Below are 113,837 nucleotides of genomic sequence, written 5' to 3'. Positions count from 1 at the left end.
ATGTGTCACGCGAGCCACAAAACCCGCGCGATCGGATAACCGGGCATCAGATCACGCAGCGATATTTTGCCACGCAGATTCCGGCCTTTAGATCAGTTGCTTGCCTTGATATTCCGTCGGCCGACGAGCGCGGAGCCGTGATTCTCCAGGCATTGCGCCGGGTGGGAATTGCAGGCAGAACATTCATCGATATGAGTTGCTACGCGATCCAGACGGGCCAGTTCGAGGTCGGACATTTTGCATCCGGTGCACATGCATACCTGGCGATCGACGGCTTTCTCAAATCGCCGGACGAGGTGATTGACGATGCAACTTTGCAAAATTTTGCAAAGATTACTCCGCAATATCCAGGGCTCCGCGCGGCGCTCGATCCTGAAGTTCTCGAAGCATGGTCGGCGGCACTGTCGCCCGTGCTCTCGCAAACCTTCGGTTACCCCCAAGGCGCATGGTCGATGATCGCATGGCATTCGATCGTTTCGACCCCGCCGGGTGACTTGCAGCCAATCCAGTGTTTCCCGCATGTCGACGGCACCGACCCCGATCAGTTCGCGATGATGCTCTATCTCGATCACACCCCTCATGGCGGGACGGCTTTCTTCCAGCACAATTCCACCGGACTCGATGCGCTGACCGCAAAAACCTTCCCGCGATACAAGGCTGCACTCGAAGCGGACGTTGCGCGGACTGGCCTGCCGCCCCGTCGCTACATCACCGATGGCGCGCCGCATTTCACCCGCACGTACCAGACGCCGGGCACCTTCAACCAGGCGGTCTTCTATCGCGGCAATCTGCTGCACAGCGGCGTGATCGACAATGACGCGTCGCTCTCCCCCGACCCGCGCAAGGGCCGTTACACGATCAACGCATTCTTGCGTCCGCCACCGCAATCCTGAAGAAAGACGCGCATGGGAGAGCAAGGCATACGGAAACTGGTCATCGTCGGCGGGGGAACCGCCGGATGGATTGCGGCTGCCGCATTCTCCCGCCTCATCGGGCCGAGGCTGTCGATCGAACTGGTCGAGTCCGAGACGATCGGCACAGTCGGCGTGGGCGAGGCGACCATTCCGCAGATCATCCGCCTCAACACGATCCTCGGCTTCGACGAGGCGGATTTCGTCAGGCAGACCAACGGCACGTTCAAGCTGGGAATCGAGTTCGTCGACTGGTCGCAGATCGGTTCACGCTACCTCCACACATTCGGCGATGCCGGGATTAACCTCGGCAATGTGCACTTCCACCATTACTGGCGGCGGCAGGCGATGCAGGGCGGCGACAAGTCGCTGTGGCACTACTCGCTGCACCAGCTAGCCGCTCAGCAAGGCAAGTTTGCGCATCTCGATCGGGTCGGAAAGACATCGATGACCGGGCTTGCCTACGCATATCACTTCGATGCCGGGCTTTATGCGCGTTATCTGCGGCATTTTTCCGAGACCAACGGCGTCACGCGTACGGAAGGCATCGTCCAGTCGGTAGAACGCGACGGCGAGAGCGGGGATATCGCGGCGATCACGCTGGATAGGGGCGCCAAGATCGAAGGCGATTTCTTTATCGATTGCACCGGTTTTCGCTCGTTGCTGCTTGGGTCGGAACTGGGCGTCGAATATCGGGACTGGTCCAAATGGCTTCCGTGCAACCGCGCACAAGCGGTGCCGAGCGAGCGCCTGCCCGACCTGCCGCCCTTTACCCGCGCGACCGCGCGAACCGCTGGATGGCAGTGGCGCATTCCGCTCCAGCATCGCACCGGAAACGGCCATGTCTATTGCAGCGAGTTCCTGTCGGATGACGAAGCGGCGACGATCCTGCTCGACAATCTCGACACGCCGGCAACAGGCGATCCGCGCCCGATCCGCTTCACCACCGGACGGCGCGAGGCCTTCTGGTCGCACAATTGCGTCGCGATCGGGCTATCCAGCGGGTTCCTCGAACCACTCGAGTCCACCAGCATCCACTTAATCCAGTCGAACGTCGGGCGCCTGATAGAGCTGTTCCCGCGCGAGCGCATTCGCGATGCCGACCGCGATGAATACAACCGCCGCACCGTGGCCGAATTCGAGCAGATCCGCGACTTCCTCATCCTGCACTACCACCAGACCGACCGCGAGGATTCCGAGTTCTGGCGCTATTGCAAGCACATGGACGTGCCCGAGCCGCTGCGTCACAAGATGGAACTGTTCGCCGCATCCGGACGGATCGGGCGCGACGCGGACGACCTGTTCCGCGATGCGAGCTGGGCGCAGGTGATGCTGGGACAAGGCATCATGCCGCAGGATTACAATCCGATGGCGGATAAGCTTTCGGATGAGCAGCTTGGCAGTTTCCTTGGGGACGTCCGCCAGATCATCGAGCGTGCCGTCGCCGGACTGCCAAGCCATGCCGACTATATCGAGAAGCACTGCCGGGCCAGTTGAAATGAATGCGTGTGAGGCGCCCCAAGGCTGCGACTTCTCGGCAGGAATTAGCTCCGCGAACTGTGGAGTACTTTACCATCAAGCTAAGGAAATACGTGAGTTTAGTGTTGGGCGAAGAGGAAATGACGCGAAGGAATATACCGGACAACGATAACCGCTCGCTCAGTTCTCACCGAGATCTCTCAGGTGCTTGAGGTGAGCGTCCCGCGCATCCATCAGTTGCGCGGACAGGCTCTGACGAAACTCAAGGATGCGATGGCGGAGGCTTAGCCTATGCCCGATGATCCGGTCTCTGGGCCGGCAAAGCCCTTGCCTCCGGCGGTCGCATCGATCTGGGGGTTGGGATTGTCGTTCCACCAGGGGACGTCATTATGCGGGCGCAGGTCGATCTCATGCGTCCAGCAATTGCGCGGCTGTTGAGCGAGGTGCCAGTAAGTCTCGGCGAGTGCGGCGGGTTCGATCATCCCATGCTCGCCCTTCATCGACTTGAACGTCTCCCACTTGTCGCCCAGCAGCTTGCCTAGCGTGTCGGGTGAGTTCACCGCCCCATCGACAACAATGTGCGCGACATGGATACCCTTGGGCGCGAACTCCGCATTGAGCGTCTGGCACAGCATGCGCCGTCCGGCCATGGCCGCCGCATGGCTATGCTGGCCGGCGTTCCCCCGCACCGCCGCGGTAGCCGAGGTCACAAGCAGCGTGCCATGAGGTCCGTCCTTTGCGCGTTCGACCATCGAAGGGAAGATGGCGTGGGCGAGGCGATAGAGTCCGAAACAGCCGAGCCTCCAGCCAAGCTCGAAGGTGCGGTGCGGTGTATCCTCCAGCGCACGGTTCCCGATCTGCGCCCCGAGATTGTAGAGCGCGCCCTCGATCGGTCCGATGTCGCGCTCGATGCGCTCGACCAATTCTTCGATTGCGCCGTCCTCGGCGGCGTTGAGCAACGTGCCGCTGGCCGAGCCACCAGCATCCTCGATCTGTCCCACGAGGCGCGCAAGCCCGGCCTCATCGCTGCGCCGCGCCAGAACGGCGTGATAGCCGCCTGCCGCAAAGCGCGCGGCAACGTGGCCACCGATGCCGGCGCCCGCGCCGATGACGAGAAAAACCGGTTTGCTGCTCATCCTGCGCTGCTCCCTTGCGGCCAGGAACTAAGGTTAAGCGCGGGAATGCGGCATGACCAGAAAATCCGGTGAATACCCGGGCAGAATGGACATGGCAGCATGGTTAACCCCGGCCATCGGGAGTTCCATAAAGTGCGGTTAACGCTCTTTTTACAAGTTTTGAACGCGCGCTCCTTAAAAAAGCACGCATGAGTTTTGGTCAGCAGAAATAAGAGATGCAACCGGGCACCTGGCCGGTCGTGGCCGCGCTCGCCTATTTCATTGCTGGCGTGACCATCTATCGCTGGGCCGTCAATATGGAAGGGTTGGCCATGGTCTGGCCGACGGCGGGAATATTCGTCGCCACCTTCCTGCTGACGCGGCAGAACCAATGGCCTGTCGTTGCGATCCTCTTCTGCCTGGTCAGCGTCGTGGGCGGCTGGGTGGTCGGCATGGGTCCAGGCAGTGTCGCGATCCACATAGCTGCAAATCTCGTCCACGCATTGGTCTGCGCCCTGATCTTCGGCAGGTTTGCCACGCAGCGCGCTTTTTCGACGACGGCTGATCTGGGGCGCTTCTGCCTCGCCACGGTAGCCGGCGTTGCGGCCAACTGCGCGATCATTTTTCTCGCCGGGATGGGTTGGACCTTGACCGAGTTTCTCAACTGGAGCGCGACCCTGGGGCTTGGGACGCTGACTGTAGCGCCCATGATTGTTACCGTTGCGCGCGAAATCCAGGAGAACCGGGCCCGCTGGACAACAGCCTACGGCGCCGAGGCCTTCGGACTGCTCGCCCTGGTCATGGCGGTAACCTGGTTCGTAGCGACACAGGCTTCCTATCCGCTGCTTTTCGTACCGTTTGCAGGTGCCGTTCTGGTGACGCACCGGCTGGGTCCTATCGGCGCTGCGGCCTGTATTGCGAGTATTGCCACCGTAGGCAGCTATACTCTTGCCTTCGATACCTACGCCCTCAATCCAATCGGCAAGTCACAAGCGGAACTGGTCAATTTCTTCCAGTTCTATCTCCTCGTCATCATCTCGGTCTGCCTGCCTCTGGCTGCGCTCCGGAACGAGGGACGTGACCTGATGCGCCGCCTCAAGACCAATCGCGACCTGCTGGCGACGGCGGAAGAGCTCGCCAATTTCGGGCGCTGGCGCATGGACATGCGAACGAAGATCATCGTCTGGTCGGAAGGGATTTACCGCATCTACGGCTTGCCCAGCAGTCAGAAACCGACGGTCAAGCTAACTCGCGAATTCTTCCATCCCGAAGACCGCGACCAGGCCTTCAGAAAGCTCGAGCACTGTATCGAACATGGCGGAACCATCTACGGCACGCCCAGGATCGTGCGCAGAGACGGAACGATCCGCCATGTCGAATCCATACTCATGCGTGAGGTCGACGAGCACGGCCGCACGACGGCTCTGTTCGGTACTTTCCAGGACGTCACCGAGCGGGTCATGGCGCTCGAAGATCTGCAGGCGGCAAAGAAGGTCGCGGAAGCGGAAGCCTTTGCCGCGCGACTGCTGGCAGAAACCGACCAGCTGACGGGCCTGAACAATCGCCGCAAGATCCTCGATCTTCTATCCGCGAATCTGGCCGATTGCGCGGAGACGGGCCGGATCATGCCGATCGCCATTCTCGATATCGATCACTTCAAATCGATCAACGATCAACACGGGCACGCCATGGGCGACCAGGTCTTGCGCAAGGTCGCCACCATCTGCCGCGAAACCATACGAGAGAATGGCTTTGTCGGCCGATTGGGCGGTGAGGAATTTCTCTTCCTCTTCCCGGGATTATCCGAAGTCAGGGCGCACGAACTGGTGGAACTCGTGCGGCTCCGATTGCAGGAAAAGGTCTGGGAAGAAATGGATGGCCTTCCTGTCACCGGAAGTTTCGGAATGGCTACCACTGTCGAAGGGGCAGACGAAACCTGGTTGCTGCAGGCAGCCGACAACGCGCTGTACGAAGCGAAACGTTCCGGCCGCAACTGCTTGAAGGTCGCCGCCTGACGAAGGCGACGACCGCACGCCAAATCCTCTAGACTTTCGCCAGTGCCTGCTCGAAATCGGCGATCAGATCGTCCGGATCCTCGATACCGATACTGATGCGCACCAGATTGTCGGTGATGCCGAGCGCGGCCTTGCGTTCGTCGGGCACGGACAGGTGCGTCATGCTGGCGGGATGGCTGGCAAGCGTTTCGGTGCCGCCGAGGCTCACCGCGAGCTTGGCGATTGTGAGCGCATCGAGGAATTTGAAACACTCCGCCTCTCCGCCCTTGATGAAGACCGAGAACGTGCTGCCCGCACCGGTGCAATGGCGGTTGTAGATGTCCTGCTGACGCTCGTCTTCGATGAATCCGAGATAGCCGAGCCCTTCGACCTTAGGGTGGCCGCGCAGGAACTCGCACACTTTCTCGGCATTCTTGCCAGCCCGCTCCATCCGCAGCTCTACCGTTTCGAGCGACCGCAAGAGCATCCATGCGGTATTCGGGTCGGCGATACCGCCCATCGTGTTGCGCAGCGCACGGATCGCATCGATCCAGCGCTTGGCTCCGCAAACGCTGCCCGCGACAAGGTCGGAATGGCCGCCGACATACTTCGTAAGGGAGTACACCACGAGGTCCGCGCCGTGATCGAGCGGACGCTGCCACAGCGGGCCGAGGAAGGTGTTGTCGATCGCGATCGGCGTGAGGTCGGGATCGAAAGCCGCGTCACGCGCATCGCGCACCGCCTCGATATCGACCAGTGCATTGGTCGGGTTTGCCGGGCTTTCGAGATAGATCAGCTGAACCTGACCACCTTGCTTCTCGGCGAGTGCCTTGGCCTTGGCCATGACTTCGTCGAGCTCTTCGCGGGTCGCGCCAGCCGGAAAATCGACATAGCTTACGCCGAACTTCGCCATGACCTTCGAAACGAAGCCTTCGCTCGCAGCGTATAGTGGGCCGGAGTGCACGATGACGTCGCCGGTGTTGCAGGCCGCCAGCATCAACGTGGCGATGGCCGACATGCCGGAGGAAAAGCACAGCGCGTCTTCGGCGCCGTCCCAGATGGCAAGGCGATCTTCGAGGATTTCCTGATTGGGTCCATTGAAGCGCGAATAGACGAGGCCCTCGGCCCCGCCCGGACGCTTGCCGGTGATACCTTCGAAGTGGCGCTTGCCCGCCGCAGCATTCTCGAACGCGAAGGTCGAGGTGAGGAAGATCGGGGCCTTGAGCGAGCCTTCGGACAGCGCCGGGTCGAAACCGTGCCCCATCATGAGGGTCGAGGGCTTCAGTTCGCGCCCGCCGATGGTGGTCACTTCGGGCTTGGGCTTGCGGCGCGGCGTAGGGGTGTCGACGGCACCAAGCGGGTCGTCGGTCGGATTGCTGGAGTTGTCGGCCATGGTTGGCGTCCTTCCTTGTGATCTCGCTCCCAGGAAGGCAGGAGCTAAAGAGGCCGCAAGCGGCGCCCGTTCCTAACCTCCGCAGGAACGCTTCTCCGCTAACAGCCCGATTTCGTGGCTGCAGTTATCGTTCTTGTCCGCGCAATTCAATATCGCGTGTCAGGCAACCGCAGCGATTACCCAGACCATCCCCACGATCAGGAAAATGCCGACAAGATCGAGCAGAAAGCCGGCCTTGACGAGGCGTCCGATCCTCAGCCTGCCGGTCGACCAGGCGATGGCGTTCGGCCCGGTACCGGCGGGCAGAATGAAGCCCCAGCTCGCAGCGAGCGCGGCCGGCATCGCGAGGAGAATGGCCTGCTCGCCGAGACCAAGCGCCGCGGCGAGACTTGCGACGACCGGGATGATTGCGCTGGCTGTGGCGACGTTGCTGGCGAACTCGGTGACCAGCACGACCATCGCAACGATAGCGAGTGCGATCACGATGAGGGGCACGACCTCGAGCGGGAGCAACGCGTTACCCAGCCAGTCAGCGAGACCTGAAGCCTGCATCCCCGCCGCGAGCGCCAGGCCGCCGCCGAACATCATGATGACGCCCCAGGGTGCGCGGTCGGCTTCCTCCCACTTGAGCAAGGGTCTGCCGGAACCATCGGGCAACAGGAACAGCGCAAGACTTGCGATGATGGCGATGGTGCCGTCCGTCCAGCTGTTCTCGGGAAGATAGGGTTCGATCCAGCGCCGCGACATCCACAGCAGGAAGGTGATGGCGATGATCGGGACGAGCCGTTTCTCGGCGCTCGACCACGGCTTATGGTCGTCGATCGACTGTCGCGCAGCCGCCATGTCGAAAGGATGGGTGGCGAGGTTTTGAACCTTCGAGATCAGGAAGGCCGCCAGCGGCACACCAAGGATCACGATCGGAATGCCGAAAAACATCCAGTCGGCGAAGCTGATCTTCAGCCCGATCATGTCGTCGAGCAGCGCCACCGCGATGCCGTTGGTCGGCGATCCGACGATGGTGCCGAGCCCGCCAATGCTCGCGGCAAAGGCGATCCCCATTGGCAAGGCGCCGCTCATGCCCTCGTGATCTTCGGCGACGAGGCCTCCTCCGGAAAGGACAGCCAGCGCCATCGGCATCATAATGAGAGTGGTGGAAGTGTTGGAGATCAGCATCGACAGGATTGCGGCGCTGATCATGAAGGCGAGCAGCAACCGGCTTTGTCCGCCGCTCGTCCCGATAGTCTTGAGAATGGCCAGCGAAAGGCGCCGGTGCAGACCGGTGCGCTCGATTGCAAGAGCGATGAAAGCGCCGCCCAGCAGCAGGAAGAGGATCGGCGCGTAGTATGCGCTCGCCGTGTCGCGCGCGTTCATCACGCCGCCGAGCGGCAAGACGACGAACGGCAGGAGGGCGGTGGCGGTCAGCGGAATCGCTTCCGTCATCCACCAGGCCGCCATCCACATGACAAGACCTGCGACCAGCCACGCCCCCTCGGACATGCCGGCCGGCGGTGCGGTGAATACGGTCAAGGCAAAGGCAAAGGGACCGAGGACAAGGCCGATCTTGCGTGCGGTCATGTCCTGTCGGTCCCCTCAGCCCGATAGTCTGGATTTACTTGGGTGCGAGCACCATCAGCATCTGGCGCCCTTCGAGGCGCGGAAAAGCTTCGACCTTGGCGATTTCCTCGACGTCTTCCTGAACGCGCTTGAGGAGGTCCATGCCGAGGTTCTGGTGAGCCATTTCACGTCCGCGAAAACGCAGCGTGACTTTCACCTTGTCACCGTGTTCGATGAACTTGTTCACGTTCCGCATCTTCACGTCATAATCATGCGTGTCGATGTTCGGACGCATCTTCACTTCCTTGATGTCCTGCGTCTTCTGCGTCTTGCGCGCAGCATTGGCCTTCTTCTGGGCCTCGTAACGATATTTGCCGACATCGAGGAACTTGGCCACCGGCGGGTCCGCATTGGGAGACACTTCGACTAGGTTGAGGCCCAGGTCGTTGGCCTGCTCCATCGCTTCGCGGGTATACATGACGCCGAGGTTTTCCCCCTCGTGGTCGATCACGCGAACTTTGTCGGACTGGATGAAATTATCGTAGCGCGGGCCGCTTTTTACGGGCGGGGCCAGCGAACGCCGGGGTGGACGGGCTATGTGTATTCTCCTGTTACAGCCGTGATTCTATACGTCCGCGCTATGTAGGGGTTCTTGCGGTGAAACGCTAGGGGGAAGCGCCGAGAGGTTCGGCCCGCTAGGCGGCGTCCCGGAACAGCGGAAAGCTTACCAGCTTGCCCTTGGCAGGGAGCACCGCGTCGATCCGGCTTGCCGGTTGCAGAGCCTTGAGGATTTCAGGCGCGCCTGCATCCATTCCGCCAGTGAGTGCACCGAATGCGGGCAGGATCATCCGGTCGCCGCCATTGGCGCTGCGGCTGACGACGCCGCAGGGGCGGGAGATATGGCGTTCGCGGATTCTGACCCGCATCTTCGGGTGGAAGTGACCGGACAACTCGGGCCGCGTCTCGCCAGCCCGCGCGATATGTCGCAAAACAACTCCGCCGATCTCCAGCTCTTCGACCAGAGTGCCGCCGAACGCGCGGTGCATTTCCTCATCGTGATTGCCGGTGATCCACACCCAGTCGAGCGCGCGGGTCAACCCCTCCAGCATTCCCGCAGCATAGGGATCGAGCCGCGATGTCCCTTCGCTGTCATGAAAGTTGTCGCCTAGCGTGACGACGCGCCGCGCCCCGGTCTGCCTGACCGCATCGGCCAGCCTTTCGAGCGTTTCGCGGCTGTCATAAGGTGGCAGCATCTGTCCGCCGCGCGCATACCAGCTCGCTTTCTCCAGATGCAGATCGGCAACGAGCAGCGTCCGCTCGCGCGGCCAGTAAAGCGCGCGACCGCCTGCAATCAGCAATTCTTCATTTGCGAACGAAAGGGGAACCATTGGCGTCACTTGCCCCGCATTGCAGGCTTTGGCAAGACTGGCGTAAGATTGATCTGTATCAAGGCACCATGGCACGCGTTGGTCCTAGTGGCGCGCATGCTTAAAACGAAAGACCCCATGACCGACTGGACCCCCGAAACCGCCCGAGCGAAGGAATGGTTCGAAAGCCTGCGCAACCGCATTTGCGCCGAGTTCGAAGCGATCGAGCGAGAAGCAGGCTCAGACGCCGCATTCGAGTACACCCCCTGGCAGCGCGAAGAGGAAGGCAATTCCGATCCCGGTGGCGGGACCCAAGGCCTCATGAAGGGCAAGGTGTTCGAGAAGGTTGGCGTCAATGTCTCGACCGTGAAAGGCAATTTCGCGCCCGAGTTCGCGGCGACGATCAATGGCGCTTCCGCCGACAACCCGGGTTTCACTGCGACCGGCATCAGCCTCGTCGCGCATATGGCGAATCCGCACGTTCCCGCCGTCCACATGAACACGCGCTTCCTCACCACGCAGGCCGCATGGTTCGGGGGCGGCGCCGATCTCAATCCGCCGATCCCCTACGAAGAAGACACAGCCGATTTCCATGCCGCTTTCCGCGGTGCCTGCTCGGCGCACAACCCGACCTATTACGACCGATTCAAGAAATGGGCGGATGATTATTTCTACATCCCTCACCGCGGGGTACATCGCGGCGTCGGCGGGATCTTTTACGACCATATGGAATGCGAAGACGGACAGGCGTTCGAGCGCAATTTCCAGTTCACCCGCGACGTCGGCGAAACCTTCCTCGGCATTTTTCCCAAACTCGTCCGTCGCCGGATGGAGACCGATTGGAACGAAGCCGACAAGCAGCGCCAGCTCGACTGGCGCGGGCGCTATGCCGAGTTCAACCTGGTCTATGACCGCGGGACGCTGTTCGGCCTCAAGACAGGCGGAAACGTCGATGCGATCCTGATGAGCTTGCCTCCGGAGGCGACCTGGAGCTAAGCGCTCCGTTCAGCTTTGATGAAGGGCCTGCCGGTTAGGCGGGCCCTCGATCTATTCCCCGGAGTCTCCGAATGCGCCTTTTCGCCTTGTCGTCTGTCATATTGCTCGCCGCCTGCAATGCCCCGGAAATTGGCGAGACAAGCGCCACCACGGTCGCCCCTATTCTGACCAGCGAACAGGCCTTCGACGAGTTCACATTTGCGCGCCCGCAAGAAGCGCGCGTTACCCACGTGGCGCTCGATCTCGATCTCGATTTCGAAGAAAAGCAGGTCGAAGGGACCGCCACGCTCGATCTTCAGGCGACCCCGGAAGCGACCGAGATCGTGCTCGACACCGACGGCCTGCAGATTTCCGACATCGTCAATGCGGATGGCGAGGCACTGGCCTGGGAAATGGGCGAGGAAGTCGATGGAAAAGGCGCCCCGCTGACCGTCCAGCTCAACGCCGATGAGGATTCCGGGAAGGCAGAGAGGATCGTCGTATCCTATGCCAGCGCGCCCGATGCCGAGGCTTTGCAATGGCTCGATCCGGAACAGACAGCAGGCGGCGAATATCCCTTCCTCTTCAGCCAGGGACAGGCGATCCTCAATCGCACCTGGATTCCGACGCAGGACAGCCCCGGCATTCGCCAGACATGGGAAGCGCGCATAACAGCGCCCGAACCGCTGACGGTCGTCATGTCGGGCATCAGCCAGGGCGAGCCGGAGGAACTGGGCGCAGAGCCGGGTGAATCGAGCCGCCGCGCGTTCACCTTCACCATGGACAAGTCCGTCCCGCCCTATCTGATCGCAATCGCTGCGGGGAATATCGAGTTCGCCGAGATCGGCCCGCGTTCGGGCGTCTGGGCGGAACCGGAAATGCTCGAAGCTGCCGCCGAAGAAGTCGGCGATACCGAAGAATTGATCGATGCAGGCATAAAGCTGTTCGGCGAATATCGCTGGGGCCGTTACGACATGATCGTCCTGCCGCCAGCTTTCCCCTATGGCGGAATGGAAAACCCGGTGATGACCTTCCTCACGCCGACTTTCATCGCGGGAGACCGATCGAACAACGGGCTGATCGCGCATGAGCTGGCGCACAGCTGGTCGGGCAACCTCACCACTTACGCCAGCTGGCGCGACGGCTGGCTCAACGAAGGCGTCACCAGCTACATCGAAAGCCGCATCACCGAAGAGGTCTACGGCAAGGCGCGCGCAGAGCAGGAATACGCCTTGAGCTATGCCAGCCTGGCCGAAGCAGTAGAGGAAAATGGCGCCGACAATCCGAACACGGCGATGCGGACGCCTGCGGAAATCAGCCCGTTCGACACCTCCGGCGAGGCGATCTATGACAAGGGAACGGTATTCCTCCGCACGGTCGAGCAGATAGTCGGCCGCGAGGAATTCGACGCGTGGCTGACGGCATGGTTCGACAACCACGCCTTCCAGCCGGTGACCTCCGAAATGTTCCTGGCAGACATGCGCGAAAACCTCCTCGCGAATAATATCAAGCTGGAAGAATCGCTTCTGCTGGACGAGTGGGTATACGGCACCGGTATTCCAGAAAACGCCGCCCAGCCCGATCCGGCCGCCTTCGCAGCGGTCGATGCGGCTGCCAAGGCCTATGCCGCAGACGGCACCCTGCCCTCATCACAGACGTGGTCCGGCTGGACGGCGGCAGAGCAGCGCCGTTTCCTAGAAACGCTGCCCGAAGAGATGACCGATGCCGATCTGGCGGCGCTCAACGAGCGGCTGGGCCTTTCCTCAACGGGCAATAACGAAGTGCTATTCCTCTGGCTCGAGGCTGCGCTGCGCAACGAATATGATCCGGCAGTGCCGCAAGCGAAGGAATTCCTTGCGAGGGTCGGCCGCAACAAGTTCGTCTCGCCACTGTTCGAGGCGCTTTGGGAAACCGGCAGCTGGGGTCGCCCGATCGCGACCGGACTCTACGAGGAAACGCGCGCCGGCTATCACAGCTACACGCGGAGCAAGGTTGACGAGATCGTAGGCTACAGCGGCGACGCCTAGCCCGGCAGATCGTCCCAATGCCGTTCGATTGCGCCGCCCCGGCGTTGTTTCTGCTTGCCCAAAGCATTGTCGCACCGCACATTAACACGTGATGCTGCGCCAGTACGAACTTGTCGAAAGGGTCCTCGGATACGACCCCGACGCCGATGAGGCGGCGCTCAACCGCGCCTACGTCTATACGGTGCAAAAGCACGGGTCGCAAAAGCGCGCCTCGGGCGATCCCTATTTCTCCCATCCGGTCGAAGTTGCTGGTCTGATGACCGACCTGCAGCTCGACCAGGAAACGATCATGACCGCCCTGCTCCACGACACTGTCGAGGACACGCTGGCGACGATCGAGGATATCGAAGCCAACTTCGGACCGGACGTTGCACGGCTGGTCGACGGTGTGACCAAGCTCTCCAAGATCGAGACCATGCCGGAAAACGAGCGCGCAGCCGAAAACCTGCGCAAGTTCCTGCTCGCCATGAGCGAGGACATCCGGGTCCTGATGGTCAAGCTCGCGGACCGCCTGCACAACATGCGGACGCTGCATTTTATCAAGAATCCTGAAAAACGCCGTCGGATTGCGCGCGAAACTATGGATATCTATGCCCCGCTGGCCGAGCGCGTGGGCATGTACGAATACATGCGCGAGATGCAGTTGCTCGCCTTCGAGCAGCTCGAGCCCGAAGCCTACCGCACGATCACCAAGCGGCTGGAGGAATTGCGCAATCAGGATGGCGGTCAGGTCGACGCGATCGCGCTCAAGATCAAGCAGGTGCTTGCCGAAGCCGGGCTTCAGGTGGAGGTGTCAGGGCGAGAGAAGCACCCCTATTCGATCTGGAAGAAGATGGCAGAGCGCCATGTCAGCTTCGAACAGGTCACCGACATCATGGCTTTCCGCGTGATCTGCGAAAGCGAGGCCGACTGTTATGCCGCGATGGGCGTGCTCCACACCACCTGGCAATTCCTGCCCGGGCGTTTCAAGGATTACATTTCGACGCCCAAGAACAACGGCTATCGCAGCCTGCACACCTCGTTGATGTACGAAAACTCGATGCGTGTCGAAGTGCAGATCCGCACCCGCGAGATGCATCAGCGCAACGAATTCGGGCTCGCCGCCCACTGGGCCTATAAGCAGGGCGACCGGCCAGATGGCGCCGTCGGCTGGCTCCGCGACCTGATCGAGATCGTCGATGCAAGCCACGATGCCGAGGAACTGCTCGAGCACACGCGGCTCGCGATCTATCAGGATCGCATCTTCGCCTTCACCCCGAAAGGCGGGCTATTCCAGCTTCCCAAGGGGGCCACTCCGGTCGACTTCGCCTTTGCAGTGCACACCGACCTCGGCGCGCAGGCGGTGGGCGCAAAGATCAACGGGCGCCACATGCCGCTGCGCACGCCGCTCAACAACGGCGACGTTGTCGAGATAATCAAGGGCAAGAATGCCGAACCGCAGCTCGCCTGGCTGGGCTTTGTCGTGACGGGCAAGGCGCGCGCCGCCATCCGCCGCGCAGTGCGGTTGAAGGAGCGCGCCGAAGTCGCGGAGATCGGGCGCAAGCTGTTCGACGAGATCGCCGATCGCGTCCCCGCTCGGATCGGCAAAAAAGCCACGCGTGAAGCGGTCAAGCGGCTCGAGATGGAGGACGAAGAAGACCTGATGTTCGCCATCGGCTCGGCCAAGATCACCGATCGCGAAGTCATGGAGGCCCTGGTACCGGGCTGTACGGCAGAAATCGCAGAAGATTCGGACTGGTCGCGGCGTGACCGCGCCATCTCGATCCGCGGGCTGACGCCGGGGGTGGGGTTCAAGCTTGCCGAATGCTGCCACCCGGTCCCGGGCGACCGGATCGTGGGCCTGCGCAAGCCGGGCGAAGTGGTGGAGGTCCACGCGATCGACTGCCTTGAACTCGCCAGCGGGATCGATGCCGACTGGCTCGACCTTTCGTGGGGCAAGCGTTCGCAAGGTGCGGTCGGGCGGATGCGGCTGACGCTCTACGATCGGCCGGGCACGCTGGCCGAGATGGCCGGCATCTTCGCGCAGAACCTCGCCAATGTGAAAAGCCTCGAACAGGTCGAGCTCGATCATCCGTTTACCACATACGAAATCGACACCGAGGTGCAGGATCTGGCGCACCTCACCCGCATTCTCAGCGCCCTGCGTGCGAGCGATGCAGTGGCGCAAGCCGAACGGATATGAACGAGTGCGCAGGGGGCAGGTTTGGCGCAGGTAACCGGAATTGATCATGTACAGCTCGCCATGCCGCATGGCGGGGAGGACGAGGCGCGGCGGTTCTTCGTCGAAGTGCTGGGCATGACCGAGATGCCCAAGCCGGCCCATCTCGCGATCAACGGCGGCTGCTGGTTCTCCGCCGGAACGGCGCATATCCATTGCGGTGTCGAGCGCGATTTCACCCCGGCGCAGCGCGCCCATCCGGCGCTGCTGGTCGATGATCTGCCGACGCTGGTTCAGCGGCTCGAGATGGCAGGTGTGCCTTTCGCGCCGGGCAAACCGCTCGATGGTTACAAGCGCGGCGACGTGCTCGATCCATTCGGCAACCGGATCGAACTGATGCAACGCACCCCCGCCTGAGGGCACGGTTTACCAGCATTTAAACTATAATCCTTAGGTCTACCTCCGATCAGCAAGCCTGCCCGGCGGCTCGAACACGTGCCGTCGGCCACTTCGCAGAGGGTAGAGTACCTTGAACGCGCAAAGTTTCGATTTCGATCTCTCTGGCGCGCGCGCTGGGAATGAAACCACCGCGCAACCGGTGTCCACCGGTGATGCGCCGAATTGGCTCGACCGCTTTTCCCTCGCAACGAAACTCAATGCCGCCAGCATAGCTTCCGCACTGATCCTGTTGATCATTGCTGCCACCGTGATTGCAACGGTTTCCTATTATTCGGGTGCAGGCCGTCATGTCGCCGATGTGGCAGGCCTGGAGGTGCGCACCACCCACGCTGTCATGGACATCGACGACGCGGCCACCGCGCTGCGAGACTATCGCGAAGAAGGCGAGCGAGACGCGCTGACCGAGGTCGCCCCTGCCCTCGCCCTGGCGCAGGAGAACATCGCCTACACCCGCGACTGGATCAGCGATGCCATGCCGCCCGAGACCCATGAAATGGTCGGGCGATTCGACGAGGAGCTCATCGATCTGAACTCGCGCTGGGCGCAAATTGCGCGTGATCCAAACCCTGTCGCGACGCAAGCCTTCGAAGAAGACCTGCTCGTGTTGCGAGAGGAAATCGCAGACTACGCACGCACGCTTCGTGGAACGCTTGCACCGGCCGCGCGCGAGCTGTTCAACGGCATCGACCGTGTATTGATAATCGACATCATATTCGTTCTTGTCGCCGTCACGGCAGCGTTGCTCGGCGCCCGGATGATCAACCGCAATGTCGTTGGCATGATTTCGGGCATCACACACGCGGCAGAGGAGATTGCCGACGGGAAGATGGAAACGGCCATTCCCGGGCGGGAGCGCCAGGACGAGATCGGTGCGATGGCCCGGGCCCTTGCCGTTTTCCGGTCGAGCTCGCTCGAACTGCGTGACCTCAATGACGCACGCGCGACAGACGCCGAAGCCAAACTCGAACAGCAGAGAGCGCTGAGCGATCAGATGCGGCATTTGCGCCAGGAAAAGGGGCAGTTGCTCGAAGACCTCGCCAAGGGGTTCGAGATATCGGTGGGCGAATTGATCACGGCGGTCTCGGCCGCATCGGACCAGCTGAAGGCTACCTCGCGCCAGATGGTGGGCCTGGCCGACAATTCGCATGATCAGGCACAGGACGCCAGCGATGCCATGCGCGAGGCGACCGAGAACATCACCGCTGCTGCGGCCGCGACCGACGAGTTCGCGCTCTCCATCAGCGAGATCAACCGCCAGGCTTCCGCGTCAGCCGAGCTGGCCCGCGAGGCAAGCGGACTGGTTGGCACCGCCAATACGAAAATGGCAGGCCTGTCGCAGGCGGCGCTCGAAGTCGGCGAGATCATCGAGGTAATCCAGACGATCGCACAGCGCACCAATCTGCTCGCGCTCAATGCTTCGATCGAGGCGGCGCGCGGGGGCGAGGCAGGCCGCGGCTTCGCGGTAGTGGCGAGCGAGGTGAAGGAACTGGCGATGCAGACCAGCCGCGCAACCAGCGACGTGACCGACAAGATCACGGCCATGCAGAACTCGACCCAGTCGAGCGTGGATGATCTCACCAATATCGTGAAGAGTATCGGCGAGCTTGAACAGGCCGCAGTGACCATAGCAAGTGCGGTGGACCAGCAATCGGCCTCTGGCGAAGCTCTGGCGCGCAATATCGACACGGTTGCCGCTGGCTCCGTGAAAGTCGAAACGCAGCTCGAAAGCCTGCGCAACGCGAGCCATGAAACGGGCTCTGCCGCCGACGACGTGGTCGAGAGCGCCAATTCGCTCGACAGCCACGCCAAGGATCTGCGCGAAAAGGCCGACCGCTTCATCGCGGATGTTCGCCGGTCCGCGCAAGATCTCGAAAAGGGCAACGACGCCGTCGAGCGGGTTGCCGGCTAGAGCAGGGTCAATTCGGCGGTAATCTCATCGCCGGGCGCGATATCCTCGGCGCGCATCACTTTCTTGCTGACGAGCAGGATCCATTCGCGCTCTCGTCGCCCTACCGTTTCGCTACTTGAGGGCGAAGGCTTCTTCTGCGGGAAGACCGAGGTTTTCCATTGCGTTTCACCGATGAGCGCCATGACCTTGATCGATCCGAAGCCGCGCTGACGCCCGAATTCGAGCCGCTGCATCAAGGCATGAGCCGCGAGTGCCTCTGCCGCTTCGCCGGTGATCCTGAGGAGGTGATAGACGGCCTTTTCACCCTGCCACCGGGCAAGCGGAGCGCGGTGAACGAGTGTTTCAGTCACTCGCCACGCGCCGCACCGGCACCGGGATGTTGCAGATGTCCGCGCCGCCTGCGGGGTGAATGAAAAAAGGGTCGCGGCGGTTGGCGCGCGCCTCGGCATATTTTGCGAATGTCTCGCTCTCGGTGCTCAGATATTCGAAGGCGTATTTTCGGCCTGCCGCTTCGCTACTTGAGGCCTGAAGGTCACTTACAACCCTGACACTCAGGATCGGCGTGCGCTTGTCGAGTTCGTCCTCGCCATAAAAGCCGAGCTCGCCTTTGCCGCGCGGCAGCGAGGAGAGATGCTCCATCCCCTCGATGATGCGCCCGACCAGCGCGATATTGCGGTCGAGATGCCGCGGCGCATGGCCGATGACGGTGTAAAGCTCCGCGCCCGAGCCGGTGTCCGGCGAGTAGTTCCTTCCGACGCCAACCATGCCGTAGCAATGGACTGGCCAGAAAACCGCCGAGTCCCCAGCAGTATTCGATGCGATAGGCCATCCGTTGTAGAACTCTACAAAATAGCCATAAGAATCACGTTGATGCCAACCTTGTGGCGCTGATGATGTTCTTGTGGACGCAATCGAAATCATCGCTCGCCGCTCTCTTTCTTCATAAAGAGGAAGATACCGGCCAAATTCGTCTCGTTTCAAATTCACTTTATTTGCCTGCACGGCAGAGGACATGGATTCCATGGATTGGGAGTACTCATCCTCGCCCATCACCCGCAGGCCCTCGGGCAGAGTCTTGGTCTCGCCCTCGGCTTCGGGATTGTCGTAATTAGGATCGCCCCATTGCACGACGTAATTGTCCTGCACGCGGTTGACGCTGATATCGTCGTACCATTTCGCGCGGGCGAGCTTGCGGATGTTCTCCACCCACCCCTGGCTGAAGGGCGCGGGCATGAGCTGGATCACGACCTGGCGCGGATTACCTTGCGGGTCGGGAGCGAGCGTCATCACCAGCAGGTCTTCCGGTGAAATGCTCACCCACTCTTCGGCATCCGCCGCCTCGACGATCTGGTTGGGCGATGGGGCACCCTCGGGCTCATCCTGAGCATGTGCGGGAAGGGCGAGGGCGAGAGCCGCAGCGGTGAGGAGTGTCTTCTTCATGGCACTGTCATGCCACGCGCTCTTCCTAACAAAAACCCCTTTCCACGCGTTTTTGAGGGCGGAAAGGGGCCTTGTCAGCGACGTTCGCAAGGGAATGCCCAACCGCGCAGCGTCGCCAATAAGTGCTCTCTTATCACGGCATTACGAGTCGCTCGAAATCAAATGCTGCAACTCGTCTTGCGGTATGAAGCGTTCGCCGCTAGATGCGCGCGCTCTTGTCCCGATGTAGCAAGGCGACCAGAAGGACAGGCTTGTCCTCTTCTGGCGACGCGACAGGGCGGACAGGACTTGTCCTCGTGCGGCGAAGCGGTAGGGGGAACATAGTGCGGAGCAGTGGCCGAGTGGTCGAAGGCGCACGCCTGGAAAGTGTGTATACGGCAACCCCGTATCGAGGGTTCGAATCCCTCCTGCTCCGCCACCCCTTCGGGACAAACTTCTCTCCGCTGCCGTGGGGTACCGTCGCAAATCCTTGAACTAGCGTCGTTTGGATTTTCAGAGCGGTACCATCAAACCGAACCGAGAGAGAAAAGGCTCTACTTGTGACCGGTGATCATGAGCGGAGAACGGAACTTTGGTACGCCCCTGCCGATTCATCACTTTCTGATAGCATTTCGAACATTACGATGGGAAAACTATCGTTCTATAAAAAAGGGAATTTGGAGGCAGGGTTCGACGAGCGAAAAACAGGCCGTAGCCACTGGGAGCAACCATGATCGAGGATAAGCAGGAGACGCTTGCTCGCCATATCGAGGCCTACATCCGGCTCGAGGCGGCCACTTGTGAGAAGATGTTCCGCCAAGGCCTTGGTACTGCGATCTGGCATGACCAGCATGGCGAATATTGCGGCACTGTCTGGGTCAGAAATATCTCATCTTCCCAGATAGTTATCGCCTACTCCAGTCTTTCGCCTCAGTCAAGCGGCTCTGGCGAAGGCCAGGTGCTCCTGCCGCTGGAGCGCGCCGCCACCAATCCCAATTATCACAAGCCCTATTTCCTCTGCCGAGACTGCGCCAGGCGGAGCGGCCAGCTGGTCCTCGCAAAAGAAAAATGGGCCTGTCGGAAGTGCCATGGGTTTACCTACCGCAGCCAGCGACTTGGCCCGGCCTATCGCAAAGAGCAGCGCAGCGAGGAGCTATTCGAGCTGCTGCGCCCGGTCGGGGGCCAACCCTCCCGGCCTCGCTACATGCGTGCCGAGCGTTTCGCTGCACTTGTAACGGAGTATGAGACCTTGCGCGCCGAACTGCGCGAGAAGCCGCGGATGTTGCCTGAACACTCGCTTAGGCTAGCGCTCAAGCCGAGCTGGAGGAGCTCGTCCGAGCCATGGGTCATTTAAATGCATTTGACATATATCTATATTACACTTAACTAGCATGCATGAACCGACCCCCTGTCGCCAGCGATCTTGGCGCCTACCCCTCACCACACCTTGCGGTCGATATCGTCCTCTTCACCATCGAGGACCGCGACCTCAAAGTCCTGACCATCGAGCGCAGCTCTGAGCCCTTTGCGGGTTGCCAAGTCCTGCCGGGCGACTTTGTCCATCCGGGCGAAGACCTCGATGCCACGGCCCGTCGGGTCCTCGCCGAAAAGGCAGGCCTTGCCGATCTGACAGTCGAGCAGCTTTATACATTCAGCGCGCCGGACCGTGATCCACGCGGCTGGGTTGTCAGCACCGCCTATCTGGCTCTGGTTGCCTACGAACGGCTATATGCTGCCGCTGGCGAGATTGATGGACTGCGGCTGCCACAAATCACGGCTGACGCGGATGGAGATGCGGTCCAGCTCGAGGACGTAGGCGAGCCTGTCAGGACCGGCTTTGATCACGGGGCAATCATTCACACTGCTCTGGTGCGGCTGCGCGGCAAGCTTGAATGGTCGAGTCTGCCCTTTGATCTTTTGCCCGAGCGGTTCACCCTGCTTGAGCTTCAGAACGTCCACGAGACAATTCTGGGACGCGCACTCAATAAGCCGCACTTTCGCAAGAAGTGGCATGGCAAGATGCTGCCCGATGGCAGTCACCTCGAAGCCACTGGCGAGTTCACCAGCGGACGCCCTCATCGTCCAGCCGAGTTCTACCAGCTCAAGGCGGTACAATGATGCGCGGTCGGACCAGCCTGAGCCACCCGTTGCAGATTGCCGAGCTACGTCCTGTCCTTGGTGGGACAGCAAGCGGGAAGATCGGGCTGACGCTCTGCCCTGGGAAGAAGCAGGCATACGCAGTCTCGGGAGCGTGGGACCGCGATCTGGCTATCGATCTCGATGCAATCATGGCCTGGGGCGCTGCGGCCGTGGTCACCCTGGTTGAAAGCCAAGAACTAGAGAGCCTGCAGGTTACGCGGCTCGGGGAAGAGGTCTTGGCCCGGCACATGACCTGGTATCACCTGCCGATCCGAGATGTGGACGTGCCCGATGCGGCATTTGAAGAGGCCTGGATCAACATCGGCGCGCACCTGCGCGGCCTCGTGCGCCAAGGCTTTGGTGTATTGGTTCACTGCAAGGGCGGACTTGGCCGTGCCGGGACAATTGCCGCACGGCTGCTGGTCGAGCTGGGTATGGATCCTGACGACGCCATCAAGCAGATCAGAAGCGTCCGACCAGGTGCCATCGAGACCGCCGCACAGCTTGAGTATGTCAAAAGCTGTGCTCCGGTCGAAGAGCCCTTGCCTGACGCCAGCCATGAAGCGGTACGCGATCGCGCTATCGGTGCTTTGCTCGGACTGGCCGTGGGTGATGCCATGGGCACGACCGGAGAGTTCCAGGCTCGCGACAGTTATCCGCAGATCATCGATCTTGTGGGAGGAGGTGCCTTCAACCTGCCGGTCGGTGCCTGGACGGACGACACTGCCATGGCGCTTGCGCTCGCAACCAGCTTGCACGAACAAGGCGGGCTTGATGAAGAAGATCTCATGTGCCGCTTTCTCGCTTGACGTGAGCGGGGCGAGTACTCTTGCACGGGAACCTGCTTCGACGTCGGTACCACGGTTAATCAGTCGCTGAACCGCTTCAAGCGCACCGGTGATCCTGTCGCCGGGGCCAGCGATCCGATGTCAGCCGGCAACGGCAGTCTTATGCGTCTCAGTCCTGTCGCGGTCCGTTACTGGCAGGATGACAGCTCGCGCCGGGACATCGCGGCCCGGCAGAGCAGAACAACCCATGCCGCACCAGAGGCGGTTGATGCCTGCGTGGTCTTTGCAGACATGCTGGCCGAAGCGATTGCCGGGAGGTCTCGTCATGAAGTCCTGCGACTAAGGCAAGAGCCATTCGCAGGCCGCCTCTCAGAAGTCCTGGCCGGATCCTGGCGCGGGCGAACCCGCGAGACGATCCGAAGCTCTGGCTATGTGATCGACAGCCTTGAGGCCGCGCTCTGGTGCGTCGCGCGGACTAACAGCTTTGCCAAAGCCGTGTTGCTCGCTGCCAACCTAGGCGACGATGCCGACACGGTCGCCGCCATCACGGGACAGCTTGCTGGAGCACTTTATGGCAAGGAAGGCATCCCGGCGTACTGGCTCGAGCGGCTCGCCTGGAACAGTCGAATTGAAAACATGGCGCTGGAGCTGACGATGCAGGCGGGGTGGTTCCCAACTGAAACTTCAAGTGCACAAGATTGCTGAGCGAGTGGCGGAGCCGAAACGGCAGGAATTGGCAATGGTATCTGGCTAAGCAGACATTTCGGCGTACCGGTCGCAAGGTGAGCTTTGCGCCCCAAACTCGGACATTCGATCTCTATTTAGCTATGCCTGAAAACAGTCATTTCTTCAAAGATCTCGAATTCCACAGACCTGTGGGCAGCCCTGGATCTCTCAGTTCAACCAAGGGCCGGTGATAGCGAGCGTTGTTGTGGGGCTGTAGGCATTCACAAAAAGGGTGGTTCCGTCAGGTGACCAGCATGCACCCGCCAATTCGGTTTCGGCTTTCAGCCAGCCGAGCGGGTATGCGTCGCCAGCAGGCGTGATCCCGCGCAAATGATTGGTCGACACATCGCCGCTCTGATCTTCGCAGACAATGAGATGGCCGTTGGGCGCGACCGTAAGGTTGTCACCATAATGGAACTGGGTCGGGTCGCTGCTTTCGAAGAAAAGTTGAAGTTGCTCCCCCTTTTCATCCAGCGACAAACGGAAAATCTGGCCTAGCTTCCTCACGCCGCCCGATGTGCAGCAGAAGTAGAGTTCGCCATCGCCCATGTGGATGCCCTCGCCGCGTGCAAAGAGCGTTGCGCCCATTGCAGCGCCGCGCGATCGCAAGTCGTCCTGCGGACTTTCGACATTATCGATATCGACCCAGCTGACTGCCGCCCACGAACCCGGAGCCATGCTCGGCCGAAACCAGTTGCGGCTGTCAGCGATACTCGTGGCGATGAGAGCCTGCAGTTTTCCACCCCGCCTCAGCTCCCCAGGAACCTCGGGAATGAACCGGTAGAGCAAGCTGTCATCGCGATCTTCGGTCATGTAAACCACGCCGGTCGCCGGATCGACACATGCGGCCTCGTGATTGAAGCGGCCCATCGCTTTAAGCGGGACCGGATCGACCAGACCATTGGCGTCGGCAGGCACTTCGAAAACCCAGCCGTGATCGCGCTCCACACCGTCGCCCGCACGGGTCACGTCTTCCTCGCAGGTCAACCAGGTGCCCCATGGGGTCACCCCGCCTGCACAATTGCGGATCGTCCCGGCTAGGGTGCGGAACTCGCCCTTCACTTTCAGCGTCTTTGCATCGAGGATCAGGTTGGTCGTTCCGCCGGGAAGGATTTCGCCGCTGTCGTTTCTGTCGAACCCTTCGGAAAGCTTTCCGCTAGCCGCGTGATCGACCTTCAGCTCGTGATTTCTCACCAGAGCGATCGATCCGTCACCAAGGTCGAAACACCCCATGCCGTCCGCGCGATCGGGGACGGTGCCACCATCGGACATCGAACTTCCCAGCTGGGAAATGACCCGATAGGAAAACCCTTCGGGCAGATCGAGCAGGCCTGCGGGATCAGGCACGAGAGGACCATAAGGACTTGCTAAGAGCGAGCCTGACGGATTGCCGACGAATCGGGCACAACCACTCGACAGCAGCGCGGCAAAAGCGGTCCCGGTTGCCCCCACGAACATGCGGCGATCACATTGCATCGCTACCTCGCTTCCAAAGCGCTCAATATAGCTTCCCAGGAAGCTAGCTTGAAGTTCTGCGCAGCGGGAGGATTGATGCCATCCTGCGCAACGAACAATCCGCCCGGGTAGGATGCCCCGAAAGAGCCGAGGTGTAGAGCAATGCCATCCGTTTCCTCGGTCGCGCCGATAGCATTTCCGCCAATCCGGAACCGGCCCACTGCGCGCATGTCTGGGAGAGAGAAGACAGCGTAGGCGTTGTCGCCCTGGCTCGAGGCCACAAGATAGCCGCCATCCTCTCCATCAGGTGCGAGAGCAAGACCTTCGACGTCTGCGACGATCATGCGATTGTCGACCGCCGCGACCAGGTCACCAACGCCGCTTGCCACATCGAAGCGCCAGATGCCGGCCATCTCCTCGCCGACATAAAGCCGGTTGGTCCGCGAATCGTAGACGCACCCCTCGGGCTGGCTCGGCACGCTTGAGAAAGTCTCTGTCGCGTTGCTCCAGCCATCCCCATCACGCCGAACGGTATTGCGCGCGATCCTGCCATCCTTGATCGGACTGAAGAGTGTGACCGAACCATCATTGGCTTGCTCACCGATGCAGAAACCATAGGCTTCGCCCGGACCGGCATCAACGCGGGCCAGCTCGCTCAGCGTGCCGCTGCGCGTATCGAGCGAAGCAAGCAGGATTTTCGCATTGGCCGGATCGCCGCGATCGCTCGCGCCGACCAATATCGTGCCATCGGCCAGCTCGATGAGGTCGACGTTATTCAGCAAGCCGCCGCCCAGGAAGCTTCGGACACTGCCGTCGAGGCCATAGACATACAGCCCGGCTTTTTTGTCCGTTGCGACGATCAGGCTGGCTGAGGGATCGGCCGCGTTGCGCCAGATGGCGGGGTCGTCTGCCGCATCCTCGTCAGCGGTTCCCACCGGTTCAGTCTGCGCGACCGCGCCGACTTCGACCGCAGGGTCGCCCTCGATCTGGATAGTGGCACACGCCGCCACCAGACCAAGCGCGACAAGCGAAAAGCGATGGAAGTTTCTCATGGTCAGAACGTGTACCGAGCACCGAACTTCATAGTCCAGCTGTACTCTTCATACTGCAGCAGGTTTTCGCGCCCGCCCAGGCGGTTGAAAGCGAAATACTCCGCATCGTTGATGTTGACCCATTCATAATAGAACTGGAGATTGTCGGTGGCTCGGAACTTGGCGCTGAGATCGAGCTGGAAGTGATCATCGACATACCGGTCGAGATCGGCTTCGTCGGATAGCTCGTCGAGATAACCGTCGCGATAGGTTCCCGAGAGCCGGATATCGAACGGCCCCTTGTCGAAACCGACTGAGAAGTTCGCGGTATGCTTCGAGGTGGTCGGCAGCGGTATGTTGCGCGGCCCTTCGCTTTCGACTGTGGTGATCGTGCCGTCGGCATCGGTGAAGGTGTAGTTCGCCTGAACCACAAAGCCATCCAGCGGCCCGCCGAACGCCTGCGCAAAGCCGAGTTCGAAACCGAATATGTCTCTCTCGTCCCCATTGGTGAAGATCGTCGCTTCATCGAAGGTGACGCCATTGAACACACCGCCATTGTCGAAGTTCTGTTCGACGATGAAATCCTCGACGCTCTTGTAGAACACCGAAGCGAAGATCGCGCCGTTGTTGCTCATGTAGTATTCGGCTGCAGCGTCGATGTTCCAGGCCTCGGTCGGGCGCAGCGAGGGGTTGCCGAACTCACCCTCACGCTCGCCATCATCAGCCTCTTCCACCGTTATGCGCGGCGCCTGCTGGAACGGACCAGGCCTCACGATGCTGCGGTATCCGGCAAGGCGCAGAATGAGGTCGTCTTGCGCTTCGTAACGGATATTGATGCTCGGCAGCCAGTGATCGTAATTGCGGGTCGTTGTGGTCGGCGTGACAAGTACCGTATCGTCAGTAGCGACCGCCCCGCCGGGCAGAATGCCATCTTCTTCGACAAGCAAAACATCGTTGCCCGAAAGGGTATTCGACGTGTCCTCATAGCGCACGCCGGCGATGACCGTGAAGTCGCTGCTGTCCCAGCGTCCGAGGAGATAGCCGGCAAGGATGTCCTCTTCGACCACGAAATCCTCGACATTGGAATCGAACTGGCTGTCGATCTCCTGCAACTCGAAATCACCGAAATTGGCGAAGAAGAAATCGGTCGATTCCGTCAGCCCCGGCAGCGGGTCCAGATCCGCAATGCGATATGTCTGGCCGATACCCAGAGCATCCGACATGAAGAAATTGTCGTTCTCGTAGAACTGTATTTCTCCGTTGAAGCTCTTCTCGCGCCAGCGGCCCTTGAAACCGGCCTGCACGGTGAAAGTGCCGGTATCGCCGATGAAACGTCGGCCAACGTCGAACTTCGCCGCGTACTCCTCGTCTTCGCTGTCCGACAATGCGGTAAGCTCGATATCGTTGAGCTCGTATGCGGCCGGATCGAAGAAATCCCCGGTCGGGTCAGCTGCTACCGAGTAGATCGGCAGGCGCGGGGCGGAGAAGTCGAACCCGACCTGCAAACCTTCGGCTTCGAACTCCCGTTCGAACTGGGTCGGATCGAGACTTCCGTTCTCGAACTCGCTCGATTTGGCGTAGCTGACCGAGTATTCGGCGAACCAGGCGTCCCAGTCGCTCTCACCTCCGAAGGCAATGGAACGGATGCGCTGGCGTTCAAAGCGATCCTTTACGTCGCGCTCGACGGTGATGGCTTCGTCATCGTCATAGAGCGGCGCGTCGCTCGAGCCGCTGACGCCCGCATCGCCCAGATCGAAGATCAGGCGACGGCGGAACTCCTGATCGTCGAATTGGCTCCAGATGCCTTTTACGTAGAGCTCGGTGCTATCGCCGACACGGAAATCGAGACCCAGTGTTGCGCTGATCCGCTCACGCTCGACATCATAGTCGCGGTACTGGATTTCCTCGGCGTAGATCAAGCCGTCCTCTTCCCAGTCATCGGCCTCGATGTTGTCCGTCTCGAACTCTCGATTGTAGAACGAAACGCCGCCGGAGATACCAACGTTCTCGCCAAGCTTGACCGAAAAATCAGCGCTGAGGTCGGGCGTCAGTTGTTCGGACAGGTCGTTATAGCTGCCGCCGATCGACGCGACAAAGAGGTCCTGCTGCCGGTCGAAGGCACTGGTGGTCTCGATTTCGATCGAGGCACCGATCGTGTCGGCGTCCATGTCGGGGGTCAGCGACTTTTTCACTTCGACCGATTCGATGATGTCCGATGAAATGACGTCTAGCGCGACCGCACGCACATCATTCTCGGGCGAAGGGAGGCGCACCCCGTTGATCGAGGTTGCGTTGAGCGTCGGGTCGAGACCGCGGACCGAAACGAAGCGGCCTTCGCCCTGGTCGTTGAGGACGTTGACGCCCGGCAGGCGGCGGAGGCTTTCTGCCACGTTCTGGTCGGGAAATTGACCGATCGCATCTCGGGTCAGGCCGTCGCTCACTAAGTCGGACGCGCGTTTGCGCGAGAGGGCGGACGCCTGGTTGGCAATCTGGCCGATCACGAGAATATTGCCGTCGCCAGCAGAGCTCAGCGCGAAATCCACGCGCTCGACCCCTGTGTCGCTGACCGTGACGCTTCGCGTCTGCGTTGCGGCCCCGATATAGCTGACCTCGATCTTGTATGTGCCAGCCGGCACATCGTAGAAACTGAAGGTGCCATCCCGCTCGGTCGTGGTTTGACGATCGAGCTCGACGATACGCACTTCGGCAGCGCGAACCGAGACGGTGTCTTCGGCGTCGGTAACCTGCCCTCGAATGTCACCAGCAAAAGCGGTTGCCGGAGCGAGAATTGCAGCAGCAGCTGCACCAGCAGAAAGTACGGATTTCAGTTTCATCGATATTGCCCTCCAGATGTTGAAGGCGCGCTACGATGCTCTCTTGACGGCTTCGCGTCAGATCGGTGACGGAGACATTTCAAAAGTCGACGCGCGGTAACAAAAGAGTCGCGATCGCGCTTCAGCCTCGTGCTCGCGCCTCTTCCCTAGAGACGAGCAACTGGGTTGCGGAAGTTCCTATCAGCCGGGAAAACTGCTTCGCGTGCGATTGGCGATGGCCACCAACGACAGCATGACCGGGACTTCGACAAGCACCCCTACAACGGTAGCGAGCGCCGCACCGCTTCCCAATCCGAACAAACCTATGGCTACGGCAACGGCGAGCTCGAAAAAATTTGAGGTCCCGATCAAGGCGCAGGGCGCGGCGACCGCATGCGGCACCTTCCATGCCTTGGCTGCGGCATAGGCGACGAAGAATATCCCGTAGCTCTGGATGATGATCGGTGCGGCGATAAGCGCGATCAGCAGCGGGCGGGCGACAATGGTTTCCGCCTGAAAGCCGAATAGCAGCAGCACCGTCAGCAGAAGGCCAATAATCGAGAGCGGCTTCATGCGACCAGTGAAGTCGGAAACCGCCGCTTCATCGCTGTGATGCGTCGCTAGCAACCGATGGCGTAGGTATGCTCCTGCTGCGAGCGGCACTACGACGTAGAGCGCGACCGAAAGCAGCAACGTTTCCCATGGAACCGGTATGTCGGTCACGCCCAGCAGCAGTGCGACGATAGGCGCGAAGGCGACGATCATGATGAGATCGTTCGCCGCGACCTGCACCAGCGTATAGGCCGGATCGCCCTTGGTAAGCTGGGACCAGACGAAGACCATCGCGGTGCACGGAGCGGCGCCGAGCAGGATCAGCCCGGCGATATATTGCTGGGCGTCGGCAGGATCGATCAAGTCGGCAAAGACGACCTCGAAGAACAGCACGCCCAGTGCCGCCATGGTGAAGGGCTTGATGAGCCAGTTCACGATCAGCGTAATGATCAGGCCCTTGGGTTTGTCGCCGACCCGTCGCACCGCGCCAAAGTCGACCGCGACCATCATCGGGAAGATCATCGCCCAGATCAGCACGGCGACCACGAGATTGACCGAGGCGTACTCGATGGCTGCAAACGAGGCGAAGATATCTGGTGCGAAATTGCCAAGCGCAATCCCTGAAAGGATCGCTCCGCCGACCCAGACAGAGAGCCATTTTTCGAACAGGCCGAGGCCCGCCGCGCGGGCATCGACGTCAGCTGTAGCAGCAGTCATTGATTGTCTGCCTCGTGGCCAATGGCTTGCAGCTTTTCGCGCAAGGCGATCTGTTCCAGGCTGGGGATCGGCAAGGCCAGCATCAGGTCGATACGCCGCTTGAGCATGCGGAAGGCATCAAGAAAGGCTGCCGCCTTCTCGGTATCGCTGCCGTCGACCGCCGGGTCGGGAATGCCCCAATGTGCAGAGGTAGGGCGACCGGGCCAGACCGGGCAGGTCTCTGCCGCCGCACTGTCGCAGACCGTGAAGATCAGGTCGAACTCCGGGCCATTGGCAAACTCGCTCCAGCTTTTCGAGCGATAGCCTTCTGCCGGATAGCCCAAGGTCTTGAGCGTATGGATTGCCCAAGGGTTGACGGTACCGGTTGGATTGCTCCCAGCACTGTAGGCTTTGAAGCGGTCTTCGCCGTCATGGTTGAGGATAGCTTCGCCCAAGATCGAGCGAGCGGAATTGCCCGTGCACAGGAACAGCACGTTCAGCGGTTGTTCGGACATTCGGTAGCCTCAGCAGCAGGAGGTCTTGGCGGGAGTCAGCTGCGGTGCACAGCAGGCGCTTGACGCAGCATTGGCGGAAGCGAGCTGATTGAGATCAGGACTGCCGCCATAGGTTGTGCTCTCGCCTTCGGTCAGGAAGGCTTCCCACACCACGCCATCAGGATCGGCGATCCAACTCTTCTCGGACTGCGCATAGCAACAGGTGGTCGCGCCTTCGTCGAGCACGGGACGATCCGCAGCCTTGAGGCGGCCAAAGACCTCTTCGAGTTCGGCCTTGTACTCGACCTGCAAGCCGACATGTTCGATACCCTTGGTGGCATCATCGCGCATCGAGATCGCGAAATTGATGCGGGGGTCATCCAGCAACCATTTGGCATAGTCGGCCTTCACCACGGAAGGCTCGGCACCGAACAGGCTCGAGTAAAAGGCTATGGACTTGTCGAGGTCGGTCACGCCGACATGCATATGGAAGCGTTTCATCAGGCGCTCTTTCGTTGAGAGGAGGGCAGGCAGGCGGTGTCCTCGGAACAGGCCATGCCGCCGCAGCAGTTTTCCGTGAGGTAGCTCATCAGGCCATTCATCGCGGCGTAGTCCGCCGAATAGATGATCGAGCGGCTTTCCCGCCGCTGGGTAGCCAGTCCCGCATTGGCGAGCTGAGCCAAGTGGAAGCTCATCGACGATGGGGGAACATTTAGCTTCTCAGCCAACACCCCAGCGGCGACGCCTTCCTCTCCGGCCTGAACTAGAAGACGGAACGCGGCGAGGCGATGCTCCTGCGCCAAGGCGGATAGTGCGCGGATCACGCGGTCTGCATTCATCGCCTACTCCAATGATTCGATAATTATCGAAATATGGAAATATGCGATCTGCGTCAAGCAGGTTTCCAGAGACTTGCAGCCCCGACATTCTGCCAAGTTGATTCCGTTATGAGCCGAGCCATGACCAACACCGTACAGTCCGCAACCGGCCCAGCTTTGGCCATTATCCGCAGCAAAAGAGCGAGCCCGCTCTTGGCGGATAATGTTGAGGCCGATAGCGACTTTCTCGCCAGTTGAAGCCGTCACTTGCGCAGCATGCACCTGCGCTCCTGGGTTTCCCACGAAGGATCAATGGCACGGATATTGAGGAGAGCAGAGCTGTCGATACCGGCACGTAGCCTTCCATCCAGCACTGCCTCGACCACTGCCGGTGACAAGAACGCGAGCCGCAGCACCCTGACTATATAGGATCGGCTGACGCTCTCGAGGGCTGCGAGATTTGAGGGATCGATTCCAGTTTCCACAATGCGCTGCCACCATGTCCTCGCCTTCACTATCAGGCGCAGAAGGGTAAGATCTACTCCTTCCTCCGTGGCAGCGGCCCCATTGTCATCGATCAAGCGAAGCGCCCGGCCCGTGCGGGCAAGGCGGACAGCGCAGTCGCGCTCGATCAGTGGCTGGCTTACATCGCTTGCGGTCAGCCCGACTGCCGCGGCGAGGCTTGGGACCAAGATCTCGATTCTGAGACCGGTTGCTTCCACCCGGACCTCGTGGATGATCGAAGTGAGCAGCCTATGTTGGCCCTCGACGAGTTCTTTCGCCAGAGTCTTGCTCCGCTCCATTAGACCTTCGAGCTCTTGCGGCTCCGAGGATAAGTTGGCGCGTTCGACCAACTGCAAGGGGTCGTTGAGGAGCCTCGCGCATTCCTGCGCTACGACCTGTTCGATCTCTCCCGCCGGGATCCGCATCGGGTTTTTCGTTGCACTTTGCCCGTCGTGATGGAGAGCCTTGCTGACATAGTAGCGGTAGCGGCGCTTACCCTTACGGGTATGGACGGCGATAAGAGGCGCTCCTGACGCATCGACAATGCGGCCCGCAAGGGTACTCACTGTCCGAGATCGGCCGCCCCGCGTTCCCTTGACATTGCCGGTGAGCCGGCCCTGCACTGCCTTCCACAGAGCTAGGTTGATGATAGCCGAGTGTTGGCCTTGGTGCTGCTCGCCGCGATGGAGGATACGGCCGATGTAGATTGGATTGCGCAGAATGGCGTAGAGCTGTCCGCGGCGGAAAGGGCCTCCCCCGTAAGCCTTACCGCTTGAAGTCTTCCGCCTGGGGCAATGCCGACCCTCGCTCTTCAGGCTTTCAGCGACCAGGCGGACATTGCCGAGCTCGCGGTATCGCTCGAAAATGCCGCGCACGAGCGCTGCATGCTCCTCGACCACCACCAGCGTGCGTCCATGGGGCTTGTAGCCAAGTGGCGGGATCCCGCCCATCCACATGCCCTTGGCCTTGGAGGCCGCGATCTTGTCGCGGATCCGCTCGGCGGTGACCTCGCGCTCAAACTGCGCAAAGGAAAGCAGCATGTTGAGGGTCAGGCGCCCCATGCTGGTAGTGGTGTTGAAGGACTGGGTAACCGAGACAAAGCTGGTCCCGGCCTGGTCGAGAGCTTCGACCAACTTGGCAAAGTCGAGCAGCGAGCGGGTCAGGCGGTCGAGCTTGTAGATCACGATGATATCGACCTTGCCCGCCGCGACATTGGCGAGCAGGCGCTGAAGCGCCGGTCGCTCAAGCGTCCCACCGGAGAGCCCGCCATCGTCGTATTTGTCAGGGAGCAAGGTCCAGCCCTCGCTGGCCTGGCTCAACACATAGGCACCGCAGGCCTCGCGCTGGGCGTCGAGCGAATTGAAATCCTGTTCGAGGCCGTCCTCGCTCGATTTCCTAGTGTAGATCGCGCAGCGCACACTCTTCATGTCGCCTTGCGCTGCCTGAGCCCGAAGAACGCTGGGCCTGACCAGCGTGTGCCGGTGATCGCGCGGGCCACTTCGCTGAGCGAGCGCCAGGTCTTCTCCTGCCAGTGGATCAGGCCGTCCTCGTCTATGTGCACGGTATGGAGTGTCCCATTCCACTCGCGAACCAGGCGCATTCCGGGGCGTAGGGTATCGGGCGCGGAGTTCTTGCCCGCCAAATAGGCCAAGCGCTGCTCGGTCCGGCGCGACAGGCCGCCGTGGAGCGCAGCTTGCAGTTCGTAGGCCAGCGCCAGGCGCAGCAGCGTTTGACGCACTCGCGGGACTGGCTGGTCGCAGACCTCCAGCCAGCGGGAACGCAACTGGGCGAGAGTCATGTCGGCCAGTGCGGTCAGATCGGCGTCGAGGTCTGTGAGCTTTGTGATCTGGCTCCCTGGATGGCTATTCGATTGGTAGTTGTCCGGCTCGCTTGCGGGCGCTCCCGCATCGCTATGGGCTCTTTTCGAATTGTTGTTTGCCATGGGTGCTCCTTTTTGGGAGCATGGCTTCATCGCTGCTCCCACCACCCACAGTCCGGCACGCCATGCGCTCCGGACCTTGGCCTAACGCCCAGAATCAGCGCTGCCGCCGGCACCATACATCGCGCAACGAATACACTAGTCTAGTAGATTCAGCAAGTTGAAATAAAAATCCAAAGGGCTGAGTATGGAAACGGCACCACGGGATTGATCTCGTGTCTACCCTGGTTTTGAAGCCTGGGAGGTCTGATCCGGATTGATAATACAAACTATGTCAAATCCGTCACCAAAGCCAATAGGTGCCGGTCTGCCAGCATCTATTGGCTCATACGCGAGGGAGTCTTGGAAGCATTCTTCGTTCGGCAATAAGATACTCAAAGCAGTGACATGCGAAATACCGCTGTTCCAATGGCCATCATCTGCGAGACACACATCGAGTGCGTTTTCGAGAGATGACCGGTTCGCCTCTCACTTCACCCGAGAGCAGACTGTCCGCTATCGGCCCCGTTTCAGACATTCGCGTGGGTTGTGGCGGAAACCCCGTCTGATCAGTTCAGCGATTGCGCCAACGTGCTGTAGTCATGATGGCCCGTGACGGGCGCAATCCGCTCAGCCCAGAGCGCGTCGATTTTCTCTGCGACCGAAGCTGGCAAGATTTTTGACGCGCTTCCGCTGGCTTGTACCTTGGTCGAATCTGAGTCAGCCGAGATGCCGCACCGTTTTTCGAGGACGGCGCACATCATCGCATCGTCAAAGCGATCCTGGTGCTCGACCATGAACTCGCGACTGGCCCGCTCAACTACCAACGCTTCGCTTTCCGGGGAAAGATCTACTCCCATGAAAGCGGCGAGACGGCGAACCGTCTCCTCCTTGTTCTTCACCACCCAAGTGTAATCCAGCAAGAGCGTATCCGGCTCCCTGCGCCGTGCATACCAGCTGGTGATATGGGTTGCGTAATCGCAGCCTCCCGGTCCCCCGCCCAACCATAGCGGCCAGAAATCTTCCATTGAAACCGCATCACGCTCAAGCTGCCAGCCGTTGAAGAAACGGTACATCGAGACATAGGTCTCTTTCGGCTCTCGCAGTGTGATTACGTAACGCTGGCCCTCTGGCAGGCGTTCATACTCCCGGTGAGACTTGAACCCGCGCGGTTGAGCGCGTTGGGGAACCGTCATGTCGAAATCGAGCATGTAGGCGGTGTCATCCCAAGGCACGACCCTACTGATGTCATCAAAATCCATATCGCCGCCGCGGTGTGCTGTGCGGATCTGGTGGAACATCTGTTGCATCATCGTGGTGCCGCTCTTGGCCCAACTGGTGATGAAAACATCTGCCGGCGATCCTTCCGGCGGGCATTCGTAAGGCTTGTGGTGGGGCCGTTCGCCGGCCATCGCCTTGCCCATCACTGCGCCAAAGTCTTCAACGCTTCTCGCTTGCCCGATCAAATCCGTCATTCGCCAATCCTTCCAAAGTGCCCGGCAGGATCTGTCGGACTTACTGTTCGGTCAATATCTGCGGGGCGGCTGCGAAAGGCTTGATACCGAAGTTCGGGTAAACTTCGCTGGGGAAGTAAACAGTTCCATTCGATACGACCATCTGGATGCTCTTGATCTGCTTGAGATCGGCGGTCGGATCACCGGCGACCAGAAAGAAATCGGCATACTTTCCTTTCTCGATCGAGCCAAGGTCCTCATCCTGGCCCAAGTATTCGGCCATGTCATACGTGGCGCGCTTCAACACTTGCGCGGGTGTCATGCCGATTTGCTCGAAAAGTTCGAGTTCACGATGATACGCAAAACTGCCGCCGAGGTCGGTGCCGGGCACCAGCAGAATGCCTTTCTCGTGCATCAAGCTCAGTGTTTCGATGATCGTGCCATAGGCGGCGACGTAGGCGTCCCTTTCTTCCTGGTTCTCTGTTCCGAACAGAGCCTGCTTCATGGACCTTTGTGTGTTGACCGGCATATTATCGTACACGTCTACGGAGCCTGCAGGGACTTCCCCGTCGACGGCGGTCAATCCCAGTTCATGGATGGCGATGGTGGGATCGTGTGCGACGCCCTCTTCAGCCATCTTGTTCAGCGTCGACTGAACCTTGTCCCCATCAAGGTCGAGCGAGGGGAAACGCTGCATCGCGGTGAAACGGAACAGGGTTCTCGTATCTTCACCCTCGTTCAGTACCCAGCCGAGCATCAGCTGATTGACATGGGTGATCTCGTCGAAACCGGCATTGATCATAGCATCGGCGGTCGAGAAGGCAGGCACATGGCCGGCGACCCGCATACCGAGTTCATGTGCTTCGCTCACAACAGCGCTCGCCCACTCGGGGTTCATTGAATTGTAGAGCTTCACCTGCGGATAGCCTCGAGCGGCGTACCATCGCACCAGATCGATCGCTTCTTCCTGATTGGCGGCGATCTCTCCGGTCGCGGCGGAAAACTCCGATTTGCCTTCGATGAAACCGGACCGGGTGATGCGCGGTCCTGCGATTACACCGTTGTCGATCCGCTCGATCAGACCGTCCAGGACATTATTTTCATTCCCCATGTCGCGTACGGACGTCACGCCAGCAACAAGGTTCATCAAGGCGTTGTCCTGTCCGATATGGCCATGCATTTCGTACATGCCCGGGACAAGCGTGCCTCCAGCTCCGTCGATAACGGTTTCTCCCTCGGTAACCGGACTGCCGACGCTCTGAATACTGGCAATGCGCTCGCCGCTTACGACGACATCTTTCGCCTCAGTGAGAGCAAGCCCCTTCGGGTCGAAAATGCGAACATTCCGGATGCGCACGGGCCCGTCGAAATTACGTGCAGCCTGTGCCTGGATTTCAACGAAGCGCTGCGTCGAGTAGCGCTCGGCCTCGGCCCGCAGAGCTTCGTCGGCGGCCTCGTAACCTTTGCGGATGATCGCGAAACGGGGCGAGGCGACCGCGAACAGTCTCAGGTCTTGATCAAGGGTGACGTGCACAGGATTGGTCGAAAGGCCGGTGATTTCGTAGGTGGTAACGGTCACCTCACCCGCTTCACCATCGTAGCTCGCGGTATTGCGCGCCCTGATGCGTGCGGTGCCGCCAGGAAGTACCGCCATTTCGCCGTCCGGATCTTCAAGCAGAGCCTTCGCAAGCAGAGAGACGCCCCAAGGGCTGCCGTTCTGGTCGATGTAGAACGAGCACGCATCCGCCGAACCCGGCCCGGTCGAGTCCCGCCATTCTGCTTTCCCGTCATTGCAGGCATAGCTCTCGTTCACCGGGTTTCCGAAGGTGGTCCGGCCGGTAATGGTCCAGTTTATCGGGTTGCCTTCGGGGCCGGTAAGCACGGTTTCCGCGATCGTCGGGCCCCTGCCGTTCTGCTTGTAGTCGAATACGATAGCCGACGTGTCGCCTTCGGTTTCGACCTCGAGTCCGCCGACATCATCACCCCCGAACAGCACGCGATATTCGTGGGTCTGGGCTAGCGCCGAAGTGGAACAAAGCGCAGCAACGGAAACGACGAAAAACTTCATGAAAGGCCCCTCCTTGATTTGGCCCGACCTTAGATCGAGTGTCCGATTTTACAATGAGGTTCCCCGCCAAGCCGCACCTTTGTCATTCACGTGAGCATGGGTCTGATCTGAATCTTCAGGGGGCATAAAGGCCATGGGTTCCGAGCGCGGAATTCCCATTCTCGACGTTCAATCCAGCTTATATGCAGCGCCAGATACGGGGCGGTCAGCGGTCAGTCCGCTTCTGGCCGAGCAACGTCGCAAAGCCGCCATTCCGCTAACGACCCGATTGCTGCCATTTCTTTTGGACCGGAATCTGCACTGCGGAATCCCGTGATCGCTGTCGCTTAGATTAAATCATGCCAAGCTTGTGAGCGAGAAGGATGGTCGCGGCCAGCGAAGCGCCTAGACAACCCGCCCAGGCGATCCAGAGCTGGCCGATCGCACGACGAATAACGATTGCATTGACCAAGGCGAAAACGACCAGGAAAACAACGCTGGCGCTTTTCACGAGTTCACCAATACCGCCTATGACTGCCAAGAAAATTGCTACGCCGGAGATGAGTAGGACGCCGACGTAGGGGACGCCCGCCTTATCGGTCTTGGCGAAGATCGCGGGCATCTCTCCTTCGCTAGCGACTGACCGGGCCAAACGCGCAGTTGCAAACAGTGTCGCGTTTATCGCTGACGCCGTCGAAAAAGCTGCCGCAATGGTGACTAGAATAAAACCGGTCATGCCGAGTGCAGCGCGACCCGCAGACGCCAAGGCGACCTCTCGTTCTTCAACTATCGCCTCTGCACCAACAAGCATGGGAGCGCCGAGCGAAACTGCAATATAGATGACTATCGCTGTAAGAATGGATGCAGGCATAACCTTCGGTAAGAGTTTCTCGGCATCAGCCATCTCGTCATAGTCATAAGCCAGAAGCTGAAACCCCTCGTAGGCCATGAACACAGTGCCTGCACCGATGACCATTCCGATCCACCCGGGCTGCTCGGGAATAGCGAGATCGCCGGCATCCCATTGAGACAATCCAAATATAGCCAAGCCCGCAAGAATGGCGATCTTGCCCCATACGGCGATAATCTCGAGGGTCGAAGCTTCACCAACCCCAAGCAGATTTACGCCCGCGAGCACTATGATCGAGGCTACGGCCAACCCTTGCGGCATCCATGCTGGCCCTCCCAGAGCATTGGCTGCATAAGCTCCAAATGTGAATGCATAGACTGCCACTGTAAGAGTGTAACCGAGGATCAATATCCACGCTGTCCAGCGCGCAATGCGCTCATGTTGCTGCTCGCGCAGAAAGCGATAAACCCCTCCTGGTTTTCCGCTTTCAACAGTGAGCGCAGCGTAGCTGTGTCCGGTGGCCAATGCGATTAGGCCACCTATTAAAAAGCTGCCCCACGCCCATGCGCCCGCCACTTCAATCACAACACCAAGCGTGGCGAATATCCCCCCGCCGATCATGCCGCCGACGGCCATTGACCAGGATGCATTGAAGCCGAGTTGTGCTTTGCTACTCACGCCAATTGGCTAGGACTCTTTGATTTTTCGGGCAAGGCTGCAAGCCTCCAAGCCGTCGGGAAATGCTTTCTGGGCTGGACCCGTCTCGGAAACATCGCAGGGAAGTTGCGTTTCTTGCATGAGGAGGAGACAATGAATTGGAAGCCTAGCCGGATAAAAATAGTCGCGGCGGTCGTTATCACGAGCTTGTCGATGATCTCGTGCGATATGCCGCGCGATCCCCAGTTGACCACGGACCTTGTCAAAGAGACCGGGACAATACGCCTTGGCTGGGTAGAGGGCGCCAAGGCCGACGAGCATGTGTCCGACGCGCTCGCCAACCTTCAGAAAAAAACCGGCGCCGATTTAGAGATAACTCGCGGCGATAGCGAACAAGTCTTTGCCGACCTCGCTGGAGGAAAGATCGACCTGGTTTACGGTAAATTCCCGATCGACAGCCCTTGGAGCAAGGAGGTTTATTTTGGGCGCGCTCTCGGCTGGAGAGCGCGCGCGCCAAAACAAGAGTCGGTTAGCCGCTTTGCCATGCGCAACGGGGAGAATGGTTGGATCATGCTTGTCGAGGAGGCCGCGCGACCATGAGTAAGCTCCCTGAAGAAATCCGTGGCGATATGCGAAAGGCTAAAAAGCTCGAGTGGTGGACACTCGTAGGCATGGCAAGCGTCGTCGTCGTGATGTATTTTGCGATGGGCGGCAGCCAGGCAATGAAAACCGCGTTTCTCGAGGATCTGCTCGGCCTCGTGCCTGCTGCAACATTCCTCCTCGCCGCTCGCCTCGAACCAAAGGAACCTACTGAGAGACACCCCTTCGGATTCGTGCGTGTAAACAGTCTCGCGTTTCTTGCTTCCGCCGTAGTGTTGGCCGCGATGGGGTTCTGGCTACTTTATGACGGCGTGACCGCCTTGATGAAGGGGGAGCACCCCTCAATCGGGCCGGTTACCATGTTCGGCTATACCTTTTGGATGGGTTGGCTGATGATCGCGGCGCTCGCCTACTCGATAATCATTCCAACAATTCTAGGCAGACTGAAAAAACCAGTCGCGGACAATCTGCGAGACAAGGTTCTGCACACCGATGCACAAATGCAGAAGGCTGACTGGCAGACCGGGCTTGCCGGCATCTTAGGCATTTTGGGCATCGGGCTGGGCTTCTGGTGGGCGGACTCCGCCGCCGCTGCCCTAATCTCCTTTTCGATTATCGCCGATGGACTGAAGAACGCGCATACCGCCTCTGCAGAGCTTCTTGATGGCGCTCCGCGAAAGCTGAAAGGATCGGATATATCCCCAGAAGCTCTTCGCTTGCAGAAGCGCCTGAGAAACCAATGGCCTGAGAGCACAGTAAGGGTGAGAGAGTCTGGTCGCTACATGATAGCAAACGTTCACGGAATCGGAGTGCCTGGAGAAATTCCATCTCTGAAGGATTTGATGGGCGAAGACCCAACATGGCGCTTGGCGGAGATTAATTTTACCCCGCCCAATTGCACGCAGGAAGAGCTGCGCGACTAAGGTCAAGGCGTTCTACCCAGTTCCGCTATCCACCCAATTTTGGTCGTTGGCCGAGGTCAGTAAGTGGGCCGAATCCGGACAGTCTGCTTTTGGATCCCAAGCTCGAAGACATTGCTTCGTGCATATTTAGAACGGCGATTAAAGACACCGGCGAAGGCGAACGTATTTGGCGGACAAGCCCGCCGCCGGAGCTTCCAAAACGAGTGTTATCGAATTGTAAATCGCAGCTGCGACGTTGCTAGTGCGGGTGGATGAAGAACGCCGGTGGCGCCTCGAATTCCTCCCGCATCGCAGATTCACGCAGATGTAGCGGGGAGTATTATGAGAAAAACGAAACACATTGCAGGTGTGGCCGCAGGACTGGTCTTGGCAGGGGGAGCCGCCGCTTTCCTTCCCGGTATCGGCCTTATTGCGGCAGATCACCTCGATCCGCCGGAACGCACCGATCCGAGCCAGGATGATACGCCCGATCGTGCGGCCGACATAGCGGACCTTTACGCTTGGCACACAGGCGACAGGGTTAACATGATCCTGACCTTCGCAGGACCTCAGGCCACCAGCGAACCGGCCACCTACGACCGCGATGTCCTCTATACCATCAACGTATCGAATGCGGGCAGCCGCACCGACGCCGAAATTCCAATTCGCATCCGTTTCGGCAGCGGAATGGGCAGCAACGACTACGGCGTACAGGTTTCCGGTGTTCCGGGCACCGCTGGTCCCATCCAGGGATCGGTCGAGACCACGCTGATGAGCGACGGAGTCATGGCCCGCGCGGGCCTGTTCGACGATCCGTTCTTCTTCGACCTGCAGGGTTTCAAGGACACGGCGTCCTCTGGAACTCTGATGTTCGATGCGGACCGGGATTTCTTCGCCGGACAGAACCTCACCGCGGTGGTGCTGAGCATACCTCGCGACCGCATCGAGAACGGCGAAAACCCGATCGATGTCTGGGCAACAACCGCACGTTTCGGAGGACAGCTGTAATGAAAACTCCCACCTTCAAGCGCCGAGTGCTTCATTCGGCACCGTTGCTGTTCATCGCCTTCGGCGTAACAGCGTGCTTCGATGACGACGACGATGACGATATTATGATGCCGGCCCCGACGCCGACACCCACTCCGCCCGCAACGGGGACCTACGACGTCACGGCCTGCCTTGAGCAGGAGGTTGCGCCCGGGGTTGCCGTGGCCGACCTGATCGTGCCCGACACGCTGACGCTTAACCTGGCGGGGGCATCGGGATTCCCGAATGGCCGTCAACTTGCTGACCCGGTCATCGACGTCACATTGGCCGTTATCTTCCTCGACCTGAGCGTCCACTCGCCGACTACGCTGGCTGGGCTTCCGTTAAACCCGCCGGCGAATGATGTGGCCTTCCGCAGCGACTTCCCGTTTCTGGCGCCGCCGCAGGGCTCGCCGCCGGTTACCACTTCGACCAGCACCAGCTTCGATTTCCGCACAGCAGCGGTTTCGGAATATGTGCGGGTAGACCGGATGGGCATGCCGGCCGTGGCCACGGCGTTGATCGGCTCGGACTCCAAAATCGCTTATAACGATGCGGATCCGGCCGACGATGTCGCAGGAACCTTCGTGCCTGAACTGGCCGAGCAGCTGACCGGGCTGACCAACGCCCTTGCCGACGATCTCGTCGGGGCAGGCCTTACGCCCTGCGCGACGGAAGAGACCTAAGCACAAGCGGGACCGGATCTTCCTGTCCGGTCCCACACCCTTTCTTCCGGAGAACATGACCGTGGCACAACCGAAGCGCTGGACATTGTCGCTCGGGATTCCGCTGCTCGTCGTCGGCGCCGTTGCCGGAATCGAATTCGTCCAGCAGCAACAAAGCGAGATGGCACCCGTTCGCCTCCATCTTGCCTTTCCCGAAGCCGGTTTCGGAGCGACCGATCAGGAAGAGGCCCGGGGTGCTACCGAACGGCGGCTGTCACTGGCACGTGAACGCGTCGCAAGGGACAAGGGTTCGTGGTTGGCCAGACAGATGCTGTCGCGCAGTCTGTCGCGGGCCTATGCCACGAATGGGGACTTCGCCGCACTGGCAAAGGCCGGACGCGAACTGGGCGAAGGGCGGCGGCTGGCCGTTGCCGGTACTGGCCCGAACCTCGTCAGTGCGGAATGGGCGATGTCGGTCCACGATCTAGAATTGGCGGAGCGCAGTCTCGACGCCTTCGACGCGCAGGTCGCCAAGCTCTCCCGCAGCGAGGAAATGGCTGCGCTCGCCCTGCGAGGCGACCTTGCCTTCTATCGCGGCAACATGCCTCTGGCGCGAGACATCTACCGACAGTCGGAGACGGTCGAGCGCGGCCCGGGCATTCTGGTTCGCCAGGCGACCGTGGCAAAGGCCGAGGGAAAGTTCGACGACGCCATCGATCTTCTGCGCGAGGCAGCCAGGGCCGACACGCTGCGTACGCCACAAGGCCTAGCCAATCTTTCTATCCAGATCGGAGCCATCGAATTTGCCCGCGGGCGCTACGCCGCCGCGAGCGCGTGGTACGCCAGAGCTGCTGATCTGTTTCCGGGCTACTGGAAAACCCGTCTCTACCAGAGCGAAGCTACACTGCTGTCGGGCCGGATAGACGAAGCGATCGCGCTTCTCGAAAGCGTGGTCGAATACAATCGCGCGCCGGAGGCCATGGATGCTTTGGCAATGATCCATCGCCATCGGGGTGACCGAAAGAACAGCCTGCGCTGGTCGCAGCAGGCTAGCACCGAATGGTCGCGGCGCATCGACGCCCTGCCGTCCGCCGCGATCGCCCATGCGACCGAGCATGAGCTCGCTTTCGGCGATGCCCGCAAGGCACTCGGCATGGCTAGGCGCAATGTCGATGCCCGCCCGTACGGCGAGGCGCGCATACTCCTTGCCAAGGCGCTCAATGCAAATGGCCGCTATTCCGATGCCCGCAGGGAATTGATGGCGGCAAAAGAAAGTGGGTGGAGAAGCGCGATGCTTTTCTTGGAACTGGCACGCAGCGAAGAGGCGTCCGGCAATATGGGGGCCGCGGCAAAGGCGCGGGAGGAGGCGATCGAACTCAACCCCGAAATCATGTCGCCGAAAGCGGCGCTCGTATGGTTCGCTCACGGATGAGAAATTGGATCTTCATCGCTTCTGTTCTGCTCGCGGCGTGCCTGGCTCTCTTGCCGGCATCCGGCGTAAAAGGACACACCACGCCCGACAGCCAGGTGACGCTCCACATTCACGATCGGCGGATCGTCGCCGACGTCATCATACCGGCCAGCGAATACGGCTATGCGACGGGCAATTTGGACGCGAACGATGAAGGTTCCCTCAAATCCGCACGTGCCTATATTGCAGCACATGCATCCATCGCCGATCGCTCCGGAGAGGAATGGGACGAACGTATCGACAATCTTCGCTTCGCGACCGTCTCGGGACCGAAGGATTTGCTGGCGACTATCACCTTTACCGCGCCCGGCGACGCGGTGGATGAAGCCATCACTCTGAGCTGGTCTCCGGTGCTGGAGCAGACCCCCGACCACTTCGCCACCGTGCTGGTGCAGCGCGAAGGCTCCGGCGAGGCCCCCGAACTCGCGGGGCTCCTGCGCCAGGGCGATACGCAGATCGAAATTCCGCGCGGCCGTTCCGGTTTCAGCATCCGGTTTGGCTCCGCCATGCGTCTGGGCATCGAACACATAATGGGCGGGCTGGACCATTTGGCTTTCCTACTCGTCCTGCTGCTGGCGGCTCCACTGGTCGCCAAGAATGGGCGCTGGCAAGGACTGCGAAACCATCGCGGCTCCATTCGCGCATTGGTGATTCTGGCGACCGGTTTCACGATCGGCCATTCCCTGACGCTGGTCGGCGTGGTCTTGAGCGGTGCGACCTTGCCAGGGTCTGTCGTGGAGCCGGCGATCGCAGCCACCGTCCTCATCACCGCCGTTCACGCGGTCCGCCCGATCTTCGCGCGCAGGGAGCTTGTCGTCGCCATCGTGTTCGGCCTAATCCACGGCCTCGGTTTCGCAGGCTTCGTGCAGCAGACCGAAGCTCAAGTCGGGCGGAGCATGGCAACGCTGGCCGGTTTCAATATTGGCATCGAAGTAATCCAGGTGGCGCTGATCGTGCTGTTCGTCCCTGTCCTGTTATGGCTGGAAAGGAAAGCACTCTATCGGCCGGTACGTCTCGCACTGGCTTCCTTGGTCGGCGCGATGTCCGTCTACTGGATCGTTTCGCGCATCGGATTGATACCGGGATGAGCGCTCCTGTCTCCAGTTCTGCAAGTGGTCGAAGGGGCCTCTGGCGATTTCCAAATCCACTTGTAGGAGCTGAATCCGCGGACGCAGTCGATCTGGTCGAAGTCAGGATCGACACTACGCAGCGTGGACCGCGCCCGTCCGACATAGACGGCGATGGACTGGTCGTAGATCTCTCCGCCCAGGCAGCCAGCAAGGTGCGCCGTCGTCAGGGCGCGTCCCTCCGCTCTCACCAGGGCTTCGATGATCTCGTGCTGGCAACGTGGCAAGGCCAGTCTCTCGCGATTGAACAGCAGCACTCCCCGGTCCAGCAAAACGATATTGCCAAAGACCAAAGGCTGGAATGCCTCCAGCCGCTCTCCGCAATTCGGACATTTGTGCATCCATCACTCTCCGTACGCTCCCGTCCCGGTGCGATCGGACGGGTTCCGGTGAGCAGCTACACCGAGGATGCCTGATCGGATGCAGCAAGGGCGAAAACTCAGTTCGCAGTCTTACTTCCGGCGGGTCGGGAGAACGAACGGAAGAAATATAACGCAAGGAATGTCAGCTTCGGTTGCTCAGTGTGTGTATTACCTATGACCGGAATTGGGGCGCAAAGCGGATAAAGAATGGAGACGAGTTAGCGTTAGACTGACAGCACCGCCACTTCGTTTGCATAAACTTCTGGAACCCAGTCGCTACTGCGTGACCGTTTCCAATTCCGGCGATGGGATTGCGACCCAATTGGTCGCCGACAGCGACCTGCCTGCAAACCTCACCTATGTGAGCAGTTCGATACTTTCGGGTTCCACTTGCGGGACTGCAACCGTCGCCGAAGATGACGATGCCAGCGGAACCGATGAAAACGATCCAAGGGGCGCTTCATTCAGCGGCTCGACTTTTACGTTGCAGTCTGCCTTGCTTGGTCCGGGCGAAGCTTTCGCCATGGTGTTTCAGGCCCTGATCGACTGAGCCTTTGGGCCGGCAGGATCCGTGATCCGTTCGTTTTGCATGCTGGTTTGCGCTCGCAGCCAGAAGCGGTGGCGCGGCCTGACAGCAATCGGCTCTTAGACTATCGATCGCTTACGAGCGCTTCAGCCCTTCCATTCGCGGCGTACTTCGGCAATCTTGAGCACTTCGTAGGCGACCTGCAGTTTCTGGAACTCGGCCGCGGCTTCCTTATCGCCGGGCTTTACGTCGGGATGCACCAGCTTGGCTTTCTCGCGGTAAGCTTTCTTTACCGCAGCGTGATCAGCATCCGCCTCCAATTCGAGCAAGTCGAGCGCGCGCATTTCATCGGCGCTGCGTGACCCGTCGCCAGAGCCGGTCCAGCCGTAATGGGATGCCTCGGCATATCCTGCGCTTTCCTGCCGCTCCGACTTGGCACGCGCTTCTTTCTCGGCCTTGTCTAGTCCCTCGAAATAATCCCACTTCGAATTGTATTCGGCGGCGTGCTTCTGGCAGAAATACCAGCGATCGGGGCTGTTGGGCGCTTTCGGTGCAGGGCAATCGCCCTTCTCTTCGCAGCCATGGCGGTCGCAAAGCCGGACGTTCGTCGCCTCGCGCGAGGAGCCGTAGCCACGCCAGCGCGGGAAACCCCAGTCGTTGGAACGACGCGCCTTAGCCACGCGTCATGCTCACTCGATCTGGAAGAAATGTCGTTTGTCCGACTGTCATGGCATTCAGTCTAGGTGGCCTTGCTTATGATTGAAAGGGATGGGAACCAGTTGCGATTAAAAATGTTGCAATGCAACAGTCCGTTCATAATTTAAGGCTACTGGCCCAATCGCAATGCAGAAAATGAGCAAGCAACTCGCCGTCTCCAGCGCCTTTGCCACCTTCGCGATGGCTGCGATGGCGCTCATCCATACGCCGGACCGGTCGGGTCACGGCACAGAGAGCGGCGTGTTTGCAGTGGAGGCCGAGCTGCCACAGATCGAGCTGCCCGGCCCCTCAATTCTTCCTGGCTAATCGCAGCCAGCGAACCGAAAATCAGTTCACGACGACGCTGACCGCGCGGCGGTTCTGCGCCCAGGCCTCTTCGTTCGAACCCAAGGCGACCGGACGCTCCTTGCCATAGCTGACAGTCCGGATGCGGTTCGCCGCGATCCCAAGGCTGACGAGATAGTTCTTCGCGGAGTTCGCGCGCCGCTCACCCAGGGCGAGGTTGTATTCGCGGGTGCCGCGTTCGTCGGCATGGCCTTCGACGGTGATGTTCACCTGCGGATACTGGCCGAGGTACTGGGCCTGCGTTTGCAGGGCAGCGGCATCGGCACTGTCGATATTGTAGCGATCGGTGTCAAAGTAGATCACGTTCTGACCGTTCACAGCATTTTCGAAATGCATCTGGCTGCCGACTTGCGGGCCAGTGGTGGTCGGCGTCGTATCCGTCACCGGCGCCGTCGTTTCGGCAGGCGGCGGGGGTAGCTCTTCCGGAGCCTTCTTCGCGCAAGCGGCGAGTCCGATCGATCCGGCGAGCAACATGGCAGTGGCAAAACGCGTATTCATACGGGCTTTCCTTTCCCAATAGGGGCCGAGACTAGAAGTGATTTGGCCCCGTGTTCAAAAATTCAACGCGCTTAAGGCAAAATCGGTCCCCACGCGGGGTCCGAAGCATCAACCGGGGTGCGCAGGCGTCGCTCGTTCCGCCCGGTCACGTCGACCTGATAGAGCGAGGATTGGCCCGAATTGCGCGCCGTACGGAAGAACTGGATGATCCGGCCATTCGGTGCCCATGTCGGCGCTTCGTCCTGCCAGCCATTGGTCAGCACGCGGACATTGCGGCCAGCGGGCGTCATGACGGCTATATTGAAGTCGCCGGCGATGCGGGTGAAGGCGATCTGGTCGCCGCGCGGGCTCCATTCCGGCGTGGCGCAGCGACCGCCGAAGAAACTGATACGGCGCTGGTTCGACCCGTCGGCACTCATCACATAGCACTGCTGGCTGCCCGAACGGTCGCTTTCGAATACGATCTGCGAACCATCGGGCGAATATGACCCGCCGATGTCGATCCCCGGCGTATCGGTCAGGCGCACGCTCTGTCCGCCAGTTGCGGGCACGCGGTAGATGTCGGTGTTCCCGGCCACGGCCATAGAATAGAGGATATAGCGGCCATCCGGGCTCCAGCGCGGGGCCAGCGTCGGATTGCCCGTTTGCGCAACGAGCTGCTGACGACCCGTGCCGATGTCGTAGACATAAATGCGCGGATTGCCGTCGACATAGCTGAGATAAAGCAGCTTCTTGTAATCGGGCGAATAGCGCGGGGTGAGCGCGGTCGCGCTGCCGAGTGTCAGGAAGCGATGGTTGGCCCCGTCGCTATCCATGATCGCGAGCCGCTTCACGCGGTTATCCTTCGGGCCGGTTTCGGCGATATAAGCGATGCGGCTGTCGAAGAACGGGCTTTCGCCGGTCAGACGCGAATAGATCAGGTCAGAGCATTTGTGCGCCGCGCGCCGCCAGTCGGCGGGCGGGACGACCCAGCCCTCACGCACGAGCTCATCTTGCAGCGCAACGTCATAGAGGTAGCACCCAAACAGCAAACGGCCATCGGTTCGCGCGCGGACATAGCCATGAACCAGCATCTCGGCCCCGCGACCGGTCCAGGTCGGCCAGTTGGGCGCAGTGATCTGCGGGAAAGTCGGGCGCGGCAGGCTGTCGGGGCCGACCGGCTTGAACAGACCGTTGTTACGCAGGTTCGCCGTGATCACCCGAGCGACTTCCTGCCCCAGTGCAGAGGTGCCGTCGGAGTTCGCGGGTGTAGGCTGATCGCGATCGGTGGCGAAGGCGGGAATGGCAATACCCAGGTCCTGCCAGTCGCTTTCATCGGTGACCGTGAAGGTCAGGCCGCCCTCGGCATCTTCGCCAGATGCGTCGATACCGGTGGTTTCGACCTCGCCGCCTTCGGGAGCCGGCTGACCGAGATCCTCGTTCTGCGCGGCGAGCGGCGCGGCGAGGAATGCGATGGCGAAAAAGAGCTTTTTCATCGGGAAAGGTTCCTATCGAAACGGGCGCCACGGATCGACTTCCACGCGTTGTAATACTCGTCGGGGAGGTCGAAGGGTGCGGCAAGTTGCACGGCGCGGATGGCGCGCTCTGCGTGAAGGCTGGCCTGCGGGCGGTTGGAATCGTTGATGCCGGACTGGCGGAGCACGCGCGGGCGGCCTCGCAGGCTGCCATCTTCATCGAGGTCGAAGGCAAGCTCGGTCACCAGCAGTTCCGCATCCACGCCCGAGGGCGCGTTCCAATGCGGGCGGATCTGGCGCACGATGGCCTGAATGATCGAGGCCTTGGCGCTCGCGCCGATCTGAGAGGCGGGGATGCGCGTCTCTTCGGTCGTGGTCGAATTGCCTGCGCCGCCAAGGAAATTATCGCCAATCCGGCTTCCGCCACGCGGTTCGGCAGGTGCAGCGCTAGGGCGCGGCTGAGGCGTGTTGCGCGGACGCGGTGCGGTGTTGGCGCTCTCGGACGGCGCCGGCGCGACGGTCGGCCGCGGCTGGGGCTGGTCCGCCACCGGCGCAGGTTGATCGGCCAGAGTGGGTGCAATCGCGGCGCGGCTTTCCGGCACCGGCTCGGGCGCAGTCGCCTCCAATCCGACGTCTTCGGCAAGACTCACCGTCATGCGTTCTGGAATGTCGAGCACTTCGCCGCGCGATGGCTGGAGCAGGAAAACCGCGAAAAGCGCGACATGCAGGACCAGCGCGACCATCAGGCCGACGCGTTCCTCTTTCCTGAAGGCGCTCGCTTCCATTGCCCGACCGCTATTCCTCGTCCGATGAACCGCGGCTTACGGAACCGCCGCCCGCCGAACTGGTGATGAGCGAGATTGTGTTGAAGCCGCTGCGGTTAAGCTCACCCATCACCGCCATCACACGGCCATAGTCGAGCGCGCGGTCGCCGCGCAGCACGATCACCGGCTGCTCCCCATCACCGCGGGTGTCGATCGCCGCCAGAGCATCAGGCAGCCCGCCTTCGGGGACCAGCGCGTCGTCAATGTAGATGAAACCCTCGCCATCGATACTGATCGTCACCTGATCGGGCGTCTGATCGACCGGATTGGCGTTGCTTTCGGGCAAGTCGATCGGCACGCCCGAGGCGAGCAGCGGCGCGGTGACCATGAAGATGATCAGCAGCACTAGCATCACGTCGACGAATGGTGTGACGTTGATTTCTGCCATCGGCGCGCGACGCGAACGGCGTCCGCCTCTGCTTGAGGTGGCGAGGCCCATCGCCATCAGGCTTTGTCCAGTTCGCGGCTGAGCCCCGCATGGAAGCGGTCGGCAAAGCGCTGCAGGCGGGCCTCATAACGGTTCACGCGGTGGCTGAAGCGGTTGTAGGCGATGACCGCCGGGATTGCGGCGAAGAGGCCAATGGCGGTAGCGAACAGCGCTTCCGAAATACCGGGCGCGACCACGGCAAGCGATGAGCTTTCCTGCGCGCCGATCTGGAAGAAGCTGTTCATGATGCCCCAAACCGTGCCGAAGAGGCCGACGAAAGGCGCGACCGAGCCGGTGGTGGCGAGGAAGTTCAAGCGCTCGGCAAGATCATCCGCCTCCTGCGCAGTGCGGCTTTCCATCGCGCCCGCCAGACGCTGGCGCACGCCGTCTCGGTCGATCGGCTGCTTCTGCGTCGAACGCTGCCATTCGTCGAGCCCTGCTCCGGCAACCCGCGCCATGGGCAGGTTCGCGCGCGTGCGTTTGCCGAGCATGCGCTCGTAATCCTGGGTCTCCCAGAACTCTTCCTCATATTGGCGCGATTTGCGTTCCAGTCCACCCATGCGGAGCGAGAACGACACGATGATCATCCACACCCAGACGCTGGCGAGCAGCAGCCCGACCATCACCGCCTGGACGACGATATCGGCTTGCAGGAACAGTTCGAGCGGATTGAGTCGGCCCGAACCACCGGCAGCGGCAGCAAGGAACGAAAGGGTGTTGGTCATGCAATTTGGCTTTCCATGAAACGGGTAAAGGCGTCGCGCCATTCTTCGGGCTGGCGACGCGGTCTTCCATCAGGTGCAACGAAGCCGACGCGCAATTGTGCCTCGGCCAGCAATTCGTCCCCAATATCAGTGGAGCGAAATGCCTTTTGGTGCATGCGGCAACTGGCCGCGCGCATTTCGGTGCAAATGGTCTCGATCACGACATCGTCATCGAGTTTCGCGGGACGCAGATATTTGAGGTTGATCTCGGAGACGGCATAGGCCCCTTCTTCGGCCTCGATCGCCGCGCGCTGGTCTATGTGGAGCATGCGCAGCAGGTCGCTGCGAGCGCGTTCGAACCAGCGCAGGTAGTTGGCGTGGTAAGTGATGCCGGAGAGGTCCGTGTCCTCGTAATAGACGCGCACTGCATAGAGATGCCGCGAGCCGTCGATAACGCCGCCGGGAGGATTGGGTGTAGTCATTCGCTGCGCGCTTTAGCGGAGGCGCGAGTCCCCCCGCAAGACAATCCGACGAAGTGACTCAGGCTTGCGACCAAAAGCGCGATTCTTTGTTCGAGTCATACTAGACCACCCGCGCCCTCCACCCTTCCACCCGGAACCTACCGGGACACCATCCGGGTGGAAGGGTGGAGGGCGCGGGTGGCGCGGTCCGGATTGGATGGAATTCCAATCCGAAACCAAATCACCTTTTCAAAATCATCGGACCCAATGGGTGCCCGCCGAAGATATGGACATGCAGATGCGGCACTTCCTGGTGGCCGTGCCCGCCGATATTGGCGAGGAGCCGGTATCCGGGTTCGACGAGCCCCTTGGCGCGGGCGACTTCGCCCACGGCGCGCACGAAGCCGCCGATTTCCTCGTCCGAAGCCTTCGTCGAAAAATCGTCCCAGCTGACGTAGCGTCCCTTGGGGATCACCAGCGTGTGGATTTCGGCCTGCGGATTGATGTCCTCGAAGGCATAGGCCCACTCGTCCTCATAGACTTTGTTGGACGGAATCTCGCCGCGCAGGATCTTGGCGAAGATATTCTCGTCGTCATAGGGCTGGGTCGCGTCGATGGGCATCAGTTGTCCTTCCTGCTTGCTTTCTCTTCGAGGCCCGATGTCCCCTCGCGCCGGTCGAGCTCTTCCATCACTTCGCTCAATTTGATGCGCCGGGATTGCAGCAGCACCAGCAGGTGAAAGATCAGGTCGGCGCTTTCGCCGATCACTTCCTCTCGGCTTTCGGAGAGCGCGGCGATGATGGTCTCGACCGCTTCCTCTCCCACTTTTTGCGCGACGGCCTCTATGCCCTTGGCGTTGAGTTTCGCGACATAGCTGGAATCGGGCGAGGCGCTGCGGCGCTCTGCAATAACCTGTTCGAGACGGGCCAAAGTGTCCATCGCTTCGTTGTCCTTCAAATGCCGCGCGCAGGCAAGATCATATCCCCCGGGCCGGGAGGCCGGCTGCGCGAAGTTCCTCATGCGCTTCGGATATCGAATGCGTGCCGAAGTGGAAGATGCTGGCTGCCAGCACCGCGCTGGCATGCCCTTCCGTCACCCCTTCGACGAGGTGCTGGAGGTTGCCCACGCCGCCGCTCGCCACGACCGGAATGCTCACGGCATCGGCGATGGTGCGCGTCAGTTCGAGGTCGTACCCCGCCTGTGTGCCGTCGCCATCCATGCTGGTGACGAGCAGTTCGCCCGCGCCCAATTCCGCGACTTTCTTCGCATATTCGACAGCATCGATCCCGGTGGGCTTGCGCCCGCCATGGGTGAAGATTTCCCAGCGCGGTCCGGGTTTGGGTTCTTCCCCCTGCACCGGCACCTCAGGCGCGACGCGCCGTGCATCGACACTGGCGACGACGCACTGGCTGCCGAACTTCGCGGCGATTTCCGCGACGAGTTCGGGCCGCGCCACCGCGGCAGAGTTGATCGCGACCTTGTCCGCCCCTGCGAGCAAGAGCGCGCGCGCATCCTCGACGCTGCGCACGCCTCCGCCTACGGTCAGCGGCATGAAGCACACCTCCGCCGTGCGTTTCACGATGTCGAGCAGCGTCCCGCGCCCTTCATGGCTCGCGGAGATATCGAGGAAGCACAGCTCGTCCGCCCCCGCCGCGTCATAGGCCTGCGCCTGTTCGACCGGATCGCCCGCATCCTTGAGATCGACGAAATTGACTCCCTTCACCACGCGGCCATCGGCCACATCGAGGCAGGGTATGACGCGAATACGGACGGTCATGGCATGCTCTCGATTGAAACTTGCCTGGGGAACGACATCACACCCTCGCTCCCATCGCGATTGCCGCAGCCAGATCCAGCCGCCCTTCATAAAGCGCGCGGCCGGTGATCACGCCCTCGATGCCTTCATGCGCGTGAAGTGAAAGCACATGGATATCGTCCAGGCCCTTCACCCCGCCGCTGGCGATCACCGGAATGTCAACGCGCTGAGCCAGGTCGAGCGTCGCGTCGATATTGCAGCCCTTGAGCAAGCCATCGCGCCCGATGTCGGTGAAGAGCAGCGAGGCAACGCCCGCATCCTCGAACCGGCGCGCCATGTCGACCACGGAGACGGTGGACACCTCTGCCCAACCCTCGGTCGCGACCATGCCGTCACGCGCGTCGACGGCGACGACGATGCCGTTCTCCCACTCACGCGCCATGTCTTTCACGAACTGGGGGTCCTTCAGCGCAGCCGAGCCGATCACGATCCGCGCCACGCCCAGGTTGAACCAGAAATCGCAGGCCTCGGGCGTGCGAATGCCGCCGCCCAGCTGAACGTAACCGGGAAAGCGTTCGACGATCGCCTGCACCGCCTCGGCATTGCGGCTTTCGCCTGCGAAGGCACCGTCTAGGTCGACCACGTGAAGATGCTCGGCGCCTGCCTCGGCAAAGATCATCGCCTGTGCCGCCGGATCGTCTCCGTAGACGGTGGCGCGGTCCATATCGCCTTCGGCAAGGCGGACGACTTCGCCGCCCTTCAAATCGATGGCCGGAAAGATAATCATCTCGGATCCCATTCTAAGAAACGCTCTAGCAGCGCCAGCCCGTAAGCCTGGCTCTTTTCCGGGTGGAACTGCACGCCGAGCACATTGTCCCGCGCGACCGCTGCAACCAGCCCTTCGCCATGATCGGTCATCGCCGCCACGTCATGCCCGTCACTGGCGACGAAGTGATAGGAATGGAGGAAGTAAGCCTCGCCCTCCTCGAACACCGGATGCCCCTTCGCATGCGGCATCACGGCCACATCGTTCCAGCCCATGTGCGGCACCTTGATCGAGGGGTCTGTCGGTTCGAGCAGCCGCACCTCGCCATCGATCCAGCCGAGCCCCGACGTGCTGCCATGCTCCAGCCCACGCGTCGCGAGCAATTGCATGCCGACGCAGATGCCGAGGAACGGCGCGCTGCCCACCTGCACCCGCTCGGTCATCGCTTCGACCATGCCGTGAACCCCGCGAAGCCCCTCGGCACACGCCTTGAAGCTGCCCACTCCGGGCAGGACGATGCGGTCCGCCGCGCGCACCACCTCGGGGTCGTCGGTCACCTTCACATGCGCGCCCACACGCTTTAGCGCGTTGTGAACGGAGTGCAGGTTGCCCGCGCCGTAATCCACCAGCGCGACGACTTCAGCCACCGAGTTGCCCCTTGGTGCTCGGGATAGCCCCGCCCTTGCGCGGGTCCTGCTCCACTGCCGTGCGCATCGCACGCGCGAAACCCTTGTAGATCGCTTCGCAGATGTGATGGTTGTTGGTGCCGTAGAGCAGCTCGATATGAAGCGTGATACCCGCCGTCTGCGCCACCGAGTGGAACCAGTGTTCGATCAGTTCGGTGTCCCATTCGCCGAGCTTCTCCTGCGTGAAACCAGCCTTCCACACCAGATAAGGCCGCCCCGAAATATCCAGCGCGACGCGTGCGAGCGTCTCGTCCATCGGCGAATAGGCGCTGCCGTATCGCCCGATTCCGGCCTTGTCGCCCAGCGCCTCGGAAATCGCCTGGCCGAGCGCTATCGCGCTGTCTTCCGTCGTGTGATGCTGGTCGACATGGAGGTCGCCCTCCACCTTCATCGTCACGTCGATCAGCGAGTGACGCGAGAACTGCTCAACCATGTGATCGAGGAAGCCGATCCCCGTCGAAACATCATAGCTGCCGGTGCCATCCAGATTGACCTCGATGGCGATGGCGGTTTCCGCCGTCTTGCGAGAGATAGAGCCAGTGCGCATGCCCGCGGCTATAGGCTCTCAGCCGCGCCGCGCAAGCATTGGTGCATTGCAGCAAGCACAGCTTAAATCGCTTGACCAATAGGTTATGCAGCGCCACCTATCGGCGCGATGAGTGACCATACGCCCGATAGCCTGATCCCATACGACGAGATCGTGCAGGAAGCGCTGCGCGCCGTTGTTGGCCGCGTACTTGGCGAGATCCAGCAGGGCGGTAGTGAGCTGCCGGGCAACCACCATTTCTACATCACCTTCAAGACTGGCGCCCCCGGCGTTTCGATCCCACCGCACCTGCGCGAGCGTTTTCCCGACGAGATGACCATCGTTCTGCAGAACAAGTTCTGGGATCTCGAAGTCGAAGATGACCGCTTTTCGGTCGGGCTCAGCTTCAACCAGATACCGGCCAAGCTTTCGATCCCGTTCGCCGCGATCACTGCTTTCGTCGATCCGGCAGTCGATTTCGGACTCCAGTTCCAGGCGACCGTGCCCGACATGGCACCTGAAGAGCATGACTTTGCGGAAAACGATGGCTCGGAACAGAGCGGCTCTGCGCCCGTTGAAGGAAGCGATGACGGATCCAACGTCGTCACAGTCGATTTCGGCAAGAAGAAATAGCGCGGGTGCCTGCACGGTGCCCGTCGAGGGGCTAGAATGGCAGACAAGACACTCGAAGAACGGGCATCAGACAAGATCGCAGAGCCGGTTGGCGAAGCGAGCCAGGATCGTCGTCCGCACCTTGAAGGGATGCCCGGCCCAAGCACCAACCCCGCTACGAATATGCTCATTGCCGACATCGCACTGCGCAGCGCCGGGCGTATTGTCCGCAATTCCATGCAAAAGGGCATGCTGCGGGCGGGATTCGACCGGGACCAGGCCCGTGAAATCGTCAACAGTCGGACGATGCTGAGCAGCTTGATCCTGTACGGCGCTAGCAAGGTCGCGACCCGTTCGATCCCCGGCGCTCTGCTGGTCGGCGGAGGGCTGCTCGCCAAGACGCTGTACGATCGGGGACTGAGCAAGCGCGAGGCTCGTCGTCAGGGCATCGAGCAGATCGACACCATGACCGAGGAAGATATCGAAGAGTAGCCAACCGCGCTTTTCGGCGGCTTATCGCGCCCTCCCCCTTGATTCCATGCCATGCTTTGCGCCAACAGCGCACATGGCCGACACCCACACCAGTTCCGAGACTGACGCGCTGCACCGGCGTGGTCTGCTGTTCATCCTGTCCTCGCCTTCGGGCGCGGGCAAGACCACGATCTCCCGCATGCTGCTCGGCGCGGATGACGAGATCGCGCTCTCGGTTTCGGCCACGACCCGTCCGCGCCGGCCGGGAGAGATCGAGGGTATCGACTACCACTTCGTTTCGGACGAGAAGTTCGATGCCATGGTCGAGGAAGATGACTTCTACGAATGGGCGCACGTGTTCGGCCACCGCTACGGCACGCCAAAGGGCTATATCCGCAAGGCCCTGAAGGAGGGGCGCGACTTTCTCTTCGACATCGACTGGCAAGGTACGCAGCAGCTCAAGCAGAAGGACGATCAGGACGTCGTCAGCGTGTTCATCCTGCCGCCGAGCATAGTCGAATTGAGAAAGCGCCTCGAAGGTCGCGGACAGGATTCGCCCGATGTTATCGATGCAAGGATGGACCGCGCGCGTGGCGAGATCAGTCACTGGGCGGAGTATGACTATGTCGTGATCAATGACGACGTCGACCAATGCTTCGTCAAGGTGCGCGAAATCCTTCACGCCGAACGCATGAAGCGCACCCGCCAGACCGGGCTGATCCCGTTCGTGCGCGGGCTGATGGAATAGCCGACAGCCGTTGGAATAGAGGAGCGCGCAACCCAGAGTTCCGCGGGTGAACGTTCTCGTCCTCCTCGCGAATGGAGAAGGGGACTTCTTTACCAAGGACAAACTTGTCGAAGCCTGCTGGGACGGCCGGAGGCCCACTTACCGACGATCCGCTTTTTGCGCGGGTGAGCAAGCACGCCCGCTTCAAACCCGCCCTTGATGCAATCACCGCGAATATCGCCGCTCAGAGGCTTAAGCACAGGGCCGGGAACACAGATCTGGCATTGCGGCAGTAGGTTTACGGGCGAGCATCCGCTAGCCATGCGCAAAGCGAAAGGCCGCCGGATCGCTCCGACGGCCTCCTGGTATCCTACCATCCTTTGCAGCGAATGCCTTGCTTCTATTCGCCCGAGGGATCGACGAAGTTCCCCGAGCCGATATTGGCGTTGACCACGCCGCCATCGATCGGGATCGTCGTGCCGACGACATAGTCGCCTGCGCGGCTGCACAGGTAGATCGCGCCGGCAGCCATATCCTCGGTCACACCGATACGCTTCGAAGGTATGCCCTTCGCCGAAGCATCGGGATTGTCGCGCGCGGCGCGGTTCATCGCGCTCGGGAAAGCGCCGGGACCAATGCCGTTGACGACGATGTTGTCGCGGATCAGCTCGGCCGCGACACGGCGCGTCATATGGATGAGGCCAGCCTTCGACGCCTGGTATGGATAGGTCGGCCAGGGGTTGGACTTCATCCCGTCGATCGAGGCGATCATCAGCACCTTGGCCGGACGATCCTCGGTCGCCGCGGCCTTCAGCAGCGGATGGAGTTTCTGCGTGAGGAAGAACGGCGCCTTCACATTGAGGTCCATCGTGCGGTCCCAGCCCGCTTCGGTGAACTTGTCGAACGGCTCGCCCCAAGCAGCACCAGCATTGTTGACGAGAATATCGAGCTTGTCTTCACGCTCTGCAATCGCATCGGCAAGCTGCTGGATGCCGTCCATCTGGCTGAGGTCGGCAGTGAGGCCGATGACCTTTTCACCCAGCTCGGCCGAGGTTTCGTCGACCTGCTCCTTCTTGCGCGCAGCAATATAGACCCGTGCACAGCCCGCTTCTAGCAGGCCTTCGACGATCATCTTGCCGATCCCTCGGCTTCCGCCAGTGACGAGAGCGACACGGCCTTCGAGACCGAACAGATCCTTCATGTTCATCATTGTTAAATTCCTTTCTCTCCCGGCAAATCGGCTGCGCCGATCGCCTCCGAGGGGCGGCCTGACCGGCCGACGGTCGGTCGACCTTGCGGCCCGGCCGGGTGCCGGGCCGAGGTCCCTAGTATCCGCTCAGCTCGGCAACACGGCCGGCATGGTAATACGCATCGCCAAGAAACTCCTGCAGCGCGCGATCGCGCTTCATGTAGAGCCCGATGTCATACTCGTCGGTCATGCCGATCCCGCCATGCATCTGCACGCCTTCGCGCACGGCAAGGCCTGCGGTCTTGGCAACCTTGGCCTTGGCGACCGACGCCATCAGGTCAGCTTTCTCGCTGCCCGCGTCGAGCAATTGCTGCGCCTTGATCACGGCAGCACGCGCGATTTCGACTTCGGAGTAAAGGTGAGAAGCGCGGTGCTGAAGCGCCTGGAACTCGCCGATCACCTTGCCGAACTGCTTGCGCTGCTTAATGTAGTCGACGGTCATGTCCATCGCGCCGCGGGCAACGCCCACGCCCTCTGCAGCGGCGCCGACACGGCCCGCCATCAGCATGGCATCGAGCACTTCGCGACCGCCGTCGACTTCGCCGATCACCGCATCGCCATCGAGTTCAACACCATCGAAGGTCGTGTGTGTAGCCATTGAGCTGTCGACGAGGCGCACCGCGTCGTGGCTCATGTTGGCGGCATCCTTGGGAACCGCGAACAGCGTGATGCCGTCCTTGTCGCTATCGGAACCCGAAGTCCGCGCAGCGACCACCAGCATGTCGGCGCTGGCGCCCTGGATCACGAAGTCCTTCTTGCCCGAAAGCTTGAAGCCATTGCCCGATTTCTCGGCTCTGGTCGTGATCGTTTCGGGGCGGTGCTTCGCGCCCTCGTCGATCGCGACGGCAAAGACGCTATCGCCCGCAACGAGACCCGGCAGGTAACGTCCGCGAAGGTCGTCGCTTGCATGCTTGAGCGCGGTCGCGGCCAGCACGCTGCTGGTGAGGAAAGGCGACGGAGTGAGGTTGCGCCCGATTTCCTCCAGCACAATCCCCGCTTCGACATGACCCATGCCGAGACCGCCATCTTCCTCGGAAACGAGGATGCCCGTCACACCGAGTTCTTCGGCAAACTGCTTCCATAGCCCGTGGCCGAAGCCGTCCTTGCAGTCGCGGTCGCGCCAGTGGCGCAGCTGTTTCTGGATGCTGCCTTCCTCGGCCATGAAGGCAGAGGCGCTGTCGGCGAGCATCGCCTGATCGTCATCGTGATAAAGCGGCATGGGTCAGGCTCCCGGAAGGTCAAGAATGCGTTTGGAAATGACGTTGAGCATGACTTCGCTCGTGCCGCCTTCGATCGAATTGGCTTTGGTCCGCAACCAGTTGCGCGACGGCTTGCCGCCGCTCGTTTCGTCGCTATCCCATTCGAGCGCCGTGCTGCCGCCCGCGCTCATCATCAGCTCGTGGCGACGCTTGTTGAGCTCGGTCCCGGCGTATTTCATCATGTTGGGCTGTGCCGGATGGGCCTTGCCGACCTTGATTTCATCCAGGAACTTCTCGCTCATCGCGGTGAACGCCAGCGCATCGACATCGAACATGGCCATTTCGGCGCGCAGCACCGGGTCAAGCTCGCCCTGGCGCGCAACAGCCGCGCCGAGCGAAGTGGCCCGATCGCCGCCGCCGGTAGCGGAAATCATCTCGCGCTCGTGGCCGAGCAGATACTTGGCAACGTCCCAGCCGCGATTGATCTCGCCCACATAGGCGGGAATGTCCTCACCGTAGCTCTTGGGCACATTCACATCGTCCATGAAGGTTTCGCAGAAGGGCGAGTTACCGCTGATCAGCAGGATCGGCTTGGTCGAGACACCTTCGCTCGCCATATCGAACAGCATGAAGGTAATCCCCTGGTACTTGTTCTCCTTGTCGGTACGGACGAGGCAGAAAATCCAGTCGGCCTGATCGGCATAGGAGGTCCAGATCTTCTGACCGTTGACGATCCAGTGATCGCCCTTGTCTTCGCCGAAAGTCTGCATCGAAACGAGATCGGAGCCACTGCCGGGTTCGGAGTAGCCCTGGCACCAGCGGATTTCACCGCGAGCAATCTCGTTCAGGAAGCGCTGCTTCTGTCCTTCCGTGCCAAAGTGCAGGAGCGCCGGGCCAAGCATCCAGATGCCAAAGCTCGAAAGAGGCGGACGCGCATTGATCGCCGCCATCTCTTCGCGCAGCACCTTTGCTTCCGGAGGGGTGAGGCCGGCGCCGCCATATTCCTTGGGCCATGCCGGCACGGTGTAACCCTTGTCGCGGCATGCTTCGAACCACGCCTTTTGCGCGTCGCTCTTGAAGGTCGCGTTGCGTCCACCCCAGTAAACATCGCCATCATCGCGGACGGGTTCGCGCATTTCAGGGGGGCAATTTGCCTCCAGCCATGCGCGGGTTTCCTGGCGGAATGTCTCGAGATCCTGATCGGACATGGTCGAATCCTCTCCTTTAAAAATCCGGTATGTTGACGCTTACGTTAGGGTGATTCGCCCCTCTGCCGCAAGCAGACTTATATCAGGTCGCCATGCCGTAGCGTCAGAGAGTTTCGATTGACGGACCGCTTGGCGCGCTTACCCTTGGACACGAGTTTTGGGAGAGCTTTGGTGAGCGGATTCGCATCGCGAGTATCAGTGCAGGTCGCTGCTGCATGAGCTTTACCAATGGCCCCTTGCCACTTCGCCTGAAGCTGGTTCACGGCTTCGGCGCGGTCGCATTCGGGGTCAAGGATTCCGGCTTCAGCTTTTTCCTCCTGCTATTCTACAATCAGGTGCTGGGCATGGATGCGGGACTGGTCAGTCTCGCGCTGCTGATCGCGCTGCTCGTCGATGCGGTAATCGACCCCATTCTCGGCAATCTTTCCGATCGCACCTACACGCGCTGGGGCCGCCGCCTGCCGTGGCTCTATGTCGCTCCGATCCCGCTCGCCTTTGCCTGGGTCATCATGTGGTCTCCGCCAGGGGGTGAAGCGCCCAGCTTCCTTGGGCTCCTTGGCATTGCGATAGTCGTGCGCGTCCTCCTCTCGGCATGCGAAGTTCCATCGGTTTCGCTCCTCCCGGAAATCACTTCGGACTATGACGAGCGCACCACGCTTTTCCGCTATCGCTACCTGTCGGGCTGGTGCGGCGGGATTCTGATGATGCTGCTCGCCTACACCGTCTTCATGCCCGGGGCCGATGGCCTGCTGGAGCGGGACGGCTATGTGACCTTCGGGATTTTCGGTGCGGTGCTGATGGCGGTATCGGTGCTCGGCTCGGCTATCGGGCAACACCGGCTCGTGGCGCATCTGCCCGAGACAAAGCCGCCGCCCTTCAGCCTGAAGGGTGCCTTCGCGGAGATTTTCGAGGCGTTCAGCGAGAAAGCCTTCCTGATTTTCGCAGTCGGCGGTCTCGCCGCTTATGTCGCTCAGGGCATGACCTTCTCGATATCGAACTATCTCAACGTTTTCGTGTGGCAGTTCGACGAAGCCGCACTGATCGCCTATCCGATCGTCCTGTTCGTATCGGTCATCCTGATGTTCTTCATCGTCGGGCCGATGCATCGCAACTTCGGCAAGCCCAAGAGCGCGCAGATTTCCGCCCTCACCTCATTCGCCGTGCTTTTCACACCCTATCTGCTGCTGCTGATGGGCTTCTGGCCGGAGGTGGGCACGCTTCCCTCGACCGTGTTGCTGTATTGCTTCCTCGTCGTGGGCAATGCGCTGGCGGTCGTGGTCATGGTCTCTGCATCCTCGATGATCGCCGAAATCGTCGAAGCATTCCTCGAGCGGACCGGCAGGCGTGCGGAAGGCAGCTTCTACTCCGGTAACTGGCTGGTGCAGAAATGCGCCACCGGCATGGGCATTTTCCTGACCGGACAGATCGTCGCGCTCTCGCAATTGCCGAACAATGCGCGGCCCGGCGCGGTCGAGCAGGGCGTCATCGACAGCATCATCATCTACTTCGGTGTCGGCTCGGCTCTGCTTGCCGTGATTTCAGCCTACTGGCTGGGCCGTTTTCCGATCAACCGCGCCGAGCACGAGGCCCGCGTGGCGGCTCTCGCCGCCGCGGCCAAGACCGGCAGCGAGCCGCGTCCGCCGCCCAAGGAAATACCTATCAAATGAATACTTGGCGCAGCCATTAGGCTCTGCCACGGTCAAACCAATCACAGGACAAGAGAGACAGGAGACAGGCTATGGATTTCGAACCGACAGAACGTCAGCAATACTGGCGCGACCGCGTGAAGGGTTTCATCGACAACCACGTCCGCCCGGCAGTGCCGACCTACAAGCAGCAGGATGCCGAGGGCGATCGCTGGAAGGTCATCCCGGTGGTCGAGGAGCTAAAGGCAAAGGCCAAGGCAGAGGGTATCTGGAACCTCTTCATGCCGCCGCGCAATGATGGTCATCACCACGTCGAGGAGTCGTTCGAGTTCGAAGGTCCGGGCCTTACCAACCTGGAATATGCATTGTGCGCCGAGGAAATGGGCCGCATCGGTTTCGCGTCTGAAGTCTTCAACTGCTCGGCGCCCGATACCGGCAACATGGAAGTGTTCCACCGCTACGGCACGCTCGAGCAGAAGGAAGAGTGGCTGCGGCCGATCATGAACGGCGAGATCCGTTCGGCCTTCCTGATGACCGAACCGTTCACCGCCAGCTCGGACGCGACCAATATCGAGACCCGGATCGAACGCGATGGCGATGAGTACGTCATAAATGGCCGGAAATGGTGGTCCTCGGGCCTCGGCGATCCGCGCTGCAAGGTCGCGATCGTCATGGGCAAGACCGATTTCGAGGCCAAGCGCCACGCCCAGCAGTCGATGGTGCTGATGCCGATCGACGCGCCCGGCGTAAACGTCATCCGTCACCTGCCCGTGTTCGGCTATGACGATGCACCGCACGGCCACATGGAAGTGGAACTCAAGGACGTCCGCGTCCCCGTCAGCAATATGCTGCTGGGCGAAGGCCGCGGCTTCGAGATCGCGCAGGGCCGTCTCGGCCCGGGCCGCATCCACCACTGCATGCGCACGATTGGCGTCGCCGAAGAAGCGCTGTCGAAGATGTGCCAGCGCCTGCAGGAGCGTGAAGCTTTCGGCAAGCCGATCTACAAGCACTCGGTCTGGGAAGAGCGGGTCGCGCGTGCGCGCATCGATATCGACATGACGCGCCTGCTGTGCCTCAAGGCTGCCGACATGATGGACAAGGTCGGCAACAAGTCTGCCAAGCAGGAAATCGCCATGATCAAGGTCCAGGCGCCGAACATGGCGCTCCGGATCATCGATGATGCAATCCAGGCGCACGGCGGCGGCGGCGTGTCGGAAGACTACGGCCTTGCCAGCGCTTATGCCCATCAGCGTACGCTGCGCCTCGCCGATGGTCCGGACGAAGTTCACGCCCGTTCGATCGCGCGAATGGAGTTCGCCAAGCACCTGCCGCAGGAAGGACCGACCGCCAACGCACTTCGCGAAGGCCGCGCGCCTGCTCCGGGCGATGACAATTACAGCTCCGGCGACATGGGAGTAGCGCGCTAATGGCAAAGGCTGCAATTCTCGAAAAACCGGGTGAAGGGCTTGTCATCGGCGACGTCGAAATCGCCGATCCCGCTCCTCATGAAGTGCTGATCGATACCAAGGCGTGCGGTCTCTGCCACTCGGACCTTCACTTCATCGACGGTGCCTATCCGCACCCGCTCCCTGCCATTCCGGGTCACGAGGCCGCTGGCGTGGTCCGCGCCGTAGGCAGCGAAGTGAAGACGGTGAAGCCGGGCGACCACGTGGTGTCCTGCCTCAGCGCATTCTGCGGCCATTGCGAGTTCTGTGTCACGGGCCGCATGGCCTTGTGCCTCGGGGCTGACACGCGACGCGGCGCCGACGGCGCCCCGCGTATCACGCGCAATGGTGGCGAGTTGGTCAACCAGATGCTCAACCTTTCGGCCTTCTCCGAACAGATGCTGATCCACGAACATGCCTGTGTCGCGATCGACAAGGACATGCCGCTCGATCGTGCAGCCGTGATCGGCTGTGCGGTGACGACCGGCGCTGGCACGATCTTCAACGCGGCCAAGGTCACGCCCGGTGAAACCGTGCTGGTGGTCGGTTGCGGCGGGGTCGGCCTCGCCGCGATCAATGCGGCGAAGATTGCAGGGGCCGGCAAGGTCATTGCAGCCGACCCGCTCCCCGAAAAGCGTGAACTCGCCAAGGTTCTGGGCGCATCGCACACCGTCGATGCGATGGCAGACGATGCCGCCAAACAGATCATCGAAATCTCGGGCGGCGGCGTGCATTATGGCATCGAGGCAGTCGGCCGACAGGCTTCGGCGGATCTCGCGGTCGCCTCGCTCCGGCGTGGCGGCACCGCGATCATCCTCGGCATGATGCCGCTTGACTGCAAGGTCGGACTCGGTGCGATGGACCTGCTTTCGGGCAAGAAGCTGCAAGGCGCGATCATGGGCGAAAACCATTTCCCGGTCGATCTCCCGCGCCTCGTCGATTTCTACATGCGGGGTCTGCTCGATCTCGACACGATCATTGCCGAGCGCATTCCGCTTGAGGACATCAACAAGGGGTTCGACAAGATGCGCGAGGGGCATTCGGCACGAAGCGTGGTGGTGTTCGACTGATGACTGATGAGCCGAAGATCGATTTCGACAAGGAGATGGTCGGCACGATCGAGGTGCCGGAGAAGGACCAGCTCGACCTTGATCGCCTGACCCAGTGGTTTGACGAGAATGTCGAGGGCTTTTCGGGACCGATCAGCTACACCAAGTTCAAGGGCGGGCAGTCGAACCCGACCTACCGGATCGACACTCCCGGGACATCCTACGTTCTGCGCCGTCAGCCCTTCGGGAAACTCCTGCCGTCCGCGCATGCGGTCGACCGCGAATATACGGCGATGACCGGACTTTATCCCACCGGCTTCCCCGTCCCTCGCACCTACGGGCTGTGTGAGGATCCCGAGGTCATCGGATCGAAGTTCTTCGTGATGAGCATGGCGGACGGGCGCAGCCTTTGGAACGGTGCCCTGCCCGACAACACGCCGGAGGAACGCCGCGAGATCTATTACGCCATGATCGACACCATGGCCGATCTCCACCTCAAGAACCCGGACGAGATCGGGCTTGGCGACTATGGCAAGCCGACCGATTATTGCGCGCGGCAGATCAGCCGCTGGTCGAAGCAGTACAAGCTTTCCGAAACCGAGCATCAGCCCAAGATGGAACGGCTGATCGAGTGGTTGCCGGAGACTATCCCGCCGCAGCATGAAAGTTCGGTCGTCCATGGCGACTACCGGCTCGACAACATGATCTTCCACAAGACCGAAAACCGCGTCATCGCGGTGCTCGATTGGGAGCTTTCGACGCTGGGCGATCCGATTGCCGACTTCAGCTACCTCATGCTGAACTGGAAGAACGAGAGCGACGGACGCGCTGGCCTCGCCAGCCTCGATCTCGAGAAGCTCGGCATTCCGACGATGGAAGAGGCAGTCGAACGCTATGTCGCGCGGACCGGCTATCCAGTTCCGCCGATGGACTGGTATTTCGCCTACAACCTCTTCCGCCTGGCCGGCATCATGCAGGGCATCAAGAAGCGCGTCATCGATGGCACGGCCTCCTCGGCCCATGCAAAGTCGATGTCCGAGCGGGTTACCCCGCTGATCGAGCGCGCCTATGATTTCGCCCGCGAAGCGGGGATGCCAAGCTAGCCAATTTATAAATTTCCGCCCATTGCCACTGATCGAAACGACGACCCGTAACTGGCTCGCGTTTTGGTCAGCGGCAAAAGGCACGCCCACCGTACCTAGCAAGGCTGTCTAACCCTTTACAGGGCTATTACCATCGAGGTTCAGATCGCCTTGCAGCTTGTGGCTAAGCATCAAGGCAAATTTATGTTAACATTTCGAAGTTTTCTCGTATTATCCTTGCAATCGCAGTAAATTCTTACCGCGCTGGCAACCAACTCGTTTCAGACTCAAATAATAGCCCAGACTAATATTCATCCTGTATTTCTCAGGTTGCGAGTATTGGAAGGGATTTTCATGACCACTTTGATGGGTAGGCTGAGCCAAGATACGGCCGGCAACACGCTCGCACTGATGGCAGCAGCGCTGATCCCGCTCACGATCATGATCGGTTCGGCGATCGACGTCACGGCCGCCTACATGACCCGCGCCCAGTTGCAGAATGCCTGCGATGCCGCGGTGCTCGCCGGAAGGCAGAGCATGAAGGGCACGGACTGGACGAGCGCAGACAAGGCCGAAGCGGAGAAGTTCTTCGAGTTCAACTTCCGTGAAGGGACGCAGGGAAGTCGCGACGTCGAGTTCGCAATCGCACCCAATGAAGACGACAGCTCGGAATTGCTGGCATCGGCAAGCGCCACCGTTCCGACATCGCTAATGCGCGTGTTCGGATATGAGACCATCGATATCGCCGCCTCGTGCGACGCTAAGCGCGACCTCGGCCACAATGATATCGTCCTGGTGCTTGATGTGACCGGCTCGATGGAAGATGCGCCGAGCAACGGCTCCGGCACAAAGATCGCTCGGCTGCGCGAGGCGGCCGCAGGGCTCTACCGTGCGCTTGACGAAGATGACGGTTCCATCACCCGTTATGGCATCGTGCCTTATTCCCACACCGTGAATGTCGGTCGGTCGCTCAAGAGCAAGGACATTCTTCGTGACCAGCCGATGGTGGGGCAGGATTCGGATTGCTTCTCTGCCGGATGCACTTTCACGAAATGGGTGCATATCAACCAGTCGAGCTGGAACAGCGGTAACACCAATGGCAACGGCGGTGGCGGCGGCAATAGCGGCGGCAATACTCAGGAGTTCAGGACCAGCGGCAACGCCTGTATCGAAGAACGTCCGAGTATCGGAAACGATATCGACCCGTTCGAAATCGACGACGAGATCACTCTCGCCGATGTCGACACGGTCGCCGGCAATGCGGGCAACGAGCCAGAGCTGCAGTTTGGCCGCTACGATCCGCCCAAACATTCTCACAGCAATACCGCAATGTCAGGCGGGATCCGCTTCTACCGCATCGGCGGTTCGTGGGTCCAAACGGGCTGCCCCGCTGAAGCGCAGAAGCTTCGCACCTATGCGGATGAGGACACGTTCACCTCCGCCATCGGTTCTGCAACCTCAAGGGTAACGGGCGGAACCTATCACGATGTCGGTATGCTCTGGGGCACCCGATTTATCTCTCGCAACGGCTTTTTCGCGTCGGAAAACCCGGACTATTGGGGAGATATTCCGATCAACAAGCACATCGTCTTCATGACGGATGGGATGCTTGATACAGGCGAAACGCTCTATTCGGCTCATGGCATCGAGCGGTTTCAGGAACGCACGCAGGGCTGGAGCAGTCTCGATAGCAAGCATCTTTCCCGCTTCGAATCCGCCTGCCGGGTGGCCAAGGCCATGGGGGTCACGATCTGGGTCATCGCACTTGATGTCGAGGATACCGAAGATGTCGCTGGCTGTGCGACTACATCGGAGCATTTTTACACGAGCGACGGCTCTGACCTGGAAGACGTTTTTGAAGAAATCGGACAGGGCATCGGTAACCTTCGCCTGACCCGATAGACCGTAACTTGAAAGAGATGCGGCCGAGCTTCGACATGACCTCGCCCAGATCCGAAAGGCTCAGAACCTTGCGTCGAAGCTTACCAGCGCGCCTACATCGGCGCGCTGGTTGGCGAAGTGGCCCGGTTCATGCCGGTAGAACACGCTCGCCCCTGCATGCCCCCAGAACAGGGTACTGCTCCAATTGAGTTCACCGATCACTTCGCGCCCCGATGGCGCAAGATTGAGCCGGTAAGGCGCGATTGTCGCGCGCTCGCTCGCGTAGTCGAAGGCGATCGGCAGATTCAGGTCTAGCCCGCCCGACACCACACGCAGAGGCTGGCTAACGCGCAAGCCCAGTCGGTCGCCGTCGCGCAGCGTATCTTCTCGCATAAGGTCGAACGACCAGGCGTTACTGTTAATGCGCGATCCCGCGTCCAGAATGCCGTTGGCCCGGGGCATGGTAAGACCCTGCGTCCATTGCGCGCCGATAGTCCAATTCGCTCCCAACTCGCCTGCTACGTCGAAATCGGCGAACACCGTATCGGCGCCGCTGCCGCCGATCGCCTCGTGAAAGAAGCCCCCGAGCACGGTGCGGTCTTCTGCCATCCAGCGCAGTCCAAGCGCAATATCGGCGCCGCGCATCTGGCGGTCGAAAGCAAGGCCGAAAGTGCGAAACTCGTCACGCTCGATCCGTTCGATCAACTCGCCCCTGATCTGGCGATTGCCGCCGAGCCAGATATCGCCCGACTGCGCAAAGACCGTCGCCCCCCAATCACCTAGGTCGTGCCGCGCTGCGAAGGCAATGTCGGTCTGCGCCTCCAGTCCCGAGCCGCTTCCGGCCGAGGGTGCGAGCATGAATGCGGCACGCTGAACCTCTTCCGAGCGCCCTTTAAACTGCGCAACCAGTCCGCTCGCGTCCTGATTGAAGGCAAAGCCGAGCTCGGTTGCAGGCGCGAGTTTTGCTGCTACGCGCATCGCCAGCAGTTTCGCCTGATCTGCCTCGTCGGCTGTCAGGCGCAAGGGCCCCGCCCAGTCCATGCCAGCCGCGCGCGGGCCATCGCCCACGGTAAAGGCGAGCGAAACCGCGCGATTGCCTGCGGCCATCGACCGGCCTCGGCGCTCGACGGCATTGTAAAGGCGTGGCGCGACCGACTGGACCGACCGCAGTCCGCCCGAAAGCTCGTATGAATAGGCGCGGTCATATTTGTCGAGAATGACGGCAGATATCTGCTGCCCCTGCATGGCGTCGCCCATCGCGGCAGAGCCGATCGCGACATCATCATACAGCGCAAGCTGCGTCCCCGTCCCCGCCAGCGTGGTCGTTCCGGAAGGGGCCAGCGCCGCCGCTATATCGAGGATGCCCCGGCCATAAACGGCATCAATACCGGCAGCACCGCCATCGCTGGCGCTTTCGAGCAGGATCTCGACGATCTCTTGTCCCGTAAGGTTCGGGAAGGCTTGCGCCAGCAGCGCCACCGCGCCCGATACCTGCGGTGCGGAAAAGCTCGTACCCGAAAAAAGCGTTACGAACTGCTGTCCGTTGATCGTCTCGACGAACAGCTCGCCATTGTCATAGACACAGCACACCGCCTCGCCGCGTGCGGTCATAAAGAAGGTGGCATTGTTGCCGGCGCGATTGCTGAAGTCCGATATCGCGCCATCGGCATTAACGGATCCGACTATGATGACATTGCCATTGCCAGCATTGAGCAGGCTCTGGGCGAAGGGGTCGGGCTGATCGGGATCGATGTCAGGGTCGGACCCATCGCCGCTGTTACCGGCGGAAACGACGATGACAACGCCCGCCGCCGAGGCACGCGACACCGCGTCGAATACCACTTGCGAGGCCGCCCCTCCGCCAAGGCTGATATTGATAACGTTGGCCCCCGAGCTCACGGCAAGATCAATTCCGGCGGCAATGCTGCGATCGTCAAACAGGCAGCTGAGCGAGGCATCCGTCGGCGTGTCGTTCCCGCATGACCCGACATCGTCCGCCCTCAGCGCTAGCACTTGTGCGTCGAACGCTATGCCCAGCATCCCCGTATTGTCACGTGCGGCAGCCGCGACGAGCGCGACATTCGTGCCGTGATCGTCTTCTCCGTCGATACCGCGATTGGCGACGACATCGGTGGAATCGGGATGGATACGCCCGGCGAATTCGGGGCTGTCGGAATCAATGCCGGAATCGATGACAGCAATAATGGATCCGCCGCCCGTTACCCCGTCCTCCCAGGCAGCAATCGCATTGTGCTGGGCTGGACCGTCCGATTGGCGATACTCGGCCGTGTCGAAATTGGTCGGAGGCGGAGCGGGCGTAGGGGTCGGTGTCGGGGTAGGACTGGGAGTAGGTGTCGGGCTTGGAGTCGGTGCGGGCGTGCTGATGGGGGCACCGCCACCACCGCCCCCGCAGGCGGCAAGCAGGGCTAATGCCGAAACCGCGGTCAAACCGCGAATGGTAAGCGACAAACCGCCAGGTCTGGACATTCTGCAACCCTTCTCGTCCGCCCCTGTCCTCGCCTTTCTGGCGCATGCCCGCGATCCGGGCAAGGGCTTCTCCCGAGCTTCTTTAGCGAGTTTTGCTTTCTATCTCCTTGCCGCGCCCCCTGCCCGCCGCTAGCAGCAAGACCGACGGAAAAACCGGTGGAGCCGACATGTCAGAAGAGTTAGTCGCAAAGATCGATGCCGCATGGGAAGATCGGGAAAACGTGACACCCGGCAGCATCGATGTGCGCGATGCCGTAACCGAAGTGATCGAGATGCTCGACAGCGGCGCGGCGCGGGTTGCCGAACCGGATGGCTCGGGCAATTGGCAGGTCAACCAATGGCTCAAGAAGGCGGTGCTTCTCTCATTCCGCCTGCGTGACAATCGCGTGATGGAAGGCGGTTCTGCCGGACAGCCCGCCTATGACAAGGTGGCATCGAAGTTCGCCGGATGGGGCGAGAACCGTTTCCGCGACGCCGGTTTCCGCGTCGTGCCCGGCGCTGTTGCGCGGCGCGGCAGCTTTATCGGCAAGGGCGTTGTCCTGATGCCAAGCTTCGTCAATATCGGCGCCTTCGTCGATGAAGGTACGATGGTCGACACTTGGGCCACCGTCGGCTCTTGCGCACAGATCGGCAAGAATGTGCATATTTCTGGCGGTGCCGGCATTGGCGGCGTACTCGAGCCGCTTCAGGCGGAACCTGTCATCATCGGCGACGGGGCCTTCATCGGTGCGCGTAGCGAAGTCGCAGAAGGGGTCCGCGTTGGCGAGGGCGCGGTGCTATCCATGGGCGTGTATCTCGGCGCTTCGACCAAGATTGTCGATCGTGCGACCGGCGAAGTTCATCGCGGACAAGTGCCGCCCTATGCGGTGGTCGTGCCAGGCTCGCTTCCGGGCAAGCCCCTGCCCGACGGATCGCCGGGTCCCTCGCTCTACTGCGCCGTGATCGTTAAGACGGTGGACGCGCAAACCCGCGCAAAAACCGGTATCAACGAGCTGCTGCGCGATTGATGGAAATGCTGCAGCGCGGAACATCGCACTGCGTGGAACGTTCAGCTTTTGATTGACGAATAGGACAGGGAGTACAGTCGTGCATAAAGAAGGCGACGAAATTCATATCGACGATGACGCTGCAAGCGCAGGCGAGACCAGCGGTCGTATGCGCTGGGTTCTTGGCATCGGCACCGCCCTGGCGATCGGCCTTCTCACGATCATCTGGATGACAGGCGCTCTGACGCAGGGCGATGTCGAGGAAGAGGCGACTGTCACCGGAGAAATCCTCAGCACCGATGATGAAGGCGACAACACCGACAGCATCATCATGGAAGAGGGTGACAGTCTCGACGACACCGAAGAAGTCGGCGGCAACGCCCAGTAAGGGAAGCCAACAGGGGAACATTGTCGCCCCATTCTCGTTTCATCCTGGTATCGACCAGGAGATTATTATGAGCAATTCCAATAGCTTCCAGACGGATCAACACGTCAAATGGGATTGGGGCGACGGCACCGCAAACGGACAGATCAAGGAGCGCTTCGAGCGCGAAGTGACCCGTACGCTCAAGGGTAATGAAGTCACCCGCGATGGGAGCGAGGACAACCCCGCCTACCTCATCAAGCAGGAAGATGGCGACGAGGTCCTGAAGCTCGGCAGCGAATTGAAGGCCGCCTGATCATGCCCAAGGCAAAATCCAAGGCACAGCAACAAGCCGCAGGCGCGGCACTGGCCGCAAAGCGCGGCGAGCAGAAAGTCTCCGAACTCCAGGGTGCGTCAAAGGACATGTATGACAGCATGAGCGAGGAAGAACTGGACGAAATGGCGTCCACCCCGCGCGAAGACCTGCCCGAGAACGCCGACTAGCGTACCCGGACCGAATCCCTGGATCAGTCAGCTGCAATCAGCGTCTCGATCGGCGCACTGTCTCGCTGGCTCGCGGCATATTGCTCGGCCTCGCGCAGCGCTCTCAGCGCGTTACGCATGGAAATCATTTCCAGCTCCGCCTGCGAGTAGCCGCGCCGGGCGAGCTCCGTGAACAAGGCGGGATATCCAGCCACGTCTTCCATGCCCTCGGGCCCTGTGGGCATGCCGTCATAATCGCCGCCGATACCGATATGCGCGACACCTGCGACATCGCGAATATGGTCGATGTGATCGGCCATGTCTGAAATGGTCGCGACGGGGCTCTCATTCGCCTCGTCCCATTCCGCGAGGGCTGCTTCGACTTCTCCGGGCTGGCCCTGCCATAGCGTTTCGAGGCGCTTTTTCTCCGCCTCGCGCGCGGCGTACCACTGCCGCTGTTCCTCGCTGAGGAAGCCGGGAAGCCCTACCACCATTACCACACCGCCGTTTTCGGGCAGGCGTGCCAGCACACTGTCGGGCACGTTGCGCGCGTGGCCGTTAATTGCACGCGCTCCGGAATGGCTGAAGATGACCGGCGCCTGGGCGACGTCGAGCACGTCGTGCATGGTCTTCTCGCTGACGTGGCTGAGATCGACCTGCATGCCGATACGGTTCATCTCGCGAATGACGTCGCGCCCGAAATCGGTGAGCCCGTCGTGCTCGGGCGTGTCGGTCGCTGCGTCGGCCCACGGGGTGTTCCTTGAGTGAGTCAGCGTCATGTAGCGCGCGCCGAGATCGTACATCTGCCGGATTACCGCGAGGCTCGAACCGATCGAATGTCCGCCCTCCATTCCCAGCAGCGAGGCAATGCGACCCTGTGCCAGAGCGATCTCGACATCGTCCGCCGTGAGCGCCAACTGCAGGTCCTCCGGATAGCGTTCGATAAGTCGCTTGGTGACGTCGATCTGCTCCAGCGTCATGACGACCGCTTCGGGCTCGTCGAGCGCCGCAGGGACATAGACCGACCAATATTGCGCGCCGACCTTGCCCGTCCGCAGCCGCTGCAGATCGGTATGCATCGTGCGACCTTCAGGATGCGTCTCGCCCGTGGCCGTCGTATCTTCGAAACTGAATGTGTTGATCTGGTTGTCGAAACGCGAGCGCAGCTGAATCGGCACGTCGTTGTGCCCGTCGAATACGGGCGCGGCCTCGAGCGCAGCCGCAGCGGTTTCCTCCGCAGTCTGGGCCTGCACGGCAATGCTGGCGAATGCGAGGATGCTGGCAGCGCACATAGAGGCAATTTTCATCGGTCTCTCCGAATGATAGGAGTGCAGATTGGTGGTGCTACAGCGCTCATAGCGCAATCGTGGGCCAAGAAAAGGAGACGATTGCGATGCGCGACACCGGGACGGGAGCGCCATGATCCGCGCGGGACTGCGCATTATGCTCGCGCTGTTTTATGCGCTGGCTGGCTGGCAGCACATCGCCAACCCCGACCCCTTTCTGACGATCATGCCGAAGCAAGTGCCGTGGCCGGAAGCTGTCGTGTTCTGGACGGGAATCGCCGAATTGCTCGGCGCGACCGGGCTGTTGCAGCCGTTTTCAACACCACTTCGGAAAGCCGGCGGTATCGGGCTGGCGCTTTATGCGGTGTGCGTCTGGCCTGCCAACATCAACCATTTCGCGATGGACATGGCGCGCCCGGACGGCGGTCTCGGCCTCGCCTATCACGTGCCGAGGATGATCGCGCAGCCAGTGCTGATCTGGCTCGCATTGTGGGTCGGCGACGTAACGGACTGGCCGCTTCGTCGCCGACGCTCACAACTTAGCTGAGATGCTTCGAGACCGCAGCGGTCATCTTGAACATCGAGATCTGCTCTTTGCCGATTACGGCGCCGAGCTTGTCGTCAGGATTGATCTGACGCTTGTCCTTGCTGTCCTGAAGACCGTTGGCCTTGATGTATTCCCACACCTTGGAGGTAACCTGGGCGCGGGTCATGGGACCCTTGCCGACCACGTTTTCCAGTTGCGGTGAAAGCGTCACCGGTTTCTGAAGGGCGTTATTGCCAGCCATATTAAGTTCCTTTCCTATAAATGGCCGTTGTCATTATAAATCGTCATCGACCCAGTCGTCGTTTTCTTCCGACTTGGTATATCGGGCGACCAGCACGGAGCTGGCCATGACATGCCCATCCAAAGCTGCAAGCAGTTCGTCCCGGCTCGCCCCTGGCATCAGGGTAAGCGGCAGGTCGAGTGCAAACAGCTGGAATACGAAAGTGTGCGTCTCGTCGGAAGGGAGGTCTGGCAGCAGCCACTCCGAATTGCCGACCGAGTTCTTGCCGGTTCGAGGTGGAACCTCCCCCTCGAAGATCTTGCCGCGCTGGCCGGGGAGACCCCAGACAAGCCAGTGGCAACGTGGCTCTGCCCCGTCGCTCGTCGCATCCTCCACGATAATGGCAACTTCCTGAGCGCCGGGTGGCGGCGCCGTCCATTCAAGCGGGGGGGCGACCGCGTCTTCCTCGTCGGCCGTGAAACTTGGATCGAGTTCCTCCCCCGGCCTGAAGGCAGGGCTGCTCAGGGCAAACCCTCCCTTGCCGAGGGTGCGCGCGTCGCCAAGCCTGGCGATTGCCAGACCCTTGTGCCGCGCGGCAGGCGGTAATTCAGAATTGAGCCAGTCAGCGTCGGCTGTCACCGGATTCGTCCTTCCTCTTGATTGAAAATGCTAGGCCCTTCGAAGGGGTGTGACGAGGCAAACGCCACCCGTTTGCACCGGTTTTCCCCGTAAACTGTGCTCAAACCGGGCCAATCGGCGAAAAATCTGCGCCTTGAGAGCCCTCCGGTCGTTGCTCAGTGCCGGTTCAGGCGGCATCTTGCCCTAAGCGTCCAGGCAGAATCCTGGATTACGGAGCAGGGAAACAATATGTCTTTGGGTCGCAATTTAATCGCCGCAATCGCGGCCACGTCACTTGCAGCCTGTGGCGGCGGTGGTTCTTCAAATCCGGGTGGCGGGGTTTCCGGCGGCGGCGGTTCAGGTGGTGGCGGAGGCGGAGGGGGCGCCGCGACCTGCTCGCTCAGCGATCGACAGGACTGGTCGCTCGGCATCATCAACGAATGGTATCTGTTCCCGAACCTGCTCGACACTTCGGTCAACAAGGCCAACTATTCGACCGTACAGGACTATATTGACGCACTCGTCGCGCCGGCCCGCGCACAGGACCGTGACCGCTTTTTCACCTATATCACGTCGAAGAGCGAGGAAGAGGCGCTGATCAATTCGGGCTCGAGCGCAGGTTTCGGCATCCGGCTTGGTTATGACAGCGTGAACAACCGCGTCTTCGTGCTCGAGGCGTATGAGAATGCGCCCGCATTTGGCGCGGGGATGGACCGTGGCACCGAACTGCTGGCTATCGGAACCTCCAGCTCAAACTTGCAGGCGGTTTCGACGCTTATGGCGAGTGGCGGCCCCCAGGCAGTTATCAATGCGCTCGGCCCATCCGATCCGGGCGTCACGCGGGTCATCCAGTTCCGTACCGCTGCAGGCACGACAGTCGAGCAGAGTATCGCGAAAGCCGATTATTCGCTCGACCCCATCTCGGACCGCTACGGCGTGCGCATCATTAATGATGGCGGCAAGAAGGTCGGCTATCTCAACCTTCGCACCTTTATCGTCAGTTCGGCAGCGGGTCAGCTGCGCGAAGCCTATGGCCAGTTCCAGGCAGAGGGCGTGACCGAACTGATCATCGACTACCGTTACAATGGCGGCGGCCTGGTCGAAGTTGCCGAGCTGATGGGCGACCTGATGGGCGGCGGCAATGTCGGCAACGTATTCAGCCGCACGGTCTTGCGCGACAGCAAGGCGAGCGAGAACGAAACCGAACTGTTCCAGAGCGAGCCCAACGCAATCGCTCCGACAAAGATCGCCTTTATCGGGCGCGGCGGCACCGCGTCTGCGAGCGAGCTCGTTGCCAACAGCATGATCCCTTACCTGGGGAACAACACCGCGCTGATTGGCGCCAATACTTTCGGCAAGCCGGTCGGACAGTTCGGGTTCGACCGCGACGAATGCGACGACCGCCTGCGCGTGGTCGCCTTCAAGACCGAAAACGCAAACGGCCAGGGCGAGTATTTCTCGGGCCTTGCCAGCGTTTTTCCCAACACCTGTCGGGCGGCTGACGACATCTCGGTCCAGCTAGGCGACCCGGCAGAGGCTTCGGTCGCGACCGCGCTCGATTTCCTTGCGGGGCGGACCTGCACGGCTATCGCGGAGAGCGGCAAGCAGGGGGCTCAGGCGGTCGGTCCGCGTCGCGATTTGCTGCAACCCGCGCAGCCGAACGCAGCGCAGCACAGGATCCCCGGGCTGTTTTAAGGTTCGGGCTTTCGGGAGAGCGATTAAGTCATGACGCAGCGCAAGTACGGCAGCTTCGAAGAGTTCTGGCCCTTCTATCTGCAAGAGCATAGCAAACCTTCGACGCGCGCATTGCACTATATCGGGACTACACTTGTCGTTGCGATCGCGGTGATGGCCATCTTCAAAGGCGCATGGCTTTGGTTAGTCGCGCTTCCGGTCGCCGGATATTTCTTCGCCTGGATCGCGCATTTCGCGGTCGAGAAGAATCGTCCCGCGACCTTTACCTATCCGCTGTGGTCGCTGATCGCCGACTTCAAGATGTGGCTGTTCTGGCTTATCGGACGCCTCGGCCCGGAGCTTGAGCGCGCCGGAGTAAATAACGAGCGAAGTTAAAGGCTCTCGGGAACGGTTTCGAAACCGGGAATATCGCCGAGATCGATCCACGCCTGCTTGCTCTTGGTATAGCAGTGGAAAGCAGGCTTGAGGCTCGACGTATCATCGAGCGTGCCCGCCTTGATGAACATCATGCCAGGCGGGTGGACAACCCTGGTGAAGACGGGAGAGCCGCAGTTCTCGCAAAACTGCCTGCCCACCGTCGCGCCGCTATCGCCAGTGTCGTTATAGGTCTTCGGAGTTCCCTCGACCTTAACCGAACCTTCCGGCACAGCGATGATTATGGACAGGGCGCTGCCAGCTTGTCGCTGACAGTTCTTGCAGTGGCAGGTGACGCACATCGCCGGATCGGTCGTCAGTTCGTAGCGGATCTTGCCGCAAAGGCATCCCCCGGTCAGGCCCATCGCATTATCTCCCCTCTCCGTGCCGTTCTATTGAACGCTTATTCTGATAGCGCGCCGGAATGCGCATCTTCGCGCGTGAACAGGAACGCCAGGAATCCCAGCGCGAACAGGGCGTCTCCTATGAGAACGCCAGCGATAATGGGGTCGCCACTTGCTCTGAACGCATCCGGACCGAGCAGCGCCACGACCCCGACTTTCCCCAAGACGCCTGCCCATAAAACAGGCGCGAAGCGCAGCGGATCGCGCGCGACGAGAAAATAGATCAATCCAAATGCGAAGACGAGCAGTCCGATTATCCGTGCATCGATCGTGGCCTCGGGGGTCAGCATGCCAGCAAGGCCGATCACGAAATTGAAGATGGCGGCTACCCAGAAAAACCTGCGCCAGATCACCGAAACTTCCCCGTATTGTGCCGAGCTCATGGCATATCCTCCCCCGTGAACGGCTGCTGGTCGGTATAAGCGCACCCGTTGCGCTGATCATCACCGATCGTAAGCGTTGCAGTAAAGGGATAAGTTCGATCGCTCATAGTGTCCGAACATTCGCCTGGGGTGATGGCCAGCAGCAGCGCTTCGCCCGAAAAGGTGCCACTCAGGCCCAATCCGCCGTTACCGGCGAAGCGGGAAATGGTGATCGTGGTCCCGTCAATATTCTCTGGTGTGGAATAGACGAGCGTATCGCCGTCAATCTTCGCGTTCCAGAACGGCTCATTCCCTAGCGCGGTGATGATTTCGCTTTCAGCAATGCCGTCGAATGCCGGCACATCGCCCGGTTGCTCGCCGCCGGCTCCGCATGCGGCAAGAGCACCGATCGCGCCAAGCATGGTCACAATCCTCGTTGGCAGGCTTTCCATCCCCCATCCTCTATGGCCAAGATTTCCTTACACATGGTGTTAGGCGAGTGCTGGGCGCCCGTCACCCCCGATCATTCATCGGCGCGATGGAACGATTGTCGCGTTCCAGGTGTTATAGTTTCAAAACAGGCATTTGGAGACAGACGATGAAGCGCACGCCCCTGATTCTGGGCGCGATCCCGCTCACCATTTTTGCAGGCGCTGCGATTGGCACCTCCGTAACTGCCGATCCGATCGGCCGCACTGCCAACCCCTTGGAGCAGATCCCGCAGCACGAGATCGAAACGCGAACAGCGGATGAAGCGCGTGCCATGACAGCGACGCGCGATCAGTATCCTCTGGAAACGCCTGATGGCGTGATCGAAGTCGGCGAACTCGCCTACCACGGACGCTTGCGTGACAGGATGCGAGAACAGCCTCTCTACGGTGCCGAAACCGAAGCCGAAGCTTACGGGATGGCAGAGGATACCGAGCTTCTCGCGGCCGAAAGCGATCCCAGCAATGCTTACGCTGGCGAGCCGATCCAGCCAGCCGACTTCGTGCCGCTCGAAGAAGGCGTGTTCGAGAACACGGACAACACCGCCGCCCCTGCGGACACGAAGACCGCACCCGCCGTGCAGCACACGCGGTTTGCAGAGCGCAATGCGACCCTCATAGGCAAGGCGCGGGTCATTAACGTCGAGGCGCAGTCGAACCGGTAAAGTGTCCGCCATTGCGCCGCTCTCGCGCCGGTCCTAAACCAAGGGCGAAGGAGAGCGCGCGATGACCGAACCCGTTACCCGCCTCAACGGTCGCTGCCTGTGCGGCGCCGTCACCGTCACTGCCACCCCTGCCAAGCCGCACCTCGAGGCATGCCATTGCGAGATGTGCCGCCGCTGGTGCGGTAGCGCCTATCTCGCAGTGCAATCCGACGCCTCACCGCAATTCACCGGCGAAGAGCACATCAAGCGCTACCAGTCCTCCGATTGGGCCGAACGCGGCTTCTGCAGCAAGTGCGGAAGCAACCTCTTCTATCGCTTCCTTCCGACCGGCTCGTACTCGTTCCTCGCAGGATTGTTCGACGAAGTCGGCGACCGCACGCTCGCCGAGGAAATCTTCGTCGACGAGCAACCGCCCTACTATACCTTCGCCCAGCAAACAGAGCGCAAGACCGGCGCCGAAGTCATCGCCGAGGCCCAGGCCGCCGGCTTCACCTTCGACTGAAGCGGTGCCTGAAGCATGACAACCGAACCCGACGAGTTCAGCGAAAGGCTCAAGATCGCGCCCGATGCCGAGCTGGGCGTTCACCACCGCGAGAAGGAGAGCTTCCGCGGTATCTCCACCCGTCAGAACCTCCGCACCCTGACAGCGTCTGCCGTCAACCAGGACTTCCTCGACGAGATCTGCGAACTCTCCAATCTCGAATGGCTCGAACTTACCTGGCCCGTCACTGCCGAGACGCTCGAAGGGCTGACCCGCCTTACCAAGCTGCACCGGCTCAAGATCGACAGCCCGCGCAACATCACCGACTTCACGCCGATCCTGAGGCTGCCCAGCCTCACTCGGCTCGAGATCGAGAATGCCAAGCATCTCCATGACCTCGGCTGGATTCGCCCGCTCAAGAACCGTCTCACCTTTCTCGGGCTCGACGGGTCGATCAACACCACCCAAAAGCTCGCCAGCCTCGATCCGCTCGACGGGTTCGAGATGGAGGAACTGACCCTCACCAATGCCTCGGTGGCGGACAAGGACCTCTCTCCGCTCATCACCTGCCGTAAGCTGAAGCGGCTGCGCTGCGCCAAGGCCGTCTCCACCTTCGAGGGATTCATGGCGCTGGCCGATGCGCGACCCGACCTCGCCTGCGACTGGTTCGACCCCGACGCCTGGCCGGGCCGCAAGTGGAAGGGCGCGAAGGCGAGCCGCTAGGGCCCGCCCCCGGGCACCCTTTTTACATCATCTTGTCGGGCCGCGGATCGTGCCCGTGGCGCGAACCCTTGCCGAAATGCCGTTCGAGCCGCTGGGCGAGCGTGTTCGCCGCCTTGCGCGCCGCATCGTCGACCTTGCCGGCATGTTCGGTCACGCCGATCGGCCTGCCGCCGCGCGGCCGCGCCTCGATAACGCAGGCCTTGTCATCGCCGCCGCCCTTCGCCCCGTTCTCGTCACGCACATGCACCTCGATCCGGGTCAGCCGCTCTTCGAAACGGGCGAGCTTGGTGTGAAGCATGGCCTCGATCCGTTCGGCGACGTTCTCGGTCCCCATGACGCTGCTGTCGGAGTTGAACTGGACTTGCATAGGGTTGCTCCTCTCGTTTGATGCTCTCACCATACCAACGTTCGATTTCGCTTTCGGTGCCTCGAAATCGACGCGAAAAACGCGCTCAAGTAGCGGAGCGGTAGCGCGAAAAAATCGCCCACCCCCAAGCCCTCCCGCAGGCGGGAGGGGAGACGCTTCGGCGCGCCACCCATTCCAACAAACTTGACACAATTGACACATTGTCAAGCGCGCGCAGATACGTATTCGCCCGTGTTTTGATGATGTTAGCGCCAACCCGGTCACTTGACACTTTTCCAACGCGATCACGCGCCTGTTCCCGCGTCCGAAGCATCCTCCCCGCATTCAGCGCCGCATTCGTCCAGCGCCGCCTCGCGATCCTCCAGCCATTCCTCGTGCCAGGTCGCCGGCCCCTCCTCCACCCGCGCAACCAGCCGGGAGAAGTCGCTGCGGTCATAATGGGCGGAGGGGTGCCACTGCGGCGCGGCGCGCGGCCCCAGTCGTTCACGCATGGCGAGCAGCGCCACGGTCAGCCGCTCGTCGAACCGGCGCGAGGTGCCGACCAGCTCGCCCTTGTAATAATGCGGCACCTCCACCCCGTGGAGCGCGCGTTCGAGCGCCGCCTCGGCCAGCGCGTCGAAGCGGCATTGCAGCGCCGCGTGCCAGGCGAGGTCGAAGGGTTCGCCCTTCAGCCGCGCGCGCAGGTCATAGGCCGACTGGCGCGACATCCCTGCGACCCGCGCCGCCTGCGCGACCGAGTGGCTGGCAGCCAGCGCGCGGAGGAAGATCGCCTGCTTTTCAGGCGACCAGCCGTGATGGCGCGCAGCGTATGGGGTGGTTTGATTGGTTGTGGGGCTTGCGGTGAGGGCTGTGCTTTTCGGAGTGCTCATCCGATAGTTTAAGGCAGAAAATGCCGGAGTAGGAAAGGGCTTGGCTCCCAGCCGCTAAGCTGATCTTGTTTCGTCCTGCCGAACTCGCTTCGGGACATCCTGAACTTGTGTCACCACAGCGCGAACTCGCTTCCAGAAACGTCATCCTGAACTTGTGTCACGAGATTGCGAACTCGCTTCGAGAAACGTCATCCTGAACTTGTTTCAGGATAACCCCATCTCCACCGCCAGATCACGCCACTCGCCGTTGTCCCCCTCGATCAGGTTGATCTTCCATTGTCGATGCCAGTTCTTCAACTGCTTCTCGCGCGCGATCGCCTCCACCATCGTCGGATACGTCTCGATCCGCACCAGCCGCTTGCAATTGCGGCGCTTGGCATAGCCGTCGAACACATCATTGCGGTGTTGCCAGAGGCGTCCGGGAACGTGGGAGGTCACGCCGATGTAGATGTAGCCCCGCCTGCCGCTGGCGAGGATATAGACGCAGGGTTCCTTGGCCATGCAGCGGGCGTAGAGGGGCGTTATCCTGAAACAAGTTCAGGATGACGGGGTTGCGGATTCTTAATCCGTGTGGCGTGCCGCGCTAACGAACTTCGGGCGCTGGTGGAGAAGCTGGTTCCACGCGGCTAGCCTGACAAGCCAAAGCGCCCCCCTCACCCAATCACTTCGTTCGCCTGCGTCATGAAGCAGCGGCTGCGGGAAAAGTCGATGAAGTTCGCCTCGTCGCCAGCCAGGATGCGCGCGTGTTTCTGCCCTTCCTCGGTCGCGGCGGCGGCGGCGACCGCTTCCTCGCTATCGAACCATAGCTCGGCCACGCCGTCGAAGTCCTCGCCATCGCCGGTCGGGATACCCCTCCCCGCATTGTTCGCCTCGGCCACCGCGCTTCCCACCGTGTGCTGCTGGATGTAGCGGCGGATGCCCAGCGCCTCGCGCGCTGCGGCGACCAGCGGAGCATGCGTCCCCCGCCAGTATTGCTGGAACTCCTCGCGCGAAAGCGTCGGCAGGCGGTGGAGGCAGTATGTCAGCTTGATCATGTGCGTATCCTCAATCGGCAAAACCCGTGCGCGCGGAGCGTCAGCCGCGCTGTCCCTCGGCCAGCCTGCGATGCTCGTCGACCGAGCGCTTCATCTCCGCCGCCTGCAGGTGCAGCGCGGTGGAGGACAGGCGGATCTCGCGGCTTTGCTGGAAGAAGCCGAGCACCAGCCACAGGAACGCCAGCGGGCTCGATACCCCGCCCAGAAAGTCCCCCAACTCGTTGAGCCGCAGTTCGGCGGGGTTCTGCCCCTGCACAGCAAGATAGACGACGAGTCCGACCAGGTAGGTCGCGGTCAGCACCAGCCCGATCTGCGGCAGACGGCGCCGCTCTCGCTTGTCGTCCAATATTTGGGCGGGTCCGGTTTCCAGCGTTGTGGTCATATGCGTGTCCCTCAGCGGCAGCGCGGCTTGCGCGCATGGCGAGGACGGTGGCCGCTTCCGGCGCGGACTGCAAGCGCGCCGCCGATACGCCCTGGCGCTATCCGGTGCCGAGCGCCGCATCGGCGAGGATGGTGTCCATATACTCGCGCACGCCCACGATCTTGCCGCCCGCCATGCGGAAGACGAAGCAATAGTCGTTGTTGTAATGTGCGCCCTCATGCGTGGTCGCATCGCCCTTCGCCAGCACGACGACGTGGTCGCCATCGGCGAGGATCAGCTCGGGAATGTTGAGATAGGGTCCGGCAAAACGTGCGAAGAGCGGGCCGACGAGGTCACGCTCGACATTGGGCAGACCCTTTGCATGTTTGGACCAGGTGGAAGAGCCCATGACCTGCCATTCGATATCCTCGTCGAACAGCGGGATGAAGTTCGACGGGTCGCCATTGCGAAGCCCTTCGAAAGCCCTGGTGATGAGCGCGCGGTTGCTTTCGGTGTCGGTCATGGGGACGGACTATGCCGAAACCGCGCGCAATTCCAAGGGTGGAATGGAGGTACTACCGACGCAAAACGGGCCCCGGTCTCCCGGAGCCCGCTTCTGGTGATTGTCAGCTATTGCTGGGCCGATCAGGCCGGCATCAGCACGGTGTCGATCACGTGGATCACGCCATTCGATGCCTCGACATCGGTCGAAGTGACGGTCGCGGTGCCACCGGTCGCGTCGGTCAGCACGACATTGCCGTCCACGACATTCGCGGTGAGCGTGCCGCCGCCGACGGTCTCGATGGTGTAGCCGCCTTCGCCCGCATCGGTGATCGCCTGGGTCAGCGTGGCTGCGTCAACATTGCCCGGCACCACGTGGTAGGTGAGGATGCTCGAAAGCTGTTCGGTGTTTTCGGTCGTCAGCGTTTCGACGGTGCCGTCAGGCAGCTTCTCGAACGCGGCGTTCGTCGGCGCGAATACAGTGAACGGGCCATCGCCCGAGAGGGTTGCGCCAAGCTCTGCGGCAGTCACGGCCGAGACGAGCGTGGAGAAGTCAGGGTTGCCCTGTGCGACTTCTACGACTGTGCCGGGGGTGGCAGCTTCGTCCATGGCCATCTGGTCGGCGGCCATGGCGTCTTCCTCGGGATATTCTTCCGCAGGATCGCCACAGGCGACGAGAGCGAGCGACGCCGCCGAAGCGAGCGCAATGGAAAGCTTGTTCATGATAGGGGGTATCCTTTCGTAACTTACGAAATTTCGTCCGGCCGCGACAGCGAGCCTGCGCGGTCCGGTCTAAGTTACGAACGGTGCAGGCGTTTGGATGTTCCGAATTGGTCCGGGACGGAGAATTGGCGCAAATCCGGCCTATTGCCCCTGCGGACCCCGGTCGTCCTCCAGCCCGAGCCGCTTGCGCCAGTCTATCCGCGCCAGCAGGACCAGTGCGGCGAGCATGGCGACCTGGATCGCGATGCCGATCGGGCTGCTCAACTCCTCGCGCAGCACCTCCCCCAGACTGGTCGACCGGATGCCCTGCGCGGTGAGGCCGTAGATCGTATAGGATACGAGCCGCCCGGCGAAGAAAGCGGCGGTGAACGGCAGCAGCCGCAGCTTGGCGAGGCCTGCCGCCTCGAACAATTGCGCCGATGGCACGGGTGACAGCGCGAACAGTCCGAGCGCGAGCATGCTGTTGCGGCGGCGCTGCTCCAGCGCTTCCCGCGCCGCGGCGAGGTTGGCGTGGGTTTTCTCCGACAGGAAACGCGTGCCCAGCGCGCGCGTCGCCAGCGCCAGCAGGAAGCGACCCGTCGCCGCCGCCACTGCCGCCGTCAGCACCAGCGGGGCCAGCTCCAGATCGCTATTGAGCGTGTAGAGCGCGATGATCGACCAGGTCGGCGGGCCGAAGGCCGGCATCAGGTTCACGCCGAGGACGAGCGCGAAAAAGACGAGGTATTCGGCCAAGGCCCGTCAGTCGGGCTTCGACCAGTTGTGCGACAGCAGCTTGATCGTCACCCTGCCCGTCGCGGCGAGATTGCCCTCGGCATCGTGCATCGGAACTTCGGCGACATAGGTCGCGCTGCCCTTGCGCTCCAGATCGGCAAGCAGTTCTTCGATCTGCTCCTCGCTCAGCGTGTATTCGGCGGTGACGTCGCTCGCCGCCATGCGGTGGAAGTCGACCGCGATATCCTTGACGATCGGGAAGTACTTTTCCGTATCGAGCACCGAGATACCCGGCCCCGCCGCCGCCGCCTCCGCCAAGACGCAGAAAGCGCCGAGATACATCACGTCGACGTGGTTGGCATTGGGTTCGAGCGGCATGAGCAGCTTCGAATGGCCGCGCCTCTCTTCCAGTCGCTGCATCCCTGTGCGATCCACGAATGGAACGCTGTATGTCGGCTTCTCTGCGCTCATGCCCTTCTCCCTGTGAGTTCGAGGCGCACCATATCGCCTTTGGATCGATTTGGCAGCATCGAGAGAAGTTTATGGCGGGACAGACGGACGGCCCTCGGCAAGCGGCACTGTCCGGTTTACCTACCCTGCCCGCTTCGGCTACCGCCGCGCGCATGACCTCGCCCGCCGACCCCGTCACCATCCTCGTCGATGCCGATGCCTGCCCGGTGAAGGAGGAAATCTACCGCGTGGCCGACCGCTACAAGGCGCAGGTTCGGGTGGTCAGCAACAGCCCCTTCCGCGTGCCGGTGAGCGAGAGGGTAAAGCGCGTTGTGGTGAGCGACGGCTTCGACGCGGCGGATGACTGGATCGCGGAGAATGCAAACGAGCGCAGTGTGGTGGTGACGGGCGACATATTGCTGGCCGAACGCTGCCTGAAGGCAGGCGCGCGCGTGCTGAAGCATGACGGGCGCGAGTTCGACGCCGCCAGCATCGGCAGCGCGATTGCGACCCGCGCGATCATGGAAGACCTGCGCGCCGGGATGGACGGACCCCTAGGTGCAAGCGGAGGCGGCCCGCCGCCGTTCACCAAGGCCGACCGCTCACACTTCCTGCAGGCTCTCGACGGGGTGCTGGTGCGGATGGGGCGGGGATGATTAGCGCCCCCAGCTTGAGATCATCTTCATTCAAAACGCGGCCAGCTTCGAAAGTACGAATTCCCCTTCGACATTGATGCCCGTCACATCCCCCGCATTATTGGTCTCGATCACGAAGTCGAGCCCACCCGGGACGAAGAAATCGGTATCGCTCGTGGGATAGAAGCGCGAGCGTTCGCCCAGCGCTCCTTCCAGCCATAGTACTCCGTCTTCAAGGCTGACTGTAGCGGCGGGCTCGGTGCTGTCGGCGCCGAAAGCGTAGCCGCCCGCGATCTGCCTCATCCAGTCTTCGTCCAGCGCAACGGTGGCGCGCTGCTCGAAGGCGTCCTGTTTCCAGCCGTAGGCGTGGCCGATAGCGCTGGCCACTTCGCGGATGAGCTCTCCGCCGCTGTCCGAATTGGTCAGGATCGCCACGCTCGCCCGCCCGTCGGCATAGCTGTACCAGCGCGCGCTGTAGCCCGGATTGTGGCCGTTATGGACGAAGACCACGCCGTCGCCCGGATCGTTGAGGCCAAAACCGAGGCCGTGCTAGTCGGCGCTGCTAGGAACCATCTGGAGTGCGAGATCGTCGGAGATCAGCTCGCTGTGGCCTTGCCGCGCCCTGGCGACCTGGCTGCCAAGCTGCAAAAGTTCTGTGGGCGTCGTCCAGATCCCGGCGGCCGCCAGTTCGGGATAAGCGAAATAGCCGGGCGTCGTGATGGGATCGGATGCCCCGCCGACGTGGCCTGACGCTACGTTACCGCCAGACTGGATGTGGTCGTAATTACTGCGCACTAGCCCCGCGGGGGCGAAAACCTCTTCGGCGACGACTTGGGCAAAGGGCTTGCCGGTCAGATCCTCGAGCAGGAGTTGCACCACTTGGTACCCGCCTCCGGAATAGCGGCGCGCGGTGCCCGGTACTTGGTCGATAGTGACCGCTGGCGTATTGGCAGGCTCGGCGCCTTCGAGAATCTGCGCGCTCGACGGCAGTTCGGCATCGGCCTTATATCCTCTGAATCCGTGGATCGTCGTGCCAGCGCGGTGCGACAGGAGATGACGGAGCGTCACACTCTGGCTTTGCGTGAAGCTGTTGTCGGGCACGTCCCAAGATCGCAAGTAAATCCCGACAGGCGAATCGAGATCAAGTTGGCCCTTGTCGACCAGCGAAAGCGCAGCAAGCGCCGCGACGGGTTTGGACAGGGAGGCCGCCTGAAAGAGCGTGTTTTCATCGACGAGCAGATCGCTACCCTTCTCGGCCACGCCATATGCCTTCGCCCACACGACCTCGCCATCAAGTGCGACTGCGATGCTAATGGCTGGCACATCGTGGTGCTCCATCCGCTCTTCCAGTGACCAGACAGGATGAGGCTCGCCCTTGGCCGCAAGCGGAGGTCGCAGCCCCTGCTCGATCTGCGCGATCATGTGGTGGTGCTGCTGGGCAGGATCGGGAGGGTCCGCACGCAGCGGAGTAATCTGCGTTGCCAGCGTCAGCAATCCGACCGCAAGCCAAGTCAAGGTATATGAAAGCGCTTTTTTTGCAGCCAAGGAAGCCTCCTCATGGTTCTTGTCATGTGGAGGTCTACGCAGAAACACGAAGATTGACTACATCCGTAGTCGAACTAAGTGCGTCGCTCGTAGAGGCGAAGCGTCTTGTTTGCCGCACAGGTTGATGGTGCTGTCACCCCTCCGGCAAATACAGTTTCTGCCCCATATCCTTATACTTTTCGCTCATCTCTTCCATGCCCTTGAGCGCGGCCTGGCGGCTGGCCTCGGCGGCCTCTGCCCCTGACTGACCGCTTTCGAGGAAGCTGTCCGCGCCCTGGTTCTGCTTGCCGGCGAAGTCGCGCACTTCCTGGCTGATCTTCATCGAACAGAACTTCGGCCCGCACATGGAGCAGAAATGCGCGGTCTTGGCGCCTTCTGCGGGCAGCGTCTGGTCGTGGTAATCCTCCGCCGTATCGGGATCGAGGCTGAGGTTGAACTGGTCGCGCCAGCGGAACTCGAAGCGTGCCTTCGACAGCGCATCGTCGCGGACCTTGGCCGCCGGATGCCCCTTGGCAAGGTCAGCCGCGTGGGCGGCGAGTTTATAGGTCACAACACCGACCTTCACATCGTCACGGTCGGGAAGGCCGAGGTGTTCCTTGGGCGTGACGTAACAAAGCATCGCCGTGCCGTACCAGCCGATCTGCGCCGCGCCGATGCCGCTGGTGATGTGGTCGTAACCCGGCGCGATATCGGTGACGAGCGGCCCAAGCGTGTAGAAGGGCGCTTCGCCGCACACCTCCAGCTGCTTGTCCATGTTCTCCTTGATCTTGTGCATGGGGACATGGCCCGGCCCTTCGATCATGACCTGCACGTCCTGCTTCCACGCGCGGTGGGTCAGCTCGCCCAGCGTGTAAAGCTCGGCAAACTGCGCCTCGTCATTGGCGTCGGCAATCGAGCCGGGGCGCAGGCCATCGCCAAGCGAATAGGCGATGTCGTAGGCCTTCATGATCTCGGTGATCTCGTCGAACTTCTCGTAGAGGAAGCTCTCCTTGTGATGCGCGAGGCACCATTTCGCCATGATCGAGCCGCCGCGGCTGACGATGCCGGTGACGCGGTTGGCGGCGAGCGGCACATAGGGCAGGCGCACACCCGCGTGGATGGTGAAATAGTCGACGCCCTGTTCGGCCTGTTCGATCAGCGTGTCGCGGAACACTTCCCAGGTGAGGTCTTCGGCGATGCCGCCGACCTTCTCCAGCGCCTGGTAGATCGGCACGGTGCCGATCGGCACGGGCGAGTTGCGGATGATCCATTCGCGCGTGTCGTGGATGTTGCGACCTGTGCTGAGGTCCATGACGGTGTCCGCACCCCAGCGGATCGACCAGACCATCTTGTCGACCTCGGTCGCGACGTCGGACGCGACGGCGGAGTTGCCGATATTGGCGTTGATCTTGACGAGGAAATTGCGGCCGATCGCCATCGGTTCGCTTTCCGGGTGGTTGATGTTGTTGGGGATGATCGCACGGCCCCGTGCCACTTCCTCGCGGACGAACTCGGGCGTGATGACGTCGGGGATCTGCGCGCCCCAGCTCTGAGCGCCTGCGCGGTTGGCGGCGATCAGTTCCTTCGCCATTTCGCGGCCGAGGTTTTCGCGCTCGGCGACATATTCCATTTCGGGCGTGATGATGCCTTTGCGGGCGTAGTGCATCTGGCTGACGTTCTGCCCTGCCTTGGCGCGCAGCGGACGCTTCACGACATTGGGGAAAGCAGGCACGCCGCCCGAACGATCGGGGCCAAGCTGGCCGTTATCCTCGGGCTTCACCTCGCGCGCATCATATTCCTCGACATCGCCGCGCGCCATGATCCAGTCACGCCGGAGCGCGGGCAGGCCCGCCTGGATGTCGATGTTGGCGTCAGGATCGGTGTAGGGGCCGGAGGTGTCGTAGACGCGAACCGGTGCCTCATCGCCCTCAAGGTCGATCTCGCGCATGGCGACGCGGATGCCGGAACCGGTGCGCGCGCCGACATGGACCTTGCGGCTGCCGCGAATGGGCCCGGTGGTCACGCCGATTTCGAGCGGGGAATTGATGTCGGCCATTGGTACTCTCTCCTGGCGGATCGGGAGAGCGGTCTTCTGGCGGATACCAGCCCACTCCCTCCGCCTGTGTTAGCAGGTTCAGGTTCAACGGGTCGGCGGACTTCAACCGCCCTCTCAGCCTCATGGCTCCCCGGGGATGGGTAGGAGATAGACCCTGTAAGGGCGAACGTCTAGGGCAGCTTGCGTGACGCAGCTCTACCGCCTCGATTGCAGCGCCGCAGATGTTGCCCGGCGCTTCGGTGCGCGACAGGGCGATGACCCGTGGGAAGGCGGCTATGTCGCGCCGCTTAAGTTCGCGCCGGTCATCACGGCGGGGCGCGAGTTCATCGCGGGGCCAAGGCCATCGGGCCGCATGCTCCAGCCGCGCATGACCCCGCGCCTGTGGGGCCTGCTCCCGCCGCCCAATGCGGACGACCCGACACGGCGCATTGCGAGTGTGCGCAATCTGGACAGCCCGTTCTGGATCGGGAACCTGCGCAATTCGGAGTTCCGCTGCTTGATCCCGGCGACGCGCTTCATGGGCTGGGGTAGCGGCACCGATTACGAGGGGCGCAGGCTCAAGCACTGGTTCGCGCACGCCGGGCACCTGGAGTCCCAGCGGGTCTTCGCCATGGCAGGTGTGTGGAAGGACGAGGAGGTGCCCGCCTTCGCCCTCCTCACCCGCGAGGCGAGAGGCGCGCCGCGAGCGGCAGGCTGCACAGTCGAACCGATCGTGCTGCCCGATGACGAACGCGCACGACAGAACTGGCTCTACGGCAATTGGGACATGGCGCGAGGAACTCTCGAAAGCGCATCTGTCCCGCTCACCGAAGTGGCCTCGCCGACCTCACAGGAGTGATGACACAGGCGCGGATCTGTGACAGCTTTCCTTTCGGGACTGGAGAGGGAGAGTGAGCACATCATGGCCACCGAAGCACTGGCTGCGCAGCGTCCGCTGACGCCGATCGATCTGAGCGACAACGCGCTTTACACCGAAAACCGCTGGCACGCGCCGTTCGCCGAGCTGCGCCGGACCGCGCCGCTCAGCTACCGCGAGGACAGCCCCTTCGGCGCCTACTGGTCGGCCGTCACCTACGACCTCGTCCAGCAGATCGAGCTCGACTGGCAGACCTGGACCTCCGCCTGGGACAAGGGCAACATCACCATCGCCGACGGGGTGGGAGAGATCGATTTTCCCAATTTCATCGCGCAGGATCCGCCCATCCACACCGCCCAGCGCAAGGTGATTTCGCCCGCCTTCGCACCCAGCCAGATGAAGACCCGCGAGGAGCAGGTGCGCGCGCGCTGCGCCGAATTGCTCGACGGGCTGCCGGTGGGCGAGACATTCGACTGGGTGGAGCGCGTCTCGATCCCGCAGACCCTCGGCATGCTGCTGATCCTGTTCGACATGCCCTATGACGAATGGCGCGATCTCAAGCGCTGGTCCGACTATGCGAGCGCCGTGTCGGCGGACAATCTGACCGACGAGTTCCGCGCCGAGTTCATGGAGCAGATGGGCCAGATGCTCGCCCGGTTCGACCGAGAGCTGGAGGCGCGGCGCGAGCTGCCGCCGACCGACGATTTGCTCAGCCGGATGGTGCATTCCGAAGCGATGGGCAACATGACCCCGATGGAACGGATCGCCAATATCGCGCTGCTGATCGTGGGCGGCAACGACACCACCCGCAATTCGATGAGCGGGCTGGTCGAAGCGCTCGACCTCTACCCCGACCAGCTCGACCTGCTGCATGGCGACCGCGCGCTGATCCCCAATGCGGCGCAGGAAATCATCCGCTGGCAGTCGCCCGTCACGCACATGCGGCGGACCGCCACACGCGATACCGAGCTTGCCGGACAGCGCATCCGCGAAGGAGAGAAGATGATCATGTGGTACATCTCTGCCAATCGCGACGAGAGCGTATTTCCCGATTCCGACCGGTTCGACGTGACCCGGGAGAATGCGCGTCGCCATCTGAGTTTCGGCCACGGCATCCACCGCTGCGTGGGCGCACGGCTCGCAGAAATCCAGATCGGCACGTTGATCGAGGAGATCGTCGATAGAGGCTGGCGCATCGTGCCCGAAGGTGCGCCGCCCCGCCTCCCCAGCCCCTTCCTCCACGGTTTCACCGAAATGCCGGTGCGGATCGAGAAGCGGCGCTAGACGCGCGAGTTTTTTGATTTCGGTCAATGCAGCGACCGTCATCGGACAGCATTCATGCCATCAAGGAGAGAGTGTATGAACGCGATAGACACGGCCACAGGCGCGGCGACGAAACATTTCGATGTCCTGATCGCAGGCGCAGGCATTTCTGGCATCGGATCGGCCTATCACCTGCAGCAGCAATGCCCGGGCAAGAGCTACGCCATCCTCGAGATGAAAGAGACTTTCGGCGGTACCTGGGAAACGCACAAGTACCCGGGTGTCCGTTCCGATAGCGACCTCTACACCTTCGGCTATCGCTTCAAGCCGTGGATCGGCGCACCGATCGCGAGCGCCGATGAAATCCTCAAATACATGGGCGAGGTGATCGAAGACAACGGGATCGGCGAACACATCCGCTACGGCCACCGCATCACGCGCTGTTCCTTCTCGCGCGACGACAACCTGTGGACGGTGGAAGCAACGCGCCTTGAAGACGGCGCCGAGTTGACCTTCACCTGCAACTTCCTGTGGATGTGCCAGGGCTATTACGATCACGAAAAGCCCTACATCCCGCCCGAATGGAAGGAACGCGGCCTGGACGCCTACACGGGCGATTTCATCCACGCACAGCTGTGGGATCCGGATTATGACTATTCGGGCAAGCGGGTGTTGGTGATCGGATCGGGCGCGACAGCAGCCACGGTCATTCCCGAGTTCGCCGAGAAGGCCGAACACGTCACCATGCTCCAGCGCTCGCCGACCTATTTCTATTGCTCGGAAAACAAGAACGAGCTCGCGGATCGCCTTCGCGAGGTCGGCATTGACGAGCCGACCATCCACCGCGTCGTCCGCCAGCAGATCATGCACGATCAGGACTTGATGACGAAGCGCTGCATCGAGGAGCCGGACGTCGTCTTCGAGGAGCTCAAGGAGCTTGTGCGGCAATTCACCGGCGATCCCGATTTCCAGTTCGAGCCGCATTTCACGCCGAGCTACCGCCCATGGCAACAACGCCTTGCCTTCTGTCCCGAAGGTGACATCTTCAAGGCGGCGGTCGCGGGCAAGCTGACCGTCGTCACCGATACGATCGACCGCTTCACCGAAACCGGCGTGCGCACCGCGTCGGGCGAGGAGATCGAGGCCGACCTGATCGTCGCTGCCACCGGCTTCCAGCTGTCCGTCATGGGCGACATTCCGTTCGAGGTCGACGGCAAATCCGTCGATTGGAACGACACGGTGACTTATCGCGGTATGATGTTCACCGGCGTTCCCAACATGGTCTGGGTCTTCGGCTATTTCCGCGCCAGCTGGACCCTGCGTGTCGACATGCTCGGCGATTTCGTCTGCAACCTGCTCAACCACATGGACGAGAAAGGCGCTGCGCGGGTCGAGGTTACCCTTCGGCCCGAGGACGAAGGCATGGAGCTGCGCCCGTGGATCGAGGAGGACAATTTCAATCCGGGCTACCTGATGCGCGGTCTCGACCGTCTGCCCAAGCGCGGCGACAAGCCCGAATGGCGGCACAATCAGGACTACTGGACCGAGAAGGAGGAGATCCCCGCCATCGATCTCGACGGCGCGGAGTTCCGCTATGCCGAAGGCGCACAGGGCGAGCGGGCGCGGAAGGAAGAGGCTGTTCCTGCAGAATAGCACGTAGGCGTGGCCGTTGGGCGGCAAGTGGCACATGCTTCATATCGATAGCTCACGGCGTCGGGCCTTGATCGGCGCCATCAAATGCGGTTGGTAGGCGGCGAGAGGAGACTTCAATGCCCTTCCGCATGACAGAGATGGTGGGATGCGACTTCCCGCTGTTTGCCTTTTCGCACTGCCGCGATGTGGTTGCTGCGGTGAGCCGCGCAGGCGGCTTCGGCGTAATCGGAGCGGTGAGCTACACGCCCGAACAGCTCGAGCATGAACTTGCCTGGATCGACGACCATGTCGACGGCAAGCCCTATGGTGTCGACGTCCTCATCCCCGAGGTGCAGGCAGTCGACAAGGGCGTGACGGCGGACGAGATCATCGCCAATATCCCGGCGAAATATCGCGATTTCACCCGCTCGATCCTGCGCGAAGCCGGGATCGGAGAGGACACCGCCGAACCGCAAGGCGGATCGCAGCGGCCCAATACCTCGCTCGGTCAGGAGCTGCTCGAAGTCAGCTTCAACCACCCGGTGCGCCTGATCGCCAATGCGCTGGGCACCGCCCCGCCCGAAATGATCGCTGCGGGCAAGAAGCACGGCATTCCGGTCGCGGCGCTGGTCGGCGCGAAGGAACACGCGATGAAGCAGATCGATGCGGGCGTCGACATCATCGTCGCGCAGGGCGGTGAAGGCGGCGGGCACTGCGGCGATGTCGCGACGGTGGTTCTCATCCCCGAAGTGCTGCAGGCGATCGAGGATGCCGGCGCGGACATTCCCGTGCTTGCAGCAGGCGGCATCATGAACGGGCGGCAAATGGCCGGGATGATGGCGATGGGCGCAGCCGGCGTGTGGTGCGGCAGCGTGTGGCTGGCGACGACCGAAGCCGAAACGCACGAAGTCTTCCGCGAGAAGATGGTGGCCGCAACCAGCCGCGACACGGTCCGCAGCAAGTATCGCACCGGCAAGTACAGCCGCCAGCTCCGTTCCGGCTGGCACGCGCGCTGGGAAGAAGCGGGCCTGCCCGCCCTCCCCATGCCGCTGATGAGCGTCTTGTCGGAACCGGTGCTGCGCGCGCTCGACAAGGCGGCGGTCAATGGCAACCGCCAAGCGCAGGAGCTGTGTTCCTACTGGGTCGGACAGGGCGTCGGGTTGGTGCGCGAAGTGACCTCTTCGGGCCAGGTCGTGCAGCAGTTCAAGGAGGATTTCCTCGCAGGTTACGAGAATCTTTCGCAGGCATTCGAGTAACCCGGCGCACATACCGCAGCTTCGATCGGCCTCGGTTCTGCAAGAAATCACACCGCCTCAAAGTGCGCCGTTTGTCCTGCGGAATTAACCCCCTGACTTTCGGCTTTTTTCACGTTATTTCAATGCATTAACATTAAGTCTGGATGGCATCCCCGGGGGCCATGTTAACCCCGCGGTAGCCGTTCTTGCTCAATAGCTCTTCAGACGTGATCACTACTCGAACAGCCAGAAGAACCGTTTCCGGTGGGGGCATGTGTGACAGCAACGCACGCAATTGGTGAATTGAGGCATGTCCTCGAGCGCGAACAGGTCGAAGAGAACCTGCGTTACGCCAAGTCCGCGTCGATTGCCGGCGTCTTCAATGCCTTTATTGCCGCCGCTGTATTCTGGAATCCGGCCCAGATTGGCTGGCTTGCCCTTTGGTTTACCGCCGTCGTCATCGGTGGATTGATGCGGCGTCGCGATGTCCTGAGGCATCGCGATGGCAAGGGAGGCGACGAGCACGAACAGGTGCGCCGCCAGATGCGCTGGATCGAGTTTACCGCACTCTATAATGGCACCTGCTGGGGAGGCGGCGCGATCCTCGCCGCTTCGACTGCCACTCCTTCACAATATATCGTGATCGTCATCCTGTGCAGCGGGATGATGGGCGCTTCGGTTTCCACCTACATGTCGATGGCGCGCGCCGCGATGCTCTTCGTAGTTCCGGTCGCGGCGGGCGGATTGTTTGCGCTGTGGGTCCATCCCTACGCCCCGTCGCTGGCCGGACTATCCTGCTCGGATGCTTCTGCCTGCTGCTCGCGACCGGGGCACGGCGGCGCGAGGTGAGCTTCGTGGAGCGCATCGCCACGCGTGAGAGAATGCGCGAGAATACCGAGACGGTTCGGCTGCTGCTCAATGATTTCGAATCCCAGGCGGCCGACTGGTTATGGCGGCTCGATGACGAGAATTGCGTGCGTGAGCCGACTGCGCGCTTTGCCGAGGCTGTCGGGCAGGAGCCGGGCGAACTCCACGGAACGCCGTTCCTGTTGCTGTTTGCCCCTTCGCCCGAGCGCGACCATCTCGAAAGCCACATCGCTGCGGGCACCAGCTTTCGCGAGCTTACCCTGCGCCTGGCGCGCGAAGGCGAACAGCGCTGGTGGAAACTGACGGGCAGGGTCACGCGCAAAGGGGGCATGCGCGGTGTCGCGTCCGACGTGACCGCACAGAAGAGCGCGGAAGAGCGCGTTCACTACATGGCGCATTATGACGAACTGACAGACCTCGCCAATCGGTTCCTTTTCCATGACGACCTCCAGCGCGAGTTGAAGCGCCATTCGGCAACGGGCGAGCTTGCGATATTGTGCCTCGATCTCGACAGCTTCAAATCGGTGAACGAAACGCTCGGCCACCCGGCGGGCGATGCCTTGCTGATCGAAGTCGCCAAGCGCATCCAGTCGACCGTGCGGCAACAGGATCTCGTCGCGCGGCTTGGCGGGGACGAGTTTGCGGTGCTGATGCGCGGCAAGAATGTCGAGAAAGACGCCGAACGGATCGCCCGGCGCATCCTGGCAGCGATCGTCGAGCCGGTTCTGACCCACGGAACGCAGATCATTACATCGACCAGCATCGGAATCGCCCTGGCAGGGGAGAATGCACGCGATGCCGACGCCCTGATGCGGCGCGCCGACCTTGCGCTCTATGCCGCCAAGGGCGCGGGCCGCAATCGCTTCGCTCTGTTCGAACCGGGCATGGACCAGATCGCGCGCGAACGGCGCGAGTTGGAGATGGACCTTCGCAGCGCGCTCGTACGCGGCCAGTTCGAGCTATACTATCAGCCTCTGATCAAGATCGAGACAGGCCAGACGGCAGGCTACGAAGCGCTGATTCGCTGGCATCATCCCGAGCGCGGTACGGTCTGTCCGGACGATTTCGTTCCGCTGGCAGAAGAGACCGGTCTGATCGTGCAGATGGGCGAGTGGGTGATCCGCCAGGCCTGCGCCGAAGTCGCCGCATGGCCCGAGCACCTGCGCGTCTCGGTCAATCTTTCACCGGCGCAGATGCGCAGCGCCAGCCTCGTCGGGACGATCCTAAACGCTATCGCGGTTTCGGGTATCGATCCCAGCCGTCTCGAACTGGAGATTACCGAGAACGTGTTGCTGCACGATAGCGAGGCCAACCTCGCCACGCTGCACAAGCTGCGCGAACTCGGCGTGCGCATCGCACTCGACGATTTCGGCACCGGCTACAGCTCGCTCAACTATTTGCGCAGCTTCCCTTTCGACAAGATCAAGATCGACAAGTGCTTCGTCGGGGATCTCGAAACGAACCCCGATTGCCTCGCCATCGTACGGGCCGTGACCGCGCTCGCCTCCAGCATGGGGATGGAGACCACGGCCGAAGGGGTCGAGCTTGCCGACCAGCTCGAACTGTTGCGGGCAGAGGGTTGCACCCAGGCTCAGGGCTATCTCTTCTCGCGCCCCGAGAAGGCGGAACTGTTCACCGACCTGCGCCCGGCCCGGCCCGCGGCGAAGGCCAACCTTCCGGGCAGTGTGCACGAATTGAAGGAGCGCCTGCCGGAACCGCCGGCCAGCGGTGAGGACGAGATCGCTCGGCGCCAACGCATCGCCTGAGCGGGTGACGCCCCGCCCGATCCGCAGCCGGGCGAGGCGTCACCATCCTTTCTCTCAATGTAGCGCGATCAGCTGGACTTTTGCGTTTCGATCCAGCGGTCGATCTTCTGTTCGAGCACCGCCAGCGGCAGGCCGCCGGTGTTCAGCACCTGGGCGTGGAAAGCCTTGATGTCAAAATCGTCACCAAGCTCGGTCTCCGCCTTGTCGCGCAGGCGCTGGATGGTGAGCGCACCGATCTTGTAGCCCAGTGCCTGAGAGGGGATCGCGATATAGCGCTCGACCTCGGACACCACTTCGGTCCGCGTCATGCCGGAGTTTTCGAGCATGAAGTCGATCGCCTGCTCGCGGCTCCAGCCCTTGGCGTGGATGCCGGTATCGACCACCAGCCGCATGGCGCGCAGCTGTTCGTCCTGCAGCGTGCCATAACGGTTCCACGGATCGTCGAAGAAGCCCATCTCGTAGCCGAGCGTCTCGGCATAGAGGGCCCAGCCCTCGACAAAAGCCGTGGTGCCGCCAAACCGCATGAAGGCGGGCAGCGCTTCGTTTTCCTGCGCCAGGCTGATCTGGAAGTGATGGCCCGGTGCGCCCTCGTGCAGATAGAGCGTGACATTGCCGGTCGTCAGGCGGCTCGGCAGGTCATAGGCGTTGAAATAGAACGTGCCGGGGCGCGAACCATCGGGCGTGCCGGACTGGTAGGAACCGCCCGCGCTGAACTGTTCGATCGCCGGGTCATAGGGCTTGATCTCCAGTTCGGATTCCGGAAGCAGCGAGAAATAGTCGCCGATCTTCTCGTCGACCTGTTCGCCGATATCGTAATAGCTCTGGGTCAGCGCCTCGCGGCTTTCCGGCTTGAACTGCGGATCGGTACGAACATAGTCGAAGAACTCGCTCAGCGTGCCTTCGTAGCCGACCTCGGCCTTGACCTTTTCCAGCTCGTTCTTGATCCGCGCAACTTCGCTGAGACCGAGATCGTGGATGTAGTCCGCCGTGAGCGGCAGGGTCGTGGTGCTTTCGATCAGCTGGGCGTAGAGCTTCTCGCCGCCCTTCATTGCGCTGAGGCCGACTTCTTCGCGCGCCACGGGAAGATATTCGTCGCGCAGGAAATCGCGCGTCTTCTCGGTCAGCGCATAGATTTCCTTGGTCTTCGCTTCGTAAGCAGCGGTGAGGCGCGCCTTGTCTTCTTCGGAGAAGCTTTCGGGGAAGTCCTTGACCGGCCCCATGAACTGCGATTCCTCGACCGGAATCGCCAGCTGCGTATCGTACTGGCTGATGACGTTGCGGATCGTCAGCCTGGTTTCGAGCACGCCGGTTTCCATGCCCTCACGAAACTTCTCGATCGAGCGTTCGCCGATGGCGATGTAGTCGTCGTGGCGGCTGAGGTTGTCCTCGTAGTTCTGGATCGTCTTGAACGGGGCTGCGCCCTGCCCGCTGGCGAAGGTCGGGTAGAATGTGTGGAAGCCGGAGAAGTGGTTGATCGGGCGGACTTCGGTTAGCGCGCGGATCTCGTCGGTGCTGCCTTCGAGCGACTGTTCCTGGTTGTACTTGAACACGTCATAGGCGAGCGCGTCGGTCGCATCGAGCTTGCTGCGGTCGATCTGCGACAGCAGCGCGAGGTTGAGCTTGGTATCCATCCGCTCGGCATAGAATTGCGCGTCGGTGAGATAGTCGCCCAGCCGGTCAGCGTTCTCGGTGTCTCCGCGAAACAGGCGCGAGAGCGGATTGAGTTGCAGGCTTCGCTCATCGGCGTCGGCGAACAAGGCAAACAGCTTGTCGTGTTCGGATTTCTGCGCGGTGGGGGTGGATGCAGTTTCGGCGTGGTGGTCGGCCAGCGCGGGCACTGCAGGCAGCACAAGCGCAGCGGCACCGAGAAAGGCGGAGCGGAGAAGTTTCATGGAGTAAATCCCTGTTGAAGATGGGCGGTGCGATGGAAGCAATGCACCTGGCCGCAAGATGCGAGGTGCCGTAGCGCGACCGCTCGCGCTGTCCTGCAGGCGCTCTGCGAAGCGCCCGCTGCACTCGATAAACAGCGAGAGTGAACCCAAGCTGTCGGCAACGCCGCGCGAGTTATTCGATAACCTGTCCACGCACCATGACGAAGCCGACGTCCTCAAGAACGCTGACATCCTCGAGCGGATTGCCATCGACCGCGATGATGTCTGCCGAATAGCCCGGCGCGAGCTTGCCGATCTCGCTCTCCATGCCGAGCACCTCGGCCGCGCCGGTGGTTGCGCTCGCCAGGGCCTCGCGGTCGGACATGCCGCCCTTTCGCATCAGCGCGAGTTCACGCCCGTTCTCGCCGTGGTCGAACACGCCGGCATCGGTGCCGAAGGCTACCTTGACGCCCCACTTTCGCGCGCGTTCGATAATGCTTTCGGCATAGGGGCTGACCGCGCGAATCTTGTCTTCCACCACTGGCGAGTAAATACCCTTCCCCAGTCGTTCCTTGATCCCCTGAAAGGCCATCAGCGTCGGAACCAGCACGGTGCCGTTCTCGCGCATCGCCCTGGCCGCCTGCTCATCGATATAGGTGCCGTGTTCGATCGTATCGATGCCCGCACGCGCCGCCGCCTCGATACCGCGCGCACCATGCGCATGCGCCATGACCTTGAGGCCAAGCGAATGCGCGGTGTCGGCGATGCTCTTCATCTCGGCATCGGTGAAATGCGCCTCCAGCCCGCGGCCCTGCTGGCTGAGCACGCCGCCGGTTGCGGTAATCTTGATCACGTCCGCCCCGTTCTGGCTGGCGCGACGCACCTTCTCCGCACATTCCACTGCGCCGGTGCAGGTGTAGCCGCTGGTCAGCACTTCATTGACCTCGGGCTTGAAGCCGGAGACGTCGCCATGTCCGCCGACGATGGCGAGCGCCGGGCCAGCGGCGAGGATACGCGGACCCGGAATCTTCCCCTCGGCCGTGCCCCGCCGCAGCGAAAAGGCGGTGTGCTGCGCGCTGCCTGCCTCGCGCACTGTGGTAAAGCCGGCGAGCGCGGTCAGCCGCGCATTTTTCGCGCCCATGACCACGCCCCATTCGTCGGGCTCGACCGCTTCTTTCCAGAAGTCGCCACCCGGATCGCCGGTCAGATGGGTATGGAGGTCGATCAGGCCGGGCAGCACCGTCTTGTCGCCCAGCATGATCACCCTATCGGCTTCGACATCGCCCTGCCGCGGGCGGATCGACGTGATGCGGCCGTCCTCGACCATGATGACGGATGGCCCCAGCGGCTCGCTCGAGGGATCGGTTATGACCGAACCGGCAACGATCGCTGTTGTTTCAGCAACAAGCGGGGATGAAACGACAGCGGCGAGAGCCGCAGCCAGGATATTGATACGCATCGATGATCTCCCTTTTGGGAGCCGTGATGCGCGTTATGCGTTGGGGGTGCAAGGGGCCTTCGTCCAGCGCGTTCATTTGCCATAAGCGCACGGTTCGCTATGTCCCGCGCAACAATAAGCCACTAGGGGACAATTTTCCGATGATCCGCAAGGTCGCATTTACCGCCACCCTTTTCGCCACCGCTTCGGTTGCCGCCACCGCACAGGCGCGCCCGATGACGCCCGAAGACGTCGCCAAGCTGGAGAGCGTCGGCGCGATCGCCGTCTCTCCCGACGGCAGCCGCGTCGCCTACACCACCGCCAGCCTGCCCGACGTGACCGAGGGTGAGGAAAACGGCACGACGACGCAGGAATTGAGCCTTGCATGGGGACCGGATCAGGCCCGCGCCTATCTGCCGGAAGATGTGAGCCCGTCCGCGGTGCACTTCTCTCCCGATGGCCAGATGGTGAGCTTCACCTGGGCCAAGGACAAGGAAGACAAGGCCGTGTGGGGCGTGCCGGTTGCAGGCGGTGCCTATCGCAAGCTCGCCGCGGTCGAGGACGCCGACGTCAGCAGCTACGCCTGGAGCCCGGATGGCACCATGCTCTACATGCTGGTCGGCGCTGCCAGCGACGAAACCCGCACGAAGGAAAGCAAGGCTGGCTTCGACGCCAAGGTTTACGAGGAAGAAGCGAAGCTCAATCGCCTGTTCGCCGCGCGCTTCGGCGAAAGCGTGGATGAAAGCCCGCGCGAGATTCCCGTGCCCGGCTATGTCAGCGCGTTCGAGATCGCACCCGACGGCCGCAGCGCGGTGATCGAAACTGCACCGACGCCGCAGATCGACGACAACTACACCTCGAAGCGGGTCAACGTGATCGATCTGTCGGACGGCGATATTCGCACCGTTGTCGAAACGCCCGGCAAGCTCGACGATGTCGAATACTCCCCCGATGGCAGCCAGCTTTCGATGATTGCAGGCGTCGACGTGAACGATCCGGCGGCCACCACGCTGCACCTCGTCGACGTGTCGAGCGGGACCTATCGCGCTCTCAACGAAGGCGCAGAAGAAGCCGCGGTCGATGCCGAGTGGCTCAGCGACGGACGGCTAGCTGCGGTGATCCATGTCGGCGCGCAATCGCGCCTGCGTCTCTACAATCCCGATGGCAGCGTTGCAGAGGAAATCGACCCGGGCGAGCTGATCCTGACCAGCCTGGAAGCTGGCGGCGACACGCTGGCGTTCAGTGCCAACAGCCCGCGCCATCCCAGCGAGCTGTTCGTCTGGAACAACAACGCCTTCAACCGCTGGACCAGCCACAATCCCTGGCTGTCCGAAATCACCTTCGCGCCGCAACGCACGATGACCTACACCGCGCGTGACGGGCAGGAAGTCGAAGGCATCCTGATCGAAGCTCTCGGTGAACGTCCGCGCACTGGCTTCCCCACGATCATGATGGTGCATGGCGGGCCGGAAGCGCATTATTCGAACGGCTGGCTGACGGCATATTCCATGCCTGGCCAGGTCGGCGCAGGTCAGGGCTATGCCGTGTTCCACCCGAACTATCGCGGCTCGACCGCCTATGGCACGGCTTTCTCCAAGCAGCATACGGGCAATTACACCGATCCCGAGTTCGCCGATATCGTAGATGCGAAGCGGGCGCTGGTGGCCGAGGGGATCACCGATCCCGACCGCACCGGCATCACCGGCGGTTCCTATGGCGGCTATGCCAGCGCATGGGGCGCGACGCATGACAGCGCCGAATATGCCGCCGCCGTGATGTTCGTCGGTATTTCCAACCAGGTCAGCAAGTTCGGCACCACCGACATCCCCTACGAGATGTACAATGTGCACAGCCGCAAGTGGCCGTGGGACGATTGGCAGGCGATGCTGGAAGTCAGCCCGATCTACCATGTCGACAAGGCCGAAACGCCGATCCTGATCATGCATGGCGAGGAAGACACGCGCGTCGATCCGAGCCAGAGCTTCGAGCTTTATCGTTCGATCAAGGTGCGCAAGCCCGATACGCCGGTGCGCATGGTGCTCTATCCGGGCGAACCGCATGGCAACCGCAAGGCGGCCAGCCGCTATGACTACAATCTGCGGATGATGCGCTGGTTCGACACCTATCTGAAGACGGGCAATCGCAAGGCACCGCTGCCCGCTCCGCGTCCTGAACTGAACCTCGGCGGCGACGACGAGTAAGCCTGGACCACGTCACCAAAACAAAAGGGGCCGCGCTTTGCGGCCCCTTCTTGTTGGTGCGGTGAGGCGGGAGAGCTTAAAACGTATAGCCCACGCCAACCGCGCCGAAGAACTGGTCCGCGCTACCGCGAATGCTCGTATAAGGCGTGCGCTTGGCATCGCCGAACAGCCGCGAATAGCCGCCGATCACCACGGCCGAAATGCCGCCATTGGCGAGGTTGCCATCGAGGTCGATCGCCAGCAGCAGGTTCGTGCCGAGGCTGTTGAGCCCGCCATCGGCCTGGAATTGCGGCAACCCGCTCGCCGCGCTCTGATCGGGCGAGACCGAATAGTAATAATCGGCGAAATCATCGTCGACGAACTCTCCGCTGACGGAGAGCGAGGCAGCCATCCCGGGATTGAGCGGGGTGAAATAGGTCACGCCCGGCTCGATCACCATGCCGTCATGCGCACCGGCTACATCCCAGCGCGCATCGAGATTGAAGCTGAGGCTGTCGAAGGGATTGAGCACCTTGGGGAAACTCACGCCCGTCGCAACGCCCACTTCGAAAGCCCGGTCGAGTTCGCCCGCCAGTTCGACCACCTCGTCCTCGATCTGGTCGGCGCGGTCGTTGCGCAGGCGGACCGAAGGGCCGAGCGCGAAATTGGGACCATTGTCGCCATCGGGAATGAAATCGAGCGCAAGGCCCGCAGGGCGCGGGCTGATGCCGACGCCGCCGAGCTTGCCCTGCACGATCGGCGCGGGAAACGCCACGTAGTCGTCCGAACCGTCGTAACTTGGGCCAATGCCGACGCCGACACCGACGCTGAGCCAGTTATCGTCGAACACGCTATCGTCCATATCGATGCCCGGAGGCGGACCCGCAGCCGGTTCCTGGGGAACATCTTCCACGCCCATATCCTGCGCCAGGGCTGGCGCTGCAAGGAGCATGGAAAAGGGCGCGGCGAGGCCGCAAGCAACATATTTCATCTGGAATTCCCGTTCTGTCTGTTGCCTATCAACGCAGCAGGAGAGGCCCCGTTCCGCCTCCTGCACCTGCGAGAGGACTCAGGCGTGGCCCTGCCACTCGGCAATGGCGTCCATGGGATAGAGCAGCATGATGACATTGAGCGTGAGATTGTCGCGCACGACCAGCGCGGTGACGATCTCCGCGATCAGCGCCAGCGCAATGGTCACCCGCACGGGCAGTTTGAGCGCCAGATAGAAGCCGAAGCTCATCCAGCCGATATCGGCCATGGAATTGATCACGCTGTCGCCCGAATAGCCCCAGTTGACCGTGACCGAGCGATAGCGGTCGATCACGAAAGGCGTGTTCTCCAGCACTTCCCAGAACGCTTCGAGAAACACGGCGAGCGTGAAGCTGTATTTCCCTGCGTTTTCGCTCCCCAACCCCCACTTGCCGAACAACAGCAAGCCGAGCGCGTAGAATATCATGCCGTGGATTATGTGGCTGGGCGTGTACCAGTCCGACAGGTGCTGGCTGTTGCCCGAGGCATTGATGTCGCCATACCACAGCTCCACCGTGCCGCAGGTGCAGATCGGCGGTCGGCCCATGGCAAGCAGGATGACGAGCGCTGCAAGCGCGATGGCCGCAGCAGCAATCCATGCCCTGCGATGCGGTTTGAGAGCGTCCATGCGCCTTCATGCCACGCGCCCGCGCATGGGCAAACTGTTTGCCCTCATCTCTCCACTGCCCTAGGCCAAGCGCCATGAACGGGCGCATGGTGGACGTGGCAATTGTCGGGGGCGGCCTCGCAGGCGGATTGATCGCGCTCGCGCTCCACCGCCGGCGACCCGAATTGCGCCTGGCGCTTATCGAAGCGGGCGAAGTGTTGGGCGGCAACCACCGCTGGAGCTGGTTCGACAGCGACCTTTCGCCGGAAGGGCGCGCGCTGCTGGCTGAGTTTCGCCATGTGATCTGGGACGGCGGATACGACGTCACCTTCCCGCGCCATCGCCGCCAGGTCCGGGCCACCTATAACTCGCTCTCGAGCGCCGATTTCCACCAGGGGCTGACGCGCCTGCTTCCACCCGAAACCGTGCTTCTCAAGAGCGGCGTCGCGGAGCTCGATGCAGAAGGGGTAATGCTGGAAAATGGCGAGCGCATTCCGGCGCGCGCGGTGATCGATTGCCGCAGCTTCAAGCCCAGCCCGCACCTGACCGGCGGCTGGCAGGTCTTCATGGGCCGGAAGACACGGCTCGACAAGCCGCACGATTGCGAGCGCCCGGTGATCATGGATGCAAGCGTCGACCAGCTCGCCCCGCATGGAAACGGCGGCGCCTACCGCTTCGTCTATGTCCTGCCTCTGGGCGCGCACGATATCTTCGTCGAAGACACCTATTACGCCGACGAGCCCCTGCTAGACCGCAGCGCGCTGTCGGGACGGATCGATGCCTATTGCCGTCGACATGGTTGGGAAGGGCAGATCACCGGCAGCGAGACGGGCGTGCTGCCGGTCATCACGGGCGGCAATTTCTCAGCCTATCTCGACAGCATTCGCATTCCCGGCGTCGCCATGGCGGGCGCACGCGGCGGCTTTTCCCATCCGCTCACCAGCTACACCATGCCGATCGCGGTCGAAAATGCACTCGCGATTGCGGACGAGGCGGACCTTACCGGGCACCAGCTTGCCGCTTTCATGGAGGCGCGCGCACGGCGGCACTGGCGCAGGATGCGCTTTTACCGCCTGCTCGGCCGCATGCTGTTCCAGGCAGCGGAACCGGATCGGCGGGTGGACATTTTCGAAAGGTTCTATGCCTTGCCCCAGAACATCTTTCAGCGTTTCTACGCCGGCCAGTCGAACCTGTTCGACAAGGCACGCATCCTTGTCGGGAAGCCCCCCGTAGCTATAGGACGTGCAATGCGCGCCCTCGCCTCAAGCGGGCGCCCCCTCACCAGTCAGGAGAAGGCATGACCGCCTCCCCCACGAATACAACGACCGATACGATCTCGCCCGACCTATTCGGAGACGCCAGCAGCCCGGTCGCTTCGGCGAAGTACGAAGGGCGCACGGCCTGTGTCATCGGGTCGGGTTTCGGCGGCATGGCGCTCGCCATCAGGCTGCAATCGGTAGGGATCGCGACCACCGTGATCGAAGCGCGCGACAAGCCGGGCGGGCGCGCCTATTTCTGGGAGAAAGACGGTTTCACCTTCGACGGCGGGCCGACGGTCGTCACCGATCCCAATTGCCTGAAAGAATTGTGGCAGCTGACCGGCCACGACATGGCCGAAGACGTCGAACTGATGCCGGTCATGCCGTTCTACCGGCTCAACTGGCCCGACGGCACGAACTTCGATTATTCGAACCAGGAAGACAGCCTCAACGCGGAAATCGCCAAGCTGAACCCGGCCGATGTCGCGGGCTACCAGCGCTTCCTCGAATATTCGGCCGGCGTCTTTCAGGAAGGCTATGTGAAGCTCGGCCACGTGCCGTTTCTCGACTTCAAGTCGATGATCAAGGCCGCGCCCGCGCTCGCCAAGAAACAGGCCTGGCGCAGCGTCTATTCGATGGTTTCGAGCTTCATCGAAAACGAGAAGATCCGCGAGGCATTGAGCTTCCACACGCTGCTGGTCGGCGGCAATCCCATGAAAACCAGTGCGATCTACGCGCTGATCCACAAGCTGGAGAAGGACGGCGGCGTGTGGTGGACGCGCGGCGGCACCAACCGGCTGATCGCGGGAATGGTGCGCCATTTCGAGCGATTGGGCGGCACAATGATCGTCGGCGATCCGGTGGTGAAGGTTCACACTTTCGGCGCGCGCGCGACCGAGGTCGAAACCTCGAGCGGGTACAAGCAGCGTTTCGACGCGGTCGCCTCCAACGCCGACATCATGCATTCCTATCGCGAACTGCTGGGCGATACGCAGCGCGGCCAGAGTTATGCGAAGTCGCTCGCCAGAAAGAGCTTCAGCCCCTCGCTCTTCGTGGTCCATTTCGGGCTGGAAGGAACGTGGCCGGGCATCCCGCATCACATGATCCTGTTCGGGCCGCGCTATAAGGGCCTGCTAGAGGATATCTACGATCACGGCGTGCTGCCGCAGGATTTCTCGATCTACCTGCATCACCCGACGGTGACCGATCCGACCATGGCGCCCAAGGGCAAGAGCACCTTCTATGCGCTCGTTCCCGTCGCGCACATGGGCAAGCTGGCGGTCGACTGGGAAAAGATCGCTCCGATCCTCGAACAGCGCATTCTGGACGAGGTCGGGCGGCGGCTGATCCCCGACATCAATGACCGGATCGTGACCAAGTTCAGCTATACGCCCCGGGATTTCGGCCACGACCTCAACGCCCATCTCGGCAGCGCCTTCAGCCTCGAACCGCTGCTGACCCAGTCGGCCTATTTCCGCGGCCACAACCGTGACGACGTGATCGAGAACTTCTACCTCGTCGGCGCAGGCACGCACCCGGGCGCAGGCATCCCCGGCGTGGTCGGCAGCGCCAAGGCGACCGCAGGCTTGATGCTGGAGGATCTGGCGGTAAAGGCGGCGGGATGAGCAACCCGATGAACCGTCTCGCCGTCTATTGCGGCTCCGCCACACCCGAAGACCCGCGCTATATCGAACTCGCCCACGAAGTCGGGCGCTCGCTCGCGCTGCGCGAGATCGGCGTCGTCTATGGCGGCGGCAGGCTCGGCCTGATGGGCGCTGTGGCAAGAGGCGCATTGGAGGCAGGCGGCGAAGTGATCGGGGTCATTCCCGATGCGCTGTTCAACACCGAGGTCGCCAATCACGATTGCACCGAGCTCTACACGGTTTCGGGCATGCACGAGCGCAAGCAGCGCTTCACCGATCTTTCTGACGGTTTCGTCACCATCCCCGGCGGCGTCGGCACGATGGACGAATTATGGGAAGCGATGAGCTGGGCGCAGCTCGGCTATCACCAGAAGCCGGTGGGTCTCCTGAACGCGATGGGCTTTTACGACGATCTCATCGCCTTCAACACCAAGATGGCGGAGGTCGGCTTCGTTCGCCCGGCCCACCAGAACATCCTGATTGCCGCCGACACGATCGGCGAGCTGATCGACAAGATGGCGGCGTACGAACCGCATACCCCGATCTTCCGCATGAAGGCGGATGAGTTGTGAGGGCGTCTGGTCGCGCATCCGGGCCACCCGCACCCTCCGCCCTTCCACCCGGCATGTATCCCGGTAGGCTCCGGGCGGAAGGCCAACCGGGGGAAGCATTCCCCCGGAATCCATCCTCTGCCGGTCGCAGGGTGCGGGCTGGCATGGTCTCCACAAAATGAAACGCGCGCGGCTTCTCGCCCCGTCGCGCATCATGCGGCACACGATCCGCAATGCCGGTGGCGGGCGGCGACGCGGCCCGCTGGTCGAGAAGAGTTGGGACATCATCGCGGAAGGCTCCAAGAGCTTCGCCGCCGCCTCCATGCTGTTCGACCGCAGGACGCGCGAGCGGGTGTGGATGCTCTATGCCTGGTGCCGCCGCTGCGACGACATCGCCGATGGGCAGGTGATGGGTGGCGAACTCGGCGATCAGACCGGGCTCGAGGGCAAGATCAAGGGTATCCGCATCCTGACGCAGGCTGCGCTCGACGGACAGCCGACCGCCGATCTGGCGTTCGACGCCTTCGGCCAGGTCGCAGCCGAAACGGGGCTGACCTATGCGGATGCCGAGGAAGTGATCGAGGGCTTCCAGCTCGATGCGGAGGACTGGCGGCCGCGCACCGAGGAAGACCTCATGCGCTATTGCTATCACGTCGCGGGTGCGGTCGGCATCATGATGGCCATCGTCATGGGTGTGCCGCGCGATGACACCGCGACGCTCGACCGGGCATGCGACCTCGGCCTCGCATTCCAGCTCGCCAATATCGCGCGCGACATCACCGAGGATGATGCGGCGGGGCGCTGCTACCTGCCGATGGAATGGCTCGCAGAACAGGATATCGAGCCAGGCCAGCATACCAAGCCGCATCACCGGCAGGAGCTGGCCGACATGGCCGCGAAGCTGATCCGCCGAATGGAATTGCACGAGACCTACGCACGCATCGGCGCATCCAAGCTTCGCTTCCGCCAACGCTGGGCCGTGCTGTCCGCCGCCAATATCTACGGCGCGATCGGGCGCGAGGTGCGCGATCTCGGCACGGAGGCGTGGAACCACCGCGTCTATACGACGCGCCCGCAAAAGCTGCGCCATGTGATCGCGGCCTTCTGGGAGGCCCTCGCCAACCGCCCGCCTGCCCCGCCGATGGAGCCGCGCTGGACGCGCAGCGACCTTGGCAAAGCGGGTCGCGCAGCCTAACCCGCGCACATGATCAAAAAGCTTCTTATCGCCAATCGCGGCGAGATTGCCTGCCGCATTATCCGCACCGCACGCACAATGGGGATCGCCACGGTCGCGGTCTATTCCGATGCCGACGCCAAGGCGCTGCACGTGCGGCAAGCCGACGAGGCGGTGCACATCGGCCCTTCGCCTGCTGCCGAAAGCTATCTCGTCGGCGACAAGATTATCGCAGCGGCCAAGCTGACCGGCGCCGAGGCGATCCATCCGGGTTACGGCTTCCTAAGCGAGAACGCGGGCTTCGCGCAGGCCGTTATCGACGCGGGGCTGATCTGGGTCGGCCCCAAGCCTTCCAGCATCGAGGCGATGGGTCTGAAGGATGCCGCCAAGAAGCTGATGCGCGAAGCGGGCGTGCCCGTCACCCCCGGCTATGAGGGCGAGGACCAGTCGGTCGAGCGCCTCAAGTCCGAAGCGGACAAGATCGGCTATCCCGTGCTGATCAAGGCGGTCGCGGGCGGCGGCGGCAAGGGGATGCGCAAGGTCGATGCGGCGGCGGATTTCGAGGCAGCGCTGGAGAGCTGCCGGCGTGAGGCCAAGGCCAGCTTCTCCAATGACGAAGTGCTGCTCGAAAAGTGGATCACCTCGCCGCGCCATATAGAGGTGCAGGTGTTCGGCGACAGCCACGGCAATGTCGTCCACCTGTTCGAACGCGACTGCTCGCTCCAGCGCCGCCATCAGAAGGTGATCGAGGAAGCCCCCGCCCCGGGCATGGACGAAGCCACCCGCGAAGAAATCTGCGCCGCCGCCGTGCGCGCCGCCAAGGCGGTCGATTACGAGGGCGCAGGCACGATCGAGTTCATCGCCGACGCCAGCGAAGGCCTGCGCGCCGACCGCATCTTCTTCATGGAGATGAACACGCGGCTTCAGGTCGAGCACCCCGTCACCGAGGAAATCACCGGGGTCGATCTGGTCGAATGGCAGCTGCGCGTGGCGAGTGGCGAGCCGATCCCGAAGAAGCAGAAAGATCTCTCGATTAACGGCCACGCCATCGAGGCACGGCTGTATGCGGAGGACCCGGCGAAAGGGTTTTTGCCGAGCACGGGGCGGTTGGACGTTCTGGACTTTCCAGACGACAAATTCGAACTTCGGATCGACACGGGAGTCGAAGAAGGCAGCGATGTTAGTCCGTTCTACGATCCGATGATCGCCAAGCTGATTGTTCATCGCTCCAACAGAAACGAAGCATTGGAAGCGTTGGAGTTTGCTTGCGGGTCGACGCTGGTTTGGCCAGTGCGCTCCAACGCCGCATTTCTTGATCGCCTTCTTGGACAAAGCGATGTCGTAGAAGGCCGGTTGACGACAGCCTTCATCGGAGAAAATCTCGAAGAGCTTACTTCGGTGCCCTCGCCAGACAAGGAGATGATCCAAGCAGCGGCGGCGGCATGGTTCCTGCGACAACGCGATGGCAAACTTCCGATTCTTTGGAGCGAAATGGTCACCTCGGACACGACCGGCCCCCTCACGCCACACTCGTCGGGTTTTAGGCTAAATTCCGCCCCGCGTAGTCGAATAGTTATCGAGCTAGGCACCGAATCTCACGAAGTCTGTTTTCCCGAGCCAGTTGGTCAATTGATCGAGTTTGACGATTCTAATGAATCCTCACCAATCGAGATGATGTGGCATGACGACGAGTTGCTCATATCTCGCGCGGCGGATGTCTTTGCGGCGACACTGCCATCCCACGTTTCCGGCCATGCCTCCGCCGCCGATGGCGCGATCCTCGCCCCCATGCCGGGCAAGGTCATCGCGGTCGATGTGGCCGAGGGCGAAAGCGTCACCGCGGGTCAGCGGCTGATGGTGCTCGAGGCGATGAAGATGGAGCACGCGCTCACCGCGCCGTTCGATGGGACCGTTACCGAGCTTGCCGCCAGCGAGGGCGCTCAGGTGCAGGTCGAAGCGGTGCTCGCGGTCGTGGAGCCTGCGAAAGAGGCTTGACCCACCCCCGGCCCCTCCCGCAAGCGGGAGGGGAGCGAGACTTGCCAGCTAGCTGGCTTAGTCGCAGCGGGGTGGGCATGGAGAGAGCCGCTTGACCTGGGAAAAAGAACTCGAGGAATTGCACAGGCGCGAGGCGCTTGCCGAACAAATGGGCGGCGAGGAAAAGGTCGCGCGCCAGCATGGCCGCGGCAAGATGGATGCGCGCGCGCGCCTCGCGGCGCTGGTCGATGACGGCTCCTTCCGCGAAATCGGCAAGATTGCGGGCAAGGGAAGCTATGACGAGGACGGCAATCTGGAAGGCGTCCTCCCCGCCCCGTTCCTTTTTGGCAAGGCGCTGATCGAGGGGCGGCCGGTGGTCGCCACGGCGGACGATTTCACCATTCGCGGCGGCGCGGCGGATGCCGGGATCAGCCGCAAGATGGTGCAGGCGGAAAAGATGGCGCATGAGCTCAAGCTCCCCATCATCCGCATGATCGACGGGACCGGCGGCGGCGGCAGCGTCAAGACGCTCGAACAGATCGGTGCGACCTACATTCCCGCCGTTCCCGGATGGTCGGACGTGGTGAAGAATCTCGACACGGTGCCGGTCGTTGCGCTGGCGCTCGGCCCCACGGCAGGCCTCGGCGCAGCGCGCACCGTCGCGAGCCACTACTCGGTCATGGTCAAGGGCCTCTCCCAGTTATTCGCCGCCGGACCCGCGGTGGTCGATGGCCTCGGCGAGAAGTACAAGAGCGCCGCGGACCACCAGCAGGCGAAGGAAGACCTCGGCGGCAGCGGTATCCACACCCGCAACGGCGTGGTCGATGACGAAGTGGCGAGCGAGGCCGAAGCCTTTGCCCGCGCGCGCCACTTCCTCAGCTTCATGCCCGAACATGTCGGCCAGCTGGCGCGCCGGTCAAACTGCACCGACCCGGTCCATCGCCGCGAGGAAGACCTGCTCAGCCTCGTCCCGCGCGACCCGAAACAGGTCTATTCGATGCGCCGCGCGCTCGACATGGTGTTCGACCAGGGCACGGTGTTCGAAATCGGCCGGATGTGGGGCCGCGCCTGCATCACCGCGCTTGCCCGGCTCGACGGCTGGCCCGTTGCGGTGCTGGCGAGCGATCCCAGCTATCTCGGCGGATCGTGGGAAGCGAAGACCAGCGAGAAGGTCGAACGCTTCGTCAAGATGGCCGACCAGTTTCGCCTGCCGATCGTCCACATGGTCGACAACCCCGGCTTCATGATCGGGCGCGAGGCGGAGATGGCGGGCACGATCCGATATGGCGTTCAGGCGATGAACGCGGTGTACAAGGCCAGCGTGCCGCTCGCGAGCATCGTGCTGCGCCGCGCCTATGGCATCGCCGGCAGCGCGATGAGCAATGCCGAGACATATCAGTACCGCTATTGCTGGCCCTCGGGCGATTGGGGCAGCCTGCCGATCGCAGGCGGGCTGGAGGTCGCCTACAAGTCGGACATCGAAGCCGCCGAAGATCCCGCGGCAGAGCTGGCGGCGATCCGCGAACGGCTCGACAAGGTCACCAGTCCTTTCCGCAGCGCGGAGCGCTTCAATGTCGAGGATATCATCGACCCGCGCGACACGCGGCCCTTGCTGTGCGAGTTTGCCGATCTGGCGTGGCGGAAACTGAAAAGCGAAGCCTGATCGCAAGAAAGCCTAGTCGTCCTCGTCGTCGACGACGGGCGGGCCGAACAGTTTCCACCGCTCGCTGAGCAGGACGAACACGAGGCTGAGGACCGCCGTCGCGAGCAGCGCAATCGCCAGCGGGCGCGCGGTGCCGTCATAGCTGTAGCCGATGAACGCGCCCAGCGCTGCGCCGCTCGTCATGCGCAAGAATCCTTGCGCACTCGACGCTGCGCCCGCGATATGGCGGAACGGCTGCATCGCGATCGAACCGAAGTTCGCGCCGATGAAGCCAAGCAGGCTCATGTTCGCGGCCATCAGCGGGACGAAGGTCCACAGCGTTTCATCGGGCTGCGATGCGAACCACAATTGCGCGGCGGCGACGGCGATGAAGGCGAACAGCGCGGCATGGCTCACCCGGCGCGCGCCGAATCGCTCGACGATGCGCGAATTGGACCAGTTGGCCACGGCCATGCAGCCTGCACAGATGGCGAAGATCAGCGGGAAGCTGTCGCCCGCCCCGAATGCCTCGCCGATCAGCTGCTGGCTCGAATTGATGAAGCCGAACAATCCGCCGAATACCAGCGCGCTGCCGATCGTGTAACCGATGGTTTCGCGCAGGGTAACCGCGTGCTTCATGTTGCGCGCGATCGGCTTGATGCGGATTTCCTGCCGGTCATCCTCGTGCAGGGTTTCGGGCAGGCGGAAATAGACCCAGGCTGTCATGATGAGTCCGGCGACGGCCATCGAAACGAAGATCCAGCGCCAGTCGCCGAGCAGCATCAGCACACCCTGCCCGATGCTCGGCGCGACCGCCGGGACGAGCAGGAAGATGACGAAGATCAGGCTCATCATGCGCGCCATCTTGTCGCCGCCCACGCGGTCGCGAATGATGGCGGGCGGCAGCGCGATGATGCCGGCGGCGAAAAACCCTTGCGCCGCCCTCAGCGCGACCAGCATGTCGAAAGAGGTCGCCAGCGCGCAGGCGAGCGACAGCGCGATGTAGAACGCCAATCCAACGAACAGCACCGGCCTCCGCCCGTAGCGGTCGGCAAAGGCGCCCGGCACCAGCGTGCCGAGACCGGCCGCGAAGAGATAGGCGCCGACCACGAACTGGCGGCTGTTGCCCTCCGCCCCGAAATCCATCGCAAGTGCGTCGAGCGCAGGCAATATCGCATCGATGCCGAAAGCATTGCACGCCATCAGCAGCGCCATCATCCATATGAGCTCGCGTTCACCGATGCGGCGGCCGTGAGCCGCCTTGGCGATGGGCCGCTCACCCGGACTGAATTGTTCACTTCGCATCTGCACAAAACCGGCCCTGCGCCCTAAGGTTCCGCTTTGCAACCCACCTGTTTAAACAGTGAGCGATGAGCGAAATCGATCAGGATGACGGAGGCGAGGCCAGTGGCCTGCGCAAGATCATCCATGTCGACATGGACGCTTTCTTCGCCAGCGTCGAACAGCGCGACAATCCGGAACTGCGCGGCAAGCCGGTCGCCGTGGGCGGGTCGGGCGGGCGCGGCGTGGTTGCGGCCGCCAGCTATGAAGCGCGCAAGTTCGGCGTGCGCAGCGCAATGCCTTCGGTCACGGCGAAGCGGCTGTGCCCCGACCTCATCTTCGTGCGGCACCGCTTCGATGCCTACAAGGAGGCGAGCCGCACCATCCGCACAATCTTCGAGCATCACACGCCGCATGTCGAACCGCTGAGCCTCGACGAGGCCTATCTCGACGTGACCGAGGACCGGCTCGGCATCGGCTCCGCCACCCGCATCGCCGAGCTGATCCGGCAGGAGATCAAGGCCAAGACGCAGCTGACCGCGAGCGCGGGCGTTTCCTACAACAAGTTTCTCGCCAAGCTCGCCTCCGACCAGAACAAGCCCGACGGCATGTGCGTCATCCGCCCTGGTGAAGGGGCCGATTTCGTGGCCGGGCTGCCGGTGCGCCGCTTCCACGGGGTCGGGCCGAAGGGCGCGGAGAAGATGGCGAAGCTGGGCATCGCAACCGGCGCGGATCTCGCAGCCAAGGACATCGCTTTCCTGCGCGCCAATTTCGGCAGCATGGGCGATTATCTCTATCGCGCCGCGCGCGGGATCGACCTGCGCCCCGTGCGTTCGCACCGCGTGCGAAAATCGGTCGGCGGAGAGCGCACCTTCAGCGAGGATATCTCGTCGGGCCCAAAGCTGCGCGAGACGCTCGACAACATCATCGACATCGTCTGGGACAGCATCGAGCGCGCGGAGGCCAGGGGCCGCACCGTGACGCTCAAGATGAAATACACCGATTTCCAGACGATCACACGTGCGCGCTCACTGCCGCATCCGGTGGCCGACAAGCCGGAGTTCGCGCGCACGGCGCGTGCAATCCTCGAAGAGACGCTGCCGCTGCCCATGCCGATACGGCTGATGGGCCTGACGCTGTCCAATCTCGAACGCGATGGTGTGCAGCAGCCCAAGCGCGACGACGCGCAATTATCGCTGCTGTAGCCCGGTACCGAGCCCGTCTCGTGGTCAGTCCTTGATATTCGAAACCCTGCGCCAATAGGCCAGCCGCGTGCGGGTGAAAGCCCCCAAGGGCTCGGGCAAGGAATGAGGCGGGAAGAAGCGCGCTTCGATGACTTCGCGGCAGTCGGGCACTGCATCGTCAAGTACTGTCGCTTCGAACAGGTGGCCCTTGTGCGGCGAACCCGAGACCATCTCCTCGATCGTGCCGATCACCTTCAATCGCTCGACCGTCATGCCCACTTCCTCGAGCAGTTCGCGCCGCGCCGCAGCCTCCGGATCCTCGCCTTTCCTGACACCGCCGCCCGGCAGGCCCCAGACCGGCGGTCCGTAACTGTGGCGGACAACCAGCAATTGCCCGCGCAAATCCTTGACGATGACCGAGACACCGGCAAGCTCGACCTTGCGCCACACGCGCCAGCGATGACGCAGCCGATAGGCAATGCGCAGACCGAGCCGGTGGAGCGGCGCGGGGATCAGGCGAAACATGTGACGGGCTGGGTGGCAGCTCCGAGAAGCCGCGCAATCGGCAGGTCGTGCTCGCCGCGCCTGGCGGCTTCGAAGACTTCGCGCTTTTCGGCCGAGCCGCCGAGCGTGAACATGATCTGATCCGATGCCAGCAGGCTCGGCATGGTCAAAGTCACGCGATCGAACGGTGCCTCGGGCGGCAGCGGGTCGGGCGTCAGCCGACGGATTGCGTGATCGTCATCGACCCGGGGATCGGTATTGGGGAAGAGCGAGGCGATGTGGCCGTCTGCTCCCATGCCAAGCCAGACCAGCG

General features: G+C 61.8%; 113 protein-coding genes, 1 tRNA gene, 1 pseudogene and 1 riboswitch (2 of these 116 cut by a window edge). Of the genes and pseudogenes, 53 read left to right on the top strand and 62 right to left on the bottom strand.

The genetic code is table 11. The features are described from left to right. Positions 1–893, top strand: the 3' portion of a protein-coding gene (locus CCE89_RS15460) for a DUF6445 family protein (RefSeq protein ID WP_234990028.1). 103 nt of this gene lie to the left of the window's left edge; the window shows 893 of its 996 coding nt (coding positions 104–996); its start codon lies off the left edge, out of view; its stop codon occupies positions 891–893. 12 nt (positions 894–905) lie between these two features. Then, positions 906–2,408, top strand: coding sequence for a tryptophan halogenase family protein (locus CCE89_RS10030; RefSeq protein WP_086437869.1), 1,503 nt, complete (start codon positions 906–908; stop codon positions 2,406–2,408). Positions 2,409–2,674: 266 nt separating this feature from the next. Here the strand turns inward: CCE89_RS10030 and CCE89_RS10025 are convergent, their stop codons facing one another. Continuing rightward, positions 2,675–3,526, bottom strand: coding sequence for an SDR family NAD(P)-dependent oxidoreductase (locus tag CCE89_RS10025; RefSeq protein ID WP_086437868.1), 852 nt, complete (start codon positions 3,524–3,526; stop codon positions 2,675–2,677). A gap of 215 nt (positions 3,527–3,741) precedes the next feature. On the opposite strand from CCE89_RS10025, the gene CCE89_RS10020 reads away from it, so the two are divergent. Continuing rightward, the gene (locus tag CCE89_RS10020) at positions 3,742–5,520 is read left to right on the top strand and encodes a sensor domain-containing diguanylate cyclase (protein ID WP_086437867.1); all 1,779 of its coding nucleotides are present in this window, start codon (positions 3,742–3,744) and stop codon (positions 5,518–5,520) included. 28 nt (positions 5,521–5,548) lie between these two features. On the opposite strand, the gene CCE89_RS10015 is transcribed toward CCE89_RS10020, so the two are convergent. The 4 genes from CCE89_RS10015 to pdeM all read right to left on the bottom strand — a co-directional run bounded on the left by CCE89_RS10015 (position 5,549) and on the right by pdeM (position 9,834). After that, positions 5,549–6,892, bottom strand: a complete 1,344-nt coding sequence (locus CCE89_RS10015; RefSeq protein WP_086437866.1) for a cystathionine gamma-synthase family protein — start codon at positions 6,890–6,892, stop codon at positions 5,549–5,551. 159 nt (positions 6,893–7,051) lie between these two features. After that, the gene (locus CCE89_RS10010) at positions 7,052–8,467 is read right to left on the bottom strand and encodes an SLC13 family permease (protein ID WP_086437865.1); all 1,416 of its coding nucleotides are present in this window, start codon (positions 8,465–8,467) and stop codon (positions 7,052–7,054) included. A gap of 34 nt (positions 8,468–8,501) precedes the next feature. Further along, positions 8,502–9,020, bottom strand: coding sequence for a translation initiation factor IF-3 (gene infC / locus CCE89_RS10005; protein WP_086437864.1), 519 nt, complete (start codon positions 9,018–9,020; stop codon positions 8,502–8,504). A 121-nt stretch (positions 9,021–9,141) separates the two neighbouring features. Beyond that, the gene (gene pdeM / locus CCE89_RS10000; RefSeq protein ID WP_086437863.1) at positions 9,142–9,834 is read right to left on the bottom strand and encodes a ligase-associated DNA damage response endonuclease PdeM; all 693 of its coding nucleotides are present in this window, start codon (positions 9,832–9,834) and stop codon (positions 9,142–9,144) included. A 117-nt stretch (positions 9,835–9,951) separates the two neighbouring features. Here pdeM and hemF point away from each other — a divergent pair, with 117 nt between their 5' ends. From hemF to CCE89_RS09975, 5 genes are all read left to right on the top strand, one after another. Continuing rightward, positions 9,952–10,809, top strand: a complete 858-nt coding sequence (hemF, locus tag CCE89_RS09995; protein ID WP_086437862.1) for an oxygen-dependent coproporphyrinogen oxidase — start codon at positions 9,952–9,954, stop codon at positions 10,807–10,809. 71 nt (positions 10,810–10,880) lie between these two features. Continuing rightward, entirely contained in the window at positions 10,881–12,815 is a 1,935-nt protein-coding gene (locus tag CCE89_RS09990; protein WP_086437861.1) for a M1 family metallopeptidase, read from the top strand. Between the two features lie 91 nt (positions 12,816–12,906). Continuing rightward, on the top strand, positions 12,907–14,997 hold the full coding sequence (locus CCE89_RS09985; protein ID WP_086437860.1) for a RelA/SpoT family protein: 2,091 nt from the start codon (positions 12,907–12,909) through the stop codon (positions 14,995–14,997). A gap of 21 nt (positions 14,998–15,018) precedes the next feature. Continuing rightward, the gene (locus CCE89_RS09980) at positions 15,019–15,390 is read left to right on the top strand and encodes a VOC family protein (protein ID WP_143256013.1); all 372 of its coding nucleotides are present in this window, start codon (positions 15,019–15,021) and stop codon (positions 15,388–15,390) included. A 112-nt stretch (positions 15,391–15,502) separates the two neighbouring features. Beyond that, positions 15,503–17,341 carry a methyl-accepting chemotaxis protein gene (locus CCE89_RS09975; RefSeq protein ID WP_086437858.1) on the top strand — a complete coding sequence of 613 codons (1,839 nt, stop codon included), beginning with the start codon at positions 15,503–15,505 and terminating at the stop codon, positions 17,339–17,341. Here the strand turns inward: CCE89_RS09975 and CCE89_RS09970 are convergent. Next, positions 17,338–17,691, bottom strand: a complete 354-nt coding sequence (locus CCE89_RS09970; protein ID WP_200810321.1) for a DUF1905 domain-containing protein — start codon at positions 17,689–17,691, stop codon at positions 17,338–17,340. The genes CCE89_RS09975 and CCE89_RS09970 overlap by 4 nt on opposite strands. Beyond that, positions 17,684–18,781 (bottom strand): peptidylprolyl isomerase, encoded by a 1,098-nt coding sequence (locus tag CCE89_RS09965; RefSeq protein WP_086437856.1) that lies wholly within the window; start codon positions 18,779–18,781, stop codon positions 17,684–17,686. The genes CCE89_RS09970 and CCE89_RS09965 overlap by 8 nt, the downstream gene beginning before the upstream one ends. 327 nt (positions 18,782–19,108) lie before the next feature. On the opposite strand from CCE89_RS09965, the gene CCE89_RS09960 reads away from it, so the two are divergent. The 4 genes and pseudogenes from CCE89_RS09960 to CCE89_RS09945 all read left to right on the top strand — a co-directional run bounded on the left by CCE89_RS09960 (position 19,109) and on the right by CCE89_RS09945 (position 22,392). Then, positions 19,109–19,199 (top strand) — tRNA-Ser (locus CCE89_RS09960). Positions 19,200–19,490: 291 nt separating this feature from the next. After that, on the top strand, positions 19,491–20,114 hold the full coding sequence (locus CCE89_RS09955) for a hypothetical protein (RefSeq protein WP_086437855.1): 624 nt from the start codon (positions 19,491–19,493) through the stop codon (positions 20,112–20,114). Between the two features lie 41 nt (positions 20,115–20,155). After that, positions 20,156–20,878: an NUDIX hydrolase gene (locus CCE89_RS09950; RefSeq protein ID WP_086437854.1), complete on the top strand. Its 723-nt coding sequence runs from the start codon at positions 20,156–20,158 to the stop codon at positions 20,876–20,878. Then, positions 20,875–22,392 (top strand): annotated as a pseudogene (locus CCE89_RS09945) (ADP-ribosylglycohydrolase family protein). Before CCE89_RS09950 ends, CCE89_RS09945 begins: the two are co-directional and overlap by 4 nt. Before the next feature lie 189 nt (positions 22,393–22,581). On the opposite strand, the gene CCE89_RS09940 reads toward CCE89_RS09945, so the two are convergent. From CCE89_RS09940 to CCE89_RS09885, 12 genes are all read right to left on the bottom strand, one after another. After that, entirely contained in the window at positions 22,582–23,871 is a 1,290-nt protein-coding gene (locus CCE89_RS09940) for an alkaline phosphatase PhoX (RefSeq protein WP_327078641.1), read from the bottom strand. Positions 23,872–23,891: 20 nt separating this feature from the next. Beyond that, positions 23,892–24,920 (bottom strand): phytase, encoded by a 1,029-nt coding sequence (locus CCE89_RS09935; protein ID WP_200810320.1) that lies wholly within the window; start codon positions 24,918–24,920, stop codon positions 23,892–23,894. A gap of 2 nt (positions 24,921–24,922) precedes the next feature. After that, positions 24,923–27,733 (bottom strand): TonB-dependent receptor, encoded by a 2,811-nt coding sequence (locus tag CCE89_RS09930; RefSeq protein WP_200810319.1) that lies wholly within the window; start codon positions 27,731–27,733, stop codon positions 24,923–24,925. Between the two features lie 180 nt (positions 27,734–27,913). After that, the gene (gene arsB, locus CCE89_RS09925) at positions 27,914–28,981 is read right to left on the bottom strand and encodes an ACR3 family arsenite efflux transporter (protein ID WP_086437852.1); all 1,068 of its coding nucleotides are present in this window, start codon (positions 28,979–28,981) and stop codon (positions 27,914–27,916) included. Continuing rightward, positions 28,978–29,475, bottom strand: coding sequence for an arsenate reductase ArsC (locus CCE89_RS09920; RefSeq protein ID WP_086437851.1), 498 nt, complete (start codon positions 29,473–29,475; stop codon positions 28,978–28,980). The genes arsB and CCE89_RS09920 overlap by 4 nt, the downstream gene beginning before the upstream one ends. A 9-nt stretch (positions 29,476–29,484) precedes the next feature. After that, the gene (locus CCE89_RS09915; protein WP_086437850.1) at positions 29,485–29,955 is read right to left on the bottom strand and encodes an ArsI/CadI family heavy metal resistance metalloenzyme; all 471 of its coding nucleotides are present in this window, start codon (positions 29,953–29,955) and stop codon (positions 29,485–29,487) included. After that, positions 29,955–30,293, bottom strand: coding sequence for an ArsR/SmtB family transcription factor (locus CCE89_RS09910; RefSeq protein WP_086437849.1), 339 nt, complete (start codon positions 30,291–30,293; stop codon positions 29,955–29,957). Before CCE89_RS09910 ends, CCE89_RS09915 begins: the two co-directional genes overlap by 1 nt. Before the next feature lie 242 nt (positions 30,294–30,535). Beyond that, on the bottom strand, positions 30,536–32,203 hold the full coding sequence (locus tag CCE89_RS09905; protein WP_086437848.1) for a recombinase family protein: 1,668 nt from the start codon (positions 32,201–32,203) through the stop codon (positions 30,536–30,538). Continuing rightward, entirely contained in the window at positions 32,200–32,718 is a 519-nt protein-coding gene (locus CCE89_RS09900) for a DUF2924 domain-containing protein (RefSeq protein ID WP_086437847.1), read from the bottom strand. The genes CCE89_RS09905 and CCE89_RS09900 overlap by 4 nt, the downstream gene beginning before the upstream one ends. A gap of 545 nt (positions 32,719–33,263) precedes the next feature. After that, positions 33,264–34,169 (bottom strand): sulfotransferase domain-containing protein, encoded by a 906-nt coding sequence (locus CCE89_RS09895; RefSeq protein ID WP_086437846.1) that lies wholly within the window; start codon positions 34,167–34,169, stop codon positions 33,264–33,266. Positions 34,170–34,209: 40 nt separating this feature from the next. Further along, complete coding sequence (locus CCE89_RS09890; protein WP_086437845.1) at positions 34,210–36,216, bottom strand: amidohydrolase family protein; 2,007 nt, start codon at positions 36,214–36,216, stop codon at positions 34,210–34,212. A gap of 331 nt (positions 36,217–36,547) precedes the next feature. Then, positions 36,548–37,723 (bottom strand): APC family permease, encoded by a 1,176-nt coding sequence (locus CCE89_RS09885; RefSeq protein WP_234990027.1) that lies wholly within the window; start codon positions 37,721–37,723, stop codon positions 36,548–36,550. A gap of 132 nt (positions 37,724–37,855) precedes the next feature. On the opposite strand from CCE89_RS09885, the gene CCE89_RS09880 reads away from it, so the two are divergent. The 6 genes from CCE89_RS09880 (at position 37,856) to CCE89_RS09855 (ending at position 43,454) form a co-directional block, all read left to right on the top strand. Next, positions 37,856–38,302 (top strand): class I SAM-dependent methyltransferase, encoded by a 447-nt coding sequence (locus tag CCE89_RS09880; protein ID WP_143256012.1) that lies wholly within the window; start codon positions 37,856–37,858, stop codon positions 38,300–38,302. Continuing rightward, entirely contained in the window at positions 38,299–39,225 is a 927-nt protein-coding gene (locus tag CCE89_RS09875; RefSeq protein WP_086437842.1) for a cation diffusion facilitator family transporter, read from the top strand. The genes CCE89_RS09880 and CCE89_RS09875 overlap by 4 nt, the downstream gene beginning before the upstream one ends. Before the next feature lie 321 nt (positions 39,226–39,546). Continuing rightward, positions 39,547–40,212, top strand: coding sequence for a DUF4331 family protein (locus CCE89_RS09870; RefSeq protein ID WP_086437841.1), 666 nt, complete (start codon positions 39,547–39,549; stop codon positions 40,210–40,212). Further along, entirely contained in the window at positions 40,212–40,916 is a 705-nt protein-coding gene (locus CCE89_RS09865; RefSeq protein WP_086437840.1) for a DUF4331 family protein, read from the top strand. Before CCE89_RS09870 ends, CCE89_RS09865 begins: the two co-directional genes overlap by 1 nt. Before the next feature lie 61 nt (positions 40,917–40,977). Continuing rightward, the gene (locus CCE89_RS09860) at positions 40,978–42,327 is read left to right on the top strand and encodes a tetratricopeptide repeat protein (protein ID WP_159456639.1); all 1,350 of its coding nucleotides are present in this window, start codon (positions 40,978–40,980) and stop codon (positions 42,325–42,327) included. Further along, complete coding sequence (locus CCE89_RS09855; RefSeq protein ID WP_159456638.1) at positions 42,324–43,454, top strand: HupE/UreJ family protein; 1,131 nt, start codon at positions 42,324–42,326, stop codon at positions 43,452–43,454. The genes CCE89_RS09860 and CCE89_RS09855 overlap by 4 nt, the downstream gene beginning before the upstream one ends. On the opposite strand, the gene CCE89_RS09850 is transcribed toward CCE89_RS09855, so the two are convergent. After that, positions 43,415–43,834, bottom strand: a complete 420-nt coding sequence (locus CCE89_RS09850) for a response regulator transcription factor (RefSeq protein ID WP_143256010.1) — start codon at positions 43,832–43,834, stop codon at positions 43,415–43,417. The two genes, CCE89_RS09855 and CCE89_RS09850, sit on opposite strands and share 40 nt — an antisense overlap. Positions 43,835–44,138: 304 nt before the next feature. Here CCE89_RS09850 and CCE89_RS09845 point away from each other — a divergent pair, with 304 nt between their 5' ends. Continuing rightward, positions 44,139–44,405, top strand: a complete 267-nt coding sequence (locus CCE89_RS09845) for a hypothetical protein (protein WP_159456637.1) — start codon at positions 44,139–44,141, stop codon at positions 44,403–44,405. 122 nt (positions 44,406–44,527) lie between these two features. Here CCE89_RS09845 and CCE89_RS09840 read toward each other — a convergent pair whose 3' ends face one another. Next, positions 44,528–45,061, bottom strand: coding sequence for a J domain-containing protein (locus CCE89_RS09840; RefSeq protein ID WP_086437835.1), 534 nt, complete (start codon positions 45,059–45,061; stop codon positions 44,528–44,530). A 172-nt stretch (positions 45,062–45,233) separates the two neighbouring features. Here CCE89_RS09840 and CCE89_RS15280 point away from each other — a divergent pair, with 172 nt between their 5' ends. After that, a complete protein-coding gene (locus tag CCE89_RS15280) occupies positions 45,234–45,404 on the top strand; it encodes a hypothetical protein (protein ID WP_159456636.1) in 171 nt (56 codons plus the stop codon). Positions 45,405–45,425: 21 nt separating this feature from the next. On the opposite strand, the gene pal is transcribed toward CCE89_RS15280, so the two are convergent. The 12 genes from pal to hisB all read right to left on the bottom strand — a co-directional run bounded on the left by pal (position 45,426) and on the right by hisB (position 53,566). Then, positions 45,426–45,941, bottom strand: coding sequence for a peptidoglycan-associated lipoprotein Pal (gene pal / locus CCE89_RS09830; protein ID WP_086437833.1), 516 nt, complete (start codon positions 45,939–45,941; stop codon positions 45,426–45,428). A gap of 71 nt (positions 45,942–46,012) precedes the next feature. Further along, positions 46,013–47,416 (bottom strand): Tol-Pal system beta propeller repeat protein TolB, encoded by a 1,404-nt coding sequence (gene tolB, locus CCE89_RS09825; protein WP_086437832.1) that lies wholly within the window; start codon positions 47,414–47,416, stop codon positions 46,013–46,015. Beyond that, positions 47,413–48,180 carry an energy transducer TonB gene (locus CCE89_RS09820; protein ID WP_086437831.1) on the bottom strand — a complete coding sequence of 256 codons (768 nt, stop codon included), beginning with the start codon at positions 48,178–48,180 and terminating at the stop codon, positions 47,413–47,415. Before CCE89_RS09820 ends, tolB begins: the two co-directional genes overlap by 4 nt. A gap of 10 nt (positions 48,181–48,190) precedes the next feature. Continuing rightward, the gene (locus CCE89_RS09815) at positions 48,191–48,664 is read right to left on the bottom strand and encodes an ExbD/TolR family protein (RefSeq protein WP_086437830.1); all 474 of its coding nucleotides are present in this window, start codon (positions 48,662–48,664) and stop codon (positions 48,191–48,193) included. Continuing rightward, on the bottom strand, positions 48,664–49,371 hold the full coding sequence (gene tolQ / locus CCE89_RS09810; protein WP_086437829.1) for a protein TolQ: 708 nt from the start codon (positions 49,369–49,371) through the stop codon (positions 48,664–48,666). Before tolQ ends, CCE89_RS09815 begins: the two co-directional genes overlap by 1 nt. Beyond that, positions 49,368–49,832, bottom strand: coding sequence for a YbgC/FadM family acyl-CoA thioesterase (locus CCE89_RS09805; protein ID WP_086437828.1), 465 nt, complete (start codon positions 49,830–49,832; stop codon positions 49,368–49,370). Before CCE89_RS09805 ends, tolQ begins: the two co-directional genes overlap by 4 nt. A 220-nt stretch (positions 49,833–50,052) precedes the next feature. Further along, entirely contained in the window at positions 50,053–50,433 is a 381-nt protein-coding gene (locus tag CCE89_RS09800) for a histidine triad nucleotide-binding protein (protein ID WP_086437827.1), read from the bottom strand. Then, complete coding sequence (locus tag CCE89_RS09795) at positions 50,433–50,750, bottom strand: phosphoribosyl-ATP diphosphatase (RefSeq protein ID WP_086438066.1); 318 nt, start codon at positions 50,748–50,750, stop codon at positions 50,433–50,435. The genes CCE89_RS09800 and CCE89_RS09795 overlap by 1 nt, the downstream gene beginning before the upstream one ends. 37 nt (positions 50,751–50,787) lie before the next feature. After that, the gene (hisF, locus tag CCE89_RS09790; protein WP_086437826.1) at positions 50,788–51,588 is read right to left on the bottom strand and encodes an imidazole glycerol phosphate synthase subunit HisF; all 801 of its coding nucleotides are present in this window, start codon (positions 51,586–51,588) and stop codon (positions 50,788–50,790) included. Positions 51,589–51,625: 37 nt separating this feature from the next. After that, positions 51,626–52,354: a 1-(5-phosphoribosyl)-5-[(5-phosphoribosylamino)methylideneamino]imidazole-4-carboxamide isomerase gene (gene hisA / locus CCE89_RS09785; RefSeq protein ID WP_086437825.1), complete on the bottom strand. Its 729-nt coding sequence runs from the start codon at positions 52,352–52,354 to the stop codon at positions 51,626–51,628. Further along, entirely contained in the window at positions 52,351–52,980 is a 630-nt protein-coding gene (hisH, locus tag CCE89_RS09780) for an imidazole glycerol phosphate synthase subunit HisH (RefSeq protein WP_086437824.1), read from the bottom strand. Before hisH ends, hisA begins: the two co-directional genes overlap by 4 nt. Further along, the gene (gene hisB / locus CCE89_RS09775; protein ID WP_086437823.1) at positions 52,973–53,566 is read right to left on the bottom strand and encodes an imidazoleglycerol-phosphate dehydratase HisB; all 594 of its coding nucleotides are present in this window, start codon (positions 53,564–53,566) and stop codon (positions 52,973–52,975) included. Before hisB ends, hisH begins: the two co-directional genes overlap by 8 nt. A gap of 108 nt (positions 53,567–53,674) precedes the next feature. On the opposite strand from hisB, the gene CCE89_RS09770 reads away from it, so the two are divergent. From CCE89_RS09770 to gmk, 3 genes are all read left to right on the top strand, one after another. Then, positions 53,675–54,178, top strand: a complete 504-nt coding sequence (locus CCE89_RS09770; RefSeq protein WP_086437822.1) for an SspB family protein — start codon at positions 53,675–53,677, stop codon at positions 54,176–54,178. Positions 54,179–54,214: 36 nt separating this feature from the next. Then, positions 54,215–54,649, top strand: coding sequence for a hypothetical protein (locus CCE89_RS09765; protein ID WP_086437821.1), 435 nt, complete (start codon positions 54,215–54,217; stop codon positions 54,647–54,649). 73 nt (positions 54,650–54,722) lie between these two features. After that, complete coding sequence (gmk, locus tag CCE89_RS09760; RefSeq protein WP_086437820.1) at positions 54,723–55,376, top strand: guanylate kinase; 654 nt, start codon at positions 54,723–54,725, stop codon at positions 55,374–55,376. A 379-nt stretch (positions 55,377–55,755) separates the two neighbouring features. Here the strand turns inward: gmk and CCE89_RS09755 are convergent, their stop codons facing one another. The 3 genes from CCE89_RS09755 to CCE89_RS09745 form a co-directional block, all read right to left on the bottom strand. Beyond that, entirely contained in the window at positions 55,756–56,562 is an 807-nt protein-coding gene (locus tag CCE89_RS09755) for an SDR family NAD(P)-dependent oxidoreductase (RefSeq protein WP_086438065.1), read from the bottom strand. A gap of 118 nt (positions 56,563–56,680) precedes the next feature. After that, the gene (locus CCE89_RS09750) at positions 56,681–57,823 is read right to left on the bottom strand and encodes an acyl-CoA dehydrogenase family protein (protein ID WP_086437819.1); all 1,143 of its coding nucleotides are present in this window, start codon (positions 57,821–57,823) and stop codon (positions 56,681–56,683) included. 3 nt (positions 57,824–57,826) lie between these two features. Continuing rightward, entirely contained in the window at positions 57,827–59,011 is a 1,185-nt protein-coding gene (locus CCE89_RS09745; protein WP_086437818.1) for an acyl-CoA dehydrogenase family protein, read from the bottom strand. A 215-nt stretch (positions 59,012–59,226) separates the two neighbouring features. Here CCE89_RS09745 and CCE89_RS09740 point away from each other — a divergent pair, with 215 nt between their 5' ends. From CCE89_RS09740 to CCE89_RS09720, 5 genes are all read left to right on the top strand, one after another. Then, positions 59,227–60,678, top strand: coding sequence for an MFS transporter (locus tag CCE89_RS09740; RefSeq protein ID WP_086437817.1), 1,452 nt, complete (start codon positions 59,227–59,229; stop codon positions 60,676–60,678). A gap of 71 nt (positions 60,679–60,749) precedes the next feature. Next, on the top strand, positions 60,750–62,084 hold the full coding sequence (locus CCE89_RS09735; protein WP_086437816.1) for an acyl-CoA dehydrogenase family protein: 1,335 nt from the start codon (positions 60,750–60,752) through the stop codon (positions 62,082–62,084). Next, positions 62,084–63,172: a Zn-dependent alcohol dehydrogenase gene (locus tag CCE89_RS09730; RefSeq protein ID WP_086437815.1), complete on the top strand. Its 1,089-nt coding sequence runs from the start codon at positions 62,084–62,086 to the stop codon at positions 63,170–63,172. Before CCE89_RS09735 ends, CCE89_RS09730 begins: the two co-directional genes overlap by 1 nt. Next, the gene (locus CCE89_RS09725; protein WP_086437814.1) at positions 63,172–64,254 is read left to right on the top strand and encodes a phosphotransferase family protein; all 1,083 of its coding nucleotides are present in this window, start codon (positions 63,172–63,174) and stop codon (positions 64,252–64,254) included. The genes CCE89_RS09730 and CCE89_RS09725 overlap by 1 nt, the downstream gene beginning before the upstream one ends. Positions 64,255–64,599: 345 nt before the next feature. Then, on the top strand, positions 64,600–66,135 hold the full coding sequence (locus CCE89_RS09720; protein ID WP_234990026.1) for a VWA domain-containing protein: 1,536 nt from the start codon (positions 64,600–64,602) through the stop codon (positions 66,133–66,135). 60 nt (positions 66,136–66,195) lie between these two features. Here CCE89_RS09720 and CCE89_RS09715 read toward each other — a convergent pair whose 3' ends face one another. After that, a complete protein-coding gene (locus CCE89_RS09715; protein ID WP_086437812.1) occupies positions 66,196–68,601 on the bottom strand; it encodes a S8 family peptidase in 2,406 nt (801 codons plus the stop codon). 167 nt (positions 68,602–68,768) lie between these two features. Here CCE89_RS09715 and dapD point away from each other — a divergent pair, with 167 nt between their 5' ends. From dapD to CCE89_RS09695, 4 genes are all read left to right on the top strand, one after another. Further along, entirely contained in the window at positions 68,769–69,608 is an 840-nt protein-coding gene (gene dapD / locus CCE89_RS09710) for a 2,3,4,5-tetrahydropyridine-2,6-dicarboxylate N-succinyltransferase (protein ID WP_086437811.1), read from the top strand. Positions 69,609–69,687: 79 nt separating this feature from the next. Then, the gene (locus tag CCE89_RS09705) at positions 69,688–69,975 is read left to right on the top strand and encodes a hypothetical protein (protein WP_086437810.1); all 288 of its coding nucleotides are present in this window, start codon (positions 69,688–69,690) and stop codon (positions 69,973–69,975) included. A 67-nt stretch (positions 69,976–70,042) separates the two neighbouring features. Beyond that, positions 70,043–70,267 (top strand): hypervirulence associated TUDOR domain-containing protein, encoded by a 225-nt coding sequence (locus tag CCE89_RS09700; protein ID WP_086437809.1) that lies wholly within the window; start codon positions 70,043–70,045, stop codon positions 70,265–70,267. A gap of 2 nt (positions 70,268–70,269) precedes the next feature. Further along, entirely contained in the window at positions 70,270–70,455 is a 186-nt protein-coding gene (locus CCE89_RS09695) for a DUF3008 family protein (protein WP_086437808.1), read from the top strand. A 23-nt stretch (positions 70,456–70,478) separates the two neighbouring features. Here CCE89_RS09695 and CCE89_RS09690 read toward each other — a convergent pair whose 3' ends face one another. After that, positions 70,479–71,741, bottom strand: a complete 1,263-nt coding sequence (locus tag CCE89_RS09690; protein WP_086437807.1) for a dipeptidase — start codon at positions 71,739–71,741, stop codon at positions 70,479–70,481. A gap of 112 nt (positions 71,742–71,853) precedes the next feature. On the opposite strand from CCE89_RS09690, the gene CCE89_RS09685 reads away from it, so the two are divergent. After that, positions 71,854–72,267 carry a DoxX family protein gene (locus tag CCE89_RS09685; protein ID WP_086437806.1) on the top strand — a complete coding sequence of 138 codons (414 nt, stop codon included), beginning with the start codon at positions 71,854–71,856 and terminating at the stop codon, positions 72,265–72,267. Here the strand turns inward: CCE89_RS09685 and CCE89_RS09680 are convergent. After that, complete coding sequence (locus CCE89_RS09680) at positions 72,260–72,508, bottom strand: SWIB/MDM2 domain-containing protein (RefSeq protein ID WP_086437805.1); 249 nt, start codon at positions 72,506–72,508, stop codon at positions 72,260–72,262. The genes CCE89_RS09685 and CCE89_RS09680 overlap by 8 nt on opposite strands. 33 nt (positions 72,509–72,541) lie before the next feature. Beyond that, the gene (locus CCE89_RS09675; RefSeq protein ID WP_086437804.1) at positions 72,542–73,126 is read right to left on the bottom strand and encodes a YbhB/YbcL family Raf kinase inhibitor-like protein; all 585 of its coding nucleotides are present in this window, start codon (positions 73,124–73,126) and stop codon (positions 72,542–72,544) included. A 228-nt stretch (positions 73,127–73,354) separates the two neighbouring features. Here CCE89_RS09675 and CCE89_RS09670 point away from each other — a divergent pair, with 228 nt between their 5' ends. After that, on the top strand, positions 73,355–74,800 hold the full coding sequence (locus tag CCE89_RS09670; protein ID WP_086437803.1) for a S41 family peptidase: 1,446 nt from the start codon (positions 73,355–73,357) through the stop codon (positions 74,798–74,800). Positions 74,801–74,830: 30 nt separating this feature from the next. Continuing rightward, positions 74,831–75,175 carry a DUF962 domain-containing protein gene (locus CCE89_RS09665; RefSeq protein WP_086437802.1) on the top strand — a complete coding sequence of 115 codons (345 nt, stop codon included), beginning with the start codon at positions 74,831–74,833 and terminating at the stop codon, positions 75,173–75,175. On the opposite strand, the gene CCE89_RS09660 is transcribed toward CCE89_RS09665, so the two are convergent. The 3 genes from CCE89_RS09660 to CCE89_RS09650 are packed head-to-tail and all read right to left on the bottom strand — an operon-like array spanning position 75,172 to position 76,432. Continuing rightward, complete coding sequence (locus CCE89_RS09660; protein WP_086437801.1) at positions 75,172–75,579, bottom strand: GFA family protein; 408 nt, start codon at positions 75,577–75,579, stop codon at positions 75,172–75,174. The genes CCE89_RS09665 and CCE89_RS09660 overlap by 4 nt on opposite strands. Before the next feature lie 38 nt (positions 75,580–75,617). Continuing rightward, complete coding sequence (locus CCE89_RS09655) at positions 75,618–76,001, bottom strand: hypothetical protein (RefSeq protein ID WP_086437800.1); 384 nt, start codon at positions 75,999–76,001, stop codon at positions 75,618–75,620. Then, a complete protein-coding gene (locus CCE89_RS09650) occupies positions 75,998–76,432 on the bottom strand; it encodes a COG3650 family protein (protein WP_086437799.1) in 435 nt (144 codons plus the stop codon). Before CCE89_RS09650 ends, CCE89_RS09655 begins: the two co-directional genes overlap by 4 nt. A 146-nt stretch (positions 76,433–76,578) precedes the next feature. On the opposite strand from CCE89_RS09650, the gene CCE89_RS09645 reads away from it, so the two are divergent. From CCE89_RS09645 to CCE89_RS09635, 3 genes are all read left to right on the top strand, one after another. Then, positions 76,579–77,133, top strand: a complete 555-nt coding sequence (locus tag CCE89_RS09645; RefSeq protein WP_086437798.1) for a hypothetical protein — start codon at positions 76,579–76,581, stop codon at positions 77,131–77,133. Between the two features lie 61 nt (positions 77,134–77,194). Next, positions 77,195–77,635, top strand: a complete 441-nt coding sequence (locus CCE89_RS09640; protein ID WP_086437797.1) for a GFA family protein — start codon at positions 77,195–77,197, stop codon at positions 77,633–77,635. Between the two features lie 15 nt (positions 77,636–77,650). Beyond that, a complete protein-coding gene (locus tag CCE89_RS09635) occupies positions 77,651–78,337 on the top strand; it encodes a leucine-rich repeat domain-containing protein (RefSeq protein ID WP_086437796.1) in 687 nt (228 codons plus the stop codon). A gap of 22 nt (positions 78,338–78,359) precedes the next feature. Here the strand turns inward: CCE89_RS09635 and CCE89_RS09630 are convergent, their stop codons facing one another. The 9 genes from CCE89_RS09630 to CCE89_RS09590 all read right to left on the bottom strand — a co-directional run bounded on the left by CCE89_RS09630 (position 78,360) and on the right by CCE89_RS09590 (position 83,374). After that, complete coding sequence (locus tag CCE89_RS09630) at positions 78,360–78,704, bottom strand: HPF/RaiA family ribosome-associated protein (protein ID WP_086437795.1); 345 nt, start codon at positions 78,702–78,704, stop codon at positions 78,360–78,362. A 284-nt stretch (positions 78,705–78,988) separates the two neighbouring features. Then, a complete protein-coding gene (locus CCE89_RS09625; protein ID WP_086437794.1) occupies positions 78,989–79,573 on the bottom strand; it encodes a hypothetical protein in 585 nt (194 codons plus the stop codon). A gap of 204 nt (positions 79,574–79,777) precedes the next feature. Further along, positions 79,778–80,074: a GIY-YIG nuclease family protein gene (locus CCE89_RS09620; RefSeq protein ID WP_086437793.1), complete on the bottom strand. Its 297-nt coding sequence runs from the start codon at positions 80,072–80,074 to the stop codon at positions 79,778–79,780. Between the two features lie 152 nt (positions 80,075–80,226). Continuing rightward, positions 80,227–80,607: an EthD domain-containing protein gene (locus tag CCE89_RS09615; protein ID WP_086437792.1), complete on the bottom strand. Its 381-nt coding sequence runs from the start codon at positions 80,605–80,607 to the stop codon at positions 80,227–80,229. A 40-nt stretch (positions 80,608–80,647) separates the two neighbouring features. Beyond that, entirely contained in the window at positions 80,648–80,989 is a 342-nt protein-coding gene (locus CCE89_RS09610) for a hypothetical protein (protein WP_086437791.1), read from the bottom strand. A 97-nt stretch (positions 80,990–81,086) separates the two neighbouring features. After that, a complete protein-coding gene (locus tag CCE89_RS09605; protein WP_086437790.1) occupies positions 81,087–81,491 on the bottom strand; it encodes a nuclear transport factor 2 family protein in 405 nt (134 codons plus the stop codon). A 122-nt stretch (positions 81,492–81,613) separates the two neighbouring features. Next, the gene (locus tag CCE89_RS09600) at positions 81,614–82,192 is read right to left on the bottom strand and encodes a fasciclin domain-containing protein (RefSeq protein ID WP_086437789.1); all 579 of its coding nucleotides are present in this window, start codon (positions 82,190–82,192) and stop codon (positions 81,614–81,616) included. A gap of 141 nt (positions 82,193–82,333) precedes the next feature. Continuing rightward, on the bottom strand, positions 82,334–82,924 hold the full coding sequence (locus CCE89_RS09595; protein ID WP_086437788.1) for a hypothetical protein: 591 nt from the start codon (positions 82,922–82,924) through the stop codon (positions 82,334–82,336). A 6-nt stretch (positions 82,925–82,930) separates the two neighbouring features. Then, on the bottom strand, positions 82,931–83,374 hold the full coding sequence (locus tag CCE89_RS09590; RefSeq protein WP_086437787.1) for a PaaI family thioesterase: 444 nt from the start codon (positions 83,372–83,374) through the stop codon (positions 82,931–82,933). 152 nt (positions 83,375–83,526) lie between these two features. Between CCE89_RS09590 and CCE89_RS09585 the strand changes: the two genes are divergently transcribed. Further along, positions 83,527–84,009: a YaiI/YqxD family protein gene (locus CCE89_RS09585; protein WP_086437786.1), complete on the top strand. Its 483-nt coding sequence runs from the start codon at positions 83,527–83,529 to the stop codon at positions 84,007–84,009. 30 nt (positions 84,010–84,039) lie between these two features. On the opposite strand, the gene CCE89_RS09580 is transcribed toward CCE89_RS09585, so the two are convergent. From CCE89_RS09580 to thiC, 3 genes are all read right to left on the bottom strand, one after another. Beyond that, complete coding sequence (locus tag CCE89_RS09580) at positions 84,040–84,498, bottom strand: hypothetical protein (protein WP_086437785.1); 459 nt, start codon at positions 84,496–84,498, stop codon at positions 84,040–84,042. 39 nt (positions 84,499–84,537) lie between these two features. Beyond that, entirely contained in the window at positions 84,538–85,533 is a 996-nt protein-coding gene (locus CCE89_RS09575; RefSeq protein ID WP_143256009.1) for a serine hydrolase domain-containing protein, read from the bottom strand. Between the two features lie 133 nt (positions 85,534–85,666). Then, positions 85,667–87,568 carry a phosphomethylpyrimidine synthase ThiC gene (thiC, locus tag CCE89_RS09570; RefSeq protein WP_086437783.1) on the bottom strand — a complete coding sequence of 634 codons (1,902 nt, stop codon included), beginning with the start codon at positions 87,566–87,568 and terminating at the stop codon, positions 85,667–85,669. Positions 87,569–87,604: 36 nt separating this feature from the next. After that, a riboswitch (TPP riboswitch) is annotated at positions 87,605–87,711 on the bottom strand. Positions 87,712–87,752: 41 nt separating this feature from the next. Here thiC and CCE89_RS09565 point away from each other — a divergent pair. From CCE89_RS09565 to CCE89_RS09540, 6 genes are all read left to right on the top strand, one after another. Next, positions 87,753–88,406 (top strand): SOS response-associated peptidase family protein, encoded by a 654-nt coding sequence (locus CCE89_RS09565; protein WP_086437782.1) that lies wholly within the window; start codon positions 87,753–87,755, stop codon positions 88,404–88,406. A gap of 63 nt (positions 88,407–88,469) precedes the next feature. Next, a complete protein-coding gene (locus tag CCE89_RS09560) occupies positions 88,470–89,708 on the top strand; it encodes a cytochrome P450 (protein ID WP_086437781.1) in 1,239 nt (412 codons plus the stop codon). 75 nt (positions 89,709–89,783) lie between these two features. Further along, on the top strand, positions 89,784–91,340 hold the full coding sequence (locus tag CCE89_RS09555) for a flavin-containing monooxygenase (protein ID WP_086437780.1): 1,557 nt from the start codon (positions 89,784–89,786) through the stop codon (positions 91,338–91,340). A gap of 116 nt (positions 91,341–91,456) precedes the next feature. Continuing rightward, entirely contained in the window at positions 91,457–92,575 is a 1,119-nt protein-coding gene (locus CCE89_RS09550; RefSeq protein ID WP_086437779.1) for an NAD(P)H-dependent flavin oxidoreductase, read from the top strand. Positions 92,576–92,830: 255 nt separating this feature from the next. After that, positions 92,831–93,403 carry a hypothetical protein gene (locus CCE89_RS09545; protein WP_143256008.1) on the top strand — a complete coding sequence of 191 codons (573 nt, stop codon included), beginning with the start codon at positions 92,831–92,833 and terminating at the stop codon, positions 93,401–93,403. A gap of 5 nt (positions 93,404–93,408) precedes the next feature. After that, positions 93,409–95,187: a putative bifunctional diguanylate cyclase/phosphodiesterase gene (locus CCE89_RS09540; protein WP_143256007.1), complete on the top strand. Its 1,779-nt coding sequence runs from the start codon at positions 93,409–93,411 to the stop codon at positions 95,185–95,187. A 68-nt stretch (positions 95,188–95,255) separates the two neighbouring features. Here the strand turns inward: CCE89_RS09540 and CCE89_RS09535 are convergent, their stop codons facing one another. Beyond that, positions 95,256–97,079: a DUF885 domain-containing protein gene (locus CCE89_RS09535; RefSeq protein ID WP_086437776.1), complete on the bottom strand. Its 1,824-nt coding sequence runs from the start codon at positions 97,077–97,079 to the stop codon at positions 95,256–95,258. Between the two features lie 172 nt (positions 97,080–97,251). Beyond that, positions 97,252–98,517: a metal-dependent hydrolase family protein gene (locus CCE89_RS09530; RefSeq protein ID WP_086437775.1), complete on the bottom strand. Its 1,266-nt coding sequence runs from the start codon at positions 98,515–98,517 to the stop codon at positions 97,252–97,254. 140 nt (positions 98,518–98,657) lie between these two features. Between CCE89_RS09530 and CCE89_RS09525 the strand changes: the two genes are divergently transcribed. Next, entirely contained in the window at positions 98,658–100,697 is a 2,040-nt protein-coding gene (locus tag CCE89_RS09525) for a S9 family peptidase (protein WP_086437774.1), read from the top strand. Positions 100,698–100,773: 76 nt separating this feature from the next. Here CCE89_RS09525 and CCE89_RS09520 read toward each other — a convergent pair whose 3' ends face one another. Beyond that, positions 100,774–101,667 (bottom strand): MipA/OmpV family protein, encoded by an 894-nt coding sequence (locus tag CCE89_RS09520; RefSeq protein ID WP_086437773.1) that lies wholly within the window; start codon positions 101,665–101,667, stop codon positions 100,774–100,776. Between the two features lie 78 nt (positions 101,668–101,745). After that, on the bottom strand, positions 101,746–102,333 hold the full coding sequence (locus CCE89_RS09515; RefSeq protein WP_086437772.1) for a DUF2585 domain-containing protein: 588 nt from the start codon (positions 102,331–102,333) through the stop codon (positions 101,746–101,748). A gap of 74 nt (positions 102,334–102,407) precedes the next feature. Here CCE89_RS09515 and crtY point away from each other — a divergent pair, with 74 nt between their 5' ends. The 6 genes from crtY to CCE89_RS09485 all read left to right on the top strand — a co-directional run bounded on the left by crtY (position 102,408) and on the right by CCE89_RS09485 (position 110,576). Then, positions 102,408–103,613 (top strand): lycopene beta-cyclase CrtY, encoded by a 1,206-nt coding sequence (gene crtY / locus CCE89_RS09510; protein WP_086437771.1) that lies wholly within the window; start codon positions 102,408–102,410, stop codon positions 103,611–103,613. Next, positions 103,610–105,196, top strand: a complete 1,587-nt coding sequence (locus CCE89_RS09505; RefSeq protein WP_086437770.1) for a phytoene desaturase — start codon at positions 103,610–103,612, stop codon at positions 105,194–105,196. Before crtY ends, CCE89_RS09505 begins: the two co-directional genes overlap by 4 nt. Positions 105,197–105,204: 8 nt before the next feature. Further along, entirely contained in the window at positions 105,205–105,786 is a 582-nt protein-coding gene (locus CCE89_RS09500) for an LOG family protein (RefSeq protein ID WP_086438064.1), read from the top strand. Between the two features lie 157 nt (positions 105,787–105,943). After that, the gene (locus CCE89_RS09495) at positions 105,944–106,960 is read left to right on the top strand and encodes a phytoene/squalene synthase family protein (protein ID WP_086437769.1); all 1,017 of its coding nucleotides are present in this window, start codon (positions 105,944–105,946) and stop codon (positions 106,958–106,960) included. A 9-nt stretch (positions 106,961–106,969) separates the two neighbouring features. After that, entirely contained in the window at positions 106,970–108,934 is a 1,965-nt protein-coding gene (locus CCE89_RS09490) for an acetyl/propionyl/methylcrotonyl-CoA carboxylase subunit alpha (protein ID WP_086437768.1), read from the top strand. Between the two features lie 91 nt (positions 108,935–109,025). Continuing rightward, positions 109,026–110,576 (top strand): acyl-CoA carboxylase subunit beta, encoded by a 1,551-nt coding sequence (locus CCE89_RS09485; protein ID WP_086437767.1) that lies wholly within the window; start codon positions 109,026–109,028, stop codon positions 110,574–110,576. A gap of 12 nt (positions 110,577–110,588) precedes the next feature. Here the strand turns inward: CCE89_RS09485 and CCE89_RS09480 are convergent, their stop codons facing one another. Beyond that, on the bottom strand, positions 110,589–111,860 hold the full coding sequence (locus tag CCE89_RS09480) for a multidrug effflux MFS transporter (RefSeq protein ID WP_086437766.1): 1,272 nt from the start codon (positions 111,858–111,860) through the stop codon (positions 110,589–110,591). Positions 111,861–111,925: 65 nt separating this feature from the next. Here CCE89_RS09480 and dinB point away from each other — a divergent pair, with 65 nt between their 5' ends. Beyond that, the gene (gene dinB, locus CCE89_RS09475) at positions 111,926–113,041 is read left to right on the top strand and encodes a DNA polymerase IV (RefSeq protein WP_086437765.1); all 1,116 of its coding nucleotides are present in this window, start codon (positions 111,926–111,928) and stop codon (positions 113,039–113,041) included. 24 nt (positions 113,042–113,065) lie between these two features. Here the strand turns inward: dinB and CCE89_RS09470 are convergent, their stop codons facing one another. Both CCE89_RS09470 and CCE89_RS09465 read right to left on the bottom strand, forming a co-directional pair. Next, the gene (locus CCE89_RS09470; protein ID WP_086437764.1) at positions 113,066–113,545 is read right to left on the bottom strand and encodes an NUDIX hydrolase; all 480 of its coding nucleotides are present in this window, start codon (positions 113,543–113,545) and stop codon (positions 113,066–113,068) included. Continuing rightward, positions 113,533–113,837 carry the 3' end of a 6-phosphogluconolactonase gene (locus CCE89_RS09465; RefSeq protein ID WP_086437763.1) on the bottom strand. It continues 319 nt past the right edge of the window, so 305 of the gene's 624 nt are visible here — the last part of the coding sequence; the start codon falls outside the window, past its right edge; it ends in the stop codon at positions 113,533–113,535. Before CCE89_RS09465 ends, CCE89_RS09470 begins: the two co-directional genes overlap by 13 nt.

Source organism: Altererythrobacter xiamenensis, assembly GCF_900177715.1.
Taxonomy (GTDB): Bacteria; Pseudomonadota; Alphaproteobacteria; order Sphingomonadales; family Sphingomonadaceae; genus Erythrobacter; species Erythrobacter xiamenensis.
Note: the sequence above shows the minus strand (reverse complement) of the source record. Positions and strands in the feature narration are given on the sequence as shown.

Coding starts and splice junctions, on each gene's coding strand:
- CCE89_RS10030 (WP_086437869.1), top strand. CDS start 906: ATGGGAGAGCAAGGCATACGGAAACTGGTCATCGTCGGCGGGGGAACC.
- CCE89_RS10025 (WP_086437868.1), bottom strand. CDS start 3,526: ATGAGCAGCAAACCGGTTTTTCTCGTCATCGGCGCGGGCGCCGGCATC.
- CCE89_RS10020 (WP_086437867.1), top strand. CDS start 3,742: ATGCAACCGGGCACCTGGCCGGTCGTGGCCGCGCTCGCCTATTTCATT.
- CCE89_RS10015 (WP_086437866.1), bottom strand. CDS start 6,892: ATGGCCGACAACTCCAGCAATCCGACCGACGACCCGCTTGGTGCCGTC.
- CCE89_RS10010 (WP_086437865.1), bottom strand. CDS start 8,467: ATGACCGCACGCAAGATCGGCCTTGTCCTCGGTCCCTTTGCCTTTGCC.
- pdeM (WP_086437863.1), bottom strand. CDS start 9,834: ATGGTTCCCCTTTCGTTCGCAAATGAAGAATTGCTGATTGCAGGCGGT.
- hemF (WP_086437862.1), top strand. CDS start 9,952: ATGACCGACTGGACCCCCGAAACCGCCCGAGCGAAGGAATGGTTCGAA.
- CCE89_RS09990 (WP_086437861.1), top strand. CDS start 10,881: ATGCGCCTTTTCGCCTTGTCGTCTGTCATATTGCTCGCCGCCTGCAAT.
- CCE89_RS09985 (WP_086437860.1), top strand. CDS start 12,907: ATGCTGCGCCAGTACGAACTTGTCGAAAGGGTCCTCGGATACGACCCC.
- CCE89_RS09965 (WP_086437856.1), bottom strand. CDS start 18,781: ATGAAGAAGACACTCCTCACCGCTGCGGCTCTCGCCCTCGCCCTTCCC.
- CCE89_RS09955 (WP_086437855.1), top strand. CDS start 19,491: ATGATCGAGGATAAGCAGGAGACGCTTGCTCGCCATATCGAGGCCTAC.
- CCE89_RS09950 (WP_086437854.1), top strand. CDS start 20,156: ATGAACCGACCCCCTGTCGCCAGCGATCTTGGCGCCTACCCCTCACCA.
- CCE89_RS09940 (WP_327078641.1), bottom strand. CDS start 23,871: ATGTTCGTGGGGGCAACCGGGACCGCTTTTGCCGCGCTGCTGTCGAGT.
- CCE89_RS09935 (WP_200810320.1), bottom strand. CDS start 24,920: ATGAGAAACTTCCATCGCTTTTCGCTTGTCGCGCTTGGTCTGGTGGCG.
- CCE89_RS09930 (WP_200810319.1), bottom strand. CDS start 27,733: ATGAAACTGAAATCCGTACTTTCTGCTGGTGCAGCTGCTGCTGCAATT.
- arsB (WP_086437852.1), bottom strand. CDS start 28,981: ATGACTGCTGCTACAGCTGACGTCGATGCCCGCGCGGCGGGCCTCGGC.
- CCE89_RS09920 (WP_086437851.1), bottom strand. CDS start 29,475: ATGTCCGAACAACCGCTGAACGTGCTGTTCCTGTGCACGGGCAATTCC.
- CCE89_RS09915 (WP_086437850.1), bottom strand. CDS start 29,955: ATGAAACGCTTCCATATGCATGTCGGCGTGACCGACCTCGACAAGTCC.
- CCE89_RS09910 (WP_086437849.1), bottom strand. CDS start 30,293: ATGAATGCAGACCGCGTGATCCGCGCACTATCCGCCTTGGCGCAGGAG.
- CCE89_RS09905 (WP_086437848.1), bottom strand. CDS start 32,203: ATGAAGAGTGTGCGCTGCGCGATCTACACTAGGAAATCGAGCGAGGAC.
- CCE89_RS09900 (WP_086437847.1), bottom strand. CDS start 32,718: ATGGCAAACAACAATTCGAAAAGAGCCCATAGCGATGCGGGAGCGCCC.
- CCE89_RS09895 (WP_086437846.1), bottom strand. CDS start 34,169: ATGACGGATTTGATCGGGCAAGCGAGAAGCGTTGAAGACTTTGGCGCA.
- CCE89_RS09890 (WP_086437845.1), bottom strand. CDS start 36,216: ATGAAGTTTTTCGTCGTTTCCGTTGCTGCGCTTTGTTCCACTTCGGCG.
- CCE89_RS09880 (WP_143256012.1), top strand. CDS start 37,856: ATGAATTGGAAGCCTAGCCGGATAAAAATAGTCGCGGCGGTCGTTATC.
- CCE89_RS09875 (WP_086437842.1), top strand. CDS start 38,299: ATGAGTAAGCTCCCTGAAGAAATCCGTGGCGATATGCGAAAGGCTAAA.
- CCE89_RS09870 (WP_086437841.1), top strand. CDS start 39,547: ATGAGAAAAACGAAACACATTGCAGGTGTGGCCGCAGGACTGGTCTTG.
- CCE89_RS09865 (WP_086437840.1), top strand. CDS start 40,212: ATGAAAACTCCCACCTTCAAGCGCCGAGTGCTTCATTCGGCACCGTTG.
- CCE89_RS09855 (WP_159456638.1), top strand. CDS start 42,324: ATGAGAAATTGGATCTTCATCGCTTCTGTTCTGCTCGCGGCGTGCCTG.
- CCE89_RS09850 (WP_143256010.1), bottom strand. CDS start 43,834: ATGCACAAATGTCCGAATTGCGGAGAGCGGCTGGAGGCATTCCAGCCT.
- CCE89_RS15280 (WP_159456636.1), top strand. CDS start 45,234: ATGAGCAAGCAACTCGCCGTCTCCAGCGCCTTTGCCACCTTCGCGATG.
- pal (WP_086437833.1), bottom strand. CDS start 45,941: ATGAATACGCGTTTTGCCACTGCCATGTTGCTCGCCGGATCGATCGGA.
- tolB (WP_086437832.1), bottom strand. CDS start 47,416: ATGAAAAAGCTCTTTTTCGCCATCGCATTCCTCGCCGCGCCGCTCGCC.
- CCE89_RS09820 (WP_086437831.1), bottom strand. CDS start 48,180: ATGGAAGCGAGCGCCTTCAGGAAAGAGGAACGCGTCGGCCTGATGGTC.
- CCE89_RS09815 (WP_086437830.1), bottom strand. CDS start 48,664: ATGGCGATGGGCCTCGCCACCTCAAGCAGAGGCGGACGCCGTTCGCGT.
- tolQ (WP_086437829.1), bottom strand. CDS start 49,371: ATGACCAACACCCTTTCGTTCCTTGCTGCCGCTGCCGGTGGTTCGGGC.
- CCE89_RS09805 (WP_086437828.1), bottom strand. CDS start 49,832: ATGACTACACCCAATCCTCCCGGCGGCGTTATCGACGGCTCGCGGCAT.
- CCE89_RS09800 (WP_086437827.1), bottom strand. CDS start 50,433: ATGCCCATCGACGCGACCCAGCCCTATGACGACGAGAATATCTTCGCC.
- CCE89_RS09795 (WP_086438066.1), bottom strand. CDS start 50,750: ATGGACACTTTGGCCCGTCTCGAACAGGTTATTGCAGAGCGCCGCAGC.
- hisF (WP_086437826.1), bottom strand. CDS start 51,588: ATGACCGTCCGTATTCGCGTCATACCCTGCCTCGATGTGGCCGATGGC.
- hisA (WP_086437825.1), bottom strand. CDS start 52,354: ATGATTATCTTTCCGGCCATCGATTTGAAGGGCGGCGAAGTCGTCCGC.
- hisB (WP_086437823.1), bottom strand. CDS start 53,566: ATGCGCACTGGCTCTATCTCTCGCAAGACGGCGGAAACCGCCATCGCC.
- CCE89_RS09770 (WP_086437822.1), top strand. CDS start 53,675: ATGAGTGACCATACGCCCGATAGCCTGATCCCATACGACGAGATCGTG.
- CCE89_RS09765 (WP_086437821.1), top strand. CDS start 54,215: ATGGCAGACAAGACACTCGAAGAACGGGCATCAGACAAGATCGCAGAG.
- gmk (WP_086437820.1), top strand. CDS start 54,723: ATGGCCGACACCCACACCAGTTCCGAGACTGACGCGCTGCACCGGCGT.
- CCE89_RS09755 (WP_086438065.1), bottom strand. CDS start 56,562: ATGAACATGAAGGATCTGTTCGGTCTCGAAGGCCGTGTCGCTCTCGTC.
- CCE89_RS09750 (WP_086437819.1), bottom strand. CDS start 57,823: ATGCCGCTTTATCACGATGACGATCAGGCGATGCTCGCCGACAGCGCC.
- CCE89_RS09745 (WP_086437818.1), bottom strand. CDS start 59,011: ATGTCCGATCAGGATCTCGAGACATTCCGCCAGGAAACCCGCGCATGG.
- CCE89_RS09740 (WP_086437817.1), top strand. CDS start 59,227: ATGAGCTTTACCAATGGCCCCTTGCCACTTCGCCTGAAGCTGGTTCAC.
- CCE89_RS09735 (WP_086437816.1), top strand. CDS start 60,750: ATGGATTTCGAACCGACAGAACGTCAGCAATACTGGCGCGACCGCGTG.
- CCE89_RS09730 (WP_086437815.1), top strand. CDS start 62,084: ATGGCAAAGGCTGCAATTCTCGAAAAACCGGGTGAAGGGCTTGTCATC.
- CCE89_RS09725 (WP_086437814.1), top strand. CDS start 63,172: ATGACTGATGAGCCGAAGATCGATTTCGACAAGGAGATGGTCGGCACG.
- CCE89_RS09720 (WP_234990026.1), top strand. CDS start 64,600: ATGGGTAGGCTGAGCCAAGATACGGCCGGCAACACGCTCGCACTGATG.
- CCE89_RS09715 (WP_086437812.1), bottom strand. CDS start 68,601: ATGTCCAGACCTGGCGGTTTGTCGCTTACCATTCGCGGTTTGACCGCG.
- dapD (WP_086437811.1), top strand. CDS start 68,769: ATGTCAGAAGAGTTAGTCGCAAAGATCGATGCCGCATGGGAAGATCGG.
- CCE89_RS09700 (WP_086437809.1), top strand. CDS start 70,043: ATGAGCAATTCCAATAGCTTCCAGACGGATCAACACGTCAAATGGGAT.
- CCE89_RS09695 (WP_086437808.1), top strand. CDS start 70,270: ATGCCCAAGGCAAAATCCAAGGCACAGCAACAAGCCGCAGGCGCGGCA.
- CCE89_RS09690 (WP_086437807.1), bottom strand. CDS start 71,741: ATGAAAATTGCCTCTATGTGCGCTGCCAGCATCCTCGCATTCGCCAGC.
- CCE89_RS09685 (WP_086437806.1), top strand. CDS start 71,854: ATGATCCGCGCGGGACTGCGCATTATGCTCGCGCTGTTTTATGCGCTG.
- CCE89_RS09680 (WP_086437805.1), bottom strand. CDS start 72,508: ATGGCTGGCAATAACGCCCTTCAGAAACCGGTGACGCTTTCACCGCAA.
- CCE89_RS09670 (WP_086437803.1), top strand. CDS start 73,355: ATGTCTTTGGGTCGCAATTTAATCGCCGCAATCGCGGCCACGTCACTT.
- CCE89_RS09665 (WP_086437802.1), top strand. CDS start 74,831: ATGACGCAGCGCAAGTACGGCAGCTTCGAAGAGTTCTGGCCCTTCTAT.
- CCE89_RS09660 (WP_086437801.1), bottom strand. CDS start 75,579: ATGGGCCTGACCGGGGGATGCCTTTGCGGCAAGATCCGCTACGAACTG.
- CCE89_RS09655 (WP_086437800.1), bottom strand. CDS start 76,001: ATGAGCTCGGCACAATACGGGGAAGTTTCGGTGATCTGGCGCAGGTTT.
- CCE89_RS09650 (WP_086437799.1), bottom strand. CDS start 76,432: ATGGAAAGCCTGCCAACGAGGATTGTGACCATGCTTGGCGCGATCGGT.
- CCE89_RS09645 (WP_086437798.1), top strand. CDS start 76,579: ATGAAGCGCACGCCCCTGATTCTGGGCGCGATCCCGCTCACCATTTTT.
- CCE89_RS09640 (WP_086437797.1), top strand. CDS start 77,195: ATGACCGAACCCGTTACCCGCCTCAACGGTCGCTGCCTGTGCGGCGCC.
- CCE89_RS09635 (WP_086437796.1), top strand. CDS start 77,651: ATGACAACCGAACCCGACGAGTTCAGCGAAAGGCTCAAGATCGCGCCC.
- CCE89_RS09630 (WP_086437795.1), bottom strand. CDS start 78,704: ATGCAAGTCCAGTTCAACTCCGACAGCAGCGTCATGGGGACCGAGAAC.
- CCE89_RS09625 (WP_086437794.1), bottom strand. CDS start 79,573: ATGAGCACTCCGAAAAGCACAGCCCTCACCGCAAGCCCCACAACCAAT.
- CCE89_RS09620 (WP_086437793.1), bottom strand. CDS start 80,074: ATGGCCAAGGAACCCTGCGTCTATATCCTCGCCAGCGGCAGGCGGGGC.
- CCE89_RS09615 (WP_086437792.1), bottom strand. CDS start 80,607: ATGATCAAGCTGACATACTGCCTCCACCGCCTGCCGACGCTTTCGCGC.
- CCE89_RS09610 (WP_086437791.1), bottom strand. CDS start 80,989: ATGACCACAACGCTGGAAACCGGACCCGCCCAAATATTGGACGACAAG.
- CCE89_RS09605 (WP_086437790.1), bottom strand. CDS start 81,491: ATGACCGACACCGAAAGCAACCGCGCGCTCATCACCAGGGCTTTCGAA.
- CCE89_RS09600 (WP_086437789.1), bottom strand. CDS start 82,192: ATGAACAAGCTTTCCATTGCGCTCGCTTCGGCGGCGTCGCTCGCTCTC.
- CCE89_RS09590 (WP_086437787.1), bottom strand. CDS start 83,374: ATGAGCGCAGAGAAGCCGACATACAGCGTTCCATTCGTGGATCGCACA.
- CCE89_RS09585 (WP_086437786.1), top strand. CDS start 83,527: ATGACCTCGCCCGCCGACCCCGTCACCATCCTCGTCGATGCCGATGCC.
- thiC (WP_086437783.1), bottom strand. CDS start 87,568: ATGGCCGACATCAATTCCCCGCTCGAAATCGGCGTGACCACCGGGCCC.
- CCE89_RS09560 (WP_086437781.1), top strand. CDS start 88,470: ATGGCCACCGAAGCACTGGCTGCGCAGCGTCCGCTGACGCCGATCGAT.
- CCE89_RS09555 (WP_086437780.1), top strand. CDS start 89,784: ATGAACGCGATAGACACGGCCACAGGCGCGGCGACGAAACATTTCGAT.
- CCE89_RS09550 (WP_086437779.1), top strand. CDS start 91,457: ATGCCCTTCCGCATGACAGAGATGGTGGGATGCGACTTCCCGCTGTTT.
- CCE89_RS09535 (WP_086437776.1), bottom strand. CDS start 97,079: ATGAAACTTCTCCGCTCCGCCTTTCTCGGTGCCGCTGCGCTTGTGCTG.
- CCE89_RS09530 (WP_086437775.1), bottom strand. CDS start 98,517: ATGCGTATCAATATCCTGGCTGCGGCTCTCGCCGCTGTCGTTTCATCC.
- CCE89_RS09525 (WP_086437774.1), top strand. CDS start 98,658: ATGATCCGCAAGGTCGCATTTACCGCCACCCTTTTCGCCACCGCTTCG.
- CCE89_RS09520 (WP_086437773.1), bottom strand. CDS start 101,667: ATGAAATATGTTGCTTGCGGCCTCGCCGCGCCCTTTTCCATGCTCCTT.
- CCE89_RS09515 (WP_086437772.1), bottom strand. CDS start 102,333: ATGGACGCTCTCAAACCGCATCGCAGGGCATGGATTGCTGCTGCGGCC.
- crtY (WP_086437771.1), top strand. CDS start 102,408: ATGAACGGGCGCATGGTGGACGTGGCAATTGTCGGGGGCGGCCTCGCA.
- CCE89_RS09505 (WP_086437770.1), top strand. CDS start 103,610: ATGACCGCCTCCCCCACGAATACAACGACCGATACGATCTCGCCCGAC.
- CCE89_RS09500 (WP_086438064.1), top strand. CDS start 105,205: ATGAACCGTCTCGCCGTCTATTGCGGCTCCGCCACACCCGAAGACCCG.
- CCE89_RS09495 (WP_086437769.1), top strand. CDS start 105,944: ATGAAACGCGCGCGGCTTCTCGCCCCGTCGCGCATCATGCGGCACACG.
- CCE89_RS09490 (WP_086437768.1), top strand. CDS start 106,970: ATGATCAAAAAGCTTCTTATCGCCAATCGCGGCGAGATTGCCTGCCGC.
- CCE89_RS09480 (WP_086437766.1), bottom strand. CDS start 111,860: ATGCGAAGTGAACAATTCAGTCCGGGTGAGCGGCCCATCGCCAAGGCG.
- dinB (WP_086437765.1), top strand. CDS start 111,926: ATGAGCGAAATCGATCAGGATGACGGAGGCGAGGCCAGTGGCCTGCGC.
- CCE89_RS09470 (WP_086437764.1), bottom strand. CDS start 113,545: ATGTTTCGCCTGATCCCCGCGCCGCTCCACCGGCTCGGTCTGCGCATT.